This is a genomic window from Enterobacter sp. 118C5 (assembly GCF_034107645.1).
Taxonomy (GTDB): Bacteria; Pseudomonadota; Gammaproteobacteria; order Enterobacterales; family Enterobacteriaceae; genus Enterobacter; species Enterobacter nematophilus.
Window position 1 is genome coordinate 1 of record NZ_JAWNEU010000016.1, and the last position, 83,784, is coordinate 83,784.

75 protein-coding genes, 3 tRNA genes and 2 rRNA genes are annotated in these 83,784 nt (G+C 55.5%); 33 read left to right on the forward strand and 47 right to left on the reverse strand.

What is annotated here, in order from left to right:
- Positions 1-132 precede the first annotated feature (132 nt).
- From UTO39_RS19445 to proB, 4 genes are all read right to left on the reverse strand, one after another.
- Positions 133-1,329: a phage integrase central domain-containing protein gene (locus UTO39_RS19445; protein WP_060659280.1), complete on the reverse strand. Its 1,197-nt coding sequence runs from the start codon at positions 1,327-1,329 to the stop codon at positions 133-135.
- Positions 1,330-1,492: 163 nt separating this feature from the next.
- Positions 1,493-1,568 (reverse strand) — tRNA-Thr (locus UTO39_RS19450).
- 111 nt (positions 1,569-1,679) lie between these two features.
- Entirely contained in the window at positions 1,680-2,933 is a 1,254-nt protein-coding gene (gene proA / locus UTO39_RS19455) for a glutamate-5-semialdehyde dehydrogenase (RefSeq protein ID WP_320727850.1), read from the reverse strand.
- A gap of 11 nt (positions 2,934-2,944) precedes the next feature.
- Entirely contained in the window at positions 2,945-4,048 is a 1,104-nt protein-coding gene (proB, locus tag UTO39_RS19460; protein WP_320727851.1) for a glutamate 5-kinase, read from the reverse strand.
- A gap of 305 nt (positions 4,049-4,353) precedes the next feature.
- Between proB and phoE the strand changes: the two genes are divergently transcribed.
- A complete protein-coding gene (phoE, locus tag UTO39_RS19465; protein ID WP_061099098.1) occupies positions 4,354-5,406 on the forward strand; it encodes a phosphoporin PhoE in 1,053 nt (350 codons plus the stop codon).
- Between the two features lie 112 nt (positions 5,407-5,518).
- Here phoE and crl read toward each other — a convergent pair whose 3' ends face one another.
- The 3 genes from crl to gpt all read right to left on the reverse strand — a co-directional run bounded on the left by crl (position 5,519) and on the right by gpt (position 7,785).
- Positions 5,519-5,920, reverse strand: coding sequence for a sigma factor-binding protein Crl (gene crl, locus UTO39_RS19470; RefSeq protein WP_008500249.1), 402 nt, complete (start codon positions 5,918-5,920; stop codon positions 5,519-5,521).
- A gap of 57 nt (positions 5,921-5,977) precedes the next feature.
- Positions 5,978-7,222: an esterase FrsA gene (gene frsA / locus UTO39_RS19475; RefSeq protein WP_320727852.1), complete on the reverse strand. Its 1,245-nt coding sequence runs from the start codon at positions 7,220-7,222 to the stop codon at positions 5,978-5,980.
- A gap of 104 nt (positions 7,223-7,326) precedes the next feature.
- Positions 7,327-7,785, reverse strand: coding sequence for a xanthine phosphoribosyltransferase (gene gpt / locus UTO39_RS19480; protein ID WP_003863205.1), 459 nt, complete (start codon positions 7,783-7,785; stop codon positions 7,327-7,329).
- Between the two features lie 260 nt (positions 7,786-8,045).
- On the opposite strand from gpt, the gene pepD reads away from it, so the two are divergent.
- A complete protein-coding gene (gene pepD, locus UTO39_RS19485; protein ID WP_320727853.1) occupies positions 8,046-9,503 on the forward strand; it encodes a cytosol nonspecific dipeptidase in 1,458 nt (485 codons plus the stop codon).
- A gap of 61 nt (positions 9,504-9,564) precedes the next feature.
- Here pepD and dinB read toward each other — a convergent pair whose 3' ends face one another.
- Positions 9,565-10,623: a DNA polymerase IV gene (gene dinB, locus UTO39_RS19490; protein WP_320727854.1), complete on the reverse strand. Its 1,059-nt coding sequence runs from the start codon at positions 10,621-10,623 to the stop codon at positions 9,565-9,567.
- A 158-nt stretch (positions 10,624-10,781) separates the two neighbouring features.
- Between dinB and UTO39_RS19495 the strand changes: the two genes are divergently transcribed.
- Positions 10,782-11,642: a glycerophosphodiester phosphodiesterase family protein gene (locus UTO39_RS19495; RefSeq protein ID WP_253540846.1), complete on the forward strand. Its 861-nt coding sequence runs from the start codon at positions 10,782-10,784 to the stop codon at positions 11,640-11,642.
- Positions 11,643-11,672: 30 nt separating this feature from the next.
- Here the strand turns inward: UTO39_RS19495 and nqrM are convergent, their stop codons facing one another.
- The 7 genes from nqrM to UTO39_RS19530 are packed head-to-tail and all read right to left on the reverse strand — an operon-like array spanning position 11,673 to position 17,712.
- Positions 11,673-11,873, reverse strand: coding sequence for a (Na+)-NQR maturation NqrM (nqrM, locus tag UTO39_RS19500; RefSeq protein WP_080328118.1), 201 nt, complete (start codon positions 11,871-11,873; stop codon positions 11,673-11,675).
- A gap of 2 nt (positions 11,874-11,875) precedes the next feature.
- Positions 11,876-13,099 (reverse strand): NADH:ubiquinone reductase (Na(+)-transporting) subunit F, encoded by a 1,224-nt coding sequence (nqrF, locus tag UTO39_RS19505; RefSeq protein ID WP_045630674.1) that lies wholly within the window; start codon positions 13,097-13,099, stop codon positions 11,876-11,878.
- Between the two features lie 10 nt (positions 13,100-13,109).
- Positions 13,110-13,706 (reverse strand): NADH:ubiquinone reductase (Na(+)-transporting) subunit E, encoded by a 597-nt coding sequence (gene nqrE, locus UTO39_RS19510; RefSeq protein ID WP_061099102.1) that lies wholly within the window; start codon positions 13,704-13,706, stop codon positions 13,110-13,112.
- A gap of 6 nt (positions 13,707-13,712) precedes the next feature.
- A complete protein-coding gene (locus UTO39_RS19515) occupies positions 13,713-14,351 on the reverse strand; it encodes an NADH:ubiquinone reductase (Na(+)-transporting) subunit D (RefSeq protein WP_061099103.1) in 639 nt (212 codons plus the stop codon).
- Positions 14,344-15,138 (reverse strand): Na(+)-translocating NADH-quinone reductase subunit C, encoded by a 795-nt coding sequence (locus UTO39_RS19520; RefSeq protein WP_320727855.1) that lies wholly within the window; start codon positions 15,136-15,138, stop codon positions 14,344-14,346. Before UTO39_RS19520 ends, UTO39_RS19515 begins: the two co-directional genes overlap by 8 nt.
- On the reverse strand, positions 15,131-16,366 hold the full coding sequence (locus UTO39_RS19525) for an NADH:ubiquinone reductase (Na(+)-transporting) subunit B (RefSeq protein ID WP_151413060.1): 1,236 nt from the start codon (positions 16,364-16,366) through the stop codon (positions 15,131-15,133). Before UTO39_RS19525 ends, UTO39_RS19520 begins: the two co-directional genes overlap by 8 nt.
- Positions 16,367-16,368: 2 nt before the next feature.
- Positions 16,369-17,712 carry a Na(+)-translocating NADH-quinone reductase subunit A gene (locus tag UTO39_RS19530; protein WP_320727856.1) on the reverse strand — a complete coding sequence of 448 codons (1,344 nt, stop codon included), beginning with the start codon at positions 17,710-17,712 and terminating at the stop codon, positions 16,369-16,371.
- 299 nt (positions 17,713-18,011) lie between these two features.
- Here UTO39_RS19530 and dpaA point away from each other — a divergent pair, with 299 nt between their 5' ends.
- Positions 18,012-18,752: a peptidoglycan meso-diaminopimelic acid protein amidase gene (gene dpaA, locus UTO39_RS19535; RefSeq protein WP_061099107.1), complete on the forward strand. Its 741-nt coding sequence runs from the start codon at positions 18,012-18,014 to the stop codon at positions 18,750-18,752.
- Here the strand turns inward: dpaA and UTO39_RS19540 are convergent.
- Positions 18,723-19,490 carry a class II glutamine amidotransferase gene (locus UTO39_RS19540; RefSeq protein WP_028012073.1) on the reverse strand — a complete coding sequence of 256 codons (768 nt, stop codon included), beginning with the start codon at positions 19,488-19,490 and terminating at the stop codon, positions 18,723-18,725. The genes dpaA and UTO39_RS19540 overlap by 30 nt on opposite strands.
- A gap of 48 nt (positions 19,491-19,538) precedes the next feature.
- Positions 19,539-20,117: a D-sedoheptulose 7-phosphate isomerase gene (gene lpcA, locus UTO39_RS19545; RefSeq protein ID WP_003863232.1), complete on the reverse strand. Its 579-nt coding sequence runs from the start codon at positions 20,115-20,117 to the stop codon at positions 19,539-19,541.
- 239 nt (positions 20,118-20,356) lie between these two features.
- On the opposite strand from lpcA, the gene fadE reads away from it, so the two are divergent.
- Both fadE and UTO39_RS19555 read left to right on the forward strand, forming a co-directional pair.
- The gene (gene fadE / locus UTO39_RS19550; RefSeq protein ID WP_048957586.1) at positions 20,357-22,801 is read left to right on the forward strand and encodes an acyl-CoA dehydrogenase FadE; all 2,445 of its coding nucleotides are present in this window, start codon (positions 20,357-20,359) and stop codon (positions 22,799-22,801) included.
- Positions 22,802-22,909: 108 nt separating this feature from the next.
- Positions 22,910-23,680 (forward strand): amidohydrolase, encoded by a 771-nt coding sequence (locus UTO39_RS19555; protein WP_041911141.1) that lies wholly within the window; start codon positions 22,910-22,912, stop codon positions 23,678-23,680.
- Between the two features lie 76 nt (positions 23,681-23,756).
- Here UTO39_RS19555 and UTO39_RS19560 read toward each other — a convergent pair whose 3' ends face one another.
- The 9 genes from UTO39_RS19560 to UTO39_RS19600 form a co-directional block, all read right to left on the reverse strand.
- Entirely contained in the window at positions 23,757-25,358 is a 1,602-nt protein-coding gene (locus UTO39_RS19560; RefSeq protein WP_320727894.1) for a gamma-glutamyltransferase family protein, read from the reverse strand.
- 9 nt (positions 25,359-25,367) lie between these two features.
- Positions 25,368-26,243 (reverse strand): ABC transporter permease, encoded by an 876-nt coding sequence (locus tag UTO39_RS19565; protein WP_048957588.1) that lies wholly within the window; start codon positions 26,241-26,243, stop codon positions 25,368-25,370.
- Positions 26,244-26,245: 2 nt separating this feature from the next.
- A complete protein-coding gene (locus UTO39_RS19570; protein WP_061099113.1) occupies positions 26,246-27,187 on the reverse strand; it encodes an ABC transporter permease in 942 nt (313 codons plus the stop codon).
- An 18-nt stretch (positions 27,188-27,205) separates the two neighbouring features.
- On the reverse strand, positions 27,206-28,720 hold the full coding sequence (locus UTO39_RS19575) for an ABC transporter substrate-binding protein (protein ID WP_320727857.1): 1,515 nt from the start codon (positions 28,718-28,720) through the stop codon (positions 27,206-27,208).
- Between the two features lie 2 nt (positions 28,721-28,722).
- Entirely contained in the window at positions 28,723-29,805 is a 1,083-nt protein-coding gene (locus UTO39_RS19580; protein ID WP_320727858.1) for an oligopeptide/dipeptide ABC transporter ATP-binding protein, read from the reverse strand.
- Complete coding sequence (locus UTO39_RS19585; protein WP_047367562.1) at positions 29,802-30,815, reverse strand: ABC transporter ATP-binding protein; 1,014 nt, start codon at positions 30,813-30,815, stop codon at positions 29,802-29,804. The genes UTO39_RS19580 and UTO39_RS19585 overlap by 4 nt, the downstream gene beginning before the upstream one ends.
- Positions 30,812-31,531 (reverse strand): FadR/GntR family transcriptional regulator, encoded by a 720-nt coding sequence (locus UTO39_RS19590; protein WP_028012064.1) that lies wholly within the window; start codon positions 31,529-31,531, stop codon positions 30,812-30,814. Before UTO39_RS19590 ends, UTO39_RS19585 begins: the two co-directional genes overlap by 4 nt.
- Before the next feature lie 365 nt (positions 31,532-31,896).
- Entirely contained in the window at positions 31,897-32,133 is a 237-nt protein-coding gene (locus UTO39_RS19595; protein WP_320727859.1) for a carbohydrate-binding protein, read from the reverse strand.
- Between the two features lie 9 nt (positions 32,134-32,142).
- Positions 32,143-33,726 (reverse strand): glycoside hydrolase family 18 protein, encoded by a 1,584-nt coding sequence (locus UTO39_RS19600; protein ID WP_320727860.1) that lies wholly within the window; start codon positions 33,724-33,726, stop codon positions 32,143-32,145.
- A 316-nt stretch (positions 33,727-34,042) separates the two neighbouring features.
- Between UTO39_RS19600 and gspG the strand changes: the two genes are divergently transcribed.
- From gspG to UTO39_RS19665, 13 genes are all read left to right on the forward strand, one after another.
- On the forward strand, positions 34,043-34,462 hold the full coding sequence (gene gspG, locus UTO39_RS19605; protein WP_045259779.1) for a type II secretion system major pseudopilin GspG: 420 nt from the start codon (positions 34,043-34,045) through the stop codon (positions 34,460-34,462).
- A 2-nt stretch (positions 34,463-34,464) separates the two neighbouring features.
- Complete coding sequence (locus tag UTO39_RS19610; protein WP_320727861.1) at positions 34,465-34,929, forward strand: lytic transglycosylase domain-containing protein; 465 nt, start codon at positions 34,465-34,467, stop codon at positions 34,927-34,929.
- Positions 34,926-36,095 (forward strand): type II secretion system F family protein, encoded by a 1,170-nt coding sequence (locus tag UTO39_RS19615; protein ID WP_320727862.1) that lies wholly within the window; start codon positions 34,926-34,928, stop codon positions 36,093-36,095. The genes UTO39_RS19610 and UTO39_RS19615 overlap by 4 nt, the downstream gene beginning before the upstream one ends.
- Positions 36,095-37,714 (forward strand): GspE/PulE family protein, encoded by a 1,620-nt coding sequence (locus UTO39_RS19620; RefSeq protein WP_320727863.1) that lies wholly within the window; start codon positions 36,095-36,097, stop codon positions 37,712-37,714. The genes UTO39_RS19615 and UTO39_RS19620 overlap by 1 nt, the downstream gene beginning before the upstream one ends.
- Positions 37,698-38,414: a hypothetical protein gene (locus UTO39_RS19625; RefSeq protein ID WP_320727864.1), complete on the forward strand. Its 717-nt coding sequence runs from the start codon at positions 37,698-37,700 to the stop codon at positions 38,412-38,414. The genes UTO39_RS19620 and UTO39_RS19625 overlap by 17 nt, the downstream gene beginning before the upstream one ends.
- A complete protein-coding gene (locus UTO39_RS19630; RefSeq protein ID WP_320727865.1) occupies positions 38,392-38,907 on the forward strand; it encodes a hypothetical protein in 516 nt (171 codons plus the stop codon). Before UTO39_RS19625 ends, UTO39_RS19630 begins: the two co-directional genes overlap by 23 nt.
- Positions 38,891-39,409 (forward strand): hypothetical protein, encoded by a 519-nt coding sequence (locus UTO39_RS19635; protein WP_320727866.1) that lies wholly within the window; start codon positions 38,891-38,893, stop codon positions 39,407-39,409. Before UTO39_RS19630 ends, UTO39_RS19635 begins: the two co-directional genes overlap by 17 nt.
- Positions 39,406-39,918 carry a hypothetical protein gene (locus UTO39_RS19640; RefSeq protein WP_320727867.1) on the forward strand — a complete coding sequence of 171 codons (513 nt, stop codon included), beginning with the start codon at positions 39,406-39,408 and terminating at the stop codon, positions 39,916-39,918. Before UTO39_RS19635 ends, UTO39_RS19640 begins: the two co-directional genes overlap by 4 nt.
- A gap of 92 nt (positions 39,919-40,010) precedes the next feature.
- Positions 40,011-41,804, forward strand: coding sequence for a secretin N-terminal domain-containing protein (locus UTO39_RS19645; protein WP_320727868.1), 1,794 nt, complete (start codon positions 40,011-40,013; stop codon positions 41,802-41,804).
- On the forward strand, positions 41,804-42,280 hold the full coding sequence (locus UTO39_RS19650) for a type II secretion system protein (RefSeq protein ID WP_320727869.1): 477 nt from the start codon (positions 41,804-41,806) through the stop codon (positions 42,278-42,280). The genes UTO39_RS19645 and UTO39_RS19650 overlap by 1 nt, the downstream gene beginning before the upstream one ends.
- Complete coding sequence (locus UTO39_RS19655; RefSeq protein ID WP_320727870.1) at positions 42,267-42,629, forward strand: prepilin-type N-terminal cleavage/methylation domain-containing protein; 363 nt, start codon at positions 42,267-42,269, stop codon at positions 42,627-42,629. Before UTO39_RS19650 ends, UTO39_RS19655 begins: the two co-directional genes overlap by 14 nt.
- Positions 42,616-43,104 carry a hypothetical protein gene (locus UTO39_RS19660; RefSeq protein ID WP_320727871.1) on the forward strand — a complete coding sequence of 163 codons (489 nt, stop codon included), beginning with the start codon at positions 42,616-42,618 and terminating at the stop codon, positions 43,102-43,104. The genes UTO39_RS19655 and UTO39_RS19660 overlap by 14 nt, the downstream gene beginning before the upstream one ends.
- Before the next feature lie 127 nt (positions 43,105-43,231).
- Positions 43,232-44,788, forward strand: a complete 1,557-nt coding sequence (locus tag UTO39_RS19665; protein WP_320727872.1) for a hypothetical protein — start codon at positions 43,232-43,234, stop codon at positions 44,786-44,788.
- 80 nt (positions 44,789-44,868) lie between these two features.
- On the opposite strand, the gene UTO39_RS19670 is transcribed toward UTO39_RS19665, so the two are convergent.
- Positions 44,869-45,783 (reverse strand): hypothetical protein, encoded by a 915-nt coding sequence (locus UTO39_RS19670; RefSeq protein ID WP_320727873.1) that lies wholly within the window; start codon positions 45,781-45,783, stop codon positions 44,869-44,871.
- Positions 45,784-46,053: 270 nt separating this feature from the next.
- On the opposite strand from UTO39_RS19670, the gene UTO39_RS19675 reads away from it, so the two are divergent.
- On the forward strand, positions 46,054-46,425 hold the full coding sequence (locus UTO39_RS19675) for a hypothetical protein (RefSeq protein WP_320727874.1): 372 nt from the start codon (positions 46,054-46,056) through the stop codon (positions 46,423-46,425).
- A gap of 69 nt (positions 46,426-46,494) precedes the next feature.
- Positions 46,495-46,680: a hypothetical protein gene (locus UTO39_RS19680; RefSeq protein ID WP_151413073.1), complete on the forward strand. Its 186-nt coding sequence runs from the start codon at positions 46,495-46,497 to the stop codon at positions 46,678-46,680.
- 20 nt (positions 46,681-46,700) lie between these two features.
- Here the strand turns inward: UTO39_RS19680 and UTO39_RS19685 are convergent, their stop codons facing one another.
- Both UTO39_RS19685 and UTO39_RS19690 read right to left on the reverse strand, forming a co-directional pair.
- A complete protein-coding gene (locus UTO39_RS19685) occupies positions 46,701-46,961 on the reverse strand; it encodes a hypothetical protein (protein WP_320727875.1) in 261 nt (86 codons plus the stop codon).
- A 102-nt stretch (positions 46,962-47,063) separates the two neighbouring features.
- On the reverse strand, positions 47,064-53,507 hold the full coding sequence (locus tag UTO39_RS19690; protein WP_320727876.1) for an inverse autotransporter beta domain-containing protein: 6,444 nt from the start codon (positions 53,505-53,507) through the stop codon (positions 47,064-47,066).
- 503 nt (positions 53,508-54,010) lie between these two features.
- Between UTO39_RS19690 and UTO39_RS19695 the strand changes: the two genes are divergently transcribed.
- From UTO39_RS19695 to UTO39_RS19705, 3 genes are all read left to right on the forward strand, one after another.
- Positions 54,011-55,969 carry a S8 family serine peptidase gene (locus UTO39_RS19695; protein ID WP_320727877.1) on the forward strand — a complete coding sequence of 653 codons (1,959 nt, stop codon included), beginning with the start codon at positions 54,011-54,013 and terminating at the stop codon, positions 55,967-55,969.
- Positions 55,970-56,348: 379 nt separating this feature from the next.
- Complete coding sequence (locus UTO39_RS19700) at positions 56,349-56,786, forward strand: hypothetical protein (RefSeq protein WP_320727878.1); 438 nt, start codon at positions 56,349-56,351, stop codon at positions 56,784-56,786.
- 16 nt (positions 56,787-56,802) lie between these two features.
- Complete coding sequence (locus UTO39_RS19705; protein ID WP_320727879.1) at positions 56,803-58,578, forward strand: lytic polysaccharide monooxygenase; 1,776 nt, start codon at positions 56,803-56,805, stop codon at positions 58,576-58,578.
- A gap of 118 nt (positions 58,579-58,696) precedes the next feature.
- Here UTO39_RS19705 and UTO39_RS19710 read toward each other — a convergent pair whose 3' ends face one another.
- Both UTO39_RS19710 and UTO39_RS19715 read right to left on the reverse strand, forming a co-directional pair.
- The gene (locus tag UTO39_RS19710; protein WP_320727880.1) at positions 58,697-59,446 is read right to left on the reverse strand and encodes a prepilin peptidase; all 750 of its coding nucleotides are present in this window, start codon (positions 59,444-59,446) and stop codon (positions 58,697-58,699) included.
- Between the two features lie 45 nt (positions 59,447-59,491).
- Positions 59,492-59,710 carry an ANR family transcriptional regulator gene (locus UTO39_RS19715; protein WP_120247323.1) on the reverse strand — a complete coding sequence of 73 codons (219 nt, stop codon included), beginning with the start codon at positions 59,708-59,710 and terminating at the stop codon, positions 59,492-59,494.
- Positions 59,711-59,877: 167 nt separating this feature from the next.
- Here UTO39_RS19715 and UTO39_RS19720 point away from each other — a divergent pair, with 167 nt between their 5' ends.
- Positions 59,878-61,074 carry a hypothetical protein gene (locus UTO39_RS19720; RefSeq protein ID WP_320727881.1) on the forward strand — a complete coding sequence of 399 codons (1,197 nt, stop codon included), beginning with the start codon at positions 59,878-59,880 and terminating at the stop codon, positions 61,072-61,074.
- Here the strand turns inward: UTO39_RS19720 and UTO39_RS19725 are convergent.
- From UTO39_RS19725 to UTO39_RS19740, 4 genes are all read right to left on the reverse strand, one after another.
- Positions 61,037-61,564 (reverse strand): cytochrome b, encoded by a 528-nt coding sequence (locus UTO39_RS19725; RefSeq protein ID WP_061099140.1) that lies wholly within the window; start codon positions 61,562-61,564, stop codon positions 61,037-61,039. The two genes, UTO39_RS19720 and UTO39_RS19725, sit on opposite strands and share 38 nt — an antisense overlap.
- Positions 61,565-61,629: 65 nt before the next feature.
- Positions 61,630-63,228, reverse strand: coding sequence for a glycosyl hydrolase family 18 protein (locus tag UTO39_RS19730; protein ID WP_320727882.1), 1,599 nt, complete (start codon positions 63,226-63,228; stop codon positions 61,630-61,632).
- Positions 63,229-63,376: 148 nt separating this feature from the next.
- Positions 63,377-63,856, reverse strand: coding sequence for a hypothetical protein (locus UTO39_RS19735; RefSeq protein ID WP_151413419.1), 480 nt, complete (start codon positions 63,854-63,856; stop codon positions 63,377-63,379).
- Positions 63,826-64,563 (reverse strand): helix-turn-helix domain-containing protein, encoded by a 738-nt coding sequence (locus tag UTO39_RS19740; protein WP_061099142.1) that lies wholly within the window; start codon positions 64,561-64,563, stop codon positions 63,826-63,828. The genes UTO39_RS19735 and UTO39_RS19740 overlap by 31 nt, the downstream gene beginning before the upstream one ends.
- 537 nt (positions 64,564-65,100) lie before the next feature.
- Between UTO39_RS19740 and UTO39_RS19745 the strand changes: the two genes are divergently transcribed.
- From UTO39_RS19745 to UTO39_RS19755, 3 genes are all read left to right on the forward strand, one after another.
- Positions 65,101-65,697: a response regulator transcription factor gene (locus tag UTO39_RS19745; protein ID WP_320727883.1), complete on the forward strand. Its 597-nt coding sequence runs from the start codon at positions 65,101-65,103 to the stop codon at positions 65,695-65,697.
- 2 nt (positions 65,698-65,699) lie between these two features.
- Positions 65,700-69,032 carry an ATP-binding protein gene (locus UTO39_RS19750; RefSeq protein ID WP_320727884.1) on the forward strand — a complete coding sequence of 1,111 codons (3,333 nt, stop codon included), beginning with the start codon at positions 65,700-65,702 and terminating at the stop codon, positions 69,030-69,032.
- An 84-nt stretch (positions 69,033-69,116) separates the two neighbouring features.
- On the forward strand, positions 69,117-69,803 hold the full coding sequence (locus UTO39_RS19755) for a response regulator transcription factor (protein ID WP_041911170.1): 687 nt from the start codon (positions 69,117-69,119) through the stop codon (positions 69,801-69,803).
- 78 nt (positions 69,804-69,881) lie between these two features.
- Here UTO39_RS19755 and UTO39_RS19760 read toward each other — a convergent pair whose 3' ends face one another.
- Both UTO39_RS19760 and UTO39_RS19765 read right to left on the reverse strand, forming a co-directional pair.
- Positions 69,882-71,828 (reverse strand): TonB-dependent copper receptor, encoded by a 1,947-nt coding sequence (locus UTO39_RS19760; protein WP_320727885.1) that lies wholly within the window; start codon positions 71,826-71,828, stop codon positions 69,882-69,884.
- Positions 71,829-71,972: 144 nt separating this feature from the next.
- A complete protein-coding gene (locus UTO39_RS19765) occupies positions 71,973-72,887 on the reverse strand; it encodes a LysR family transcriptional regulator (RefSeq protein ID WP_320727886.1) in 915 nt (304 codons plus the stop codon).
- Positions 72,888-72,988: 101 nt separating this feature from the next.
- Here UTO39_RS19765 and UTO39_RS19770 point away from each other — a divergent pair, with 101 nt between their 5' ends.
- Positions 72,989-73,921 carry a DMT family transporter gene (locus UTO39_RS19770; protein WP_320727887.1) on the forward strand — a complete coding sequence of 311 codons (933 nt, stop codon included), beginning with the start codon at positions 72,989-72,991 and terminating at the stop codon, positions 73,919-73,921.
- 37 nt (positions 73,922-73,958) lie between these two features.
- Here UTO39_RS19770 and UTO39_RS19775 read toward each other — a convergent pair.
- Positions 73,959-74,035: transfer RNA gene (locus UTO39_RS19775), tRNA-Asp, on the reverse strand.
- A 132-nt stretch (positions 74,036-74,167) separates the two neighbouring features.
- Positions 74,168-74,899 (reverse strand): DNA polymerase III subunit epsilon, encoded by a 732-nt coding sequence (gene dnaQ, locus UTO39_RS19780; protein WP_253540799.1) that lies wholly within the window; start codon positions 74,897-74,899, stop codon positions 74,168-74,170.
- Positions 74,900-74,963: 64 nt separating this feature from the next.
- Between dnaQ and rnhA the strand changes: the two genes are divergently transcribed.
- Positions 74,964-75,431 carry a ribonuclease HI gene (gene rnhA, locus UTO39_RS19785; RefSeq protein WP_028015610.1) on the forward strand — a complete coding sequence of 156 codons (468 nt, stop codon included), beginning with the start codon at positions 74,964-74,966 and terminating at the stop codon, positions 75,429-75,431.
- Here the strand turns inward: rnhA and UTO39_RS19790 are convergent, their stop codons facing one another.
- Entirely contained in the window at positions 75,432-76,148 is a 717-nt protein-coding gene (locus UTO39_RS19790; RefSeq protein WP_320727888.1) for a class I SAM-dependent methyltransferase, read from the reverse strand. It abuts the gene before it with no gap.
- A gap of 32 nt (positions 76,149-76,180) precedes the next feature.
- On the opposite strand from UTO39_RS19790, the gene gloB reads away from it, so the two are divergent.
- Together gloB and mltD are read left to right on the forward strand one after the other, a co-directional pair.
- Complete coding sequence (gloB, locus tag UTO39_RS19795) at positions 76,181-76,939, forward strand: hydroxyacylglutathione hydrolase (RefSeq protein WP_320727889.1); 759 nt, start codon at positions 76,181-76,183, stop codon at positions 76,937-76,939.
- 68 nt (positions 76,940-77,007) lie between these two features.
- Positions 77,008-78,372 carry a murein transglycosylase D gene (gene mltD, locus UTO39_RS19800; RefSeq protein WP_061099150.1) on the forward strand — a complete coding sequence of 455 codons (1,365 nt, stop codon included), beginning with the start codon at positions 77,008-77,010 and terminating at the stop codon, positions 78,370-78,372.
- A 52-nt stretch (positions 78,373-78,424) separates the two neighbouring features.
- Here mltD and UTO39_RS19805 read toward each other — a convergent pair whose 3' ends face one another.
- The 3 genes from UTO39_RS19805 to UTO39_RS19815 form a co-directional block, all read right to left on the reverse strand.
- Positions 78,425-79,198, reverse strand: coding sequence for a methyltransferase domain-containing protein (locus tag UTO39_RS19805; RefSeq protein ID WP_320727890.1), 774 nt, complete (start codon positions 79,196-79,198; stop codon positions 78,425-78,427).
- Between the two features lie 76 nt (positions 79,199-79,274).
- Positions 79,275-80,075: an endonuclease/exonuclease/phosphatase family protein gene (locus UTO39_RS19810; protein WP_061099701.1), complete on the reverse strand. Its 801-nt coding sequence runs from the start codon at positions 80,073-80,075 to the stop codon at positions 79,275-79,277.
- A 136-nt stretch (positions 80,076-80,211) separates the two neighbouring features.
- Entirely contained in the window at positions 80,212-81,387 is a 1,176-nt protein-coding gene (locus UTO39_RS19815) for an MFS transporter (RefSeq protein WP_320727891.1), read from the reverse strand.
- Between the two features lie 104 nt (positions 81,388-81,491).
- Here UTO39_RS19815 and yafC point away from each other — a divergent pair, with 104 nt between their 5' ends.
- Positions 81,492-82,397 (forward strand): DNA-binding transcriptional regulator YafC, encoded by a 906-nt coding sequence (gene yafC / locus UTO39_RS19820; RefSeq protein ID WP_320727892.1) that lies wholly within the window; start codon positions 81,492-81,494, stop codon positions 82,395-82,397.
- A gap of 29 nt (positions 82,398-82,426) precedes the next feature.
- Here the strand turns inward: yafC and dkgB are convergent, their stop codons facing one another.
- From dkgB to UTO39_RS19840, 4 genes are all read right to left on the reverse strand, one after another.
- Positions 82,427-83,230: a 2,5-didehydrogluconate reductase DkgB gene (dkgB, locus tag UTO39_RS19825; protein WP_320727893.1), complete on the reverse strand. Its 804-nt coding sequence runs from the start codon at positions 83,228-83,230 to the stop codon at positions 82,427-82,429.
- 159 nt (positions 83,231-83,389) lie between these two features.
- Positions 83,390-83,466: transfer RNA gene (locus UTO39_RS19830), tRNA-Asp, on the reverse strand.
- Between the two features lie 57 nt (positions 83,467-83,523).
- Positions 83,524-83,639: ribosomal RNA gene (gene rrf / locus UTO39_RS19835) — 5S ribosomal RNA — on the reverse strand.
- A 68-nt stretch (positions 83,640-83,707) separates the two neighbouring features.
- Positions 83,708-83,784 (reverse strand): 23S ribosomal RNA (locus UTO39_RS19840); the annotation flags it as partial.

Genomic DNA, 83,784 nt, shown 5'->3' on the forward strand with positions numbered 1-83,784 from the left:
TAGTTAATAATCAACTTGAGTGTGATTCATAATAAAAATAATTATTATTTTCAGCCCCTCCATTATGGAGGAGCAATAATAGTATAGTTTTCCTGTATTCCTAACGATCCAGTTAGGCTTAGAGAAATCTAATTATGAAGCACTCCTGAGAGCAACCCTTCCAACTTTATCAATATAATCCGCATACCACTGCATCATCTCTCTCCTGCCTTCCAAATACAGCGCATGGTTGTACGTCCCGCGAATCGCATTCTTATCGACATGCGCAAGCTGGGTTTCAATCCATGCGGTATTGAACCCTTCCTCATGCAAAATCGTACTCATCGTGTGGCGGAAACCATGCCCCGTTACCTTCCCCGTGTACCCAATCCGCTTAAACACCTGATTAATACTCGCTTCGCTCATTGTTTTGCGGGGATCATTCCTCCCAGGAAACACCAGAGGATATTGCCCAGACATCACTTTGAGCTGCTGTACGATCTCCAGCGCTTGGGTAGAGAGGGGCACCAGGTGAGGCCGTTTCATCTTCATGCGCTCTGCAGGTATTTCCCACACCGCTTTTTCAAGATCAAACTCACTCCAGAAAGCACCTCGAAGCTCACCGGTGCGAACCCCCGTAAGGATCAGCAAACGTGCGGCAAGAACAACCAGCGGGCTGCCTGTATAGCCAGAAAGAGCTTTAAAGAAATCTGGTAACTCCTCAACGGTAAGGAAGGGATAATGCTTCGATTCATGCCCTGACATCGCGCTGGTTAGATCCGCAGCCGGATTGTATTCCGCACGACCGGTAACTATGGCGTAGCGAAAGACTTCGCTGCAGCGCTGGCGAACTTTCTTGGCCTTCTCTGTCGCACCACGGCTTTCCATTCGACGCAGTACATTCAACAGAACAAGAGGCTTAATTTCATTGACTGGCTGCTGACCGATATAGGGAAAAATATCTTTATTTAAAGCTTCGATAATGTCCGATGCATACCCTTCTGACCATCTGCTCACCTTCGTACCGTGCCACTCAAGCGCCACAGACTGGAACGTATTATTGAGCTGCACATCACGAACCAGCTTTTCTTCTTTCTTGGCAAACGATGGATCGATACCCTCGGCCAGCTTTTTCTTGGCTTCATCGCGTAGTGCCCTCGCTTGAGCAAGGGACACTGCCGGATAAACGCCAAAAGCCATACGCTTCTCTTTTCCATTGAAGCGATATTTCATTCGCCAGTATCGAGAACCAGAGGGAACGACTTCAAGATACAAACCAGCGCCATCTGCCAGCTTATAGGCTTTCTCTCTGGGTTTAGCTGCATCTACCTGTCGCGCATTTAGCTTCATTGGGGGCATCTCCCTGGACCGAACACAGAATGCCCCCACTTATGCCCCCAACTGTAACTTGATTCCGGTTGAGTCCAGTTGATAACAGGAGATAAAATACGGGCTATAAACCGCAGTATACGGGCTTTTAGTTGATTTCGATAGACTTGGGAAGAGTTTGAAATGGTGCCGATAATAGGAGTCGAACCTACGACCTTCGCATTACGAATGCGCTGCTCTACCAACTGAGCTATATCGGCCCTGAGAGGCCGGTTACGAATGTAACCACGGGGCAAAAGGTTAGATCTATCCGGGTGATGCGTCAATGCCCTTTTGAATCAAACGGCTATTTTTGCATCACCCGTGATTATTTACGCACGAATCGTATCGTCACCGAAGCCGATCCACTTGTAGGTGGTCAGCGCTTCAAGGCCCATCGGACCGCGCGCGTGCAGTTTTTGCGTGCTGACCGCCACTTCTGCACCTAGTCCGAACTGGGCGCCGTCGGTGAAGCGGGTAGAGGCGTTCACATATACCGCGGAGGAATCCACTTCGTTCACGAAGCGATCGGCATTGCGCAGCGTGCGCGTCAGGATGGCGTCAGAGTGCTGCGTGCCGTGTTCACGAATGTGCGCAATGGCGTCGTCGAGATCCGCAACCATTTTCACGTTCAGATCCAGCGACAGGAACTCGTCGTCGTACTGCTCCGCTTTTACGGGAACCACGTTAGCCGGGCCACCCTGGAGCAGCGCGAGGGCGCTGGCATCAGCGTGCAGCGTCACCCCGCTCTCCGCCATCTGCTTGCTCAGAGCAGGCAGGAAGGCGCTCGCAATCCCCTGGTGCACCAGCAGCGTTTCCACGGTGTTACAGGTGCTTGGACGCTGGGTTTTCGCGTTGACGATAATCTTCAGCGCTGGCTCAATTTCGGCGCTGTCGTCCACCACGATATGGCATACGCCGATACCGCCCGTGATGACCGGAATGGTAGACTGCTCGCGGCACAGCTTGTGCAGGCCCGCGCCACCGCGTGGGATCAGCATGTCGATGTATTTGTCCATGCGCAGCATCTCGTTGACCAGAACACGGTCAGGACTCTCAATCGCCTGCACGGCCCCCGCCGGCAAGCCGCACTCTTCCAGCGCCTGCTGGATGACTTTCACCGTCGCGGCGTTGGTGCGCCAGGTCTCTTTCCCGCCGCGCAGAATGGCGGCGTTACCGGTTTTCAGGCACAGGGAAGCGACGTCGACCGTCACGTTTGGTCGGGCTTCGTAAATCACGCCGATGACGCCGAGCGGCACGCGGCGACGCTCCAGACGCAAACCGCTGTCGAGCAGCCCACCGTCAATCACCTGCCCTACCGGGTCGGCCAGATTACAAACCTGACGGACATCGTCGGCGATGCCTTTCAGGCGTTCCGGGGTCAGGGCCAGGCGGTCGAGCATCGCTTCGCTCAGGCCGTTTCGACGCGCTTCCAGGAGATCCTGCTCGTTGGCCAGCAAAATATCCTGAGACTGTGCTTCCAGATAATCAGCGATTTTTTCCAGCACGCGGTTTTTCTCGCGGCTGGAAAGGAGCGCCAGTTTGTAAGAGGCGGCCTTCGCGGCTGCGCCCATTTGTTCCAGCATGTTCTGGCTCCTTAACGAATAATCATGTCATCGCGATGCACGGCAACCGGGCCGTATTCATAGCCCAGAATGGCGTCGATCTGCTGCGAGTGGTGGCCCGCAATGCGGCGCAGGGCATCGCTGTTATAGCGGCTTACGCCGTGGGCGATGTCGCGACCTTCAAGGTTACGGATGCGGATCACTTCACCACGGGAGAAGTTGCCTGTCACGCTTTTAATTCCTTTAGGAAGCAATGAACTCCCGCGTTCCAGAATCGCCGCCGTCGCGCCTTCATCAACGGTGAGTTCACCGGCAGGCGGTGCACCAAAGATCCAGCGCTTGCGGTTTTCCAGCGGGGATTCCTGGGCGTGGAAGCGGGTGCCGACGGAGACGCCTTCCATCACGTCGCCAATCACGCCAGGGCGGCTGCCCGCCGCGATAATGGTGTCGATCCCGGCACGGCAGGCCACGTCAGCGGCCTGAAGCTTAGTGCCCATGCCACCCGTCCCCAGGCCTGAAACGCTGTCACCGGCGATGGCGCGCAGGGCATCGTCGATGCCGTGAACGTCGGCAATCAGTTCGGCTTCCGGGTTGGAGCGCGGGTCGGCGGTAAAGAGTCCCTGCTGATCGGTCAGCAGCAGCAATTTATCGGCACCGGCCAGAATCGCGGCCAGCGCAGAAAGGTTATCGTTATCGCCCACTTTGATTTCAGCGGTGGCAACGGCATCGTTTTCGTTAATAACGGGAACAATATTGTTGTCCAGCAGCGCGCGAAGGGTATCGCGCGCGTTCAGGAAGCGCTCCCGGTCTTCCATATCCGCACGCGTCAGCAGCATCTGCCCAACGTGAATACCGTAGATGGAGAACAGCTGTTCCCAGAGTTGAATGAGTCGGCTTTGTCCCACGGCGGCCAGCAGCTGTTTAGAGGCGATCGTCGCGGGGAGTTCGGGGTAGCCCAGGTGTTCACGCCCGGCGGCAATTGCCCCGGAGGTCACAATCACAATACGGTGCCCTGCGGCATGCAGCTGAGCGCACTGACGTACAAGCTCAACAATGTGGGCGCGATTTAGGCGGCGCGATCCGCCTGTTAACACACTGGTACCGAGTTTTACCACCAGCGTCTGGCTGTCACTCATGATTCTCTGCCGTTCAACGATAAGGGAAAGTAATGTCGAACGAACGTTTTAACAGGAGTCAGCCCGGTTGCCAACTGCCTTAGTGCATCACCAGGCACTTTGTTGCGCGGGATCAGGAAGCGTAGCGGCAGAATTTGACAAATTTATTACCGTAATAATAAATCACAGTTTTTTAAAATTATTCTTAGTTTGTCATAAAAGTTTCATTCCAGAACGATAAAACCCTTCCTGTTTTTTCACGGGACTTAAGCATCAGCTTATCGTCCAGCGAATTTTTAAAGCGCGTTTATAAGACAGGATCGAAAATGAAAAAGAGCACTCTGGCATTAGTGGTTATGGGCGTGGTGGCTTCCGCATCTGTTCACGCAGCAGAAGTTTATAATAAAAACGGTAATAAACTGGACGTGTACGGCAAAGTGAAAGCTATGCACTATATCAGTGATGATGACACCAAAGATGGTGACCAGACTTACGTTCGTTTCGGTTTTAAAGGCGAAACCCAGATTAACGATCAGCTGACGGGCTACGGCCGTTGGGAAGCAGAATTTGCAGGTAACAAAGCGGAGAGCGACTCCTCGCAGAAAACACGTCTGGCATTTGCTGGTCTGAAGCTGAAAGACTTTGGCTCTCTGGATTACGGTCGTAACCTGGGTGCGCTTTATGACGTCGCGGCATACACCGATATGTTCCCTGAGTTCGGCGGTGACGGCCTGGCACAGACCGACAACTTCATGACGAAACGTGCCTCCGGACTGGCCACCTACCGCAATACCGACTTCTTCGGCATGGTAGACGGTCTTGATATGACCCTGCAATATCAGGGCAAAAACGAAAACCGCGACGTGAAAAAGCAGAACGGTGACGGCTTTGGTACGTCTCTGGCCTATGACTTTGGCGGCAGCGATTTCTCCGTCATTGGTGCTTATGCTAGCTCCGATCGCACCAACGAGCAGAACCTACTGGCGCGCGGTGAAGGTAAAAAAGCCGAGGGCTGGGCAACCGGTCTGAAATATGACGGCAACGATATTTACCTGGCCACTATTTATTCTGAAACCCGCAATATGGCCCCTATCTCAGGTGGTTTTGCTAATAAAGCGCAAAACTTCGAAGTGGTTGCACAATATCAGTTTGACTTTGGTCTGCGCCCATCCGTGGGTTATGTACAGTCCAAAGGTAAAGATATCGAAGGCATTGGCGACGAAGATATCGTGAAATACATTGACGTGGGCGCCACGTATTACTTCAACAAAAACATGTCCGCGTTTGTTGATTATAAAATCAACCAGATTGACGACGATAATAAACTGGGCGTGAGCAGCGATGATATCGTTGCGCTGGGTGTGACGTATCAGTTCTAAGATTATCCAAATAAGAAAATCCCGGCAGATAAGCCGGGATTTTTTTTGCCCAGGATAAATGCAGTCTGCTGCCCTCACCCCGGCCCTCTCCCACAGGAGAGGGAGAAGACCATTACGCGGTCAGCTTCACCGCTTCGCTGGAAAAGTCATCCGCTGGCTCGAACTTAAGGTCCAGAGTGGCCAGCAGCGCGCTCGCTTTGTCGTGGAACTCTTTCAGGGTATATTCCAGGCGATCGATCACTTCCTGATCTTTGATGGTAGTGGCCTGCCAGTTGCCGTCTTTGTTAAACAGGCCAAACTGGTAGCTATACGTAAAACGTTTCTCCTCTGCTTCCATTTCCATCCACCAGCCCCAGAATTCACGTTTTTCGGGTGCAGGCTTCACGTTGACGCAAACAGCCAGGCAGTCGAAAAAAAAGCGATTCTCTTCACACTGCTCTTCTCGAATATACGGGCCAAGAGCCATAAATTTCTTAATCAGCCTACTTTTCGGGTGTCCACTCGGTAACGTCATTGCGATCTCCTTTTGTGAAGCCACTGTTTTACCAAACCAGCGAAATTTAGCAATCTATTAACACACTCTCTGGGCGATCCAGCGCGTGATCTCTTTCAAGGCTTTGTCAAAATTCTGATACACCGGGCTGAACGGCACCTCAAGCAATTTGCCATCCGCAGATGACGAAGTGATTAAGCGCGACTCTTCCTCCGGGCTGAACGGATCGTTTTTCCAGAAACCGGAAAGCATCGGCGTCGGGCAGCGGCGTCCAAGCAACCCTTGCGTTTTTAACGAGTAACGATTGAGTTCAACGCGCAGCGCTTCGTCTGAGGCATCATGCATGCCAAGGCGGCTGGCAAGGACGTCCAGATACATCTCCGGCACGCTCCCCTGACGGACAGGATCGCTGAGCAGGGCATGAACCACCGGCCCCAGACAGGCGACAGCTTTCAGACGTGAAGATTCAAGGTAAGCCAGACGCACAGCGACGTTCGCCCCAAAACGGAAGCCAAATGCGGCGACGCGGGTGTGGTCAACCCACGGAACATTTTCCAGCGCTTTAAGCGCATGCTGGTGCAGCAGGCTCGAATCCTGCGTTAACTTCCACTTCGACGAGAACCCAATAGAAGGCATATCGAGCGTCAGCATCGCGATCCCTTTTGGTGCGAAGTAGCGCTCATACAGGCTGTAATAGTCGATTTGCAGGGAATCCAGCCCGCCGCACATGAGCACGGTCGGGAACGGGCCGTCGCCTTCAGGCATGTGCAGGAACCCGGTGACGGGCGCACCGCCCGGAACGGCGAACTCAAGCTCGCGCATCTGACCCGGCAGGCGTTGAGCCGCCTCCTCATAGGCACGATTTGCCAGCGCCTGAGCCTGCTCGGCCAGCTCATCCCCTTTCAAATGCGGATAGGCGGCGATGGCGTAGAGGTTGGCCGCATGCAGCCAGTGCTTGCCGCTTCGCGTGGCATCCTCCTCCTGGCTGGCTTTTTGCTGCCAGAGCATCGCCTGTTTAGACCATTCGTAGATCCAGTTCCCGCCCCGGTAGCCCACCACCGTGTCGTAGAGCTCGCTGTCGGTACGCTCCGACTCGCTCATCACGATACGCGCCTGCACGTCGAGAATTTCACGGGGGTCTATACCGCGCCAGATCCACATCAGGCGGTTAATCATGCGATACCAGTGGGGCACGTTTTTACCGTCTAACGCAGACTGGACGGCAGGCATGGTACCCGGATTAAACCGACGGACCAGCGTCGACGTTTCAGGGTGTTTGAAACGGGGTTTGAAGAGAGTCTCGGTGAGATTCGCCTGCGTCATTGCGTTGCCTCCATGGATACGTCATATAGTGCCCATTGTAACGCGTGGCGGGATAAAAAGAACAACGCCCGGCATAGCCGGGCGTGTAAAGTTACGTACTGAAATTAACGGCCTGAAATAGGCGGTACGAAGACCACGCCCATATCCCACGGCTGTTCAATCCAGGTATCCTGCGGGATATCAATGACGTAATCGTCAACCAGTGGGCGACCCGCTGGCTTAGCGAAGATCGTCACGAAGTGCGCTTTTGGATACATTTCGCGAATAGCGACCGCAGTACCGCCGGTGTCCACCAGATCGTCGATAACGATGAAGCCTTCACCGTCGCCTTCAGCGCGTTTCAGCACTTTCAGCTCACGCTGGTTGTCATGGTCATAGCTGGAGATGCAGACGGTATCGACATGACGAATACCCAGCTCGCGTGCCAGCAGCGCCCCCGGTACCAGACCGCCACGGCTGACGGCAATAATGCCTTTCCACTGTTCGGAAGGCATCAGACGCGCAGCCAGTTTGCGTGCGTGAATCTGCAACATGTCCCAGGTGACGACGTATTTTTCGCTCATGTGAAGTGTCCCAGCCTGTTTTTATACGGCTTAAAAAGTGTTCGAGGGGGAAATAGGTTGCGCGAGATTATAGAGATCTGGCGCACTAAAAACCAGTGTTTAGCGCTCCCTGCCTGAGTTTTTACATGCTTTATGCTACCAGCCAGCAGAGAAAGTGGTATTCTCAGTTGCATCTCGCAAGCCCGTCTTGTGGTAACTATTAACCTGCTAACCCTGTGGCCTGCAACCCTGTTTGCAGCGCCTCGACAAGGAGACTTATCGTGTCTGAACTGTCTCAATTATCTCCGCAGCCGCTGTGGGATATTTTTGCCAAAATTTGCTCCATTCCACACCCTTCCTACCATGAAGAACAGCTTGCCGAACATATTATGGGTTGGGCGAAGGAAAAAGGCCTGCACGCTGAGCGCGACCAGGTTGGCAACATTCTGATCCGCAAACCGGCTACCGCAGGCATGGAAAGCCGTAAACCGGTTGTGCTGCAGGCGCACCTGGACATGGTGCCACAGAAAAACAACGACACCGTTCACGACTTCACTAAAGACCCAATCCAGCCTTACATCGACGGCGACTGGGTAAAAGCGCGCGGCACCACCCTGGGCGCGGACAACGGCATCGGTATGGCCTCTGCGCTGGCGGTGCTGGCAGACGACAGCGTTGAGCATGGCCCGCTGGAAGTGCTGCTGACCATGACCGAAGAAGCGGGCATGGACGGCGCGTTCGGCCTGCAGGCGAACTGGCTGCAGGCAGATATCCTGATTAACACCGACTCCGAAGAAGAAGGTGAGATCTACATGGGCTGCGCGGGTGGGATTGATTTTATCTCCACCCTGCCGCTGTCCCGCGAAGCGATTCCTGCGGGCTTCCAGACCTTCAAGCTGACGCTGAAAGGGCTGAAAGGCGGTCACTCCGGCGGTGATATTCATCTGGGCCTGGGTAACGCCAACAAACTGCTGGCGCGCTTCCTGGCGGGCCACGCGGCCGAGCTGGACCTGCGTCTGGTGGACTTCAACGGCGGCACCCTGCGCAACGCGATCCCACGCGAAGCCTTTGCCACCGTGGCGGTGCCAGCGGCGAAAGCGGACGAGCTGAAAAAGCTCTCCAGCGTCTACCTGGATATCCTGAAAAACGAACTGTCGGCGAAAGAGAAAAACCTGACCGTGGTGCTGGAATCCGTGTCTACGGATAAAGCCGCGCTGACCGCGCAGTCTCGTGATACGTTCGTTCAGCTGCTGAACGCGACGCCAAACGGCGTTATTCGCAACTCTGACGTGGCGAAAGGCGTGGTGGAAACCTCTCTGAACGTGGGCGTGGTTACCATGAGCGACGACAGCGCGGAAATTATCTGCCTGATCCGCTCCCTTATCGACAGCGGTAAAGAGTATGTAGTAAGCATGCTGGAATCTCTGGGTGCGCTGGCGGGCGCGAAAACGTCTGCAAAAGGCAGCTATCCGGGCTGGCAGCCGGATGCAAGTTCTCCGGTAATGGCGCTGGTGCGTGAAACTTATCAGCGTCTGTTCAACAGCACCCCAAACATCCAGGTGATCCACGCGGGTCTGGAATGTGGCTTGTTCAAGAAGCCGTATCCGGACATGGACATGGTTTCCATCGGGCCAACCATTACCGGTCCACACTCGCCGGATGAGCAGGTTCATATCGAAAGCGTCGGCCATTACTGGACGCTGCTGACGGAACTGCTGAAGGCGATTCCTGCGAAGTAATACCCTCACCCCAGCCCTCTCCCTCAAGGGAGAGGGTGAACAACCTGGTGCCACCGGGCTATTACAATCCCAAAACCAACTGACGTTCTAACTGCGGGTCCAGTAATGTGACATGCAGTCCCACAAGCCGAACTCCCCTTCCGCCCCGCCGCTCTTCCCACGCCTTTTTCGCCGTTGCAATGAGATCTTCTTTGTTCAGGCGCGGCCAGACGTGCTCCTGCGTTGTCTGTTGAAAGTCGTTAAATTTCAGTTTTATGCCCTGTCGGGCAATCAGTAAATCAGGCTTTACTTTGATCAGGCGTCGTTCCAGCTCCGGATAGAGCTGTTCCGTAATAATGGTTTCGCATTCCGACCAGTCATGGATGTCTTCGCTCAGCGTGCGCTCAACCCCGACCGATTTACGTAACCGTTCGCTGCTTACGCTGCGCTCATCGATGCCCTGGCTGCGCTCCCACAGCACGCGGCCAAACTTCCCAAAGCGCTTGAGCAGCATCGCCAGGTCGCTTCGCTGCACGTCTTCGCAGGTACGTAACCCCATACTTTCCAGCTTCGCGGCGGAGACTTTACCTACGCCGGGAATTTTGCCAAGCGGCAGCGTTTTTAAAAACGCCGGGACCTCTTCAGGGGTGATGACGTACTGGCCGTTGGGTTTATTTAAATCGGAAGCGATTTTGGCGAGAAATTTTACCGGCGAGACGCCTGCCGATGCGGTGAGATTCAGCTCGTTAAAAATGGTCTGGCGGATCTCCTGCGCCATCAGGGTAGCGGAGCCATGACAGTGCAGGCTATCGGTGACATCCAGATAGGCTTCGTCCAGCGAAAGCGGTTCAATCAGTGAGGTGTAGCGGGAGAAAATTTCCCGAATATGGTTTGAGGCTTCTTTATAGGCGTCAAAGCGCCCGGGCAAAAGAGTGAGGTGCGGACACAGTTTCAGCGCCATCGCCGTCGGCATGGCGCTGCGCACGCCAAATTTGCGTGCAGGGTAATTGGCGGTGCTGATCACACCGCGCTGAACGCGGCTGCCGCCAATGGCGATGGGAATATCCCGCAGCGCCGGGTTGTCACGCATCTCCACTGCGGCAAAAAAGCAGTCCATATCGACATGGATTATTTTGCGCATCGGTCATACCACACATGTATTTATATACAGTATAACAAAAGGTAAAAAATGCGTCAGCTATTTTCCTTACTCACGGCTGTCATATAAATGTGTTACAAACATTCGTAATAAAGCCTTTATATACATATATTTAGGGAATTAATGGAGGGTAATCATTCATGAAGAAAATTCTATCGATTTCGCTACTGTTTCTGGCGAGTGCTGCATCAGCAAATCCAGAAATCATCGCTCATCGGGGTGGCACTGCGGATGCACCTGAAAACACTCTGCCAGCCATTAAGCTCGCGCTCGAAAACAAAGCAGATATCGTCTGGATAACCGTGCAGCTAAGTCGGGATGGCGTACCGGTTCTCTATCGACCAGCCGATCTGAAAGCGTTAACCAATCTGCAGGGGAAGGTGTCACAGTATACCGCTGAAGAACTGGCAAAGGCGGATGCCAGCATGAAGTGGAAAGATAAGGGCCTGCCGGAAAACCTGCTTAATTCCCCGATACCGACGCTGAAGTCGGTACTGAGCGCCTGGCCAGACACGCGATTTTTCATTGACATCAAATCGCCGGATGCCGATCCGGCGACCATGAGCAACGCGCTGCTTAACGTATTGAAAGAGACCAACAGCTTGAATCGGGTTCGCGTCTATTCAACCGAAGATCGCTATATGGAAGCATTGCCTGCCGAAATCCCCCGCTTTGTCACACGCAGCGAAACCCGCACGCGTCTGGCCACGATTTCGCTGAGCCACGAATGTCTGCCTCCTTCACAAAAAATGGACGATTACTGGTATGGGCTTGAGTTAAACCGAAAAGTAGAGGTGGTTGAGAAATTCACCTTAGGCGAAGGTGTCTCTCCTGCAATATTAACGTGGGACAAAGAGGCCGTTGATTGCTTCCGCTCTCAGGGCAATGCCCATCTGATTTTTATCGGCGTGAACTCTGAAGAGGATTACCAGAAGGCGAAAACACTGGGTGCCGAAGGGGTTCTTGTGGACTCGCCAGCCAAAGCCAAAAGCTGGAAATAAATGAAAAAGGCCGCAAGAAGCGGCCTTTTTCTAGATGATCCTCTGCTGGTCCCGAGCCATCCGCTTTTTACGCGCATCGCACGGTTCCGGGCAGTCGCACACCTTTTCCATTCCGATGGAAGAGATACCTCCACAGCTGCCCTGAATGCTTTTACGCTTGATGATCCAGCCTAAAGACATACCGAAGATCACCAGCAAAAACACCGCAAAGGTTGCCAGAAAGGTCAGCATAATCAGCCTCCAAAATCATCAAGGAGGATGTTCTCATCTTCCACGCCGAGATCTTTCAGCATCTTGATCACGGCGGCGTTCATCATTGGCGGACCACACATATAGAACTCGCAGTCTTCCGGCGCCGGGTGCTGTTTGAGGTAGTTTTCATACAGCACGTTGTGAATGAACCCCGTATAGCCCGTCCAGTTATCTTCCGGCTGCGGATCGGAGAGCGCCACGTGGAAGGTAAAGTTCGGATTCTCACGCGCCAGCTGTTCAAACTCATCATCGTAAAACATTTCGCGCAGCGAGCGCGCCCCGTACCAGAAGCTGATTTTACGCTTGCTGCCGAGACGCTTGAGCTGGTCAAAGATGTGCGAGCGCATCGGGGCCATACCCGCACCGCCGCCGATAAAGACCATTTCCGCGTCGGTATCTTTAGCAAAGAACTCACCGAACGGACCGGAGATCGTCACCTTGTCGCCTGGCTTAAGGGACCAGATATACGACGACATCACGCCCGGCGGCGCGTCAGGCACGTTTGGCGGCGGCGTGGCGATACGCACGTTGAGCATGATAATGCCCTTCTCTTCCGGGTAGTTAGCCATGGAATAGGCGCGAAGCGCGGGCTCTTTTACCTCGGAAACAAAGCGGAAGAGATTAAATTTATCCCAGTCGGCCCGGTACTCATCGGGCACGTCGAAGTCCGCATACGCCACGGTGTGCGCCGGACAATCAATCTGGATATACCCGCCTGCACGGAACGGCACGCTCTCCCCTTCAGGGACACGCAGCTTAAGCTCTTTAATGAACGTAGCTTTGTTATCGTTCGAGATAACCTCGCACTCCCATTTTTTCACGCCGAAGATCTCTTCCGGCAGCTCAATCTTCATGTTCTGACGCACCGCGACCTGGCACGCCAGGCGGCAACCCTCTTTCGCTTCACGCTTCGTGATATGCGACAGTTCAGTTGGCAGAATATCTCCGCCCCCCTCTTTCACCGTCACACGGCACTGCCCGCATGAGCCGCCTCCACCGCAGGCTGATGAGACAAAAATCCCGTTGCCCGAGAGCGTATTAAGCAGCTTGTCCCCTGCCGGAGTGCGGATCTGGTTCTGCGGATCGTCATTGATATCAATGATCACATCCCCGGAATTAACCAGCTTTGCGCGCGCCGCCAGAATCAGCCCTGACAGCACCAGTACTATCAGCGTGAACATCACCACGCCAAGAATAATTTCCATCTGTTAGCCCTTATAGCTGCACACCGGAGAAGGACATAAAGCCCAACGCCATCAGGCCGGTGGTGATAAAGGTGATCCCTAAGCCACGCAGCCCAGCGGGCACGTTGGCATATTTCATTTTTTCACGGATCCCCGCCATGGTGACAATCGCCAGCATCCAGCCGATACCGGAACCGAAGCCGTACACCACCGATTCACTGAAGTTGTAATCACGCTGCACCATAAACGAGACGCCACCAAAGATGGCGCAGTTCACCGCGATCAGCGGCAGGAAAATCCCCAGCGCGTTGTACAGCGACGGGAAATACTTATCGAGGATCATCTCCAGGATTTGTACCAGCGCCGCAATCACCCCGATGAAGGTGATGAAGTTAAGGAAGCTGAGATCAACGCCCTCCACCAGCGCGCTGTCCCGCAGCACAAAGTTGAACACCAGGTTGTTAATCGGAACCGAAAGCCCCAGCACAACGGTAACCGCCACGCCCAGGCCAAATGCCGTCGAGACCTTTTTAGAAACGGCAAGGAACGTACACATGCCCAGGAAGAAGGCGAGCGCCATGTTTTCAACAAACACCGCGCGCACAAATAAACTCAGGTAATGAGCCATTGTCGGTTACTCCTTTTCCTGCTGTTCAGGCTTCAACGTACGAATCAGCCAGATCAGCAAACCGATAATGAAAAACGCGCTTGGGGCCAGCAGGAACAGGCCGTTCGGCAGATACCAGCCGCCGTTCTGGACCGTATCCAGCACCTGAACGCCAAACAGCTTGCCGCTGCCAATCAGCTCGCGCAGGAAACCGACCGTCAGCAGGATCACGCCGTAGCCCAGGCCGTTGCCGATACCGTCCATAAAGCTCGCCAGCGGCGGCATTTTCATGGCGTAGGCTTCAGCGCGCCCCATCACGATGCAGTTGGTGATAATCAGGCCGACAAACACCGAAAGCTGCTTCGAGGTTTCGTAGGCGAAAGCGCGCAGCAGCTGATCGACCACGATCACCAGCGAGGCGATGATCGCCATCTGCACGATGATCCTCACGCTGTTAGGGATGTGGTGGCGGATCATGGAGATAAACATGCTGGAAAACGCCGTCACCAGCGTTACCGCCATCGTCATCACCACCGCCGTTTCCAGCTTGGTGGTCACCGCCAGGGCTGAACAAACGCCCAGCACCTGCAGGGTTATCGGGTTATTGGCTAAAAGTGGGCCAATCAGCACTTTTTTAACTTCTTTCAGTTCACCCGTATCAGCCATTGTTCAGCGCTCCTTCACGTACATTTTTCAGGAAGGGACCAAAGCCCAGTTCACCCATCCAGAAATCAAAACTGTGCTGTACCCCGTTAGAGGTGAGCGTGGCGCCGGAAAGGCCGTCAACGGCAAATTCATCACCGGGACGCGCGCCTCCTTTCACCACCTTCAGCGCAGGCTGGCCGTTGTCGTCGAGCACTTTCTTACCGACAAACTGCGCACGCCAGTTAGGGTTTTCCACTTCACCACCCAGCCCCGGCGTTTCGCCCTGGTCGTAATAAGTAATGCCTTTGACCGTGCGGCCATCGGTATCCAGTGCCACAAAGGCGTACATCATTGACCACAGCCCGTTACCGTAGATCGGCAAAACCACTTCCTGCACGCGCTTTTGCTCGTCACGCACCAGGTAAATCTCCGCGATGTTGCTGCGGCGCTTAATGCCTGCCGGATCCTGAGAGGCGTCAAGCACGGTGCTCATCTGTGGATCTTTCAGCGCCAGCGCCTGGTTGTATTTCGCCGGGTCTTTATCCATCAGCTCGCCGGTTTTTAAATCCACCAGCCGCGCGGTAATGCGCTCAGCAAACACGGCCGCGACGTCGTCCTTCGTCATGCCTTCCTGCATCAGCCCGGCTACGGCCAGGATATTGCGCTGTTTATCCAGCGCGCGTTGCTCCTGCTGGAGCGGTTTTAACCCTACGGCAGAACCGGCAACCACGATGGAGCAGACCAGACACAGTACCAAAACCACCAGCAGCGTTTTGCTGATGCTGTCGTTATTTTTAATCTCAGCCACGCGCCTTCCTCCGCTTAATGTTGGCGCGCACGACCAGGTAGTCGAACAGCGGCGCAAACAGGTTGGCAAACAGAATGGCCAACATCATCCCTTCCGGATAGGCCGGGTTGACCACGCGAATCAGTACACACATCACGCCAATGAGCGCGCCGTAACACCATTTACCTCTGTCGGTAAACGAGGCCGAGACGGGATCGGTGGCCATGAACATCATGCCAAACGCAAAGCCTCCCAGCACCAGGTGCCAGTACCACGGCATGGAGAACATCGGGTTCGTGTTTGAACCAATGAGATTGAACAGCGTGGCGGTAAGCACCATGCCGAGCATAACGCCCGCAACGATGCGCCAGGACGCCACGCGGCCAAAGAGGATGATGGCCCCGCCGATTAAAATCATCAGGGTAGAGACTTCACCAATAGAGCCCGGAATGTTGCCAAGAAACGCGTCGAACCAGGTCACAGGCTGGCCGGTAGCATTGTTGACCAGCGTTTCGCCGCCGCCTGCCGCCCACTGAGAAAGCGGCGTCGCGCCGGAGAAACCGTCCGCTGCCGTCCACACCAGGTCGCCCGAAATCTGCGCCGGGTAAGCAAAGAACAGGAACGCACGCCCCGCCAGCGCCGGGTTGAGGAAGTTACGTCCGGTTCCGCCGAAGATCTCTTTAGCAATCACCACGCCAAAGCTGATCCCCATCGCCGCCTGCCAGAGCGGCAGCGTAGGCGGAACAATCAGCGCAAACAGAATGGAGGTCACGAAGAAGCCTTCGTTGATCTCGTGTTTGCGGATGATGGCGAACAGCACTTCCCAGAAGCCGCCCACGATAAAGACGGTCATGTAGATCGGCAGGAAGAAGACGGCCCCCAGCGTCATCATGCTGACCCAGCCAGCATCAGCCGCAAAGCTAACGCCCAGCGACTGCGCCAGTCGATAGTGCCAGTCAGATTGGATCACCTGCGCCAGCTGCTGAGCGTCGTACATATGATGCAGCGCCGGAATGGTTTGCAGACCGACGTTGTACATACCCCAGAACATGGCCGGGAAGACCGCAAACCACACCAGGATCATCATGCGTTTCAGATCGATGGCATCGCGAACGTGCGCTGCCCCTTTCGTCACCAGACCCGGAGTGTAGAAAATAGTCGTCGTCGCTTCATACAGCGGGTAGTACTTTTTGAGCTTCCCTTCGGTAAAGTGCGGCTCAATTTTTTCAAAGAGGTGTTTTAATCCCATGGTTATCCTTCCTGCTCAATGCGGGTTAACACCTCGCGCAATACGGGTCCATATTCGTATTTACCTGGACACACATAGGTACAGAGCGCCAGATCTTCTTCATCCAGCTCAAGACAACCGAGCGCCTGCGCGCCGTCGGTGTCGCCGGCCAGAAGATCGCGCAGCAGCACGGTCGGCAGAATATCCAGCGGCATTACACGTTCGTAGTTGCCAATCGGAACCATCGCGCGCTCGCCGCCGTTCGTGCTGGTGGAGAAGTTAAAGAGCTTATGACGCAGGAAATGGCCGAGCGTGGTGCGGGTGACGGAGTATTTTTCTGCGCCAGGCAGAACCCAGCCGAACAGCTCTTTCTCACGCCCTTCCAGAACGACGCTCACCTGAAGATGGAAACGTCCCAGGTACCCGTGCGCATTGACAGCGCGGCGGCCGCTGAGTACCGAGCCGGAAATCAGGCGGTTTTCACCCTCTTTCGTTTCCCCTGCCAGCAGTTCATTAATGTCTGCTCCCAGAAGCGTCTTAACCAGACGCGGGTTTACGGCCTGTGGCCCGCCGATAGCAATGATCCGTTCAGCGCAGAGTTCACCCGTAGTAAAGAGCTTACCGATGGCAATGACATCCTGATAATTAAGGTGCCAGACCTGTTTTTTTAGGCTCACCGGCTCAAGGAAGTGGATATGGGTCCCGACCAGCCCCGCCGGATGCGGCCCGGAAAATTCATTAAACGTGACCTGTCCCAGCGGATGGCCGCCAAGCTTGCCGCCGCCGGCCTGGCAAACGTGCACTTTTCCGGGCGTCAGGCGAGTCAGAACGGTCAGCCCGGCATCAAAGGCTTTACGCTGCGCCAGGATAATGGGCTGCGGATCTGCGCTGAGCGGGTTGGTGTCGATGGCCGTAACGAAAATGGCAGCCGGGGCGGTATCAGGAACAGGTGATTTGCTGAATGGGCGCGTACGAAGCGCCGTCCACAACCCGGATGCCAGCAGTTGAGCCTGCACATCTTCGCGGCTAAGCGTCGCGAGGTCTGCCGCATCATAACGAGCAAACTCACGCTGTTCATCGCCTTCGATGCGGATAACTACCGACTGAAGCACGCGACGCTCGCCGCGGTTGATCGCCACAACGGTACCGCTGGCGGGGGCCGTGAACAAGACGCCGGGATTTTTTTTGTCTTCAAAGAGCGCCTGCCCTTTGATCACGCGATCGCCCTCCTGCACCAGCATTGAAGGACGCATTCCCAGATAATCGTCACCCAAAATTGCGACATGACGGACGCTTGCGCCAGACGAGACGTGCTGCTCAGGCACGCCTGCAATCGGCAGATTAAGTCCTTTTTTTATTTTAAACATGTGGTTAGCAGGTTTCCATAAACAACAATCCAGTGGGCGCGAAGTGTACCATTTTCTCCTCTCTCTCGGGCAGGGAATCCGCCTTTGAGCGCGCCAAATTGCGAGCTATTACGCAAAGTTCCTGGAGCCAGCGCGTTTTTGATGGTTTATAAAGTAAAACTAATTTGTAAACTCACCGCCCGGCTCTTGCGAAAATCTATAGCGGTGCTAATGTGAGCGCACCTAACAGAATAATCTGATTTCGGGTCTCTTTTGCCGTCCTGGCAAGTTAGTCCAGGTTTTATCAAGGAATTTGTAGTATGCGTAAAATCGCATTGTTCATTGCGATGCTTCTGATTCCGTGCGTATCGTTTGCCGGGCTGCTCAGCAGCAACAGCTCCACCACGCCGATCAGCAAAGAATATAAACAGCAGTTAATGGGATCCCCGGTTTATATTCAGATCTTCAAGGAAGAGCGCACGCTCGATCTGTATGTCAAAATGGGCGAGACGTATCAGCTGCTTGATAGCTACAAAATTTGTAACTATTCCGGCGGACTGGGTCCAAAACAGCGCCAGGGCGATTTCAAGAGTCCAGAAGGATTTTACAACGTTCAGCGTAACCAGTTAAAGCCGGATAGCCGCTTCTATAAAGCGATCAACATCGGTTTCCCGAACGCCTATGACCGTGCTCACGGTTACGAAGGAAAATACCTGATGATCCACGGTGCCTGCGTGTCTGTCGGCTGCTACGCGATGACCGACTCCGGCATTGATGAGATTTTCCAGTTCGTGACCGGCGCGCTGGTCTTTGGGCAGCCTAACGTTCAGGTCAGCATCTATCCGTTCCGCATGACGGATGCCAACATGGCGCGCCATAAGTACTCTTACTACGCCGATTTCTGGAAACAGCTGAAGCCGGGTTATGACTACTTTGAGCAGACCCACAAACCACCTGTGGTCTCTATCGTCGATGGCCGTTACGTGGTCAGCAAACCGCTGAGCCACGAAGTCGTCCACCCGCAGCTGGCGTCAAATTACACGGTCCCCGAGACAAAATAGCACCCACTCGCCTGGCATAATCTTTTGCCAGGTTTCGTTGCCCGTCAGCGGCTGCGTTGCAATGACTGTGACCACATCGTTCGGTGTGGTCTCTTTCTGAAAATCTATCTCCACATCCTGATCGAGCAGCGTAGCGACGCCAAACGGCGCGCGGCGCGTGATCCAGAAGAGATTCGTCGAGCAGAACGCCATCACGTAGCGCCCGTCAGACAACAGCATGTTAAACACGCCTTTTTCACGCAATTCCGCTGCCAGCGTCGCGATGTATTTGAATACGGCGGCCATGTTGCCGGGCGTGCGCGGATAACGTTCCGTCAGCTTATGCAGCAGCCAGCAGAAGGCCTTCTCGCTGTCCGTTTCGCCAACCGGACGGAAGTTGCCCGTTTCCAGCGATTTATAGCCCGTAAGCTGCCCGTTATGCGCGTAGGTCCAGTTACGGCCCCACAGCTCGCGGGTAAAGGGATGGGTATTTTCCAGCGCCACTTCGCCGCGATTTGCCTGACGAATATGCGCGATCACTGAACAGGATTTAATGGGGTAATCCTGCACCAGTTTGGCAATTGGTGAGTTAAAGCTGGGCTGTGGATCTTTGAAAGTGCGACACCCTTTGCCTTCGTAGAAGGTGATGCCCCAGCCGTCTTTATGCGGCCCGGTTCCTCCACCGCGCTGCACCAGCCCGGTGAAGCTAAAGCAGATATCGGTTGGCACATTGGCGCTCATCCCGAGCAGTTCGCACATATATCACCTCCACAACAGCGGGGGGCAGCGGTGCCCCCCAGCGAAGTCTTACTTAACCATCTCTTTTTCGATCAGTTGAATCAGGATGTGGATCACTTTGATGTGAATTTCCTGAACCCGGTCTGCATAGCCGAAGTGCGGAACGCGAATTTCGATATCCGCCGTACCGTCCATCTTACCGCCATCTTTCCCGGTCAGGGTGATGACCTTCATCCCTTTTTCACGCGCGGCGGCGATCGCTTTGATCACGTTCGCGGAGTTACCGGAGGTAGAGATACCCAGCAGCACGTCGCCTTCACGGCCTACTGCCTCAACGTAGCGGGAAAAGATGTGGTCGTAACCGAAGTCGTTGCCTACGCAGGAGATGTGGCTCACGTCGGAAATCGCAATCGCCGGGTACCCCGGACGGTTTTCACGATAGCGTCCGGTCAGCTCTTCAGCGAAGTGCATGGCGTCACAGTGGGAACCGCCGTTACCGCAGGAGAGCACTTTGCCACCGGCCTTAAAACTGTCGGCCAGCAGGACCGCCGCGCGCTGAATAGCGTGAATATTGGCATCATCTTTCAGAAAGTTCGCCAGCGTTTCCGCCGCTTCGTTCAGTTCGTTACGAATAAGATCCTGGTACATGAGGATAATCCTTCAGTATTGATGAAATAACACAGTGGAGTGTACCGGATAGCGGGAAAAGCGAGAAGCTAAAGCCATGCGAATCGTCCGGCGTTTTGATTTTTTGTGCCGGCGAAAACGCGAACAATGTGAACCAGGTTGTAATTATTTTGTAAACACATTGCTAAAGGAATTTACATCAACTACAACCATATCATCACAAGTGGTCAGACCTCCTACAAGCAAGGGAGCTTTTCTTTATGATGATTTTGAGCATTCTCGCAACCGTTGTACTGCTCGGTGTGTTGTTCTATCACCGCGTCAGTTTATTCCTGAGCAGCCTGATTCTTCTGGCCTGGACGGCTGCGCTTGGCGTCGCAGGTCTCTGGAATATCTGGATTTTGGTCCCTCTTGCCATCATTCTGCTGCCGTTTAACCTGGCTCCGATGCGTAAGTCGATGATCTCCGCACCGGTGTTTAAAGGCTTCCGCAAAGTGATGCCGCCGATGTCGCGCACCGAGAAAGAAGCGATTGATGCGGGCACCACCTGGTGGGAAGGCGACCTGTTCCAGGGCAACCCGGACTGGAAAAAGCTGCACAACTATCCTCAGCCGCGCCTGACCGCCGAAGAACAGGCCTTTATTGACGGCCCGGTGGAAGAAGCGTGCCGCATGGCGAACGACTTTGCTATCACCCACGAAATGGCCGACCTGCCGCCGGAGCTGTGGGCGTACCTGAAAGAGCATCGCTTCTTCGCGATGATCATTAAGAAAGAGTACGGCGGTCTTGAGTTCTCCGCTTACGCTCAGGCTCGCGTGCTGCAAAAGCTGGCGGGCGTCTCCGGGATCCTGGCGATTACCGTCGGCGTGCCGAACTCCTTAGGCCCGGGCGAACTGCTCCAACATTACGGTACGGAAGAGCAGAAAGATCACTATCTGCCGCGCCTGGCGCGCGGTCAGGAAATCCCGTGCTTCGCGCTGACCAGCCCGGAAGCGGGCTCCGATGCAGGCGCAATCCCGGATACCGGCGTGGTCTGCATGGGCGAGTGGCAGGGCCAGCAGGTGCTGGGCATGCGCCTGACCTGGAACAAACGCTATATCACCCTGGCGCCTATTGCCACCGTGCTGGGTCTGGCCTTTAAGCTCTCCGACCCGGAAAAACTGCTGGGCGGCGAAGAAGACCTCGGCATTACCTGCGCGCTGATCCCAACCTCTACCCCGGGCGTTGAAATTGGCCGTCGTCACTTCCCGCTGAACGTGCCGTTCCAGAACGGTCCGACCCGCGGCCAGGATATCTTCGTGCCGATTGACTACATCATCGGCGGCCCGAAAATGGCAGGCCAGGGCTGGCGCATGCTGGTGGAATGTCTGTCGGTGGGCCGCGGAATTACCCTGCCGTCGAACTCAACCGGCGGCCTGAAGTCCGTCGCGATGGGAATTGGCGCTTATGCCCACATTCGCCGTCAGTTCAAAATCTCCATCGGCAAGATGGAGGGTATCGAAGAGCCGCTGGCGCGCATCGCGGGCAACGCCTACGTGATGGACGCCGCTGCATCGCTGATTACCTACGGCATTATGCTGGGCGAAAAACCGGCCGTGCTGTCCGCGATTGTGAAGTACCACTGTACCCACCGCGCGCAGCAGTCGATCATTGACGCGATGGATATCGCGGGCGGTAAAGGCATTATGCTCGGCGAAGGCAACTTCCTGGCGCGCGGCTATCAGGGCGCACCGATTGCCATCACCGTGGAAGGGGCAAACATCCTGACCCGCAGCATGATGATCTTCGGTCAGGGGGCAATTCGCTGCCATCCTTACGTGCTGGAAGAGATGGCCGCCGCGCAGAATAACGACGTGGACGCCTTCGACAAGCTGCTGTTCAAGCATATCGGTCACGTGGGCAGCAACAAGGTGCGCAGCTTCTGGCTCGGCCTGACGCGCGGCCTGACCAGCGCAACGCCAACCGGCGATGCGACCAAACGTTACTACCAGCATCTGAACCGCCTGAGCGCCAACCTGGCTCTGCTGTCGGATGTTTCCATGGCGGTGCTGGGCGGTAGCCTGAAGCGTCGCGAGCGTATCTCCGCCCGTCTGGGCGACGTGCTGAGCCAGATCTTCCTGGCCTCTGCGGTGCTGAAACGCTACGACGACGAAGGCCGACAGGAAGCGGATCTGCCGCTGGTGCACTGGGGCGTTCAGGATGCGATGTATCAGGCGGAACAGGCGATTGACGACCTGCTGGCCAACTTCCCGAACCGCTTCGTGGCAGGCGCTCTGCGCGCGGTGATCTTCCCGACCGGTCGTCATCATCTGGCGCCGTCCGACAAGCTGGACCACAAGGTGGCGAAGATCCTGCAGGTTCCGAGCGCAACCCGCTCCCGCATTGGCCGCGGTCAGTATCTGGCGCCAACGCCGCATAACCCGGTGGGCCTGCTGGAAGAGGCGCTGCTGGACGTGATGGCCGCCGACCCGATTCACCAGAAGATCTGCAAACAGCTGGGCAAAAACCTGCCGTTTACCCGTCTGGACGAACTGGCGAAACAGGCGCTGGCCGGTGGCATTATCAATAACGACGAAGCTGCGCTGCTGGTGAAAGCCGAAGAGAGCCGTCTGCGCAGTATCAACGTGGATGATTTCGAACCGGAAGAGCTGGCGACGCAGCCGGTAAAGCTGCCGGAGAAGCACCGTAAACCTGAAGCGGCATAACGCGTTTCGCTTATACAAACCCCGCCCGGTGCGGGGTTTTTTATTGCCACATTTTCTCGTAATGACGTGCTACAGTGTCAAAAAGGGGTCGTTTGAGGAGTCTGTATCGTGCCTGGTTTGAAGATTTCGATTTTGCAGCAGCCTTTAGTGTGGATGGATGGCCCTGCCAACCTGCGCCACTTTGATCGTCAACTGGAAGAGATTACCGGGCGAGATGTGATTGTCCTGCCGGAGATGTTTACCACCGGCTTCGCGATGGAAGCGGCTAAACAGTCGATGCCCCAGGAAGAGGTGGTCGCCTGGATGCATGCCAAAGCGCAGCAAACCAACGCGCTGATCGCCGGCAGCGCCGCACTGCAAACGGAACGCGGCCCGGTGAACCGCTTCCTGCTGGTTGAGCCGGAAGGGAAAGTGCATTTTTACGATAAACGCCACCTGTTCCGCATGGCCGATGAACATCATCATTATGAAGCCGGCAACGAACGCGTGGTGTTCGAGTGGCGCGGCTGGCGCATCCTGCCGCTGGTCTGCTACGACCTGCGCTTCCCGGTGTGGTCGCGCAACCGCAACGATTACGACCTGGCGCTTTACGTCGCCAACTGGCCCGCGCCGCGCTCGCTGCACTGGCAGGCGCTGCTGGTGGCGCGCGCGATTGAGAACCAGGCGTACGTGGTGGGCTGTAACCGCGTGGGAACGGACGGCAACGGCCATCACTACCGCGGCGACAGCCGGGTGGTGAACCCGCAGGGCGAGATTATTGCCACCGCCGAGCCGCATCAGGCGACGCGCATTGATGCAGAGCTGTCATTGACGGCGCTGAAGGAGTATCGGGAGAAGTTTCCGGCCTGGCAGGATGCGGATCCGTTTAGCATTGGGTGAAATTTTCCCCTCACCCTAACCCTCTCCCCAAAGGGGAGAGGGGATTGTTCGCAGCTCGCATTAGGGGGATAAAATATTAACTCACTAACGCCTGCCCGTCTTTGCGGCTCTCCGTCGCGGCCACGTAGTGTCCTTCCGGCATACGATAGATCACCTGCGCACCGCCGAAGTTGTAATCCTGGAGCGGATCTTCCACCACGATCTGATGCCCGCGCTCGCGCAGCGCGGCAATGGTATTGCGATCGAACGTCGATTCGACGATCACCTCCCTGCCCTGCACCACGCGCCAGCGCGGCGCGTCGATGGCCGCCTGCGGGTTTTGCCCGTGCAGCATGATGCGCAGCGCCATCTGCATGTGCCCCTGCGCCTGCATCGGGCCGCCCATCACGCCGAAGGACATCAGCGGCTTGCCGCTGCCGTCCATCGCAAAGCCAGGAATGATGGTGTGGAACGGACGCTTGCTGCCCGCCAGCGCGTTCGGGTGATTGGGATCCAGCACGAATCCACAGCCCCGGTTTTGCAGGCTGATTCCGGTATCCGGCACCACAATGCCTGAACCGAAGCCCATAAAGTTGGACTGAATAAACGAAACCATCATTCCGCTGGCGTCCGCGGTGCTGATGTAGACCGTGCCGCTCTGCGTCGGTGAACCGTACACAAAGTCAGAGGCATTATCGCGATCGATAAGCGCCGCACGCGACTTCAGATAATGGTCGCTCAGCAGCTCTTTTGCTGCGAACTCCATGTGTTCTTCATCCGCCACGTAGCGGTCGAGATCCGCCAGCGCCAGCTTCATGGCTTCAATGGACAAGTGCAGAGACTGCACGGAGTCCGGATGATGTTTCTCAATGCCGCACTGCTCCAGAATACCGAGCGCAATCAGCGTGGCGATCCCCTGCCCGTTTGGCGGCAGCTCCTGTACCGAGCCGCCCGCGAAGTCGCGCGACAGCAGGTCAACCCAGTCCACGCGATGGTTTGCCAGATCTTCAGCCGTCAGGTGAGCGCCGTGCTCCCGGGCGAAGGCGGCAATTTTCCGCGCCAGCTCGCCGCGGTAAAAGGCTTCACCGTTGGTTTTGGCAATCAGCTCCAGCGAATGAGCCTGCGCCGGGTTACGGAAGATCTCCCCCACGCGCGGGGCGCGGCCCTCCGGCGCAAAGCAGGCGCTAAAGCCCGGCTGATCTTTCAGCTTGCTATAGCCGCGCTGCCAGAGATGGCCAATCAGCGGCGAGACCGGGAAGCCGTTACGCGCGTAGTCAATCGCGGGCTGCGCCAGCGTGGTCAGCGGCAGCGTGCCGAAGCGTTCCGCCAGGGCCACCCAGCCCGACACCGCACCCGGCACGGTCACCGCATCCCAGCCGATTTCCGGCACCGCGGTTTTACCGGCAAACAGATCCGCATGCCAGCTGGCCGGCGAGCGCCCGGACGCGTTCAGGCCGTGCAGCTTTTCACCGTCCCAGACGATGGCAAAGGCGTCGCTGCCGATCCCGTTGCCGGTCGGCTCAACCACCGTCAGCGCCATGGCGGTGGCAATGGCCGCATCGACGGCGTTGCCACCCAGCTGCAGCATTTTCATTCCCGCCTGCGCCGCCAGCGGCTGCGACGTGGCAACGGCGTTATGGCCCATCATCGGCGGGCGGCGTGAATCGTAACCGGACGTAAAATCAAGCGCTTTGGTCATCATGACTCCTTAGTCGTGGCGCGGATCGAGCGCATCGCGCAGCCCATCGCCAAGTAAATTAAAGCCCTGCACGGCAAGGAAAATCGCCACGCCGGGGAAAACGGACATCCACGGCGCCTGCTCAAGAAAGCCTTTCGCGGTATTGAGCATGGACCCCCAGGACGGATTGGGCGGCTGCTGCCCCAGCCCTAAAAACGACAGGCTGGCTTCGGCAATAATCGCCGAGGCAATGGCCAGGGTGGCCTGAACCAGGATCGGCGACATCACGTTTGGCAGAACGTATTTAATGATGATCCAGCGATCCGGCAGGCCAATCGCCCGCGCGCCGTCGATGTACTCTTCGTTGCGAATGGCGATCACCTGCCCGCGCGTCAGGCGGGCGAAGATCGGCATCGCCGAAAGACCGATGGCGATCATCGCGTTGGTCAGGCTCGGGCCTAAAAATGCCCCCAGCGCGATCGCCATGATCAGGAACGGACAGGCCAGCAGCGCCTCGATAAAGCGCGAGATCACGCCGTCCCACATCTTCTGGAAGTAGCCCGCCACCAGCCCCAGCGGCACGCCGATGACCACCGCGATAACCACCGACATACAGCCCGCCATCAGCGAGGTTCGCGCTCCCCAGATAATGCGGGACAAAATGTCGCGCCCCAGCTCGTCGGTGCCGAACCAGTACATCGCCGACGGCGCTTTGCGCACCGCGAGGAAGTTGGCTTTAACCGGATCAAACGGGGCAATCCACGGCGCCAGCAGCGCCACCAGTACAAAGAAGCCCACCACCACGGCGCCAATCACCGCGCTTTTATTGGCGAGGAATTTCTTCAGCACCCGGTTCTGCGCGCGCGGCAGCGCGGGGGCTACGGTTTGCGTCGTCAGTTCCGCCATCGTTAACCTCGCATTTTCGGGTTGATAAGGACGTAAAGTACGTCGGCCAGCAGGTTGAGCAGCAGGAAGCCGATCGCCACGATCAGCACCACGCCCTGCACCACCGCGTAGTCACGGTTGAACACCGAATCGACGATCATCTTGCCAAAGCCCGGAATGGTGAACACCTGCTCGGTCAGCACCGCGCCGCCCAGCAGCTCGCCGAACAGCAGCGTGGTGAGGGTGATCACCGGCACCAGCGCGTTGCGAAACGCGTGCTTTAGAATGACCGCCTTCGGCAGCAGCCCCTTGGCGCGTGCGGTACGGATATAATCCGCTTTCAGTACCGCAATCATCGACGCGCGGGTATGGCGCATCAGCGTCGCCGCCAGCCCGGTTCCGAGCACGGATGCGGGCAGCAGCAGCGTGCGCAGGTTCTGAAGCGGATCTTCACTGAACGGCACGTAGCCGGACGCGGGCAGCCACTGCAGGTTCACCGAGAAGACCAGAATCAGCAGGATCCCCAGCCAGAAGTGGGGAATAGAGATCCCCGAGATCGCCACGAAGTTCGCCCCGTGATCGACCCAGCTGTTTTTGTTCACCGCCGCGACGATCCCCATGCTGATGCCAAACACCAGCGCGATAATCATCGCCAGCAGCGACAGCTCCAGCGTAACCGGCAGCTTGCTGGCGATAAGCTCGGTCACCGGTTCGTGCGTGCGCAAGGAGACGCCCAGATCGCCCTGCAGCGCCCGCGTCAGCCAGTGAAAATACTGCACCGGGATCGGCGCATCCAGGTTCAGCTCCGCGCGCAGCTGGGCGATCACCGCCGGATCGCGTTCTTCACCGGCCATCGCAATCAGCGGGTCGCCGGGCAGCAGCTTTTGCAGCCCGAAGACCATCATGCTCACCAGCAATAGCGTCGGGACGGCCAGCAGCAGACGTTTGCAAATCAGTTCCAGCATGGGTTCTCCTCAGGACGTTTATTTCGCCAGCGTCAAACCTGCCAGACGCACGATGCCGTCCGGGTAAGGCTTAAAGCCCTGCACGCGCTTGTTCAGGCCAAAAATGCGCGGCTCGAAGTAGAGGTAGGCAATCGGCATGTCGGTTTGCAGCTGCTTCACCACCTTGTCGTACAGCGGCTGGCGTGCGGCCTGGTCGGTGCTCTGGCGCGCCTGGGTCAGCCACTCGTCGACCTGCGCGTTGCTGTAGCGGCCGTCGTTGAGGGTGCCGTTGCTGTGGATAAAGCCGTAGATGCTGCCGTCCGGATCCGGACGACCCGACCAGCCGGAGAAGCTCAGCTGATAATCACCGCTCTGCTGGCGATCCAGCAGCGTGGCAAATTCGGTCATCTGCAGGTTCAGCGTGAAGCCGGCCTCGGCGACCATCGCCTGCAGCACCTGTCCCACCTGCTGCGAGGTTGGGTTGTTCGGCACCAGCAGGTTGACGGTCAGCGGCGCGGTGACGCCTGCCGCTTTGAGCAGCGCTTTGGCTTTATCAACGTCGCGCGGCGGAACCGGCAGATTCACGTGATACGGGCTCACCGTTGAAAACGCCTGGTTTGCCGGGGTGTAGAGGCCTTCGAAGACCACCTGGTTTAACGCCTCGCGGTCGATGGCCTGAGAAAACGCCTCGCGCACGCGGGCATCTTTGAACGGATCGTTCGCCGGAACCTTGCCGTTGTTAATATTGAAGGTGATCCCCTGATAGCCCAGGCCGGTGACCTTCGCCAGCGCCAGCCTGCTGTCGGCTTCGACGGTTTTGACGTCGCTGGCGGCGATGCCTTCGGTCAGGTCAAGATCGCCCGCGCGCAGGTTCGCTAGGCGCACGGAGGCATCCGGGATCGGCAGATAGATAACTTTGTCGAAGTGGTAGGCGCCTTTGTTCCAGTAGTTGTCGAAGCGGGTCAGAACGATGCGGTCCTGCGACACGCGGCTGTCGAATTTATACGGGCCGGAACAGACCGGATGGGCGGCAAAGTCCGGCTTTTTCGCCGCTTCGGGTGCCATCATCGCCCCCGCGCGGTCGGTAAGCTGCATCAGCAGCGCGGCGTCCGGGGTTTTCAGGTGCAGCGCAATCTGCATCGGGCCGGTGACCTCTACCGACTCCACGGAGGAGATCTCGCTTTTCCTCAGGGAGCCTTTGAGGGTCAGGGCGCGGTCGAGGTTGTATTTCGCGGCGGCGGCATCGAATTTCTCTCCGTCATGGAAGGTCACGCCTTCGCGGAGATCCATGGTCAGGGTTTTGCCGTCGGCGCTCCAGGCCCATGATTTCGCGAGACCCGGCACGACCTTCAGATGCTCGTCGACGTCCACCAGCCTGTCGCACAGGGAGGCAAACACGAAGCGGCCATAGTAGGTGCGCGCCAGGTGCGGGTCGAGCATGTCCGGGTCTGCCCCCAGGCCGATCCGCAGCACGCTTTCAGAATGGGCGGGCAGCGCCGCGCCAAGCAACATAACACTTCCCAGTACGGTCAAAAGAGAATTACGCATTGTCATTATCATGAGTTCCTTGAAGGAAGGGAGGAGTGAGTGGCCGCGTGTTCAAACAGCGCGCGGCGGCGCAGAAAGGCTGCGGATGGCGGTGCGATCTGGATAACGCTGCGATCGCGGTTAATGTCCTGCCAGCGGTGGCAGGCAACCTGACGCCCGCCGTCGAGCACCTGATTAATCGGCTCGACCTGGCGGCATTCGTCGGTGACGTACGGGCAGCGGGTGTGGAAGCGACAGCCCGACGGCGGGTTAGCCGGGTTCGGCAGATCCCCCTGCAGCAGCGGCGCGTCGCGCTCAACGCCCGGCTGCATCTGCGGCGCCGAGGCGATCAGCGCCTGGGTGTAAGGGTGCAGCGGGGCGTCAAAGATCTCATCGACGGTGGCAAGCTCGACGATTTGCCCAAGGTACATCACCGCCACGCGGTCGCTCATGTGGCGGATCACCGCCAGACCGTGGGCGACGATCACCATTGTTAGCCCCAACTGGTGCTTCAGGCTCTCCAGCAGATTAACCACCTGCGCCTGCACCGACACATCCAGCGCGGAAACCGGCTCGTCGCCCAGCAGCAGCTTTGGCCCGGAAGCCAGGGCGCGGGCAATGCCGATACGCTGGCGCTGCCCGCCGGAAAACTCGTGCGGATAGCGCCCGGCCCAGGCGGCAGGCAGGCCAACGGTCTTGAGCAACTCGGCAACGCGGTACTGACGATCCGCTTTCTTCATGTTCTGGTGCAGCCACAGCGGCTCACCGACGATCTGCTCCACCGTCATGCGCGGGTTGAGCGAGGCAAAAGGATCCTGAAAAATAATCTGCAGCTCGCGCCGGAGCTGGTTCAGACGGGCGCCTGTGGCGTGGGTAATTTCCTCCCCCTGATAAAACACGCGCCCTTCGCTGGCGGCCAGCAGACGCAGCAGCAGACGGCCGAGGGTGGATTTCCCGGAACCGGACTCGCCGACAATCGCCAGCGTTTCGCCCGGCATCACGGCAAGCGAAACGCGATCGACCGCCGTGACAAACCGGGCCGGGGAAAAGAGTTTTTTCGGGCCGGGGAAAAGCTTGCTGAGGACCCGGGCTTCAAGAATGGGCGTGGTCATGCGGTCTCTCCCAGAGCAATGTGGTGTTCGAGCGGCACGCGGAAGCAGGCGACCTGATGGCCCGCGCCGAGCGTGGTGAGCTGCGGTTTTTCATCGTGGCAGCGCGACTGCGCAAACGGGCAGCGCGTCGCGAAACGGCAGCCTTTCGGCATGGACTCCGGGAGCGGAACCGATCCGGGAATGGTGGAGAGCTGGCCTTTGCGTGCGCCCAGCGAAGGGATAGAGCCCATCAGGCCGATGGTGTACGGGTGCTGCGGGTCAGCGAATATCGCCTCCACGCTTCCCTGCTCCACCACCTGCCCGGCGTACATCACCGCCACCTGCTGGGCGACTTCGGCCACCACGCCCAAATCGTGGGTGATCATCAGCACCGCCGTGCCGGTCTCCTCTTTTAGGGTGTTCAGCAGGGTCAGGATTTGCGCCTGGATGGTGACGTCGAGCGCGGTGGTCGGTTCATCGGCAATCAGCAGTTTAGGGTGGTTGATCAGCGCCATGGCAATCATCACGCGCTGGCGCATGCCGCCGGAAAGCTGGTGCGGATACGCCTTGAGGCGCATCTCCGCCGCCGGGATCTGCACCTTCTCGAGGATCTGCAGCGCGACCTTCATCGCCTCCGGGCGCGTAACGTTCTGGTGGCGCATGACCGCTTCACTGAGCTGATCGCCTAACGTGAAGGCCGGATTGAGCGAGGTCATCGGCTCCTGAAAAATCATCGCCAGCTCGCTGCCACGCAGGTCGGCATATTCCCGCGGCGAGAGCTTGCGCAGGTCGTGGCGGCGAAACTGCATCTCGCCGCTGACGATCTGCGCGCTGGCGGGCAGTAACCCCATCAGCGCCAGTGAGGTGATACTTTTCCCGCAGCCGGACTCCCCCACCAGCGCCAGCGTTTCGCCCGCTTTGACCGTCAGGGAAATGCCGTCCAGGACGCTGACCGGCGAGCCGGAAAACTTAACGTTGAGATTATTCAGCCGGAGTACGGGCGTGGAGTCCTTAAACGGGATCGTCGTCATAGCGTGAAATCGTCCTCAAGGTGGATCGCCTGAATCAGGGCGTTTTGCAGGCTGAGCAGGTGTTCGCGCATGGCGGCCGCTGCTTCATTAGGCTGGCGATGGATAATCGCGGACATGATCTTGTGATGGTGGTCGTTGTAGCTGTCGACACGTTCGGGCGTGCGGGCTAATTCACGCAGATGCTGCCAGCCGGGTTCGCGCCGCACGGCATCAATGGCGTCAAACAGGCCGAGCATCAGGCGGTTGCCCGCCGCCTCGGCAATGGCGCGGTGAAAGGCGCTATCCCACAGTTCGTTGAGATCGCGGTCATCCGGGCTGACCTTGTCGATGCGTTCCAGCATGCGCTGCATGAGCGCGAGGTTTTCCCTGGTGGCACGCAGTGCCGCAAGCCGGGCTAAGCCGGGTTCGATCTGTATACGAGCTTCCATCACTTCCAGCAGATTGGTCTGCTGAACCAATCCCTGAAGGGCCAGCGGTTCAACCGGGGCAGCCGGACCAATAAAGGTGCCTTTGCCCTGTTTACGCCAGATCCGCCCTTCTTCTTCCAGCACGTCCAGCGCGCGACGCACTTCGCGTCGTCCTACGCCGAGTGTTTCCGACAGCTCACGTTCCGTGGGCAGCGGAGTGCCTGGTGTTGACTCATGCTGGTTGATTAGCCCGCGCAGCTGCTCAAGCGCGGTGCTGGAATTGGCCAGAAACCGTGACGGTTTTTCCATATTGGTTCGCTCACTATCATCATTATTTTCTTTTTATGAACGATAAGTTATTGATATGGCGTGCTACTTATCGTGCTAATGATTAAGCAATAAACAAACCAATTCTTTATTGGTTCGAAAAAGATTTGAAAAAGCGATAGTAAATGAAGGGGTTACAGCAACTTATTGTTACAGGTGCAGGCGGCATCCGGAGACGATAAAGGTGAGAAAAGAACATGAAATGCACAAAGTTAGTGCAAATATCGCACTACAATGGTGCTATTGTTAAATTTTTGCACTTAAAATGATAATGAATGGTTAACAAAAAGTAATAAATAAGGCGTACTCACATCTGAAAATGGCCCCCTTGCGAGGGCCGCCAAAGATTAAGGAACAGGCTGCCAAAGCGTCGCAGCCGCAGACGGTGCCCAGTCGGACTGAGACGTATGCCCCTGCACGCAGCGATACTGCGTGCCGTTATACGTGACGATTTCACCAGTCTTATAGCGCGTACCGACTTTCCACTCGCCTTCCGGCTCAGGCGTCACTGACCCCTCTTTCGTCGTGGCTTTGAACGGTGTACTGGCGAGAGACTGATGACCTTTGGCATTTTCGGCGATCACCTGGTAGCTCTAGGTTGTACCCGCGCGCAGGCCGCTGTCGAAGATCTGCGTTCCGCTTACGGTGAGTAACTCCGCGCCATCGCGCAGGACGTGGTATTTCACCGCTTTGTCTACCGCATTCCATTTTACCGTCAGGCTGTTTTCCGTGGAAGAAACCAGGGCCAGGCCAGTTGGCGCGTCCGGACGTCCCTCTTCGACCTGTACGGTTTCTACCTTAACCTCGTTGCTGCTTTCAGAGATATTGTTCGCTGCATCACGTGCTTTCACGCGGTAGTGGTACACCACCCCGCCGGTTTCAACCGCATTATCGATCCACTGGGTGTCCGTTGAAGACCCGACTTTTATGTCGTTACGGTAGATGTCATATCCCACTACGCCATGGTCATCGGTGGAGGGCTGCCAGGCGAGGGCGATCGTTAAGCCATTGCTCAGCACCTTCAGTTCTGTTGGCGCAGTTGGCGCGACGGTGTCCTGAGGGCGTTCAGGCGACATCAGGTCCGCGCGCTCTTTCATTTCATTGAAGTAGTCAACCTGCTGCGACATGGACAGCTGCTGATCGTTTGAACCCAACGTCCAGATAAAGAACCCGCCATAGCCGTTTTCCGCCTGCCAGCCCGCACGGTTTACGTTGTTCTGTCGGCTTTCAACAAAGCGACCTTCTGGCCCCCACTGGGAGTTGATGGTCTGACCGAGAACGATTTTGCTCTTATCACCCACCGCCCGGGCGTAGTTAGCCATCGCCACGTCATACTTAAAGCGCGGACCGGCGTCATAGGCCATGACGTTGAAGAAATCGAAAACGTTTTTCCCCTGCGTCAGCAGCGGCAGAACTTCGCCGTGGTGTGAAGAACGCTTCGGCTCAACGAAGGAGCAATTCTCGGTTACCGCGCTATCGTCGCAGTTCTCCGGGTCAGCGCCAACGTGATAGGTAGTCAGACTCAGCAGCTTTTTGCTTCCGGACGCATTGAGCTTATTACGAACCCGTTCAGCCAGATCCAGCAGGTTTGCATTTTCCTCTGGCGTGACGCGATCGGATTTTTCAAAGTCAAAATCGATGCCGTCAAGCTGAACGGTACCCGCCTTCTGGTAGTTCGCCATATTACATTTGCCTTCCCAGTTGGTGCTCAGGCATTCGCCGACCATCTCTTCAGGCTTCATGTTCTTTTTATACACCGGGAAGTTGGTGTTAAGCAGATTCACCAGATTCTGCGCCAGCGTTTCTCGCGTTTGCGCGTTATTCAGATAAGACCACATGGCGGAATACGTCTCACCGCCGAGCGCCAGCATCATTTTTTTCTCCGGGTGCGCCAGCTTCAACTGACTCCACACGACATAGGCTGGCGCATTAATGTACCAGGGATCATATTGTGGTACTGCAACAATATTATCGGAACTGGACAGCTTACCGCTTGCATCCCAGCCACCAAATGAAAGCAGGAGCGTATCCGCTTTCACCTCTTTCATATCCTCAACGGACTCTACCGAAACGCCCCAAGAGGTCAGATAAGTTACCGCTCTCGGTGCCTGCGCCGCGAAAGCCGACTGCGCCATTAATGCGCTACCAATTAACAGAGATAATGTAAGTTTTTTCATCAAAGTTCCTTATTGCTTTGTGATGATAGTCCTGTGGATTACCTCGCAAATTGTCTTTTTTTTTAGCGCTGAGATCGTTGGGGATAATAGAGTGGTGAATCAGGAAACCCTCCGCATTAAATAAGAAATATCTCTCGCATTTATAATAAATACTTCAACGACAGCCCGGGAAAATTCTCGCATCCTGTAAGACGCTTCTTTATTTAATTTTCCTATCTTCACCAATTAAAAAAGATGGCATACCTGTGTGCCTGCTCTTTTATCAGGGAAAATTCAGGAATTAATCACAACTATTATCTTACAAGGGACGCTCTCAATGAAATATGCAACAAACGTGATGCGAAAACAGGGTGGTTTCACCCTGCTTGAATTGCTGGTCGTGCTGATGATTATTGCGCTGCTGGCAGGATTTGTCGGGCCAAAAGTCTTCTCAAATGTTGACTCGGCTAAGGAGAAGACCGCCATGCGCCAGATGCGCTCGCTTGCTGAGGCACTAGGGCAATATCGCCTCGACACCGGCAGTTATCCAAGTGAAACACAAGGTCTGAAAGCGCTGACTGAAAAGCCTTCCAACGCGCAAAACTGGAATGGCCCTTATCTCAGCCAGCATGTGCCGTTAGACCCGTGGGGCAATCCGTACCAGTGGCATAACCCCGCCCGGACAAAAGACGCCATTAATGAAGTCGAAATAACCTCCGGCGGTAAAGACGGTAAGCCTGTGACTTACGGGTTCTGAATATGCTGCGCCTGTCCTTATATTCGCTGTTTATCTTCAGCGTATTTTCCTGCCGGGCCGATTGCTGGCAGCTGGCGGGAGAACGTTACGGCATTGAGCCAGAGCTATTACAGGCGATAGCGATAGTGGAATCCAACGGTAATACCCGGGCCATCAATAAAAATCGTGATGGCTCACTGGATGTCGGTCTGATGCAGATCAATAGCATTCACTTCGATGCGCTGCGTAAATTTCGTATTAGTCAAAAAGATCTGCTAACCGACCCTTGCCAAAGTGTCATGACCGGCGCCTGGATCCTGGCAGGTCAAATCCAGCGCTTTGGTTATACCTGGGACGCGGTGGGGGCGTATAACGCCGGAACGGCAAATACCCCCCAGCGCCGCGCGCTTCGTCAACAATACATAAGAAAAGTGGCTCCGCATTATGCCCGCCTTAAAAGGCAGAGCCATACACTGTCGCCAAAATGAAACCATATATCGTCACCATCCTCCAGGGGGGGAAACGCGTCAATCAGACCGTGCTTGCCGCGTCGCCTGACGATGCCAGCGCCCGCATTATCGCCGGCGGCGGCATCGTTTTGCAGGTACAGGAACGCCCCGCCCGCAAGGAGAAACGCTTTCCACTGAATCTGTTCCTGCAGGAGCTTATCGCGCTGCTGGAGGCCGGGCTGGTCGTGGTCGAGGCCGTTGAAGCGCTGCGCGAAAGCAGCCGCGACGGTGGCACCTCGCTGGTTCTGGATACGCTGGTTAAAAAGCTCTACGAAGGAGCACAGCTATCCCAGGCGATGATGGCGCTACCAGCACTGTTTCCGCCTCTGCTGATTAACACCGTTGCCTCTTCTGAGCAAACCGGACACTTACCCGAAGCGCTAAAGCGTTTTCAGTTTTACGAATCAAGAATGGAAATTCTGCGCAAGCGGATTAAATCGACCCTGCTCTATCCGACGATTGTCATTGCCGCCGGCGGGATAATTCTGTTCTTTCTGCTCGGCTTTATTATTCCGCGTTTTTCCGTGGTGTTTGACGGGATGAAGAACCCGTCCGCCAGCGCACAGCTTATCCTCTGGTGGGGACGCCTGACGCAGACCCACGGCTCGCTGCTGCTGGCCGGCTGTGCGGCAGCTGTCGCAGGCGTGGTGATGGCGGTGCGTAGCCCGCGCCTGCGCCAGCACGCGCTCGGTTTGTTGCTGCGCATTCCCGCCTTACGCCAGCAGCATCAGCTTTCTGTTCTGGTGCGTTTTTACCGCACGCTGGGCCTGCTGTTACAGGGCGGCCTTCCCGCGCCAGATGCGTTAATGCTGAGCCGGGAGATCCTGCCCGCCACGCATCGTCAGCAGGTTGAACAGGTTATCCGCGACGTCGCCGCCGGCGAGTCGCTCTCCCGCATGCTGGAAGCGCAACGGATGACGACCCCTGTCGCCAGCCGTCTGCTGCAGGTCGGCGAGCGCAGCGGCGAACTGCCTGCCATGTGCGAGCGGATCGCCGCTTTTTATGATGAATCGCTGGAACGCGCGATTGAAACCTTTAGCAAAATTTTTGAACCGATTCTGATGATGGTCGTTGGCGGCATCGTTGGGCTCGTCGTGTTTTTACTGTACATGCCCATTTTTGAACTGGCAGGAGGATTGCAATAATGTCTCACTCACCGTCTGTAGAACCCCTTTTCGACCTGCCAGACGAGCAGCGCTGTCGGGCGCTGGCGGAACTGCTGGACAGTTTCCCCGGCGCGTTAGAAGAAGCCGCTGGTTCCCTGGGGCTCACGCCGCTCTCATCCACACAGCTCGCCGACAGCGAAGAGGATTTCGAAGCCGTGCCGCTGACCGAATCGCTCAGTCAGCGGGCATTGCCGCTGCGCGTTAACGGTCGGCTCCACGTTGCGCTGGGCGATCCGTTTTCACTAGCGCTGCGCCAGTGGGCCTATAACGTGAATGCGCTCCCCGCGCTCGCCCCGCTCTCTCAGCTCAACGCCCGCCTTGATGAACTGGCAAAACAGCAGCGCACGCTCGATCAGCTGGAGCAGCAGCAGAGTGAAGAGAATAAAGAGGCCCGGTGGCTGGAGATCACCCCAGCGGCCATCGCCAGTGAACCCCACGCCGTCATTAAGCTGGTTAACGCCACGCTGTTTGATGCCCTGCAAAGCCGGGCCAGCGATATTCATCTTTGCGCCGTCGCGGATGGTCTGATGGTGAAGTACCGCATCGATGGGGTTCTGCACAGCATTCGCCACTGCGCCGGGCTTCAGCAGGCGGAACAGGTGATCTCCCGTCTCAAGGTATTAAGCTGCATGGACATATCCGAACGCCGCACGCCTCAGGACGGGCGCTTCAAGGCGTTAATTCTCCAGCGTCCCGTCGATTTTCGCGTGTCCATCATGCCGGGCGTCTACGGCGAGGACGCCGTACTGCGCGTGCTGGATAAATCTCACGATCAAAACCTGCGCCTGGAGACGCTCGGCTTTGATGAGCACACGCTGGGCGCGATTCGCCAGTTAACCCATCTGCCCCACGGCATGGTGCTCGTCACCGGGCCAACGGGGAGCGGGAAATCCACCACCCTCTATTCAGCACTCAGCGAACTCAACAGCGGTGAATGCAAAATTATCACCATTGAAGATCCCGTGGAGTACCAGCTCAACAGCGTGCTGCAAATTCCGGTCAACGATAAAAAAGGTCTCACCTTCGCCCGCGGCCTGCGCGCCATTTTGCGTCACGACCCGGATATCATCCTGGTGGGTGAGATCCGCGACGGTGAAACCGCCGGCATTGCCGTGCAGGCGGCGCTCACCGGCCACGTGGTGCTCTCCTCGGTTCACGCCAATGACGTCTTTAGCGTACTGGAACGTTTTTTATATATGCAGGTAGAGCCCGCCAGCCTGATCACCGCCCTTAACGGCGTCGTGGCGCAGCGGCTGGTGCGCCAGATTTGCCCGGACTGTATTGATGACACCACGCCCACGGATGACCTTCTCGCGGCGTGGCAATCCGGACCGCTGCAGCAGCTCACGCCCCGCTGGCGTCGAGGGCGAGGCTGCGATACCTGCCGCGACAGCGGCTTTCGCGGCAGGCTGGCGCTGGCGGAAGTGCTGCATTTCAGCGATGCGATGAAAGAGGCAATGCTGGCGCGATCGCCCCGGCGCAAGCTAAAGGAAGTGGCGCTGAATGACGGTTTTGTTCCGCTCTCGACCATCGCGCTGCGCGCCGTGGTCGAAGGCAAAACCACCTGGGAGGAGGTGAACCGTGTTATCACTCACTAACACCTGGCAGTGCGACATCTGGCCTCATGCCGTGCGGCTGCGCCGCAACAGCGTTGTTCTCGCCACCCGTGAACGCCAGCCAGATGAACCTCTTGAAGCCGCGCTCGAAACGCTGCTGCGCCTGCGCCCTTCCGTCTTACCGTGGCGTGACGCGGTGGAGTTTCACCTCGATACCGACGATCTGACGTTTTTAATTCAGCCCTGGCATGACGGCGTGACCACACCTCAGGAGCTGCTCCAGCTCGCCCGACAGCAGGCGGTTCTTCGCGCGAGTCCGCCCGTCGACTGGCAGGTGCGCTTCGAGACCCTTAGCTGGCAGCAGTCGGCGCTGGCCGCGTGCCTGAAGCAACCTTGCTGGCACCTGCTTGCCGCGCTGGCGCGTCGGGAGCGGCTGCGTTTTCGCGGCGTTGTTACGCCGTTTCAAAAGCTGTTGAGCCACTTCGCCAGCGCACTGCCGGAAAACGGCCTGTTTGTGGCGATGAGTCCCCACCATAGCCGGATTGCCAGCCGTCAGCACCACAGCTGGCGCGACGTCTGGACGCTCACCCTGCCACAGCAGGAGATGGACGCTCAGCTGCGGGTTATCGCCCGGCTAAGCGGATTGCAGGACTGTCCTGGCTACGTCATTCATACCGACGGTGAGCATCACCAGGAAGTCGCGCTACAGGAGAGTCCTCATGACACCGCTGTTTACGCGTAGCTCCCCGTGGGCCGCACGCACGCTGTTGTTAACCGGACTCCTCTGTTTACCGCTCACCGGTGCCGTGGTGTATGGCCTGTTTGAGCACCAGCGCCTTGAGCTGGAGACGTCGCAGGTAGAGCAGCAGCTCGCCCAACGGCAGCAGGTGCTGCGCCAGCTGCGTGAAGCAGAGCAGCGCCGGTTGCGCCACGCTCGGCAACTGCAGGCCGTCCCGCCGGCCATAAAGCTGCTGGACAACATCGGCAGCGTACTGACGCCTGATATTGCGCTCCAGAGCATTGACGTCATTGCCAGTAAAGGCGACGCGCGGCTTACGGTAAATGCAGGCAGTCTTGACGCCCTGCTCGCCTTTAGCGAGCGGCTACAGCAGTTGCCCGCACATGTGGTGCTGGAGAACCACCGCCAGTCGGCCCAGGGAGATCCCGCCTGGCCGATTAACGCGGTACTCGACGTTAAGGTGACGACGGAGGAGCACCATGCGGCTTCAGAATAAACCCGCCGTGCTGCGCTGGCAGGCGGCGTTATTTGCCGGACGCATCGGAACGGTCCCGCTCGTGCTCGCCGGGCTGCCCGCAGGGCTGCTGCTGTTATGGCTTGGCGGCGTGCGGCCGCATACCGTTCATTTGCAGGAGAACCTTGCCCGGATCCAGACGCAGCTACAAACCGCGCTGCCGCTGGATAAACAGCAGCCGGAGCTGCAAAACCGCATCAGCCTCGGAGAATATCAGCAGGTCAGGCTCATTTTTGAGCAGCTCAGGAGCCGGGGGATGAAGGTCGACGCCAGCCGCTATCAGCTGGAAAACGACGACGGTAAAACCGCGCTACGGCTGGATATTCCGCTGCGCGGGGAATATCTGCCGCTGATGGAGGCCCTGGAAACGCTAAGCCGCACGCTGCCGTTACGCATTGAGCAGCTAAGCCTGCGGCGCGCCGGGCCATCGGAAAGCCAGCTCAGCGCCACCGTGCAGCTTCGTCTTTTGAAGGAGTCGCCATGAAACTGCCGCGCTATTTACAGCTGGCGCTGGTGCTGACCGCCGGTGCTGTGTTCTGGAGCCAGTTTGCCGATGACGAGATATCGCAAGCGCCGCCTGAGGCGCAGCCGGTCTCACGCTCGCGCCCCGCGCCAGCAAAGCTGGAGACGGCTCACGCAACGCGCGTCGATCTCTTTTCAACCCCACACAGCAGGGGGCAGGACGCAGCAGAAAAGCCGCCGGAGAACGATCGGCCTGAAGAGGCGGCACCAGCCGCACCGCCGCTACCGCTACAGCTCCTCGGCGCCTGGTGGGACAACCGTCAGAGGATCGTTGTGCTGACGGATGGCAAAGAGACCTGGCCGGTCTGCGAGCGCTGCAGGGCGGACGGCAGGATCTGGATCGGCAGCTCGCCGGTCAACAACTGGATTTTAAAAGCGGTGGCGAACGACCACCTCCTGTTTGAATGGCAGCCCACCCATAGCCAGCAGCGGCTGGAACTGGATGAGCTGCAATCGGAACCGATACATTAATCATGAAAAAAACAATTGCTCTCACTTTTTTGTTGTCATGCGCGCTACTGAGCGGCTGTGCACAACGTGCGGCGCCTCCGGTCCGGGAATCAGTGACCGCCTCGCCGCAGGTGCTGGTTAAGCGGCTGAAGGAGATAGACCAGCAGCGCATCGCCAGCCCGCAGGATATTGCGCTTCGCGCCGAGCAGGCTGACATCAGCAAAAAGCTGGTAAATGACTATCTGAAAAACGCCGATCTCGCGGTGCGTCAGAACAACTACACCCTGGCGACGCAAATGTGGCGCGATGCGCTTACCTATGAGCCCGGTAACCTGCGCGCCCTGCAGGGGTTACGCAAACTTGATGCCCGTCGGGCGCTGGACGCGTTGTATAAGGATGCGGTGGCTAACAGCACCCGCGACCCGGCGCGCGCGCTGCACAAAATCCAGCAGGTGCTGGAAGAAGATCCCAACTGGCCCCAGGCGCGCGCCCTGCGCGATCACCTGATGCGTGAGGTGTCGCGGATCAACCAGCCGGAGCAGCGTCTGAACCGGGAGCTGCAAAAAACGATAGCGCTTAATTTTCGCGAGCACAGCCTGATGGCCATCTTTAACACCATCAGCCAGATGACCGGGGTCAATATCATCTTCGACAAAGATATTTCCTCCAGCACCACCGGGAGCCTGATAGCCAAACGCACCACTGCGGAAGATGCCATCAACGTGCTGCTGTTGTCGAATAACCTGCGGAAAAAAGTGCTGAACAGCAATACGTTGCTGATCTACCCCGCCACCGCGCAAAAAGAGAAGATCTATCGCGACGTGGTCGTCAAAACCATCTTCCTGGGCTACGCGAAAGCGAAAGAGGTCAACGTCGCCCTGCGCAATATGGTCAAGCTGAAGGATGTGCACGTTGATGAGCGGACCAACTCCGTTACCCTGCGCGGGCCAAAAGAGAGCGTGGAAAAAGCGGAGCGCCTGTTAGTGACGCTCGACCGGCCTGAAGCGGAAGTCACGCTGGCCGTCGAGGTGCTGGAAGTGAATACCAACGATCTTGAAGCGCTTGGCATGAAGCTGCCGCAAACCATCAGCGCGGGTTTTGCAAAGCCTAAAGAAGGGGAATTAGAGGGAAGTGGAATTCCGGTGGGTGATATCTCATCCAAAAATCTCATGGTCAATATCGACAACATGACCGTTGATCTGAAAAAAGTGCTGAGCAACGCCAGAGTACTGGCCAACCCACGAATTCGTGTGAAAAACAATAAAAAAGCGCTGGTTGATATCGGTGAAACCATCCCGGTGTTGACCACCACCACCAATGAAGGCGTCACGCAACAAAAAGTGGATTATCAGGATGTCGGCCTGAAACTGGAAGTCACGCCGGAAGTCAGTATGGACGATAACATCTCGATGGAGGTGAAGTTCACGCTCAGCAGCCTGGGCAATGCTGAACCGGGTGAAAAAGGGACTAAGTATTACCGTACCAATAAACGCGAAGCCAATACCACGCTCAGCAGTATGAATGGCGAAACCCAAATGCTGGCAGGGCTGATTAAACAGGCAGAGAGCGATGAAAAAAGTGGCACGCCACTTTTAAGCGAGATCCCTGGGTTGGGTCGTCTGTTTAGCCGTAAGGAAGATAAGAAAGCGCGCACGGAGGTCGTGCTGTTAATTACGCCGACCATTGAACGCAACCTCGATTTACCGGGAAGCCACGTCAGTACCATTGAGATGGGCAGCGACGATTTAACGGGCGACAGCATTCAGCTGCGCGACCTGCAGCGCGAGGAACCTGGCAGCGGGTTTACCGCACCGGCGCTTGCGCCACCGGCCCATTTCCCTGACCGGGCGGCCACGCTGCCGCCACCGATCCTCGATGAGTCAGAGACGGAAAACGGAGCATCGTAATGCAGCGCCAGCGCGGTTTTACCTTGATTGAGATGATCGTCACGCTGGCGCTACTTGCCACGCTTGCCGCTGCCGCTGCGCCGATGATGCGTAACTATCACCAGCGGCAGCAGGAGACGCAGCTACGCGAGTCGCTGCGCACGCTGCGCGATGCCATTGACCGTTATCACCAGGCAAGCGTGGACGGCATCATTGAGAAAAAAACCAGCGAATCGGGATATCCGCCGTCGCTAAAAAGCCTGGTGGAAGGCGTCCGGGATAAGACATCGCCCACTGGCGCGATGATCTACTTCCTGCGCCATATTCCGCGCGATCCGATGTGCGATTGCGAGGGAAAAAATGATGAAGAGACCTGGCGGTTACGCGCATCCACGCAGCCACCCGGCGATTTCAGCGGCGGAGGGAAAGACGTGTTTGATGTTAGTAGTACCAGTACGGCCAGCGGCCTGAATGGAGTGCCCTATGCGCAATGGTGAAAAAGGTTTTACGCTCATCGAGCTGCTGGTGGTGATGGCAATCATCGCGACATTGATGACCCTTGTCGCTCCACGTTTTTTCCAGCACGCGGACAGAGCCAAAGAGGTGGTGCGCGAGCATAACCTGCATGCGCTGCGCAGCGCGATCGATCACTACCGCCGCGATCGCCTGGCGGGGCCATACAGCCTGGAGGATCTGATCGAAGCCGGTTATCTGCACCAGATGCCGCTGGATCCGATCACCAACCGCCGCGATATCTGGGAGGCGAAGACCGATGACGAAGGGCAAATTATTGACGTCGAGACGCCCCCTAAACCCGGGCAGGATCATCCCGATGCGTTCGATTAAAGGACAGGAAGGTTTTACCTATCTGCTGCTGCTGATTGCGCTCTCCACGCTGGCGTTGTCGCTGCTGAAAAGCCGCGACGAGGTGCAGATGCGTTATCAGGCGCAGCAGGAGGCTGAGCTTATATTTCGCGGCGATCAAATCCGCGCGGCGATACTAGCCTACCGCGGCAACGGTGATGGCTGTTTTCCGGTGCGTTTCGAACAGCTGCTTATTGATAAACGCGGGCGAAAACCGCTTTATCACCTGCGCCAGCACTACGCCGACCCGCTAACCGGGAGTAAAAACTGGGGCATGATCCTCGATCCTCAGGGGCGCTGGATTGGCGTGCGCAGCCTCGGAAAAGGGACGCCACGGAAAAAAATCGGCTTTCGCCACGATCCAAAACAGTTTGCCAAAGCGAAAACGTATTACGACTGGAAATTTCAGGTAGAGAGCGATCCGCAGGCCCCGCTGCCTGCGGCCTGTGGCCGCTGACGAAATAATAAGGTATTAGCCGCAATATCATAAAAATATGTCTTTTTCTTACCAGCGAGACCATGGCGGACATGTTATTGATCGCCACTCTGGAAGTGCGGAAATACACAAACTGGAGAGTGCGTATATGCAAAAAAAAAGACTGGCTTATTTTTTCATCTCGCTGGCCGCTGTGTCTCAAAGCATGAGTCCTGTATTTGCTGGTGAGCAGGCAATTACGGCAAAAAATCACGTAACGGCTATTCCACTGGAGGAAGTTGATCATTATCTGAATCAAAATAAAACGCAGGAGACGATTGTTATAGAAGATGCGGCGCTGCTTGATGTTCATATCTCGTATGCTAACCTGCCCGCCGATGCGATAGTGGAAATTGCAGGTAAAGATAACAACGAGGTCTACCGCTATGCGGCTGAGAAAATCCTGAGCGGCTCGGATGAGCACCATGTCAGTTTCGATGCATTATCCGTCTTTGGCGATAGCGTAACGGTACGGTTGTTGGCTGCAGATGGTTCTGCGCTTCCCTCTTCCCGGCAGGCCGAAATTGCCTTCCAGGTCAGGGGCGAGGCAAAGCTTCAGGATTTGTCATTGTTTAATATCATTCCGGGTGACAAAAACCCGCCCCCGCACTCCTGCTTTAAAGACTCACCTTTTATCTATAACTATACAAAACCCGTCGCGGTGATCCGCGATACCTATGACCGAGAAAAACCGCATTACAACACCGGATGGCGCATCGGCGAAAAAGGGGTTGATGGTGACCTGCTGGTATTAAGCAGTTTCCCGTTAAAAGAAGATAAAAAGGTAAGAACCACAGAGGTCTGGTTTGTTCAGGAGGTTGAGGTCAATCCAAATGATTGCACCAGTTATCAGATAAAGAAAACGGCCAAAGTGAAAGCATTTGGCAAATCATCCAGCAGAGACGGTAAATATCGCTTATTGTCGTTAGATTTTGCGGGTGATAAAGCGCAGGAAGATTTCGTCAAATCACTGGGTTATTTAGGCATTGACCCAAGAGATGAGACGAAGGCTAACGACATTGCCACTCAAAAAACGGAATTTTATCTGCCGCAGGCGCAGTTTAAAAAAGATAATGCACGTTTGTATGACGCTGTGAATAAGTCAGATGGCACCCACTGTGCTATTGAGCTATACGACCGCGAAGCGGGTCAGTTCCGGCATCGTTGTAGCACGTACAACAACGATATGGGCAATAAGAACAACCCTATGAAGCCTGGCGTAGGTGCGCCGCTGATCGATAACTACACGCAGCGCGTTCTGGCTCTCAGTACCAGCGGTGAGCTGGTGAATGGTTATAACCAGGCGATGCCGATTGCCCGGATCTGGCCGCAGATTAAAGAATTCTTTCCTGATGGCGCGATTCCCGATACGTCTTTTATCATTAAAGACCAGGTGGCTGCCGCCCAGAAATCATTGAAAGGCTATGCGAGCGTCAATGTGGCGCAGGTCATTCCGGATCCGGGCTCCATACCCGATGTTTCCCAGTTTGCCTGCAAATGGTGGCTACCCGCAGGGGTTAAAGCATCCGAACCCAACCCGGAGAGCAGTACAATGTTACTCTATGAAAAAACTGGCGCTGTTACCGACCCGCTAATGGCCTGGTGTGATATCAAAGGCGGGGAGCAAAAATATCGACCACAATGGGTTATGACCGCCATTCCTTAAGCATGTAATGCGTCAGGCAACAATTTTTATAAGATGTTGCCTGACAGCTTTGTTAGCTTTTCACTAACGTATTTCCGTTTTTACTGCGCGATGGGAATGGTCCCTTTGATAATCACTAATGTGATCGTCGCCTTTGCGTCCCCTGCTTTCAGCGGGATTTTATATTCACCCGGCTGGGTATAAAGGGCCATGTATTTATCATCCGGCATATCAATGATGACGTCATCGTCTGCGGCGGTGGCTTCGATCCGTTGCAGAAGTTCTGCTTTGGCCAGGGGTTTGTACCATCCGGCAACAATACGATCGTTTTTAATATGAATATCGTTGCTCTCAAGGACGCAGAGCGCATTTTGCTCTCCGCCCTGAAGGCGATAAAGCCGGTTTTCAGTTAAGGAGTCCAGTGACGGACAGACGACCTCTTTTTGCGCCCCCGACTCTGCCAGCGTGTAGCTGAACTTCACTTTCAGGTTGTCACCGTGGCGAACGCCCTGTTTTTTCCATGTGCCACTGTCCCCGGTGAACATGCGAATCCCGTTCGGATTAATACTATAGTTATCTGCAAAAAAGTCATTTCCGTTTATTGAGAAATTGGGTCTGAGATTTAAAGAGGAATCATTGATAATGGTGACGACCGGAGAGTTAATGGAACGGTAATTCTTTTTCTTATAACTACAGTTTTTTCCGTTCGCCTGTAAGTTAACACCGTTATCTTTACTGACAATCATGGCATAGTTGCAGTTAAGACCGTTTTCAATAGATTCGTTCAGCACTATACCATTATCAACGACAATATTCATCACACCGTTATTATCATTTCCTTGCCACAGATGCGAGATAAACTCACTATTGTAATCTTCATTATAGATAACATTGTTAATCGTGAGTTTCAAACGGTCGGGGTTTTCAACATTCATCATGCGCGAGTAATCACTGGCATATACTGACGCTGTTGAAAAAACGCTAAGCATTGCTAATGCTACGGCTGTCTTTGTCATGAAAAAATCCTCTTTGAGAAAAAGAAAAACAACAAGATTACGCAACAGTGACCATACCTTAATGCGTCAGGCCGTAGAATATACCTCCAGATAAAATCATCGTTTATTTATTTTTAACTCATAGATACAGAGAAGATTCTTATTAATCAGAAGACCAGTACCGTCTTATTTTATTCTGAGGAATGAATATAATGCCTTGCCACTATTCAGGCTGGAATAGTAGGCTTAAAAGCCATCTCATATATTTTACCCTGATGAGCGAGACATAAGATGGAACCATCAATTAAACAGACTCATGAAAAAATTCGGGTTTGCGTGCGAACAAACTCTTTTTTATTCGAAAAAGGGCTTGAAGAAATAGCGCGATTTTATTTTATTGCCAGCGATAAAATGCTTTGCATTATCGATGCTGACACGTTTGGTACGACGTTGCGCCTGGTGAAGTATCTGGAGTTCATCAGAAGAATTAAACCCGACATGCTTGTTTTGATCACGGGTCATCATCCCCGAAGCGAGCAGCATAGATGGTATGTGAAAGCAAATGAATCCCTGTCAGGCTGGCGTGAAACCATCGATGCCATGAACTTTATGCTACCCAATCTCGACAGCGTTATTGATTTTTATAAAAGGAAGCATGGTTGAACCACTTTTGCAAAAGGAGGACTAAACGTGAAGTTAAGTTTTTGTATCAGGACGAATATTTTGGCGAAGATGGCCGATGTCACTGAAGCTGAATTAGTTTATGCGCTGATGACGACGGGTGAGCTGTTCGGCGTGAAAATACCGGCACCGTTACCGGGCAGGCATAATGCCAGGACGCGTAGCTTTGATTACAAAGAAGCACTGGATTTTGCTGAAGAAGTGAAAATCGCCCGAGACAGTAAAAGGCAGGTCTGAAAACGTAATAAGACCATCCCTTAATCAAGAGATACCTCAAGCCATTCTTTATATTTACGGCAGCATTGCCCGGATGACTTAGCGTTTTCCTTCAACATTGATAGCGCAATACAAATAACTTCAGCGTATAAGCAATCATCAATACTCCGGGCATACTCGAGTTTTTTACCCAGATAGTGGCTAAGCGAAACATGATCAATGTTAATCCCCTGCAAGGATAAATGCGTGGCGGCGTCGCCAATGAGTATTGATGCTTGTTTTTCAGGATAAACGTTATTCATAAATTTTAGCCCTGCGCTCCGTAAAGAAATATTCGACAGGTAGGATTCAGGGGGGCTTATGCCCCCCTGTTTACAAAAACACCTCAGAATGAATTAACGTGTTTACCAATCACAGCTACTTGAGCCCGTATTTTTAAACGTTTTTGATTCCGTCTTTCCTCTGATACCGTCTTTATTAACTGGCGTCACATAAAGTGTGACTTCCCCCCAGTAGCCTAACGTAACGCCTTGTACGTTGGAAACCACGGTGCTCCCCCACTTCCACTGAAATATCGTGTTGCCTTCAGACGCACCGCCATTCGCATTGTAAGTGTACGTTGCCGTTATTCTGTTACAGGCTCCGGTTCTGCCGCTGTAGCCCAGGTTTGTAACGAAAGGCGCAGGCTTAGATCTTATGGTAACAGCGCCACTAAAGGCCTCGGTGCCAGATAAGGACTGCCCTGAACCTTTAGGCGTCACGACCACCCGCACGTCATAGCCCGCATAGCTGTCCGGCAGCGTGAACGTTTTTGCCGTGCCGCCTGCGACATCCCTCCACGTCTGGCCATCCTTCCACTGCCACTGGAAGCTGGAGATGTCCGTACCGGTCCCGTTTGCCGTGAAGGTGTATTCCGCCCTCAATGTCTGCCCCACCTCCGGCGTGCCGGAGATCCTCAGCCCCGTCACAGACGGCATACCATACACCGCTACCGCCGGGCTGTTCTGTACCGCACCGGTCAGCGACGGCTGGCTGCTGCCCTTCGGCGTTACCATTACCCGCACGTTGTAACCTGCATAGCTGTCCGGCAACGTGAACGTGCTTGCCGTGCCGCCTGCAGCATTCTTCCATGTTGCACCATCCTGCCACTGCCACTGGAAGCTGGAGATGTCCGTACCGGCCCCGTTTGCCGTGAAGGTGTATTCCGCACTCAGGGTCTGCCCCACCTTCGGCGTGCCGGAGATCCTCAGGCCCGCCACAGACGGCGCGTCATAGGCTGCCATCGTCGGACTATCCTGTACCGCACCGGTCAGCGACGGCTGGCTGCTGCCTTTCGGCGTTACCACCACCCGCACGCTGTAGCCCGCATAGCTGTCCGGCAGCGTAAACGTTCTTGCCGTGCCGCCTGCGGCATTCTTCCATGTTGCACCATCCTGCCATTGCCACTGGAAGCTGGAGGCGTCCGTACCGGCCCCGTTTGCCGTGAAAGTATATTCCGCACTCAGGGTCTGCCCCACCTTCGGCGTGCCCGAGATATGCAGATTGGTTATTGACGGCGCACCATAGGCATCCACCGCCGGGCTGTGCTGTGTCTCGCCCTGCAGCTGAGGCTGGCTGCTGCCCTCCGGAATTACCGTCACTTTAATACTGTAACCCGCATCCTCGGTCCGGAGGGTGTATTCCCGACCCGTGGCCCCCTCGATCGGCATCCAGCTGGTTCTCTCATACCTTCCCCAGATAAAGGTGGATTTATCCGTACCGCTTCCGTTTGACGTGAAGGTGTATTCCGCCCTCAGGGTCTGCCCTACCTTCGGCGTGCCGGAAATCTTCAGGCCCGACACCGACGGCGCGCCATATACCGCGACCGCTGAACTTTCCTGCGCCACTCCGGCCGGTGACGGGTGACTGCTGCCCTTCGGCGTCACCACCACCCGCACGCTGTAGCCCGCATAGCTGTCCGGCAGCGTAAACGTTCGTGCCGTATTGCCAGCGGCTGCCGCATTCCTCCATGCCTCTCCGTCCTTCCACTGCCACTGGAAGGTGGACGCATCCGGCCCGGTGCCGTTTGCCGTGAAGGTGTATTCCGCCCTCAGGGTCTGCCCCACCCTCGGCGTGCCGGAGATGTGCAGATTGGTTACCGACGGCGCGCCATAAACGTCTACCGACGGGCTGCTCTGTACCGCTCCGGCCAGTGCCGGATGGCTGCTGCCCGTCGGCGTCACCACCGCCTTAATGCTGTAACCCGCATCTCCGGCCTGGAGGGTATATTCCCGGCCGTTGGCCCCATCGATCGGCATCCAGCTGGTTCCCTCGTATCTCGCCCAGATATAGGTTGAGGCATCGGCACCGCTTCCGTTCGCCGTGAAGGTATATTCCGCCCTCAATGTCTGTCCCACCTCCGGCGTGCCGGAAACGTGCAGATCTGTCACCGATGGCGCACCGTAAACATCTACCGCCGGGCTGTGCTGCACCGCCCCGACCAGCGACGGCTGACTGCTGCCCTCCGGTATTATCGTTACTTTAATGCTGTAACCAGCGTCCCCCGCCTGGAGGGTGTATTCCCGGCCGTTGCCCCCTTCGATCGGCATCCAGCTGGTTCTCTCATACCTCGCCCAGATATAGGTTGAAGCATCCGCACCGGTTCCGTTCGCCTTGAAGGTGTATTCTGCCCTCAGGGTCTGCCCCACCTCCGGCGTGCCGGATGTGCGCACGTCCTCCACCACTGGCGTGCCGTAAGCCGTCACCGCCTGGCTCTCCTGGATCGTTCCGGTCAGCGACGGGTGACTGCTGCCCTTCGGCGTCACCACCACCCGCACGCTGTAGCCCGCATAGCTGTCCGGCAGCGTGAACGTTCGTGCCGCATTGCCAGCGGCTGCCGCATTCTTCCAGGTCTCACCGTCCTTCCACTGCCACTGGAAGGTGGACGCATCCGCCCCGCTCCCGTTTGCCGAGAAAGTGTATTCCGCACTCAGGGTCTGCCCCACCTTCGGCGTGCCGGAGATATGCAGGTCTGTCACCAACGGCGCGCCGTAAATCTCCACGCCGGATTCGCCTTTTTTGCCGTTGACCGTGGCGCTCACCGTGATGGTTCCACCGGTATTTTTCGTGGTGACGGTCATCGTACCCGAGCCTTCTGTTCCGGTGATGGCGCTGGTCTCCCCCCGGGCCACCAGCTCAGGTTTGTCGATATCCCAGACAATCGCCTCGCCTACTACCGCACGGCCAAAGCGGTCCTTCGCCGTGGCGGTGTAGGTAATGGTGTTCAGTCCGTTAGCCTCCACGCTGGCCGCGCTGGCAGTGACCGTCACGGCTGACGCCTTCCCGATGACCGGCTCCGTTTTCGACGACGCCTTATAGCCCTCTTTTTTGGCCGCGTTGGTGGCGGTTACCGCGACAAACAGCGTTGCCCCCGTATCCTGCTCTGTCAGGGTATAGCTGGCCTCTTTCGCACCGCTGATGCCCCCGGACGCGTTGTTGATTTCACGTCCCCACTGGTAGCTCAGCGTCACCTCGCCGCCGCCGTTCTGCTCCACGTCCACCTTCTCAACGCTTACCGTGTCACCCACCTTCAGCCCGGCGGTTTTGCTCAGCGTGATGCTTTTGATCGTCGGAATTCCCTGCAACGCCACGCCGGACTCGCCTTTTTTGCCGTTGACCGTGGCGCTCACCGTAACGGTTCCGCCGGTATTTTTCGTGGTGACGGTCATCATCCCTACGCCTCCGGTTCCGGTGACGGCGCTGGTTTCTCCCCGGCTCACCAGCTCCGGCTTGTCGATGTCCCAGACGATCGCCTCGCCCACTACCGCACGGCCGAAGCGGTCCTTCGCCGTGGCGGTATAGGTTATGGTGCTCAGCCCGTTCGCATCCACGCTGTCCGCGCTGGCGGTTACCGTCACATCTGACGCCTTCCCGGTGACCGGCTCCGTTTTCGACGACGCCTTATCGCCTTCATTTTTGGCCGCGTTGGTGGCGGTCACCACCACAAAGAGAGTCGCCCCCGTATCCTGTTCCGTCAGGTGATAACTGTCCGACGTGGCGGCATCGATCGCTCCCTCGTCACGGTGCCACTGGTAGCTCAGCGTCACCTCACCGCCGCCGTTCTGCTCCACGTCCACTTTTTCCACGCGTACCGTGTCGCCCACCTTCAGCCCGGCGGTTTGGTTCAGCGTGATGCTGCGGATAATCGGGTAACCGTTGAGCGTCAGCTGCGTCGCTTGTTTTTGCCCGCCAATGTCGACCTCTATTTGCGCATTGCCCCCCGCTGATGCGGTCGTAAACGTGGCTGTCGCTTTGCCTTCTGCATCGGTTTTTTCAACCGCGTTGCTCAGCGCGCCAAACTGCTGCGTGATGAGCGTCCACGTTACGGGAGCGTCCGGTACGCTATTGTTGTGCTCATCCAGCGCGATAGCGGTCAGCGTCGAAGTGCTGCTCCCATTGGCATTCAGCGTATCTGGGGTACCTTTGAGCTCGACATGATTCACCTTCCCGACATTCACACTGATGATCTTCTGCACTTCACCGGCGGAGACTTTCACCTCCGATGGCGCTTTTTCAGGTACGACCACGGTTGCACTGGCAATACCGTGCTCATCGCTGTCTCCGGTGGGCGCTTCCCGGAACTGACTCCCTTCTATCCGCCAGGTGATAGCCTGTTTACGGCTGATAACCGCGTTATCAAACCGGTCATACAGCTGCGCGCTGACGGTTTTATCCTCACCGCCTGCAACCGCGTTTTCCGGGACGTCCAGCACCACTTTTGCCACCGGACCCGGCTCAAGGCTTACGGGCGCTGACGGGCTACTCACGGTATCTACCGTGGCGTTCACCACCCACTTTTCTGCTGCTTTTTGCGGCGCGATAAGTGCGATGGATGCTCTTCCCTCGCTATCCGTTTTGCCGCTCAGGGTTTCACCGTTACTGCTCCACGTGACGTTTTTCTCAACCGTCAGAGGCTTACCATCCTGATCGGTAACTTCAATCGTGAACGTCTTTTCTGTGGCAACTTCTGCACGCTCGGGAGACTCTACGAAGCGGATGGCAAGCGGGTGGGCAAAATCGACAACCAGCGCCATCTTCTCCTGCTGAGCATTGTTATCACTGGCGGTGCTCAGGGTCTGGCTCCCGCCAGGCGGGATCAGCGAGGCCGTGATTTCATCTTCACCATCCGCCATGATGTTTTCTATTTTTACCAACGCCTGACCGTGCTCATCGGTGCGTACGCTGTTTTGCGACAACGAGCCAAGCGAGTTCCTGCTCTGCCAGTACACCATCTGTTCGGTCAGAGGGGAGCCCTGACCGTCTTTCACCTCGGCTAACACCAGCAACGCCCCGTGACTCTCTTCGAAGAACTTCACGCTGCCGTCACGGCGGATCTCACCGGGTGAAAGCAGATGATCGATACGCAGGGTAGTTATCGTTGCGCTACCGGTAATTTTCGCCGTTCCGCTCTCCCCGGGTATTCCTTTTTTGTTGACCGGCGTAACTTCGAAGATCACCGTGCGGGCCATATCACGCGTTTGCACCTCATACGTAGCACTCCCTTCCTTCAGCGTCTCGCCTGATACTGCGTCATACCACCGCAGCCGGGTTTGCTCAGGATCTTCATCTTCCCCTTCATTGCTTTTATAGAGGTAACTTCCCTCCAGGATCTTGCCGGGTGACATGACACCCTTAATGGCAACGTTTTCGACGGAAGGGGCAAAATCGCCCGGCGTAACGGTCAGGTGATAGCTGGCGGAACTTAGCACGTGCTCCGGATCGACAGGTGACGTTTCCGTCGCGGTGATGGTGACATCGCCCCGATGCGTTGGGTTCACCAGACCTCTGCCCGGCTCCACGGTGGCGATCGCCGTACTGGAGGAGGTGTAGCGAATGACGCCCCCCTGCCCACCTTTCACCGCGTGAAGAAGCGGCACGCCAGCCTGCGTGGTTTTTTCCGTAGGGCTGAAATAGAGGCGTCTGTCTTTTTCTTCCTGCTTATAGGCGAGAACGATGTTGTTATTACGGGTGACGAACTCCGTGCGGGACTGCATCAGCGATGGCAACGCCGCCGCATTTTCACTTGCCAGCATCTCGGAAAGTTTTCGGCCAAACTCCCAGTGGAAATTCAGCCCCACAGAGAAGTTATCCCGCTGGCCACTGATCATGCTCTGCTCCGCGCTGATCCCCACCAGCGGCACAGGTTGCCACTTAAGCCCGAGGTTAAGCCCGTGAGGATTGTGGCTGGCTTCGCTGCGGCTGCCGTTAACGTCCACTTTGTCGCCATACCACTGGAACCAGCCCAATTTGAGCGCAACGTGCTGTGAAAGGGCCGTCTCCAGATTGAGATCCCAGCCGCGGGCGGCACGTTCATACAGTTCATAGCGGTCGGGATCGTCATTAAACATGCTGTCGTCAGAATGACGCCAGCCGCTCAGGGGCAGGTAGTAGTTCGCGGACGCACGAATCCCATCGCTCCACAGCTCGGCGCCTGCCCCCATTCGGTTATGGTGGCGCGTGACATCCTGATCGAAAAAGAGGTTTCCACCCGCCATCAGATGCGGGTTAAAGGTATGTCGCCAGCCCAGGCCAACGTTAAGGATATCGCGCTCGTTCCAGCGGTGTGCGCTCATCTGAGTGAACAGAATGTCATGTTGCCAGATCTTAACCGGCCACAGATAGTCCAGCCCAAAATCGCGGCTATCGCTCCCGCCAATACCGACGTCTGCCGTAACGCGGGCTTTCCCGCCGATATTGTTTAACCACGCTTCCACTTCCTGGGTTAACGCGGCATTCACCTCGCTGTTTGCCGCACCGCGCAAGGCATCGCCCGCGCCGTTTTGTTGGGCGCTTCCCCACATGCCGGCCATTTTATCCCGCAGGGGTTGATTGCTTTCGCTTTCAACGGTTGCGTGAGTTTCAGTTTGCGCCCGCGCGACGGGGGGAACCGTGAGTAAAAAGATGGAAAATAAATAATGTAAGAGGATTATCCACACGGATAATTTTTGACGTAAAGAACAGTACGAAACACCGGGCATTGTGACGCATCCCTTATTAATTAAACTCCCTGGTTAGTGATATTAAGTTCCAGATAATTCCTAAACTCCATACAGCACTCAGGAGATGTTCATGAGATTTTCCGTCTCTCATTAAATTCAATAGTTACGCGTTGATGTTTAACAACTCTTTCAGCCCACTTCATAAATCCCTCAGCCTAATTTCAGCCTTATATTTTCCGGAGCAGGTAATTCTCAACACCGACCAGACACCTCGCAATTTTATTGCTGACCGTCTCCTTATGCAGGTTTTCCCCTAATGGCAGGATGCTCCCGGCAATACTCTGGATGTCATTTTTATAAGGAAGATCGTTGACATGAATAAAACTGGACTGGCCCTGCTTATTTGTGCACTACTGAGTGCTCCCGCTTTTGCGCAAAATGCCGTCACGCACGAGCAAGCCTGGGAAGGCACTTCGTATCTCTCCGTTATCGTGAAATTAAAACCCGGCACGACTCTTAATAAGTCTTCACCCTTCTCATTACGCGACAGTACCCTCACCGTGAGTCCGTTATTTACGGCAAATCATTTGCGCAGCAGTGAATTAAGCGAGATGGATGCGCTTAATGAACGCTACGGCTTTAATCGTTATTTACGTATAGCCCTGCCAGCCGATAAGCAACATGACGCGGCCTATATCAATAACGTAATTAATGAACTGGCGACGCGACAAGATATTGAGCTGGCTTACCCGGAATCCATGCCGGTGTCGCTGGAAAAGGGTGTCAATGTTCCCGACGTGCCGCCCTATTCCGGGCTGAGCTATGCCCTGAACAGTACCAGCCAGGCCACCGTCCCGGACTTTCGTGGATTGCAGGATTACAGCAAATCGCCAGAGGAAAAACGGCCCGGCTACTATATGGGTGGCGTTAATCGCGACAGCGTGAGTCAGTATTCAGGGCACGATGGTAGCGGCATTTCGCTGGTCTCAATGGAAAACAACGCGTGGAATACCAGCCATGTGAATTTGCCGCCGATCGATTTCCATGAAGGGGACAAGCGCTATACGCCGGGCGAAGATCACGACACCAGCTCCGTCGGGATTATGGCGGCGAAAGATATCAATGCGGGCATCAAAGGCCTGACGTGGAACGCCCGTATGGGATACGTCAAATGGCAGGCCAATAATCTCTACAATATGATTCCCAGACTCCAGGCAGGCGATGTGGTGCAAATTGGTATGCAGACCGGCGGAGGAGATGTGACAGGCTGTTCATCCGCTTGCTATGTCCCCCAGGAAAACGCTCCAGCCTATTATGACGTGATAAAAGCGCTGACGGATAAGGGCGTGCACGTTATTCAGGCGGCAGGCAATGGTAATATCAACCTCGATCACGCCGGATTTAATGGCAAATTTGACGTTAAGAAGCGGGATTCCGGCGCGATCATTGCGGGCGCGTTTTGTGCAAACAATGGCAAAAAAGCCTCTTTCAGCACATATGGCTCACGCGTGACCAGCGCCAGCTGGGGCTGCTGGGATGTGGTTACGACGGGTTACGGCGGTTTGCATAGCATAAAAAATGCGGAATACACCTCAAGTTTCTCCGGCACGTCCTCCGCGAACCCGATTATCGCAGGCGTGGTCGCCAGCCTGTCGGCCATTGCAAAAGCTCACAATATCACCGTCACGCCTCAACAGATGCGTTCCATCCTGCAGGAAACCGGTACACCTTTAGCGGCAGGGGATTCAGCGAAAGTAGGTACTCACCCAAATATGGCGAAAGCGGTAGCCAGGATTCTGGAACTCAAAGAAGAAGAGCAGGAGGAAGTAAAGGCAGTGCCTGGAGAAAGCTTTAGCGTTACCGGCACGACCGATTCCTCCCGGGCGTATCAGTTAGACGGGAGCGCCAGCAAGAATGCCGTCTCCTGGAAATGGACCATCGACAAAAACAGTGCAGACAAATTCTGGCTACAGGAGAAACATGCCGGAGGCTGGATACGTGAATTTTCAGGCCCTACCGTCCGGGCACTCATTCCCGCTAATACTGACGGAGAAGCAACCTACTGGTTAACCGTCACGGGCAAAGACGGAAGCGTGAGCGCTGAGAAGATCACCGTAACGGTGAAAAAACCGCAGTTACCTGATATTCCTGATGACGGCGCAGAAGCGTATAACCCACGGATCGCCTACCCGGTGAAATGTACCCGCGTATCGCATAACGGCAAAATCTGGCTGAACCAGTGGTATGTCAACGCAGGACAAGAGGAGCCGGGACGCGGCGGTGAGTGGGGGGCATGGCGAGCGTCGGATGCAGCCAATAATAGCTGCCCTTAAATACCCTTTTGGTTAACATAATAGTAAAGCCTGGATATAAGCCAGGCTTTATTTTATTAACTCAACGCTCAGGAAAACCGTAAAAAAGACATTTCTTAACAACCGTACTCGCTCAGATTTTATTAATAAGCGTAAAGGACTGAAATTGGCAGTACTATTTCATACCCTGTCGCGCTCCGCCCTCTTTACAACACGAACGGTCGCTCTTCTCTGCCGAAACTCCCCGACTCTTAATGGCTCAGAGAAGTCTCTTATTCAAGCCGGCTGTCTCCTCCCGTTACTATTTGTCCCTGTTATCACACGGTAATAACGCCTTTTTTACCTGCGCTGCAGGTGAGATTTACCTCTCGTTATTGTTCAGTAATTAATAAGGGAACTTATGAAATTAACAGGATCTGCTTTTGTCCTTGCCACTTTACTGGCAGGGGCGGGCGTCAGCGTTTCAGCTAACGCCGCCACGACCTCGCCATCGGCAAACTGTGTACAGGGCCACCAGAACTGCATGAAAGAACTAGGCACGCTGGAACGCGGTGTCAACGGTGAGAAAGTGAAGGTCGTTGAAGGGCAAACGATTCGTGCGCGCTTCTTTAACGACGGAACCGAACTGCCAAACCTGGAAACGCGCGTCACCATTCTTGCTGGCGAAGAGGCCCACTGGTCCTACGCCCTCGCCCAGGCTATCAACCAGCAGCACCCCGAACTGCGTGCCGGTTTCAGGCACAGCAACGGCGAGATTACGCCCGATGAGTCTCAGTCGAATAAGGTGTATGCCAAAGAGAACAGCCCCCTCAGTCACGTAGAAGTGTCCTTCAATTAATTCAGGGAAGATTATTTTGAAACTACTCAAGATGAATAATATTACGTCGGCGTTAGCCGTGGCATTGATTGGCATGTATTCCACGGGCGCACTGGCGCACGGCTATGTTTTTGAACCAAAATCCCGTTCGGTGATTCATTTCCCGCCGGTGATAAGTGCGGATCCGAATAAAGATCATCAGCAAGTCTGGCCTGCTGACGCCGTGGAAGCGCCGAAGCTCCCGGCTGGCAACGATATGAGCCCAACTCCGATCGCTAACGAACAGGTGTTCCAATTCCCGCCGGATGGAAAACTGGCAAGCGGTGGTTCAACGGCAACTCCCGCCTTCAGCAAGCTTGATGACGAAAAGCAGAATACCTACAACAACCCGATGTCTGCGGGTCCGCACCAGTTTAAATGGCATTTACCGGCTAAGCACCGCACCACCTATTTTACCTACTACATCACTAAGCCGGACTGGCAGTCAGTTCCGGGTGCGGATTCGCGCCTGACCAGAGCGATGTTTGAAGATAAACCTTTCTGCCACAAGGTTTATACCTATGCGCCAGGCAACCCGTCGGCCGATATTTCGCTCCCGACAGGTTTCGAAACCCACACCTGCGACGTACCGGAGCGTGAAGGTAAGCAGAAAATTTATGCCGTCTGGCGCGTGCGTGATACCGATAACGCATTTTATCAGATGATTGACGTCGATTTCGGCGGTGAAGTCATTACCAAACCGGTGGCCAGCGTCACGCCATCCAGCCATAACCTGTCAACCAGCGCGCTGTCGCTGGACGGTAGCGCCTCAACGGGGAAAGAGCTGAAGTACAGCTGGGCCGTCACCAGCAATGCCGATAAGGTCATTCTGGAAAACAGCACCAGTGCTAAAGCCAGCATTCGCCTGAAGGCTAAACCTGAGAGCGATTTTAGCGTCAACGTGAAGCTGACCGTCACCAACGATAAAAACGTGAGTGATTCAAAAACCGTTACCCTGAATGCCAAAGCTGAAGCGGATAGCACGGCACCGGTGGCGAAAGCAGGCAGTGACTTCACCGTTAACAGCAACAGTGAATCCCGAGGTTATGATCTTAACGGTTCCGCAAGCGTCAATGCTGAAAAATATCAATGGACTATCGTTTCCGGTCAGGACTTTGGTGCTTTGCAGGTCGCTAACGGTGGCGAATGGGTTTCAACCGTCCACGCGGCAAAAGCCCGCGCGCTGATTAAACCTGGCAAAATCGGTAAAGTGACCTATCGCCTGACGGTGACGGCCAAAAATGGCAAAACCAGCACCGACGATATCACCGTGACCGTGAAGGATGCACAGCAGGCTTCTGATGTGCAGATCAATACGGGCAACAACCAGGACACCATTGTTGGCAGTGACATTATTGCTGCCGCCGTCGTGTCAAAAAACAATGATTCCTTAAAGGGGTCAAAAGTTGAATGGTCCGCATTGACACACGCCGATAAGATTCAGATCTCGTCACCAAATGAGTTCAGCACCAACCTTATGGGCAAACATCCGTATACCGACAATGTAGACGTGACGCTGCAGGTGAAAGTGACGGCGCCTGATACCGGTAAAGTCTCCACGGCAACGAAGGTGATCAAACTGCGCCCGACGCAAACCAATGTAAAAGCCTGGGACCACAATAAAACTTACAAGACACCTTGTGAAAAAGTGAGCTATGAGGGCAACATCTGGCTGAACAGCTGGGAAACCCGAGGCGTTAAGCCAGGTTCCGATGGCGAGTGGGGCGTCTGGAAGAAAGAAGGTGCTGCCAACATGCCTAAAGAATGCAAATAATACAGTAAGTTAACTCTGGCCGGGTCTTCACCGACCCGCGCCTGACATTGTCATTCCCCCATGACGCACTCGTTAACTATTTTGCGCCGGAAATCGCCCCTTCGTTCCGGCGCTTTTTTTATCGGTACAAGATCACCCACCCTATCGCGGCGATAATCGGATACGGGCCGAAGGGAAACGGTTGACCGGGCTTAATCCGCAACAGAATCAGCGCCGTGACCAGCGCCAGCAGGGTCGAGGCAACAAAAACATCCAGCAGCGCCAGCGGGCCAAGCCACGCCCCGATCGCCGCCAGCAGTTTCATATCCCCCATCCCCATCCCTTCATGGCCGCGCAACAAACGGAACAGCAAAGAGAGCGTCCAGGGCACGCCAAAGCCCAGCAGAGCGGCGATGAATGCCTGCAATGGCTCCACCCGGCTATAGCCGCTGACGGCAAACGCCAGCGACATCGCCAGCAGCGGGAGCGTCAGACGGTCGGGCAGGAGCATGGTGCGCAGGTCAATAAACAGCAGCGGCAGCAAAAACGTCACCGCCAGCACGTCGAACAGGCTCTGCGGCGTGACGCCCTGCTGCCAGATAATCACCCCGTACAGCAGCGCCATGAGCCCTTCAACCAGCGGATAGCGCCACGATATCGCCTGACCACAGCTGGCGCAGCGCCCGCGCAGCAGCAGCCAGCCAATCAGAGGAACATTGTGGCGAAATTTAATGGGGTGTTTACAGCGTGGGCAATGGGAAGCAGGCCACGATAAAGAGAGTGCTTCACCGTGGAGAATCAAGGGGAGCCGGTAGATAATGACGTTGCAAAAGCTGCCGATAATGGCGCCCAAAAAAACGCTAAAAACGAGTATTACACTCTCAACCATGGTTCCACACTCTGAGGGACATGCAATCTCCGATAATAGCAGAGACTATTCGTTATATTTAGGCAGCCTGTTTGCACGTAAAGTACAAAAGTCTCCGCGCAAGTTCGCCCATTCAATATTCAGATGCGCTTTTGCATATTGTGCCGCTTCTTTCCACAATAATGCCGCAATATGCCACTCCTTTCCCTGCTCATGTTCTGCCGCTCGTGAAGAAAGTGAAAACCACAGGGTAGCAGGATCGCGTTTGTCGCTTTGCCAGTCCATCGTTAAGCCCTTTAGAAAAAATCCCAGCGTATCAATAGCGACGATAAAATAATTGAGCTTAAAATGATAAATACCTGAATAACGCTGAATGCCTCAGTGGGAGAACAACGCTGATTACCAATATCATCCGCTGGCTGGCCTTTTCGGGTCTCTACATCCTGCTGGCATTGCTGAGCTTTCATACGCGGGATAGCTGGAGCCTCTCCACCACGCTCTGGCTTCCGGCGCCGCTGCTTTTCGCCGCGTTATGGCTGACGGCCCCGCGCGAGTGGCCGCTGTGGCTGGCTACCGCGGGCTTGCTGCATGTGTTCGTTGGCGTCTGGATAGGCCGCCCGCTCACGCTGGCATGCCTGTTTGCCCTCTTCGACGTCGCAATATTCCCGCTGTGCGTCGCCGTCTTTCGTCTGAATGCGCAACTGCCTGCGCTGCGTTTTGCGCGCAGGCCGATTATTGGTGAACTGATCTACCCCCTGCAGTTAATTTTCAGCATTTTTTGCGGCAGCCTGCTGCTTAATCTGGCGCTGTTACTGTCAGGGTATCCGATTGCGCCACTGCATTTTTTTTCCTGGGTGCTGGCGGCGTTAACCGGCATTCTCGCCATTTTGCCGCTGCTGCGTGAGAGCCAAATTCCGTCGCACCAGCGGTTTAACGGGCGGGAAGCTCTGCTTCTTGCCGCGAATACCCTTGTGCTGGTGACGGGCTACTTTTTCCTGCCACCGCTCTGGCAGGGGCTCAACCTGCTGCTGGTGCAAACGACGGTGGTTTTACTGAGCGTGTTTGCGCTCTCCGGACGCGGTGTTGGCGCTCTGCTGCTTATTCAATACCTGATTGTGGTGCTGGCGACCCAGCAGCGGGAAGGGATTTTTTACACGCTAACGCCCGATCTTATCCCCGCAATCTGGCAGGCGCAGTGGTATCTGGTATTTTCGGCGATTTTTGCCAACTGTTTATATCAGTACCGCCGCTGGATCCAACAGCAACAGGCACTCGCGGCCAGCACCAGTGCCATCATTATTCGCCTGTCGCAGACGGGTTCATGCGTCGTGTTTCGCCTCTCGATGCCGGAGGAGGAGATTCGCTGGCAAGGCAGCACGGAAGCGCTGTTCCCTGGTGAGGAAAAGACGCTGAGCACCCTGACGCTACTGGACGCACACTGCGATACGCCGTTCCTGCCCGATTTTCGCGCCTGGTACTCACAGCAACGTGAAAGCAGCTTTGCCCGGGAAGTTGTTCTGCAAACGCTGCACGGAAGGCAGATGCGCGGGATGGTGATGTTTCACAGGATCGGCAATACCGCGCATCTGATGGGGGGAGTGAGCCTCTTTCTCACAGCATCCGCTGCAGAATCTCCCGCTGCCCGCTAAAGGTGTATTTCAACACCGCCGCCACATGCCCAAGCAGAATTACGCCCAGCAGGATGCAGCTATAGCGATGCACCTGGAAGAAAAACGCATTCACTTCGGCGATGGCAATCGGGCGGGAAACCGGCACCAGGCCAAACAGGTTGTAATCTTTTTGCAGCATCAAAAAACCGCTAACCAGCACCACCATAATGGTCAGATAAAACAGCTCATGAATAAACACCACCAGCTGTTTTTTACGCCCGGCCACCGTGGCCGGATAGGGTACCGAAGGGCGGAAGAAACGCCAGACGAAACGCACTATCATGATGGGCGTGGCGATGGTACCAAGCGACATATTCAGCACGGAAAAGAAGGTAAACCAGCGGGTTCCTTCCAGCGCGTGCAGAATATAGCCCATGCACATCGCGTAGATAATAACGGCTGCGACCACCCAGTGCAGAAGGCGAGAAAACCGATCGTAACGTTTGGCAATAACCAGAGAAGTTTGCATAGTCGTTGTCCTGTAAAACAAACAGCACGGCTCCCTGCGAAGCCATGCTGTTCTAAAAAAATAGGTTATTCAGCTACCCACAAGTTTTGGGCTCGATCCGGCGACCAATGGCTGGCACCTGTATGGCCAATCTGGCAGCGGTAAACTTTGCTCTCATATAAAACTTTATCCCCTACGGCATAAAGTTTGCCCGGCGTGAATGCGGTAACGTCGCCGTCCTGACCGCCCTCTTCGCCTCCGCCATCGTCATTATCGGGCACGGTAACGTTGACCGGCTGGCTCGGCGTGGCGAAGTTGTTGGCTGCATCATAGGCGATGACCGTATAGCGATAGCTCATGCCCGGCTGGGTTTGGGTGTCGGTAAAGTTGAGTTCACGGGTATCGCCGATCTTTTCCAGACCGCGCCAGACGGCATACCCCGCCACGCCGGTATTATCCTTAGCTGGCAGCCAGCTGAGCGAAACATCCAGCCCATTCAGCGTGGCCTGGACGCCCTGCACCTGTGTTGGCGCCTGAGTATCCGTTTCGTCGCCCCCACCCGGCAGGCTGCCATCAAGGATGCTCTGGTAACGGTTCAGGAATTCATAGCCGTAATGTTGGCCATTTTTAGTGTTGCCATTATCCCAGTTGACTGACCAGGTCATGAGCCCTTTTACCGCCTCATTTTTCGCTTCGAGGCGCGAAAGCGCGTTAAAGACACTCTGCGCGTCTCTCACATAGCCGGTTCCTGCCGCATCCGCATTGGCCGGGAGACCAATCACCAGCTTGTTCGCCGGGATCTTCACATAACCGCGCGTTCCGTTTGCCAGGCTGTCGGTGAGGTAGTAAAGGAAAAGCTCTTTTTGACGGTCGCTGTAGCCCGTACCCCATTCCTGCGGCAGCCACCATTCACCGACTTCGTCCTTCTCCTCCTGCGTCATCATATTCACGCCGTCGCCCGCCTGGTTGTAATACTGTGGAGCGATAAAGTCATACACGCCCTCAAGATTTTGCAGGTAGGCTTTGTAGTTCACCCCGCGATCGGACTGAAGATAAGGGAACTCTGGCGCCATGCTGATGATGAAGTGTTTACCCTGCTGCTGATAATGGGCGCGCACCATTTTCAGCGCCGCCGGGATCACCGTACTGTTGTCAGCCGCGGCAATGGCCGTCTGCTCCAGATCGATATCAAGACCATCAAAACCATAGCGATCGGTCAGGCGAATAATCTCCGCCGCAAGCGCTTCAGTCTGGTCTTTGTTCAATGCAATATGCGCGTCAGCGCCGCCCAGTGAAATTAGCACCGCGCGCCCCTGCTCGTTCAGCTCTGCAACCTGAGCGCGGAACGCTTCATCACTCGCGTTGTAGGGTTTGAAGGTGGGGATCTCACCCTGCCCTTCCATGACTTTCATGAATGCAACGCTGATGACGTTGTAGCCTTTCGGCACTTCACGCAGCGACATATCAGAAGGTAAGCCTCCCTGATAGCCGCGCGCTTTGTCTATCTCTTCCGGGTTGATCCCCCAGTTGTGCCAATAACCTACGAGAATTTTTTTCTGACTGATATCCGGCATCTGTGAGGCGGCGTCGGTTGCGGCCGCATGGCTAAACGTGCTGACCAGCATTCCGCTTAACGCCAGCCCCGCGGCGATTGCGCTCAGAGATATTTTATTTTTCTTTAACATGGGAGATATCCTGCTCCAGGTTTAATAATGAAATCCTGTCCCGCAAGATAGGATATTCATCTCCCTGAAAACAGGAGAACAGCTCACTGCAGCAGCAGATTTAAAACTCGCCAGCCTGGATATGTCTTATAATAAAATTATCGTGAGATTATTTATACTCACACATTGCTACCCAGTTATCATTAATTTTCATCAGCCAGCTATCTTTATTAATCGGTTTGAATAACAGATTAATATACTGATCGTCTTCACTTATCAGAAAGGTCTTCTCCGGAAGCTGATCGCCAACGGCAATTTTTAATTCTGCCACCCGGCCATTGATGACGTTTCCCTTCTGTGTCACCGATTTTAGCTGCAGGGTTCGGTTGAATACCCGATTTCCGGCCTCATCGGTTTTTACACCAAATAACGTTAGCCTGTGCAGTTTGGGCCACCAGGTGATCACACCATTAAACTGGTAATGCTGCAGGCTTTCATCAATAAATTTGCCGTTACGTATGACGCTGCTGCAGGGCTCGGCGGGCACTTTTCTGCTCTCCAGGTAGTTGCTGGTCAGGTAAGCCAGCGCGCCACCCAGCGAAACGCTGATGCAAACCATCAGTATGACGAATAGTATTCGTAACCGCATTTTCCCTCCTGAGATAGTTCGCCTTCACATTGCGCAACGAACACTTTTGGACCGTTCGACGCGATGTAAACGTTATTGATGCCCGCCGGCAGGGCATGCCGCTTTCTCGCCAGCGCCTGCCGATCGACGCTGCGCAGCGAAGAGAGATGAAACATGACGCCATCTACGTAGATATTTTCCTGAAAGGCCTGCGGCGTGTCCGCCGTGCAGACCACCACCAGCGTTGGAAGGATGATCAACAAGCTGCACAGCGCCGCCAGCAGAGCCCCGTATTGACGTGAGGGCGTTTTCAATGGCTCCGCCGTGATAGCAGGCAACGACGGGCAATCGACGGGAGTGGGACAAGACGCGTTATCTGGCTCTTCTGGCGGGCAAGCTACCTCACTGTCCTGCGTTTCGCAGGGGGCCAGTACTACACCATACCGGGGAATAGTTTTGATGATCGAGCCCGGCAGGCCGGCATTTTGCAGCTTGCGGCGCAGCATTTTTATAAGCTGGTGATAACTGGATTCGCTAACAATCATGCCCTGGTTGAGCCAGATCTCTTCAAATATGGTCTCTTTTTTACATTTGCCGCTGAGGATCAACTCCAGTAAACGACGCTCGTTGGGCGTCAGATGTATATCGCCATGATCCACGGTTGCCAGAGATGATTTTTCCGGTACGAACGTTACTGACGCTGAAAGAGAGATTTCTTCGTTATTCACGGGTAGGTCCTAGATAATAAAATTACAGCGTTTACATTGTTATGACGAAAAAGTGCAGGTATTAACAGTTACATCTCTGTTATCTAATTCAGGCACAAATTAACAACATATCCCTATAAATGATAGTACCTTCGCCTTTTGCACTATTTACCGTCCTGATTTTTCCACAACCAATTCATGATTTCAGAAAGTTTATTCTGAGTAACGCCTGAGTAATACCTGATATTCAACCTGAACAATAAGGAATTCCTTTCCGTACCTGAGAAATATCGCCCTCCATGCCGCTATTTCGTGATAAATAACAAACCATTCAGCTGCTCCGAAAAAAATCTATTTCGTAGAATGTGAAAACGTCGTTACTTTACCTTTCGGTTTTCCATCAGGATCGGCTGATGCTCCCCCAGCAACTATACAGCCCACCACTTTTTAGCTACTCTTTTTCACCTCACTCTGCTCTACACTGTAAGAGTGATGCTAAAGCGCCATTCGCTAAGATGTGCGGTGAACACCTGTCTTTTCCTTGCCGGATCGGATGTCATGCTAAAAACAGTTCTGATTGCCGACGACCACCCCGTCTATTTATTAGGCTTGCGCACATTGCTGCAGACGCGCCCGGACCTTTATCGGGTCGTTCACGAAGCGCTCAGTGCTGATGAACTCATGAATAAACTGGCGAGCGAGCCTGTCGATATCATCATCACCGATCTGAGTATGCCCGGCACGCGCAGCCCGGACGGATTAACCATGATCCGCTCGCTGATTCGCCATTATCCACAGAGCATGATTGTGGTGGTCACCATGATCACCAATCCTGAGCTTTTGGACTCGCTGCGTCGCAGCGGGGTGCATGCCGTTCTCAACAAGGCCAGTTTGTCCAACAATCTGCTGCAGACGCTGCGCAGCACCCTGCGGGGGCAAATCGAGCCGGTGAAGCCTCAGGCACAGTTGACCGAACGGGAAACAGAAGTGCTGCGCCTGCTGGTGCGCGGGTTTACCGTGAACGAGATCAGCGCCCAGCTTAACCGGACGAAGCAGACCATCAGTACGCAAAAAAAGAGTGCCATGAGCAAACTCAACGCCAAAAATGATTTCGAGCTTCTCCAGTGCGCGCAAAGTCTGGGATTGGTTAGCTGAGCATGCGCAGAGGCTGGCTGGCGATATTATTTATCCTCACGCTGATAAGCGGGCACGCGGCGGCCAGCGTGCTGCGCGTGGGCCTGCTGAGCGCCGCGCCGCCTTTTCTCGCTATCGACCGGCCGCCGGGGATTCTGGATGATGAGCTCAGCATATTGTTTAGCAATACGACGCTGCCGGACGTCCAGCGTTTTAGCGACCCGGCAACGGCGCTGGATGCGTTAAAGCGAAAGCGCATCGATGTGTTAATTGCCGCCCGGCGTCCTGCTGCCGATCTGGTGGCCAGCGAGCCAATGCTCGCTTTCCCGCTGGCGTCCCTGAGCATAAAAGAGGGACGCGGCGGTACGCTGTGCTTTCCTGAATTACCATCAGAGGTCGCGACCCGCTGCTCTGCGACAGGTTCAGCCTCGCCGGGGGAAAACGTCAGGCAGCTGGCAGCAGGGAAAGCGCGGGAATTCATCGCTCCGGAGTTTGTTTTACGTAACTGGCTGACCCACTCCCCCGCCACCACGCTGGCCCTGACGCCGCTGGATGATGCTCCCCCGCTACATTTTCGCGCCTGGGCTCTGCCCGAGCAGGCAAACACGCTGGAAATATTCAACGAGCGTATTCACACCCTTAACCCGGAAGACGCTGAATGGCTGGAACAAAAGTGGCTTTTGCCGGACGGCAGCGTCTTTGACGCCCGCCATTCCCCCGTGAAGGAAAATGCGCCCAAAATCGCGCTGCACGTTTTGCTTCCCGCCATTTCGCCGCCAATGGTCACGCTCACGGCTGACGGGCAGATTCAGGGCGTATGGCGCGATCTGCTGCTCGATCTGTTTCCGTCCAACCTGTATAGCCTGACCTTCAACCTTGATGCGCCTCCGCTTCAGTATGCGGAGAACACGTTGCGCATAGTCGCCAGCGCGACGCCACCGTCAAAGAGTGCCATCACGTTTGACTCGCTGAGCTGGGCCCTGCTCACTGAGGACAGCAACCCGCTTTCCGGCTCCTTGTCCGCATTACAGCATAAGCGGATTGCCGTCATGCGCATCTCACCGCTCGTCACGTTACTGCGCCAGGTATTACCTGCGGATAACCTGGTGCTGGTTAACTCTCTCGAACAAGGCTTTGAGTTGCTTAAAGCCGGAGGCGCGGACGGGCTTGCGGGCGATGCGTTTATACTCCATCACCTGCTGCGCCAGCACAACGCCAGCAATCTGTCGCTGACGCCGCTGGCGCTGCCGGAAGTGCCGCTATGGTTTGTACCAAATATTTCTGACCCGGCGGATGCCAAAAGGGTGAATGCGGTCATGGCGTCCGTCACGCAGGCTGATATCTACGCGAGCCTTAACCTGCCGCAGCCCGCACAGACGACAACCACCGCCCCGGTGCAATCGCTATGGCTGGTCATGCTCGCCGTGGTGGCGATTTGCGCGGCATTAGTCGCCCTGCTGACCTTTAGCGCCGCGCAGAGCCAGCGGCGCCAGCGCGAGCGGGACACGGCAGAATTGCACAACGCGCTCTCCCTCTGGCAAACCCTGATGAACAATGTCCCGGTGCCGCTGTTTGTCTGCGATCCGGCCGGGCGGCTGACGCGCTATAACGACTCCTTTATTCACTCACCGTTGCTCACGGCACTGCCGGAAGAGGGCACTCCCTTTTCCAGCCTGCCTCTGGGCGAGCTTGCCCAACAATTTACGTTGCCGCATCGCCTCTCGCTGCTCCATGCCGCGTCGCCGTTAACGGGTGAAACCACTCAGAACACTTCCACCCTTTACTGGTGGCTTTGCCGCTATACTGATACGCGGGGGCGGCCTCAGGGCGTGGTCGGGGGATGGATCGATATCACTGAAAAAGCCGCGCTGACCGCTGCGCTCAATCAGGCGCTGGCGCAGGCGGAGCAGGCTAGCACGGAAAAATCGAACTTCCTCGCCCGCATGAGCCATGACATTCGTACCCCGCTCAACGCCATGCTGGGCCTGCTGGAGATGGAGCGCGACAAAAGCGAATCCCTCAACATCGCCTGGCAGGCAGCCGGGTCATTGCGCGACGTGATTGGCGGCGTACTGGATTTGTCGCGCATTGAAGCAGGCGAGCTAAGGCTGGAGCCACAGGCCTGGCCCCTGTGGCAGACGCTCAACGCCAGCGCGGAGATTTTTGCCAGCAGCGCCAACGCTAAAGGCCTCCACTGGCGCAGCGAGTTGAACGTGCCGCACGACGGCTGGTTCATGTTCGATAAAGCACGGCTGAATCAGGTCATCGCCAATCTGTTGGGCAACGCCATTAAATATACGCCGCAGGGAGAAATTGTTTTTCACGCCCAGCTCAACGGTGAACATTTGCAGCTGTTGATTCGCGACACTGGCATCGGTATCCCGGCCGATGCCCTTCCACACCTCGGCCAGCCGTGGTTTCAGACTGACAGCAGCACGCCGCAAAGCAGCGGGCTGGGCCTGGCGATCTGTTATCAGCTAGTCGAACTGATGGGAGGCGTGCTGACGATAGCCAGCGAAGCGGGGAGCGGTACGCAGGTGACGGTGAGCATACCGCTTCACGTCGCCAGCGCGGCGGCAACGGCCAATGAGACTTCCGTTATAACCCCGCTGCCACCGCATCGCATTATGATTGTTGACGATTTTCCGGCTAACCTGACGGTGCTGGCGCTTCAGCTGCAGGAGCTGGGTCAGGAGGTTATTCCCTGCGCCAGCGCTGGCGAAGCGCTTGCGCGCCTGGAAAACGAGCCGGTTGATATCCTGATAACCGACTGCCAGATGGCCCTCATGGACGGCTATCAACTTACATCGTTAATACTCCTGCGCGATATTGCAGGCAGTATCACCGCGCCGGCCGCTGTTCTTGGTTATACCGCCAGCGCGCTGCAGAGTGAGGACGATCGGGCAAAACATGCCGGAATGGATGCATTATTGCGAAAACCGCTCTCCCTCAATGCCCTGCACCAGGCGCTGGCGCAGCATCACAGCCTGCGCAATCAGGTGCCTGACCTCAGCGAACTCCGGCGTCTGGCCAACGGTCAACCGGAGATCATGGCCCTGATGCGCCAGCAAATGCGCGAAGCCATTACTCTTGATATTCGACAGCTACGGGAAAACACCCCGTCACCGCATACGTTAAGCCAGCTTGCGCATCGTCTGAAGGCCTCCTGGAGCCTCTTTGCCATGCGCAACGCCACCCGGACCTGTCAGGCGATTGAAGTGTTGCCGGAGATGCTGGCGGCAGGGGTAATAACGCCTGAAGCCCTGCCTGCGCTGTCATCGCGCTTCTGCGCGCGCATGGAAGCGAATCTGCAGCAACTCGACACCGCACTGAAGGAATTATCTGACAAGTACTAAAGAATGCTCTGCACAGGATCTGTATCTTTCTGGTCATCCGGCGGCGTTATCCCTACCGTCGCCCGCATTTTCGAAGGAGAAACCATGAAAGTTCGTATCGCTATTGCCGATGAGCACACCATTATCCGTCGTGGCGTCTTATCCATGATCACCAATATGCCCTCTCTTTTCAGCGACGGCTCCCCCCGCCCGGAGTTTTGCATTCAGGGCGATACCGCAACGCCATCTGAGCTGCTTTCACTGCTCTCCCAACAGCCTGTCGACATTCTGTTCCTTGGCTTTTCTCTTGCCACCAGCCAAACCGTTAACCCGCTCAACGGAATGGACGGCGTATTGCTGATTAAATGGCTCAGCCGTAAATATCCGCAGCTTAAAATCATTGTGCTTTCGCCCTACAAAAACACGCAGCTTATCCGCATGTCGCTGGAGGCAGGCGCCAAAGCCTATATTAGTCGGGACACCTGTGAGAAAACCCTGAGCAGAACGCTGACGTCAGTAATCAATGGGGAAGTCTATATTGAGCGCGAGCTGATGCATTCCCTGTTCCAGACCGGCGCGCAAACGGAGCAGGAGCTCTCGCCCCGTGAAATTGATGTATTACGTATGCTCTGCAAAGGGATGAGCCTGACAGAGATCGCCAGACAGCTGCATTTGAGTAATAAAACCGTCAGCGCCCATAAACTGCGCGCGATGGAAAAGCTGGGGGTAAACAGCGACTGCCAGCTCTATTGCCTGCTTGCGAAAACGCAAATGTTCGATATTGCTATCTGAAATAAAAAAACCGCCTGTAAACAGGCGGTAGAGGCAAACGAACGCCTCAACGGTCGCTCTCAGCAATGACACTCAGGGTCAGAAATGGTATGTCATAGCCAGCCACCAGACGCGCCCCGGTTCAGGGATTTGCTGATTTGCGGCGTATCCGAACTGGCTGGCCCCCGCCAGGTTGAGGTGCTCGCGGTAGTATTTGTTGAACAGATTCTCAATACCCACGCGGGACTCAAAATGGTCGTTAAATGTATAGCCCGCGCTCCACGAAAGCACGGCAAACCCCGCGCTCGGGCCGAGATCCTGGCCGGTGACGTTACCTTTGTTTTGCGCCACGCGATGCTGCGGCGCAACCACACGCCACAGTAATCCGGTGCGCCACTGTTGCCCGGTATAGTCCAGCGCCAGCCGCCCTTCGAGCGGCGGCATCTGCGGCAGCGGCTGTTTATCGCTACGATTCTCGCCCCGGGCGTAGCTCAGGCTTCCCGTCAGCGCCCAGCCGGGCATCAGGCTCCAGCTTGCGCCCGTCTCCGCGCCCATTACGGCGGCATTGATGTTGCTGGCCTGCGAGGGCGTGCGGCTATAATCAAACAAAATGTAATCGGCAGTCCGCCCGACATAGGCCGATGCCCAGGCGCTGACCTTGTCGCCGTGGAACTGCACGCCGCTGTCCCATTGCAGGGTCTTTTCTGTTTTCAGCTGACGAAAGCTTTGTTCTCCGGCCTTGCCGGAAAAAAGCTCCCAGTAATCAGGAAAACGTTCGGTATAACCGATGCCGCTATAAAGCATGACGGGTGCGTCAGGTACGCGATGCTCATAGCGCGTGAACACGCCGGGCAGGAGGTCGTGCCGGGAGCTATTTTGCGCGCTGCGCCGATCGTCCGCGCGGAGGCTATCCAGTCTCGCCCCCACGATGACCGTGTCGTCTGCCGTGACGGACTGGCGCCATTCACTAAACAAACCCGCCTGGGTAAAACGGGCATCGTCACGCCACGATCCGGCGCTTTTTTTACGGTGGCTTTTACGCATTACGTCCGCGCCGGCGGTAAGCGTAGTGGTTTCATCTTCCCACACGCCGGCAAGACGGCTGCCCATCACCACGCCGCCAACTTCAGACTTACGCTTCGGTCCAACGGGCTGACGCAGGCTGTAGTTATCCATGATGTGGTCAGTATCATTGGCATAGAGCTGCCAGCTAAGTTTGCTGACGTGCTCGCTCAGGTGATACTTCTCCAGTTTTAACGCCGCGCTTTTACGGGCAAAGCGGCTACCATCCATCATCCGACCCGCATAGCGGGCTTTACCGTCGCTGGCCCCCACGCTTAGCTCCGCCAGCGTGTCCTCATCAGGCGTGAGCCCTACCGTGACGCCGCTGTTCCATCTGCGCCACAGGCCCGGCACGCGGTTGCCGTGACCATCCCGGTAGTCATCCGCCTCCGAATGATTACCGTCCAGGCGGACGTAGCCGCGCGGGTCGCCAAACGCGAGATTAAGGTTTTGATCCGCGCGTCCGTTAGCGCCCTGCAGCAGCTCAGCGCTGCCTTTTAGATCAGGTACGCTGAAGTAGTCCGGCTGGCGTTCAAAAAGCAATGTTCCGGCGGACCCCATAGGCCCCCAGAGCACGCTTTGTGGGCCTTTAATGACGGTTATCGTGTCGTAACTTTGCGGCGTGATATAGGCCGTTGGGGTATCCATGCGCGAGCCGCAGCCCCCTTGAGTGCTAACGCCGTCTGCAAGCAGCGTCAGCCGGGAGCCGAACATCCCGCGCAACACCGGATCGCCGTTACTCCCGCCGCTGCGCAGCACGGAAAAACCCGGGATGTTTTTTAGCGCGCCCGCACCGTCGCTGGCAGGCAATTGTTGTGCTGGAGTATTAGCCGGAGCGATAAATGACGCGGGATCGCGATAGTGCCCCTCAACGGTCATCGACTCTTCAGCGTATGCCGGCAAAGCGGTAGCACAGCTGAGAGCCAACAAGAGTGGACGGGAGGCGAGCAGGGAACGAATACCGCTCGCGGTGATACCAGACATAACACAATTCCGTTTCGGTAAAGAAAATAAGCAAGGCGCTTATTGTCTTCATCCCCTGCAGCGGAATACACGACCTGCGGGCAAGAAGGCCCTCAGGGAAATCAGGAAATATCTGGCGGATAACGGAAATCTCAGGGGCGCGGTTCAGAGCGCTTCGCCCAGGCGTGCCGTTTGCTGTCGTAAAAAATCCATCAACCGCAAACAGGCCGGAGAGAGCGGCTGCCCGGCGTTTTTGACGATGCCCACATCCATATAGGTAATACAGTCGTCAATGGTGCGCCGGATCACGCGCTGACCGCTGAGCGCCCACGGGCGATAGACCAGATCGGATAAAATCGTCACCCCCTTTCCCTGCGCGACCAGACTTCGAATCGCCTCAAAGGAGTTGGTGCGAAAATGAATGTCAGGATGACAGCCCCGGCTTTGCCAGTAGTCGGATATCACGTCGGGATAGTCGTCCGTCACCAGCAACAGGAATGGCACCTTTTCCACCTCTTTTAACCGAAGCTCCGGCAGGCTGAGGAGAGGATGGCCGATGGCGGTCCATAACCGGCGCGGCGAACGGATCCACGTTTCGACGTCAAGCGTACTATCGTGGCTGATATTGGAGGTCAGCAAAAGACAAAAATCGAGATCTCCCTGACGCAAGGCCTGAAGCAGCTGTGATGCGGGCGCCTCATGAAACGCCGTCTCCAGCAGCGGAAAACGCTGCGCGATATCGCCCCAGAGATTGGGCAGCAGATAAGCGGAAAGGGTTTCGGCAATACCGATGCGCACGACGCCGTTAATCGCCTCAGGCTGCTGATGGAGATCCTCCACCGCCGCGCGGCTATCGTGAAGGATCTTGCGGGCATGGTTGAGAAATCGCTCGCCCACGGGCGTTAACTGGATCCCTTTTGCATGGCGGATAAAGAGAGGGGCATTCACCGCCTCCTCCAGATTACGCATAGAGACCGTCATGGAAGATTGCGATATATGACAACGGCTGGCCGCTTTGGAAATTTGTAGTGTTTCCGCTAACGCAATGTAGAACTCAAGTTGCCTGAGAGTAAACTTCATAGTTTCAGCCAATACCGTGAGATGAAAATATTATATTAGCATTTAATTCTGCACCGGCAGTACCCTAAAGGCAGACAAAACGTTTATTATCAGGAGCCTCTATGCCCTATTTTTTACTCAGTCTCGCGGCCTGTTTTTGGGGGGGTAATTATGTCGTCGGTCATTTACTGGTGGAGCATGCAGACCCGATTATATTATCCGCCGCACGCTGGATACTGACGGCTCTTCTTTTATCTATGCTTTATATCAGGCAGATTCGCGCCCAGTGGCCGATGATGAAAAAGGCGAAAGGTACGATTATATTTCTTGCGCTGTGCGGACAGGTTATGTTTCCACTCACGCTCTATATCGGCCTGCAATATACTTCATCTCTTAATGCAGCTATTTATTTATCCACAACGCCAGCCCTGGTTTTATTGATAAATAAGCTGGTGTTTAAAGAGAAAATATCGGTGCAGAATATTGCCGGCGTTGTTCTCAGTTCATTGGGCGTCGTCTGGCTGGTCATGCAGGGCGATCTGCTGCATCTGGATACGCTTAAAAATCTGAATCGCGGCGATATCTGGACCATGGGTTCTGCCGCCAGCTGGGCCGTTTATTGTGCCTTCCTGCGGATGAAGCCGAATAACGTCGGTGGGAACGCCTTTGTGGCCGTGAGCGCGGTCTTCGGTGCCCTGGTGTTGTTACCGGTACTGGGGATATCGTTGATAAAGACCGGCTTGCCTGACTGGACGGCCTATACCGCACCGGGCTTTTTAAGCGGCCTGATGTACCTGGTGGTCTTTCCTTCCTGGCTCTCTTACCTGCTGTGGAATAAAGGCATTGCGGCTATCGGTGCAACCCGCGGGGAGATTTATTCCCACCTTATTCCGCTGAGCGGCGGTCTGTTCAGCGTGATGTTCCTGCACGTTACGTTGCATTCGTATCATCTGGTCAGCACGGTACTGATTCTGTTTGGCATTGCCCTCTGCTCTCGCGCCTCGCAAAGGAAAGTCGTGAAGATCGAACGCGCAGACGAAAAAGTACAGATATGAAAAAGGCCCACGTTATAAATAACGTGGGCCTGAATAGTGGCGGAACGGACGGGACTCGAACCCGCGACCCCCTGCGTGACAGGCAGGTATTCTAACCGACTGAACTACCGCTCCACTGTTCCCGCTTGGGGAACGAGGCGCATATTACGGTGTGCCTCCGATCTCGTCAACGCTTTTTCTCACGTTTTGAATCGTTTGCTGCAAAATTCGCCCAACCGATGATTTTACAGGCATTGTGACGTTTTTTCAGGCGCGCCACATGCAGCTTCCGCCCTTCTTCTGCACCAGGTCGAGACGGGATTCATGGTTAAGTAGCTCTTCATCACTGGCTAAAACAACCCGCAAGCGGTTTGCCTGGCGGACAACGCGCTGAATGCCCGCTTCGCCCTGCGTCTGCTGTGACTCATTTTCCATGCTGAACTTCATCGACGTCTGTCCGCCGGTCATTGCCAGATAGACGTCGGCCAGGATCTGGGCATCGAGCAATGCCCCGTGCAGCGTTCGCTTGGTGTTGTCTATTTCGTAACGTGAACAGAGTGCATCGAGGCTGTTACGCTTGCCGGGAAACATCTTCCTCGCCAGCGCCAGGCTATCGGTCACTTTGCAAAAGGTGTTTGTTTTCGGAATATCGCGATGGAGCTTACTAAACTCATAGTCCATAAAGCCGATATCGAACGAGGCGTTATGAATGACGAGCTCGGCGCCTTTGATGTATTCCAGAAACTCGTCAGCCACCTCACCAAAGGTCGGTTTATCCAGCAAGAACTCATCGGCAATACCGTGAACGCCGAACGCCTCTGGATCCACCAGCCGATCGGGTTTGAGGTACACGTGGAAGTTGTTCCCCGTGAGACGACGGTTCACAACTTCAACGGCACCGATCTCGATGATCTTGTGCCCTTCGTAGTGCGCGCCGATCTGGTTCATACCGGTGGTTTCGGTATCGAGGACAATCTGGCGAGTAATTGCAGTGCTCATAGCGGTCATTTATGTCAGACTTATCGTTTAACTGAACGTTTCAAATACAGGAAGTCTACCAGAGATGCGTAAACAGGTAGAAATTTTCACCGATGGATCTTGTCTCGGCAACCCGGGGCCCGGCGGCTACGGCGCGATTATGCGCTATCGCCAGCATGAAAAAACTTTTAGCGAAGGCTATTTCCTGACCACCAACAACCGTATGGAGTTGATGGCGGCCATTGTGGCGCTGGAAGCCTTAAAAGAACACTGCGACGTGGTGCTGAGTACCGACAGCCAGTACGTGCGCCAGGGCATCACCCAGTGGATCCATAACTGGAAAAAACGCGGCTGGAAAACAGCGGATAAGAAGCCGGTTAAAAATGTCGATCTCTGGAAGCGTCTGGATGCGGCATTGGGTCAGCACCAAATCAAATGGGAATGGGTAAAAGGGCATGCTGGTCACCCTGAGAACGAACGCTGCGACGAACTGGCGCGCGCGGCGGCTTTAAACCCGGCCCATGAGGATGCAGGCTACCAGCCTGAATCCTGATCAGAGCTTTCTGTACTGCCGCGTTGCGCCAACGGTCTGCCGGATAGGCGTTTTCGATTTGCTCTGCTTCATCGGGTTAAGCGTAAGGGGGATGGTTCGCTTACGCGCAACGATAAACTGCATGCAGCCTAAGGCGGGCAAATGCGTGCTTAACAGCACTCCCCCCTTCCGCGCCCACGGCAGTACCTGAAAACCGCCGTAGCAGAGCACTTCAAAGTTCAGCAGTGAAAGCCAGTCGAGCTGGCGCATCATGGTGAACATTCGGCTGTTATAGGGTGGCGTTCGGCGCAGCACGGGCACCAGCTTGCGCAGCCCCATCAGGCTCAGCGGATTGAATCCGCTGAGGATCAGCCAGCCGTCGTCAATCAGCACGCGATCGGCTTCACGCAGCATACGGTGAGGATCGCTGCACCAGGGCAACGCGTGTGCAAGAAGGCACGCATCAACGGATTTCTCTGCAAACGGCAGATGCAACGGGTCTGCCTTCACCTGAACCGGCGATCCGCCGAGAGAGACGTTAACCTGATGTGAGATAGCGCAGCTTTCGGTATTGATTTCCGCGCTGAGATTGCCAATCTTAAGCAGGTGAAAGCCATACATTTTTGCGAGCCAGGGCTTCAGCTGCTGCTCCAGTGCTTCGCGATAGTATTCACCCCAGGGCAATTCCGCCCAACGTTCCGGTGCTGCGACAGTCTGAGGTATCCTTGCCGGTTTCATCAAAACACCCGCCACGCTATAAGAGGTAATGTATGAATCTTATCAGTATTCCCGCTTTTGAGGACAATTACATCTGGGTTTTGGTCGATGACGATCGTCGATGCGTCATTGTCGATCCCGGCGAATCCGCCCCAGTACTGCGCGCCATAAAGGATAACGGCTGGCGGCCTGAAGCCATTCTGTTGACGCATCATCATAACGATCACACTGGCGGCATGCAGGATCTGCGCGCCCATTTTCCGCATCTTGTGGTTTACGGACCGGCTGAGACACAAAATAAGGGAACGACGCAAGTAGTTGAAGAAGGCGAAAATATCCTCATCCGCGAGTGGGAGTTTTCCGTATTTGCTACACCTGGTCACACTTTGGGACATCTGTGTTTCTACAGCAAGCCTTATCTTTTTTGTGGCGACACCTTGTTTTCCGGCGGCTGCGGAAGACTGTTTGAAGGCACGCCTGAACAGATGTATCAGTCTTTACAAAAGATTAGTGCGTTACCCGATGACACCCTTATTTGTTGCGCCCATGAGTATACATTAGGGAATATGAAGTTTGCTGCAAGCCTCTTACCTGAGGATCGAGCGATTCAGGATTATTATCACAAAGTGAAGGAGTTACGTGCAAAAAACCAAAATACACTGCCCGTAATTCTGAAAAATGAGCGCCGAATTAATTTATTTTTACGAACAGATGATATTGATTTAATTAATAAAATTAACCAAGAAACAAATTTGCAACAACCAGAACAGCGATTTGCATGGTTAAGGTCAAAGAAAGATAACTTCAGATAAATGCGGGTTGCCTTTTCAAAATTTCGCCGTTATCATCGCTCGTCTTTTAAGCAACTATTGACACACACATGAAGGCAAAAGCGATATTACTCGCCTCTGTCCTGCTTGTAGGTTGCCAGTCGCAGAACGGCAGCAACGTACAACAGCACGCACAGAGCCTTTCTGCAGCTGGTCAAGGGGAAGCAGGGAAGTTTACAAGTCAGGCGCGATGGTTGGACGATGGGACATCTTTCGCGCAGGAGCAAGACTTGTGGACCTCTATTGGCGACGAGCTAAAGATGGGAATTCCGGAAAACAGCCGGATTCGCGAACAGAAACAGAAGTATTTAAGAAATAAGAGCTATCTCCACGATGTAACGTTACGGGCAGAGCCGTATATGTACTGGATAGCCGGGCAAGTTAAAAAACGTAACATGCCTATGGAGCTGGTACTCCTACCCATAGTGGAGAGCGCTTTTGACCCACACGCGACGTCTGGCGCCAATGCCGCAGGCATTTGGCAGATCATTCCGAGCACCGGGCGAAACTATGGTCTGAAACAGACCCGCAACTATGATGCGCGTCGCGATGTTGTCGCTTCAACGACAGCCGCTCTCGACATGATGCAACGTCTGAACAAGATGTTTGACGGCGACTGGCTGTTAACGGTCGCAGCGTATAATAGCGGAGAAGGTCGTGTACTGAAGGCAATGAAAGCGAATAAAGCACGGGGTAAATCCACCGATTTTTGGTCGCTCTCACTGCCACAGGAAACGAAGATTTACGTACCGAAAATGCTGGCCTTGAGCGATATTCTCAAGAACAGCAAGCGTTACGGTGTACAACTGCCAACACCAGACGAAAGTCGTGCACTGGCGCGCGTTCGCCTCAGCAATCCGGTTGATATCCAACAGGTTGCTGATATGACGGGTATGTCGGTAAGTAAATTGAAAACCTTTAATGCAGGCGTTAAAGGCTCAACGCTGGGAGCAAGCGGCCCGCAGTATGTAATGGTTCCGCAGAAACATGCTGAGCAGTTACGTGAGTCTTTAGCATCGGGTGAAATTGCCGCCGTTCAGTCAACGCTGATCGCCGATGCTTCATCCGTTAGCAGCCGCAGCTATAAGGTACGTTCAGGTGATACGCTTTCAGGCATTGCCTCACGTCTTGGCGTGACGGCGAAAGATCTGCAGCAGTGGAATAATCTACGCAGCTCTGGGCTGAAAGTGGGTCAGACGTTGACCGTGGGTGCAGGTAGCAGCGCACAGCGTCTCGCCAGCAACAGCGATAGCATTACCTATCGCGTGCGCAAAGGCGATTCACTGTCCAGTATCGCAAAACGACACGGCGTGAACATCAAAGATGTGATGCGCTGGAATAATGATACTGACAATCTGAAACCGGGCGACCAGCTGACGCTGTTTGTGAAGAACAGCGCCACGCCAGACTCCTGATAACACGATCGAAAGATAAAAAGGCACCGATTCCCCTCGGTGCCTTTTTTGTTTATCCCGCTTTTTGCGCTTCAGCCATGATGGTGTCGCTGGTAAATGAGCCATCCGCCTGCAGTTCAAAGTACGCCTTCACCTCTGCGGACGCGCTCTCCTGGTAAAGCCTGATTGCCTGGCTTAACGCCTCCGGGGTACGCATACGGGCGATCCAGGAGCTGAACTCCAGCGGTAAACGGTCCGTTATTAACGAGCGCGCAATCAGCCCGGCTTCAGTGATAAACGATAACCACTCCCCGCTGGCGTAGTTTTGCACGTGCGAGGTGTCGCGCAGCGCTTCGACCGTCTGCAGCCAGATATTACGCACCGGATGTCCGGGAGACATCACATCCATAATGATGAAGGTGCCACCCGGCTTCAGAACTCGTCTGACTTCGCGCAATGCCTGGCCAACGTCATGCCAGTGGTGTGCGGAATAACGGCTGATCGCCACATCAAACGACGCGTCATCAAACGGTAAAGACTCCGCATAGCCCTGCCGCGTATCAATATTGTTCAGCCCTTTCGCTTTCGCCGCCTCAGCAACGACGTCCAGCATCTGGCTCGATAAATCATATGCGGTAACGTGGGCTACCTTCTGCGCAGCCGTAAAGCTGGCGTGCCCTGCCCCACAGCCCAGGTCCAGCACGTGCGCCTGCGGGAATGCCGCCAGACGTTCACCGAGACGCACCAGATCGCGACCTGAGGCATGCACGGCGCTGCTCAGATAAGCACTTGCCTGAGAACCAAACTGTTTTTCTACGTTGTCATGATGGGAGTGTGTTGTTGTCATCGTACTGTCCTTTGTTGGTTAAAAATAAAAGGGCAGCACCCGCGCAGGCCTGCCCCACGGCAGACCTGACACACCATTATTTATCAGGCTTGCCGGGACTGAATTCAACTAGTAGAGGGTTGTGATCCGAAGCGCGCGTCACCAGAACGGAGGCGTCGTGCACGTTCAAACCGCGATAGAAGACAAAGTCGAGAGGACGACCAAAAGCTTTTTTACGCTGGTCATCACTGAAGCGAACTTCACGCAGGGACATTTCGCGCGCAAAGCGATACAGCGCATTCATGCGCGGACGGCTCCAGGCATTAAAATCGCCGGCCATGATGATCGGCCCGCTGTGATGCGCAATCTGATCGCCAATGGGAAGTAACTGCTTACTATATACATCCACGCCGAGGCTAAAGTTTACCGCGTGGATATTCACGACCATCAGCATTCGGGTATCCGGCAGCGGATAGACCGTCACCAGCGCGGATTTCGCCAGACGCAGGATAGGTTCGCGCTCGCGGAGCGGGCAACAGTAGACCGGATGTGCAGCAGAAAGCGTCATTACGCCAGAGGGATGCTGCGGCAGGACAAATGCCGGCACCTGGTCGGCGGCAAGATAGTTCGTGGTGGCAAACCGAACCAGTTCAGGGGTAGTTTGTGCCTCCTGGAGCAAAACCAGGTGGGCATCTTTTCCAAAATTTTTGAGTACCGATAACCACTCCGCACGCTGCTGCTTGAAGATATTCCAGACCAGAACCCGGATTTTATCATCGCTACTTAACGGTGTGCCGGCGGGTAATGCCTGGCTTATGCTCGCAAACGACCCCGGAGGTAAGATCCTCTCCGCGGGCATTCCGGCAACATAACGCATGGCATAGGTATTTTTTCGCACTTTTGGAAACAGCCCCTGTAACATGAACCAGCCCTGAAAACGGACTGGTTCTAATGTTATAGGGACTTTAGGTCACACTTTCAACGCAATTTCTGAGAAACCGCTTTCCAGTTTTGTAAGCAAGCACTTACTGATGTTATCCCAGCGCTACGCGGGATGGCTTATCGAGGCGTCCACTCAGGCCAATCAGCAGGAAGGCGACCAGGACAATCACCGCACCAATCCATGGGGTCTGGGTTAATCCGAAGTGTTCGACGGTTTGTCCGCCAATAATGGAGCCCAGCGCAATACCAATATTAAAAGCGGCAATATTCAAACCGGATGCCACATCCACCGCATTTGGCGTATAGAGCTCGGCTTTCTGGACAACGTAAACCTGTAGCCCGGGCACATTACCGAAGGCGAAGATCCCCATCACCAGTACCGTGATCAGCGCGGCGTATTGCATTGAAGCCGTGAACTGGAAAATCATCAGCAGAACGACCAGGGCGGCGAAGATAAATTTAAGCGCCGGTACCGCACCATGCTTATCCGCGAGCTTGCCGCCCCATATATTGCCGATGGCCACAGAAATACCGTATCCCAGCAAAATCCAGCTCACGGCATTCGGGGAGAAGCCCGCCAGGTCCTGCATCATCGGCGCCAGGAAGGTGAAGGCGGTGAATACGCCGCCATAGCCCAGAGCCGTAACCGCATAGATGATCAGCAAACGCGGATGGGTAAGCACTTTCAGCTGATCGCGCAGGCTGGCGCTTGCCCGTCCCGGGATATTCGACGGTACCAGCAGCAGGCTGGTCACGAGAGCGATAACGCCCAGTAAGGAGACGGCCAGGAACGTTTCACGCCAGCCGAAATGCTGTCCGATAAACGTTCCCAACGGTACGCCCGTGACCAGCGCGACGGTCAACCCACCGAACATGATCGCGATCGCCGAAGCCGCTTTTTCTTTGGGGACCAGGCTGGTTGCAATGGTGGAACCAATCGAGAAGAACACGCCGTGTGCCAGGCCGGTCAGCAGACGTGCAATCACCAGCGTGGTGTAGTCCGGCGCCTGCCAGGCCAGAACGTTGCCGGCGGTAAACAGCACCATCAGCGCGACTAACAGCTGCTTGCGCGGAAAACGTCCGGTCAGGGCCGTCAGCACCGGCGCGCCGACGGCAACCCCCAGGGCGTAGATGGACACCAGCAACCCGGCTGAGGGCAGCGAGATGGCAAGCTGGTTAGCGATGGTGGGAACCAGTCCCACGATAACAAATTCGGTCGTGCCAATTGCAAAGGCACTGATCGTCAGGGCAAGTAGCGCCAGTGGCATAAAATACTCCGTATCATCAGGATTAAGATGACAGGCAGTATGCGTCAGTGCTTAAATAACAAAAATGGTCAAAATATCAATAGAATTTTGCAGGTGGTGCAACAATGAAAGCAACGTCGGAAGAGCTGACAATCTTTGTCGCCGTCGTCGAAAGCGGCAGCTTTAGCCGCGCAGCCGAGCAGCTGGGACAGGCTAACTCGGCCATAAGCCGTTCGGTGAAAAAGCTGGAGATGAAGCTTGGGGTGAGTCTGCTCAACCGAACGACGCGGCAGCTCAGCCTGACGGAAGAAGGGGAACGTTATTTCCGCCGCGTGCAGTCGGTGCTGCAGGAGATGGCCGCAGCGGAGACGGAGATTATGGAAACCCGCAGCACGCCGCGCGGGTTGCTGCGTATTGATGCAGCCACGCCGGTTGTGCTTCATTTTCTGATGCCGCTAATCAAACCTTTCCGTGAACGCTATCCGGAGATGACGCTCTCTCTGGTCTCGTCCGAGACGTTTATTAACCTCATCGAGCGGAAAGTGGATGTGGCTATTCGGGCGGGAACCCTGACGGATTCCAGCCTGCGGGCCCGCCCGCTGTTTGCCAGCTACCGCAAAATTATCGCGTCGCCACAGTATATTGCTGAACATGGTAAACCGGAGACAGTTGAAGAACTGAAGCAGCATCTGTGCCTGGGCTTTACGGAGCCGGTGTCGCTGAACACCTGGCCTGTTGCCTGTCATGATGGCCAGCTTCATGAAATTACCTGCGGGATATCTTCTAACAGCGGGGAAACGCTGAAACAGCTTTGCCTGGAAGGGAATGGGATCGCCTGCTTGTCAGACTATATGATTGATAAGGAGATAGCGCGGGGTGAACTGGTAGAGCTAATGGCCGATAAACTTCTGCCGGTAGAGATGCCTTTCAGCGCGGTATATTACAGCGACAGAGCGGTGAGTACGCGCATACGCGCCTTTATCGACTTCCTGAGCGAGCATATAAAAACAGCTCCCGGAGGAGCTGTGTGAGGGTTCAGGTTACAGAGGGTGGGACAGACTTAATCCCAGCCAGGGGCTAAACCTTCCGGGCTGACCAGGCGATCGTTGCACTCCAGTGCTGCGATCGCTTTTTTGTCATCGTCATCCAGATGAAGATCGAGCGCTAACAGGTTGCTGGCCAGGTTTTCACGTTTAGTTGATGATGGGATCACGGCATAGCCTTCACCCATTGCCCATGCCAGAATAACCTGCGCGGCAGTCGCGTTATGTTTCTCTGCGATACGGATAATTACCTCATCTTTCAGAGCCTTACCGTAGGCCAGCGTCATGTAAGAGGTAATGTGGATACCGTGCTGCTTTGCCCAGTCCACGACTTTGCGGTTTTGCAGGTATGGAGACAGCTCAATCTGGTTGGTCGCAATATTCTCAGCGCCAACAGCGGCAATCGCCTTTTCCATCAGCGGGATGGTGAAGTTGGAAATACCAATTTCACGGGTCAGGCCCTGCTTTTTCGCTTCCAGCAGCGCCTGCATGAACTCTTCCACAGAAACGGCATCGTTCGGTGACGGCCAGTGGATCAGCGTCAGATCGACATAGTCGGTGCGCAGTTTCTTCAGGCTCTCTTTCAGGCTTGGGATCAGCTTGCCTTTGCTGAGATTTTCGATCCAGATTTTGGTGGTGATGAACAGCTCATTACGCGGTACACCGCTCTCTTCGAGAGCCTGTCCAACGGCAGCTTCGTTTTCATAGATCTGTGCCGTATCAATTGCGCGATAGCCAAGTTCAAGAGCGGTTTTAACTGATGCGATAACTACGTCGTCTTTCAGGCGGAAAGTGCCCAGACCAAATGCAGGGAGAGTCATATATTCCTCAATCGTTATGTTCGTAAACTGAGGAGGATTATCGCTTGCGCTGTTATAGAGAAAAAGATCGCAAAACGCAGAGGATTTTTGCTAATTTCGCAATAATTACACGGCAGATAAGAAAAAAGCCCTGAGCGTTAACTCAGGGCTTTTAATAAGTGGCGGAACGGACGGGACTCGAACCCGCGACCCCCTGCGTGACAGGCAGGTATTCTAACCGACTGAACTACCGCTCCACCGAAGACTGCTTTGTAACCACCGGATTAATACACCGGCTTACTACTTAATTTGATGCCTGGCAGTTCCCTACTCTCACATGGGGAGACCCCACACTACCATCGGCGCTACGGCGTTTCACTTCTGAGTTCGGCATGGGGTCAGGTGGGACCACCGCGCTAAAGCCGCCAGGCAAATTCTGTTTAATCTGTATCAGGCTGAAAATCGTGTCTCTCACCGCCAAAACACCTTCGGCGTTGTAAGGTTAAGCCTCACGGTTCATTAGTATCGGTTAGCTCAACGCATCGCTGCGCTTACACACCCGACCTATCAACGTC

Bases quoted from the DNA above. Each gene is read 5' to 3' on its own strand.
- UTO39_RS19445 (WP_060659280.1), bottom strand. From the start codon at position 1,329: ATGAAGCTAAATGCGCGACAGGTAGATGCAGCTAAACCCAGAGAGAAA.
- proA (WP_320727850.1), bottom strand. From the start codon at position 2,933: ATGCTGGAACAAATGGGCGCAGCCGCGAAGGCCGCCTCTTACAAACTG.
- proB (WP_320727851.1), bottom strand. From the start codon at position 4,048: ATGAGTGACAGCCAGACGCTGGTGGTAAAACTCGGTACCAGTGTGTTA.
- phoE (WP_061099098.1), top strand. From the start codon at position 4,354: ATGAAAAAGAGCACTCTGGCATTAGTGGTTATGGGCGTGGTGGCTTCC.
- crl (WP_008500249.1), bottom strand. From the start codon at position 5,920: ATGACGTTACCGAGTGGACACCCGAAAAGTAGGCTGATTAAGAAATTT.
- frsA (WP_320727852.1), bottom strand. From the start codon at position 7,222: ATGACGCAGGCGAATCTCACCGAGACTCTCTTCAAACCCCGTTTCAAA.
- gpt (WP_003863205.1), bottom strand. From the start codon at position 7,785: ATGAGCGAAAAATACGTCGTCACCTGGGACATGTTGCAGATTCACGCA.
- dinB (WP_320727854.1), bottom strand. From the start codon at position 10,623: ATGCGCAAAATAATCCATGTCGATATGGACTGCTTTTTTGCCGCAGTG.
- UTO39_RS19495 (WP_253540846.1), top strand. From the start codon at position 10,782: ATGAAGAAAATTCTATCGATTTCGCTACTGTTTCTGGCGAGTGCTGCA.
- nqrM (WP_080328118.1), bottom strand. From the start codon at position 11,873: ATGCTGACCTTTCTGGCAACCTTTGCGGTGTTTTTGCTGGTGATCTTC.
- nqrF (WP_045630674.1), bottom strand. From the start codon at position 13,099: ATGGAAATTATTCTTGGCGTGGTGATGTTCACGCTGATAGTACTGGTG.
- nqrE (WP_061099102.1), bottom strand. From the start codon at position 13,706: ATGGCTCATTACCTGAGTTTATTTGTGCGCGCGGTGTTTGTTGAAAAC.
- UTO39_RS19515 (WP_061099103.1), bottom strand. From the start codon at position 14,351: ATGGCTGATACGGGTGAACTGAAAGAAGTTAAAAAAGTGCTGATTGGC.
- UTO39_RS19525 (WP_151413060.1), bottom strand. From the start codon at position 16,366: ATGGGATTAAAACACCTCTTTGAAAAAATTGAGCCGCACTTTACCGAA.
- UTO39_RS19530 (WP_320727856.1), bottom strand. From the start codon at position 17,712: ATGTTTAAAATAAAAAAAGGACTTAATCTGCCGATTGCAGGCGTGCCT.
- dpaA (WP_061099107.1), top strand. From the start codon at position 18,012: ATGCGTAAAATCGCATTGTTCATTGCGATGCTTCTGATTCCGTGCGTA.
- UTO39_RS19540 (WP_028012073.1), bottom strand. From the start codon at position 19,490: ATGTGCGAACTGCTCGGGATGAGCGCCAATGTGCCAACCGATATCTGC.
- lpcA (WP_003863232.1), bottom strand. From the start codon at position 20,117: ATGTACCAGGATCTTATTCGTAACGAACTGAACGAAGCGGCGGAAACG.
- fadE (WP_048957586.1), top strand. From the start codon at position 20,357: ATGATGATTTTGAGCATTCTCGCAACCGTTGTACTGCTCGGTGTGTTG.
- UTO39_RS19560 (WP_320727894.1), bottom strand. From the start codon at position 25,358: ATGACCAAAGCGCTTGATTTTACGTCCGGTTACGATTCACGCCGCCCG.
- UTO39_RS19565 (WP_048957588.1), bottom strand. From the start codon at position 26,243: ATGGCGGAACTGACGACGCAAACCGTAGCCCCCGCGCTGCCGCGCGCG.
- UTO39_RS19570 (WP_061099113.1), bottom strand. From the start codon at position 27,187: ATGCTGGAACTGATTTGCAAACGTCTGCTGCTGGCCGTCCCGACGCTA.
- UTO39_RS19575 (WP_320727857.1), bottom strand. From the start codon at position 28,720: ATGACAATGCGTAATTCTCTTTTGACCGTACTGGGAAGTGTTATGTTG.
- UTO39_RS19580 (WP_320727858.1), bottom strand. From the start codon at position 29,805: ATGACCACGCCCATTCTTGAAGCCCGGGTCCTCAGCAAGCTTTTCCCC.
- UTO39_RS19585 (WP_047367562.1), bottom strand. From the start codon at position 30,815: ATGACGACGATCCCGTTTAAGGACTCCACGCCCGTACTCCGGCTGAAT.
- UTO39_RS19590 (WP_028012064.1), bottom strand. From the start codon at position 31,531: ATGGAAAAACCGTCACGGTTTCTGGCCAATTCCAGCACCGCGCTTGAG.
- UTO39_RS19600 (WP_320727860.1), bottom strand. From the start codon at position 33,726: ATGAAAAAACTTACATTATCTCTGTTAATTGGTAGCGCATTAATGGCG.
- gspG (WP_045259779.1), top strand. From the start codon at position 34,043: ATGAAATATGCAACAAACGTGATGCGAAAACAGGGTGGTTTCACCCTG.
- UTO39_RS19610 (WP_320727861.1), top strand. From the start codon at position 34,465: ATGCTGCGCCTGTCCTTATATTCGCTGTTTATCTTCAGCGTATTTTCC.
- UTO39_RS19615 (WP_320727862.1), top strand. From the start codon at position 34,926: ATGAAACCATATATCGTCACCATCCTCCAGGGGGGGAAACGCGTCAAT.
- UTO39_RS19620 (WP_320727863.1), top strand. From the start codon at position 36,095: ATGTCTCACTCACCGTCTGTAGAACCCCTTTTCGACCTGCCAGACGAG.
- UTO39_RS19630 (WP_320727865.1), top strand. From the start codon at position 38,392: ATGACACCGCTGTTTACGCGTAGCTCCCCGTGGGCCGCACGCACGCTG.
- UTO39_RS19635 (WP_320727866.1), top strand. From the start codon at position 38,891: ATGCGGCTTCAGAATAAACCCGCCGTGCTGCGCTGGCAGGCGGCGTTA.
- UTO39_RS19640 (WP_320727867.1), top strand. From the start codon at position 39,406: ATGAAACTGCCGCGCTATTTACAGCTGGCGCTGGTGCTGACCGCCGGT.
- UTO39_RS19650 (WP_320727869.1), top strand. From the start codon at position 41,804: ATGCAGCGCCAGCGCGGTTTTACCTTGATTGAGATGATCGTCACGCTG.
- UTO39_RS19655 (WP_320727870.1), top strand. From the start codon at position 42,267: ATGCGCAATGGTGAAAAAGGTTTTACGCTCATCGAGCTGCTGGTGGTG.
- UTO39_RS19660 (WP_320727871.1), top strand. From the start codon at position 42,616: ATGCGTTCGATTAAAGGACAGGAAGGTTTTACCTATCTGCTGCTGCTG.
- UTO39_RS19665 (WP_320727872.1), top strand. From the start codon at position 43,232: ATGCAAAAAAAAAGACTGGCTTATTTTTTCATCTCGCTGGCCGCTGTG.
- UTO39_RS19670 (WP_320727873.1), bottom strand. From the start codon at position 45,783: ATGACAAAGACAGCCGTAGCATTAGCAATGCTTAGCGTTTTTTCAACA.
- UTO39_RS19675 (WP_320727874.1), top strand. From the start codon at position 46,054: ATGGAACCATCAATTAAACAGACTCATGAAAAAATTCGGGTTTGCGTG.
- UTO39_RS19680 (WP_151413073.1), top strand. From the start codon at position 46,495: ATGGCCGATGTCACTGAAGCTGAATTAGTTTATGCGCTGATGACGACG.
- UTO39_RS19685 (WP_320727875.1), bottom strand. From the start codon at position 46,961: ATGAATAACGTTTATCCTGAAAAACAAGCATCAATACTCATTGGCGAC.
- UTO39_RS19690 (WP_320727876.1), bottom strand. From the start codon at position 53,507: ATGGCCGGCATGTGGGGAAGCGCCCAACAAAACGGCGCGGGCGATGCC.
- UTO39_RS19695 (WP_320727877.1), top strand. From the start codon at position 54,011: ATGAATAAAACTGGACTGGCCCTGCTTATTTGTGCACTACTGAGTGCT.
- UTO39_RS19700 (WP_320727878.1), top strand. From the start codon at position 56,349: ATGAAATTAACAGGATCTGCTTTTGTCCTTGCCACTTTACTGGCAGGG.
- UTO39_RS19710 (WP_320727880.1), bottom strand. From the start codon at position 59,446: ATGGTTGAGAGTGTAATACTCGTTTTTAGCGTTTTTTTGGGCGCCATT.
- UTO39_RS19715 (WP_120247323.1), bottom strand. From the start codon at position 59,710: ATGGACTGGCAAAGCGACAAACGCGATCCTGCTACCCTGTGGTTTTCA.
- UTO39_RS19725 (WP_061099140.1), bottom strand. From the start codon at position 61,564: ATGCAAACTTCTCTGGTTATTGCCAAACGTTACGATCGGTTTTCTCGC.
- UTO39_RS19730 (WP_320727882.1), bottom strand. From the start codon at position 63,228: ATGTTAAAGAAAAATAAAATATCTCTGAGCGCAATCGCCGCGGGGCTG.
- UTO39_RS19735 (WP_151413419.1), bottom strand. From the start codon at position 63,856: ATGCGGTTACGAATACTATTCGTCATACTGATGGTTTGCATCAGCGTT.
- UTO39_RS19745 (WP_320727883.1), top strand. From the start codon at position 65,101: ATGCTAAAAACAGTTCTGATTGCCGACGACCACCCCGTCTATTTATTA.
- UTO39_RS19750 (WP_320727884.1), top strand. From the start codon at position 65,700: ATGCGCAGAGGCTGGCTGGCGATATTATTTATCCTCACGCTGATAAGC.
- UTO39_RS19755 (WP_041911170.1), top strand. From the start codon at position 69,117: ATGAAAGTTCGTATCGCTATTGCCGATGAGCACACCATTATCCGTCGT.
- UTO39_RS19760 (WP_320727885.1), bottom strand. From the start codon at position 71,828: ATGTCTGGTATCACCGCGAGCGGTATTCGTTCCCTGCTCGCCTCCCGT.
- UTO39_RS19765 (WP_320727886.1), bottom strand. From the start codon at position 72,887: ATGAAGTTTACTCTCAGGCAACTTGAGTTCTACATTGCGTTAGCGGAA.
- UTO39_RS19770 (WP_320727887.1), top strand. From the start codon at position 72,989: ATGCCCTATTTTTTACTCAGTCTCGCGGCCTGTTTTTGGGGGGGTAAT.
- dnaQ (WP_253540799.1), bottom strand. From the start codon at position 74,899: ATGAGCACTGCAATTACTCGCCAGATTGTCCTCGATACCGAAACCACC.
- rnhA (WP_028015610.1), top strand. From the start codon at position 74,964: ATGCGTAAACAGGTAGAAATTTTCACCGATGGATCTTGTCTCGGCAAC.
- UTO39_RS19790 (WP_320727888.1), bottom strand. From the start codon at position 76,148: ATGAAACCGGCAAGGATACCTCAGACTGTCGCAGCACCGGAACGTTGG.
- gloB (WP_320727889.1), top strand. From the start codon at position 76,181: ATGAATCTTATCAGTATTCCCGCTTTTGAGGACAATTACATCTGGGTT.
- mltD (WP_061099150.1), top strand. From the start codon at position 77,008: ATGAAGGCAAAAGCGATATTACTCGCCTCTGTCCTGCTTGTAGGTTGC.
- UTO39_RS19805 (WP_320727890.1), bottom strand. From the start codon at position 79,198: ATGACAACAACACACTCCCATCATGACAACGTAGAAAAACAGTTTGGT.
- UTO39_RS19815 (WP_320727891.1), bottom strand. From the start codon at position 81,387: ATGCCACTGGCGCTACTTGCCCTGACGATCAGTGCCTTTGCAATTGGC.
- yafC (WP_320727892.1), top strand. From the start codon at position 81,492: ATGAAAGCAACGTCGGAAGAGCTGACAATCTTTGTCGCCGTCGTCGAA.
- dkgB (WP_320727893.1), bottom strand. From the start codon at position 83,230: ATGACTCTCCCTGCATTTGGTCTGGGCACTTTCCGCCTGAAAGACGAC.